The 115,343-nt window shown below is 60.9% G+C and carries 101 protein-coding genes, 1 other RNA gene and 3 pseudogenes (2 of these 105 running past the window's edge); 53 read left to right on the top strand and 52 right to left on the bottom strand.

Translation table 11 applies throughout. From position 1 onward, the window contains the following. The 6 genes from purN to C4J92_RS18810 form a co-directional block, all read left to right on the top strand. Positions 1-502, top strand: partial view of a phosphoribosylglycinamide formyltransferase gene (gene purN, locus C4J92_RS18785; protein WP_124404890.1) — the 3' portion only. 149 nt of this gene lie to the left of the window's left edge; only the last 502 of its 651 coding nucleotides appear in the window; its start codon lies off the left edge, out of view; the stop codon is at positions 500-502. Positions 503-510: 8 nt separating this feature from the next. After that, entirely contained in the window at positions 511-1,224 is a 714-nt protein-coding gene (locus C4J92_RS18790) for a DUF3108 domain-containing protein (RefSeq protein WP_124363833.1), read from the top strand. Between the two features lie 360 nt (positions 1,225-1,584). Then, positions 1,585-1,773: a hypothetical protein gene (locus tag C4J92_RS18795; RefSeq protein WP_124404891.1), complete on the top strand. Its 189-nt coding sequence runs from the start codon at positions 1,585-1,587 to the stop codon at positions 1,771-1,773. A gap of 218 nt (positions 1,774-1,991) precedes the next feature. After that, positions 1,992-3,917 (top strand): IucA/IucC family siderophore biosynthesis protein, encoded by a 1,926-nt coding sequence (locus tag C4J92_RS18800; protein ID WP_124404892.1) that lies wholly within the window; start codon positions 1,992-1,994, stop codon positions 3,915-3,917. Further along, the gene (locus C4J92_RS18805) at positions 3,907-5,133 is read left to right on the top strand and encodes an MFS transporter (RefSeq protein WP_124404893.1); all 1,227 of its coding nucleotides are present in this window, start codon (positions 3,907-3,909) and stop codon (positions 5,131-5,133) included. Before C4J92_RS18800 ends, C4J92_RS18805 begins: the two co-directional genes overlap by 11 nt. Next, positions 5,130-7,244 (top strand): TonB-dependent receptor, encoded by a 2,115-nt coding sequence (locus tag C4J92_RS18810; RefSeq protein ID WP_124404894.1) that lies wholly within the window; start codon positions 5,130-5,132, stop codon positions 7,242-7,244. Before C4J92_RS18805 ends, C4J92_RS18810 begins: the two co-directional genes overlap by 4 nt. A gap of 67 nt (positions 7,245-7,311) precedes the next feature. On the opposite strand, the gene C4J92_RS18815 is transcribed toward C4J92_RS18810, so the two are convergent. The 7 genes from C4J92_RS18815 to C4J92_RS18845 all read right to left on the bottom strand — a co-directional run bounded on the left by C4J92_RS18815 (position 7,312) and on the right by C4J92_RS18845 (position 15,211). After that, positions 7,312-7,857 (bottom strand): DUF2058 domain-containing protein, encoded by a 546-nt coding sequence (locus C4J92_RS18815; RefSeq protein WP_003230516.1) that lies wholly within the window; start codon positions 7,855-7,857, stop codon positions 7,312-7,314. 25 nt (positions 7,858-7,882) lie between these two features. Next, positions 7,883-8,716: a nucleoside triphosphate pyrophosphohydrolase gene (mazG, locus tag C4J92_RS18820; RefSeq protein WP_124365193.1), complete on the bottom strand. Its 834-nt coding sequence runs from the start codon at positions 8,714-8,716 to the stop codon at positions 7,883-7,885. A 142-nt stretch (positions 8,717-8,858) separates the two neighbouring features. After that, positions 8,859-11,102 (bottom strand): GTP diphosphokinase, encoded by a 2,244-nt coding sequence (gene relA / locus C4J92_RS18825; RefSeq protein ID WP_124363838.1) that lies wholly within the window; start codon positions 11,100-11,102, stop codon positions 8,859-8,861. Between the two features lie 120 nt (positions 11,103-11,222). Further along, positions 11,223-12,575, bottom strand: coding sequence for a 23S rRNA (uracil(1939)-C(5))-methyltransferase RlmD (gene rlmD / locus C4J92_RS18830; protein ID WP_124404895.1), 1,353 nt, complete (start codon positions 12,573-12,575; stop codon positions 11,223-11,225). Then, positions 12,575-13,477 carry a cysteine synthase CysM gene (gene cysM, locus C4J92_RS18835; protein WP_124371454.1) on the bottom strand — a complete coding sequence of 301 codons (903 nt, stop codon included), beginning with the start codon at positions 13,475-13,477 and terminating at the stop codon, positions 12,575-12,577. The genes rlmD and cysM overlap by 1 nt, the downstream gene beginning before the upstream one ends. A 235-nt stretch (positions 13,478-13,712) precedes the next feature. After that, a complete protein-coding gene (locus C4J92_RS18840; RefSeq protein ID WP_124404896.1) occupies positions 13,713-14,312 on the bottom strand; it encodes a tRNA-uridine aminocarboxypropyltransferase in 600 nt (199 codons plus the stop codon). A gap of 5 nt (positions 14,313-14,317) precedes the next feature. Then, positions 14,318-15,211, bottom strand: coding sequence for a LysR family transcriptional regulator (locus C4J92_RS18845; protein WP_124404897.1), 894 nt, complete (start codon positions 15,209-15,211; stop codon positions 14,318-14,320). Positions 15,212-15,363: 152 nt separating this feature from the next. Between C4J92_RS18845 and speB the strand changes: the two genes are divergently transcribed. Genes speB through C4J92_RS18865 form a run of 4 tightly spaced genes read left to right on the top strand, consistent with a single transcriptional unit; the run spans position 15,364 to position 19,735 of the window. Beyond that, positions 15,364-16,314: an agmatinase gene (gene speB / locus C4J92_RS18850; RefSeq protein ID WP_065909690.1), complete on the top strand. Its 951-nt coding sequence runs from the start codon at positions 15,364-15,366 to the stop codon at positions 16,312-16,314. Further along, the gene (locus tag C4J92_RS18855) at positions 16,314-16,736 is read left to right on the top strand and encodes a nuclear transport factor 2 family protein (protein ID WP_124404898.1); all 423 of its coding nucleotides are present in this window, start codon (positions 16,314-16,316) and stop codon (positions 16,734-16,736) included. The genes speB and C4J92_RS18855 overlap by 1 nt, the downstream gene beginning before the upstream one ends. A gap of 21 nt (positions 16,737-16,757) precedes the next feature. Then, the gene (locus C4J92_RS18860) at positions 16,758-18,329 is read left to right on the top strand and encodes a cytosine permease (RefSeq protein ID WP_124404899.1); all 1,572 of its coding nucleotides are present in this window, start codon (positions 16,758-16,760) and stop codon (positions 18,327-18,329) included. A 23-nt stretch (positions 18,330-18,352) separates the two neighbouring features. After that, entirely contained in the window at positions 18,353-19,735 is a 1,383-nt protein-coding gene (locus C4J92_RS18865) for a sodium:solute symporter (RefSeq protein WP_124404900.1), read from the top strand. A 67-nt stretch (positions 19,736-19,802) separates the two neighbouring features. On the opposite strand, the gene C4J92_RS18870 is transcribed toward C4J92_RS18865, so the two are convergent. The 3 genes from C4J92_RS18870 to C4J92_RS18875 all read right to left on the bottom strand — a co-directional run bounded on the left by C4J92_RS18870 (position 19,803) and on the right by C4J92_RS18875 (position 23,438). After that, a complete protein-coding gene (locus tag C4J92_RS18870; protein ID WP_124404901.1) occupies positions 19,803-21,881 on the bottom strand; it encodes an FAD-dependent oxidoreductase in 2,079 nt (692 codons plus the stop codon). A gap of 397 nt (positions 21,882-22,278) precedes the next feature. After that, a complete protein-coding gene (locus C4J92_RS27260; RefSeq protein WP_017737772.1) occupies positions 22,279-22,401 on the bottom strand; it encodes a PA1414 family protein in 123 nt (40 codons plus the stop codon). A gap of 143 nt (positions 22,402-22,544) precedes the next feature. Next, the gene (locus C4J92_RS18875) at positions 22,545-23,438 is read right to left on the bottom strand and encodes a LysR family transcriptional regulator (RefSeq protein WP_124404902.1); all 894 of its coding nucleotides are present in this window, start codon (positions 23,436-23,438) and stop codon (positions 22,545-22,547) included. A gap of 103 nt (positions 23,439-23,541) precedes the next feature. Here C4J92_RS18875 and C4J92_RS18880 point away from each other — a divergent pair, with 103 nt between their 5' ends. Next, positions 23,542-24,741, top strand: a complete 1,200-nt coding sequence (locus C4J92_RS18880) for an MFS transporter (RefSeq protein WP_124404903.1) — start codon at positions 23,542-23,544, stop codon at positions 24,739-24,741. On the opposite strand, the gene C4J92_RS18885 is transcribed toward C4J92_RS18880, so the two are convergent. From C4J92_RS18885 to C4J92_RS18895, 3 genes are all read right to left on the bottom strand, one after another. Continuing rightward, entirely contained in the window at positions 24,653-26,095 is a 1,443-nt protein-coding gene (locus tag C4J92_RS18885) for an NCS1 family nucleobase:cation symporter-1 (protein WP_124367897.1), read from the bottom strand. The two genes, C4J92_RS18880 and C4J92_RS18885, sit on opposite strands and share 89 nt — an antisense overlap. Before the next feature lie 197 nt (positions 26,096-26,292). Then, positions 26,293-26,691, bottom strand: coding sequence for a DUF2177 family protein (locus C4J92_RS18890; RefSeq protein WP_124363849.1), 399 nt, complete (start codon positions 26,689-26,691; stop codon positions 26,293-26,295). Positions 26,692-26,744: 53 nt separating this feature from the next. Beyond that, on the bottom strand, positions 26,745-27,581 hold the full coding sequence (locus tag C4J92_RS18895; protein ID WP_065884480.1) for a S1 RNA-binding domain-containing protein: 837 nt from the start codon (positions 27,579-27,581) through the stop codon (positions 26,745-26,747). A 323-nt stretch (positions 27,582-27,904) separates the two neighbouring features. Here C4J92_RS18895 and C4J92_RS18900 point away from each other — a divergent pair, with 323 nt between their 5' ends. The 3 genes from C4J92_RS18900 to C4J92_RS18910 all read left to right on the top strand — a co-directional run bounded on the left by C4J92_RS18900 (position 27,905) and on the right by C4J92_RS18910 (position 29,949). Beyond that, complete coding sequence (locus tag C4J92_RS18900) at positions 27,905-28,084, top strand: hypothetical protein (RefSeq protein ID WP_003193095.1); 180 nt, start codon at positions 27,905-27,907, stop codon at positions 28,082-28,084. A 206-nt stretch (positions 28,085-28,290) separates the two neighbouring features. Beyond that, entirely contained in the window at positions 28,291-29,013 is a 723-nt protein-coding gene (locus C4J92_RS18905; RefSeq protein ID WP_124404904.1) for a TorF family putative porin, read from the top strand. Positions 29,014-29,079: 66 nt separating this feature from the next. Then, the gene (locus C4J92_RS18910; RefSeq protein ID WP_124404905.1) at positions 29,080-29,949 is read left to right on the top strand and encodes a DUF6279 family lipoprotein; all 870 of its coding nucleotides are present in this window, start codon (positions 29,080-29,082) and stop codon (positions 29,947-29,949) included. A gap of 41 nt (positions 29,950-29,990) precedes the next feature. Here the strand turns inward: C4J92_RS18910 and C4J92_RS18915 are convergent, their stop codons facing one another. Continuing rightward, positions 29,991-30,392, bottom strand: a complete 402-nt coding sequence (locus C4J92_RS18915) for a transcriptional regulator (protein ID WP_124404906.1) — start codon at positions 30,390-30,392, stop codon at positions 29,991-29,993. Between the two features lie 156 nt (positions 30,393-30,548). On the opposite strand from C4J92_RS18915, the gene C4J92_RS18920 reads away from it, so the two are divergent. Further along, positions 30,549-30,821 carry a hypothetical protein gene (locus tag C4J92_RS18920; RefSeq protein WP_124404907.1) on the top strand — a complete coding sequence of 91 codons (273 nt, stop codon included), beginning with the start codon at positions 30,549-30,551 and terminating at the stop codon, positions 30,819-30,821. 114 nt (positions 30,822-30,935) lie between these two features. On the opposite strand, the gene C4J92_RS18925 is transcribed toward C4J92_RS18920, so the two are convergent. Next, complete coding sequence (locus C4J92_RS18925) at positions 30,936-32,282, bottom strand: DEAD/DEAH box helicase (protein WP_124363855.1); 1,347 nt, start codon at positions 32,280-32,282, stop codon at positions 30,936-30,938. Positions 32,283-32,422: 140 nt separating this feature from the next. Further along, complete coding sequence (locus C4J92_RS18930) at positions 32,423-33,184, bottom strand: methyltransferase domain-containing protein (protein WP_124404908.1); 762 nt, start codon at positions 33,182-33,184, stop codon at positions 32,423-32,425. 107 nt (positions 33,185-33,291) lie between these two features. On the opposite strand from C4J92_RS18930, the gene C4J92_RS18935 reads away from it, so the two are divergent. Then, complete coding sequence (locus tag C4J92_RS18935; RefSeq protein ID WP_124404909.1) at positions 33,292-34,104, top strand: DUF1206 domain-containing protein; 813 nt, start codon at positions 33,292-33,294, stop codon at positions 34,102-34,104. A gap of 128 nt (positions 34,105-34,232) precedes the next feature. Continuing rightward, positions 34,233-35,294, top strand: a complete 1,062-nt coding sequence (locus C4J92_RS18940) for an SDR family oxidoreductase (protein WP_124404910.1) — start codon at positions 34,233-34,235, stop codon at positions 35,292-35,294. Between the two features lie 4 nt (positions 35,295-35,298). Here the strand turns inward: C4J92_RS18940 and C4J92_RS18945 are convergent, their stop codons facing one another. Further along, a complete protein-coding gene (locus tag C4J92_RS18945; protein ID WP_124404911.1) occupies positions 35,299-35,664 on the bottom strand; it encodes a histone-like nucleoid-structuring protein, MvaT/MvaU family in 366 nt (121 codons plus the stop codon). 341 nt (positions 35,665-36,005) lie between these two features. Between C4J92_RS18945 and C4J92_RS18950 the strand changes: the two genes are divergently transcribed. Next, complete coding sequence (locus C4J92_RS18950) at positions 36,006-36,323, top strand: hypothetical protein (protein ID WP_124404912.1); 318 nt, start codon at positions 36,006-36,008, stop codon at positions 36,321-36,323. Here C4J92_RS18950 and C4J92_RS18955 read toward each other — a convergent pair. From C4J92_RS18955 to C4J92_RS18965, 3 genes are all read right to left on the bottom strand, one after another. Beyond that, positions 36,316-37,179 (bottom strand): carboxylate/amino acid/amine transporter, encoded by an 864-nt coding sequence (locus C4J92_RS18955; RefSeq protein ID WP_124404913.1) that lies wholly within the window; start codon positions 37,177-37,179, stop codon positions 36,316-36,318. The two genes, C4J92_RS18950 and C4J92_RS18955, sit on opposite strands and share 8 nt — an antisense overlap. A 201-nt stretch (positions 37,180-37,380) precedes the next feature. Continuing rightward, on the bottom strand, positions 37,381-37,980 hold the full coding sequence (locus C4J92_RS18960; RefSeq protein WP_124404914.1) for an FMN-dependent NADH-azoreductase: 600 nt from the start codon (positions 37,978-37,980) through the stop codon (positions 37,381-37,383). Between the two features lie 150 nt (positions 37,981-38,130). Continuing rightward, positions 38,131-38,445, bottom strand: a complete 315-nt coding sequence (locus tag C4J92_RS18965; RefSeq protein ID WP_124404915.1) for a 3-phosphoglycerate kinase — start codon at positions 38,443-38,445, stop codon at positions 38,131-38,133. A 48-nt stretch (positions 38,446-38,493) separates the two neighbouring features. Between C4J92_RS18965 and C4J92_RS18970 the strand changes: the two genes are divergently transcribed. From C4J92_RS18970 to C4J92_RS18985, 4 genes and pseudogenes are all read left to right on the top strand, one after another. Further along, positions 38,494-39,417: a LysR family transcriptional regulator gene (locus C4J92_RS18970; protein WP_124404916.1), complete on the top strand. Its 924-nt coding sequence runs from the start codon at positions 38,494-38,496 to the stop codon at positions 39,415-39,417. 64 nt (positions 39,418-39,481) lie between these two features. Further along, positions 39,482-39,705: pseudogene (locus C4J92_RS18975) on the top strand (alpha/beta fold hydrolase); the annotation flags it as partial. A 3-nt stretch (positions 39,706-39,708) separates the two neighbouring features. Further along, positions 39,709-40,271 (top strand): annotated as a pseudogene (locus tag C4J92_RS18980) (peptidylprolyl isomerase). A 94-nt stretch (positions 40,272-40,365) separates the two neighbouring features. Continuing rightward, entirely contained in the window at positions 40,366-42,198 is a 1,833-nt protein-coding gene (locus C4J92_RS18985; RefSeq protein ID WP_124404917.1) for an ABC transporter ATP-binding protein, read from the top strand. A 72-nt stretch (positions 42,199-42,270) separates the two neighbouring features. On the opposite strand, the pseudogene C4J92_RS18990 reads toward C4J92_RS18985, so the two are convergent. Further along, positions 42,271-42,405 (bottom strand): annotated as a pseudogene (locus C4J92_RS18990) (3-oxoacyl-ACP synthase); the annotation flags it as partial. A gap of 86 nt (positions 42,406-42,491) precedes the next feature. Beyond that, the gene (locus C4J92_RS19000) at positions 42,492-43,616 is read right to left on the bottom strand and encodes a GNAT family N-acetyltransferase (RefSeq protein WP_124404919.1); all 1,125 of its coding nucleotides are present in this window, start codon (positions 43,614-43,616) and stop codon (positions 42,492-42,494) included. A 283-nt stretch (positions 43,617-43,899) separates the two neighbouring features. Between C4J92_RS19000 and C4J92_RS19005 the strand changes: the two genes are divergently transcribed. Further along, positions 43,900-45,222, top strand: a complete 1,323-nt coding sequence (locus tag C4J92_RS19005) for a putative porin (protein ID WP_124363868.1) — start codon at positions 43,900-43,902, stop codon at positions 45,220-45,222. 31 nt (positions 45,223-45,253) lie between these two features. On the opposite strand, the gene C4J92_RS19010 is transcribed toward C4J92_RS19005, so the two are convergent. The 5 genes from C4J92_RS19010 to C4J92_RS19030 all read right to left on the bottom strand — a co-directional run bounded on the left by C4J92_RS19010 (position 45,254) and on the right by C4J92_RS19030 (position 52,013). Next, positions 45,254-45,487, bottom strand: a complete 234-nt coding sequence (locus tag C4J92_RS19010; RefSeq protein WP_124363869.1) for an anti-sigma factor — start codon at positions 45,485-45,487, stop codon at positions 45,254-45,256. Then, complete coding sequence (locus C4J92_RS19015) at positions 45,481-46,095, bottom strand: RNA polymerase sigma factor (RefSeq protein ID WP_124404920.1); 615 nt, start codon at positions 46,093-46,095, stop codon at positions 45,481-45,483. The genes C4J92_RS19010 and C4J92_RS19015 overlap by 7 nt, the downstream gene beginning before the upstream one ends. A 26-nt stretch (positions 46,096-46,121) precedes the next feature. Then, the gene (locus C4J92_RS19020) at positions 46,122-47,243 is read right to left on the bottom strand and encodes a beta-ketoacyl-ACP synthase III (protein ID WP_124404921.1); all 1,122 of its coding nucleotides are present in this window, start codon (positions 47,241-47,243) and stop codon (positions 46,122-46,124) included. 318 nt (positions 47,244-47,561) lie between these two features. Continuing rightward, positions 47,562-51,473, bottom strand: a complete 3,912-nt coding sequence (gene hrpA / locus C4J92_RS19025; protein ID WP_124404922.1) for an ATP-dependent RNA helicase HrpA — start codon at positions 51,471-51,473, stop codon at positions 47,562-47,564. 339 nt (positions 51,474-51,812) lie between these two features. Next, complete coding sequence (locus tag C4J92_RS19030) at positions 51,813-52,013, bottom strand: hypothetical protein (RefSeq protein WP_124404923.1); 201 nt, start codon at positions 52,011-52,013, stop codon at positions 51,813-51,815. Between C4J92_RS19030 and C4J92_RS19035 the strand changes: the two genes are divergently transcribed. After that, on the top strand, positions 51,981-53,042 hold the full coding sequence (locus C4J92_RS19035; RefSeq protein WP_124404924.1) for a hypothetical protein: 1,062 nt from the start codon (positions 51,981-51,983) through the stop codon (positions 53,040-53,042). The two genes, C4J92_RS19030 and C4J92_RS19035, sit on opposite strands and share 33 nt — an antisense overlap. A 133-nt stretch (positions 53,043-53,175) precedes the next feature. Here C4J92_RS19035 and aceK read toward each other — a convergent pair whose 3' ends face one another. Continuing rightward, entirely contained in the window at positions 53,176-54,906 is a 1,731-nt protein-coding gene (gene aceK / locus C4J92_RS19040) for a bifunctional isocitrate dehydrogenase kinase/phosphatase (protein WP_124404925.1), read from the bottom strand. 153 nt (positions 54,907-55,059) lie between these two features. Here aceK and C4J92_RS19045 point away from each other — a divergent pair, with 153 nt between their 5' ends. Both C4J92_RS19045 and C4J92_RS19050 read left to right on the top strand, forming a co-directional pair. Next, positions 55,060-55,974, top strand: a complete 915-nt coding sequence (locus C4J92_RS19045; RefSeq protein WP_124404926.1) for a DMT family transporter — start codon at positions 55,060-55,062, stop codon at positions 55,972-55,974. 110 nt (positions 55,975-56,084) lie between these two features. After that, entirely contained in the window at positions 56,085-57,650 is a 1,566-nt protein-coding gene (locus C4J92_RS19050; protein ID WP_124367920.1) for a PAS domain-containing methyl-accepting chemotaxis protein, read from the top strand. A 102-nt stretch (positions 57,651-57,752) separates the two neighbouring features. Here the strand turns inward: C4J92_RS19050 and C4J92_RS19055 are convergent, their stop codons facing one another. After that, on the bottom strand, positions 57,753-58,445 hold the full coding sequence (locus C4J92_RS19055) for an alpha/beta fold hydrolase (RefSeq protein ID WP_124404927.1): 693 nt from the start codon (positions 58,443-58,445) through the stop codon (positions 57,753-57,755). 79 nt (positions 58,446-58,524) lie between these two features. On the opposite strand from C4J92_RS19055, the gene ccoN (C4J92_RS19060) reads away from it, so the two are divergent. The 15 genes from ccoN (C4J92_RS19060) (at position 58,525) to hemN (ending at position 72,743) form a co-directional block, all read left to right on the top strand. After that, positions 58,525-59,949, top strand: coding sequence for a cytochrome-c oxidase, cbb3-type subunit I (ccoN, locus tag C4J92_RS19060; protein ID WP_124363880.1), 1,425 nt, complete (start codon positions 58,525-58,527; stop codon positions 59,947-59,949). A 10-nt stretch (positions 59,950-59,959) separates the two neighbouring features. After that, positions 59,960-60,568: a cytochrome-c oxidase, cbb3-type subunit II gene (ccoO, locus tag C4J92_RS19065; protein ID WP_124367922.1), complete on the top strand. Its 609-nt coding sequence runs from the start codon at positions 59,960-59,962 to the stop codon at positions 60,566-60,568. Between the two features lie 3 nt (positions 60,569-60,571). Continuing rightward, the gene (locus tag C4J92_RS19070; protein WP_124363882.1) at positions 60,572-60,772 is read left to right on the top strand and encodes a cbb3-type cytochrome c oxidase subunit 3; all 201 of its coding nucleotides are present in this window, start codon (positions 60,572-60,574) and stop codon (positions 60,770-60,772) included. Beyond that, positions 60,769-61,716 carry a cytochrome-c oxidase, cbb3-type subunit III gene (gene ccoP / locus C4J92_RS19075; RefSeq protein ID WP_124404928.1) on the top strand — a complete coding sequence of 316 codons (948 nt, stop codon included), beginning with the start codon at positions 60,769-60,771 and terminating at the stop codon, positions 61,714-61,716. The genes C4J92_RS19070 and ccoP (C4J92_RS19075) overlap by 4 nt, the downstream gene beginning before the upstream one ends. A 356-nt stretch (positions 61,717-62,072) precedes the next feature. Continuing rightward, positions 62,073-63,515, top strand: a complete 1,443-nt coding sequence (gene ccoN / locus C4J92_RS19080; protein WP_124363884.1) for a cytochrome-c oxidase, cbb3-type subunit I — start codon at positions 62,073-62,075, stop codon at positions 63,513-63,515. Further along, on the top strand, positions 63,515-64,123 hold the full coding sequence (ccoO, locus tag C4J92_RS19085) for a cytochrome-c oxidase, cbb3-type subunit II (RefSeq protein ID WP_124371486.1): 609 nt from the start codon (positions 63,515-63,517) through the stop codon (positions 64,121-64,123). Before ccoN (C4J92_RS19080) ends, ccoO (C4J92_RS19085) begins: the two co-directional genes overlap by 1 nt. Positions 64,124-64,128: 5 nt before the next feature. Then, entirely contained in the window at positions 64,129-64,314 is a 186-nt protein-coding gene (locus C4J92_RS19090) for a CcoQ/FixQ family Cbb3-type cytochrome c oxidase assembly chaperone (protein WP_003193169.1), read from the top strand. Next, positions 64,311-65,288, top strand: a complete 978-nt coding sequence (gene ccoP / locus C4J92_RS19095; protein ID WP_124404929.1) for a cytochrome-c oxidase, cbb3-type subunit III — start codon at positions 64,311-64,313, stop codon at positions 65,286-65,288. Before C4J92_RS19090 ends, ccoP (C4J92_RS19095) begins: the two co-directional genes overlap by 4 nt. 116 nt (positions 65,289-65,404) lie before the next feature. Further along, positions 65,405-65,560, top strand: a complete 156-nt coding sequence (locus C4J92_RS27010) for a hypothetical protein (RefSeq protein WP_164487545.1) — start codon at positions 65,405-65,407, stop codon at positions 65,558-65,560. Between the two features lie 270 nt (positions 65,561-65,830). Further along, on the top strand, positions 65,831-67,234 hold the full coding sequence (ccoG, locus tag C4J92_RS19100) for a cytochrome c oxidase accessory protein CcoG (protein ID WP_124404930.1): 1,404 nt from the start codon (positions 65,831-65,833) through the stop codon (positions 67,232-67,234). Positions 67,235-67,249: 15 nt separating this feature from the next. Next, positions 67,250-67,789 carry a FixH family protein gene (locus C4J92_RS19105; protein WP_124371490.1) on the top strand — a complete coding sequence of 180 codons (540 nt, stop codon included), beginning with the start codon at positions 67,250-67,252 and terminating at the stop codon, positions 67,787-67,789. 113 nt (positions 67,790-67,902) lie between these two features. Next, positions 67,903-70,347 carry a heavy metal translocating P-type ATPase gene (locus C4J92_RS19115; protein WP_124404931.1) on the top strand — a complete coding sequence of 815 codons (2,445 nt, stop codon included), beginning with the start codon at positions 67,903-67,905 and terminating at the stop codon, positions 70,345-70,347. A 22-nt stretch (positions 70,348-70,369) separates the two neighbouring features. Continuing rightward, positions 70,370-70,582 carry a cbb3-type cytochrome oxidase assembly protein CcoS gene (ccoS, locus tag C4J92_RS19120; RefSeq protein WP_124367928.1) on the top strand — a complete coding sequence of 71 codons (213 nt, stop codon included), beginning with the start codon at positions 70,370-70,372 and terminating at the stop codon, positions 70,580-70,582. Continuing rightward, entirely contained in the window at positions 70,575-71,258 is a 684-nt protein-coding gene (locus tag C4J92_RS19125; RefSeq protein ID WP_124404932.1) for a sulfite exporter TauE/SafE family protein, read from the top strand. Before ccoS ends, C4J92_RS19125 begins: the two co-directional genes overlap by 8 nt. A 102-nt stretch (positions 71,259-71,360) precedes the next feature. Then, complete coding sequence (hemN, locus tag C4J92_RS19130) at positions 71,361-72,743, top strand: oxygen-independent coproporphyrinogen III oxidase (RefSeq protein ID WP_124371493.1); 1,383 nt, start codon at positions 71,361-71,363, stop codon at positions 72,741-72,743. On the opposite strand, the gene C4J92_RS19135 is transcribed toward hemN, so the two are convergent. Beyond that, on the bottom strand, positions 72,744-73,214 hold the full coding sequence (locus C4J92_RS19135) for a hypothetical protein (protein WP_124371494.1): 471 nt from the start codon (positions 73,212-73,214) through the stop codon (positions 72,744-72,746). Positions 73,215-73,365: 151 nt separating this feature from the next. On the opposite strand from C4J92_RS19135, the gene fnr reads away from it, so the two are divergent. Together fnr and C4J92_RS19145 are read left to right on the top strand one after the other, a co-directional pair. Next, positions 73,366-74,100, top strand: coding sequence for a fumarate/nitrate reduction transcriptional regulator Fnr (gene fnr / locus C4J92_RS19140; protein ID WP_124363895.1), 735 nt, complete (start codon positions 73,366-73,368; stop codon positions 74,098-74,100). 78 nt (positions 74,101-74,178) lie between these two features. Beyond that, positions 74,179-74,727, top strand: a complete 549-nt coding sequence (locus C4J92_RS19145; protein WP_124363896.1) for an adenine phosphoribosyltransferase — start codon at positions 74,179-74,181, stop codon at positions 74,725-74,727. Positions 74,728-74,791: 64 nt separating this feature from the next. On the opposite strand, the gene recR is transcribed toward C4J92_RS19145, so the two are convergent. From recR to C4J92_RS19210, 13 genes are all read right to left on the bottom strand, one after another. After that, a complete protein-coding gene (gene recR, locus C4J92_RS19150) occupies positions 74,792-75,394 on the bottom strand; it encodes a recombination mediator RecR (protein ID WP_042945124.1) in 603 nt (200 codons plus the stop codon). Between the two features lie 66 nt (positions 75,395-75,460). Continuing rightward, positions 75,461-76,495, bottom strand: coding sequence for an NADP-dependent oxidoreductase (locus C4J92_RS19155; RefSeq protein WP_124404933.1), 1,035 nt, complete (start codon positions 76,493-76,495; stop codon positions 75,461-75,463). A 133-nt stretch (positions 76,496-76,628) separates the two neighbouring features. After that, the gene (locus C4J92_RS19160; RefSeq protein ID WP_124363899.1) at positions 76,629-76,967 is read right to left on the bottom strand and encodes a YbaB/EbfC family nucleoid-associated protein; all 339 of its coding nucleotides are present in this window, start codon (positions 76,965-76,967) and stop codon (positions 76,629-76,631) included. A 43-nt stretch (positions 76,968-77,010) separates the two neighbouring features. Continuing rightward, positions 77,011-79,080, bottom strand: coding sequence for a DNA polymerase III subunit gamma/tau (dnaX, locus tag C4J92_RS19165; protein WP_124404934.1), 2,070 nt, complete (start codon positions 79,078-79,080; stop codon positions 77,011-77,013). A 96-nt stretch (positions 79,081-79,176) separates the two neighbouring features. Next, on the bottom strand, positions 79,177-79,767 hold the full coding sequence (locus C4J92_RS19170) for a hypothetical protein (protein WP_124404935.1): 591 nt from the start codon (positions 79,765-79,767) through the stop codon (positions 79,177-79,179). Between the two features lies 1 nt (position 79,768). Next, positions 79,769-80,815, bottom strand: coding sequence for an N-acetylmuramidase family protein (locus C4J92_RS19175; RefSeq protein ID WP_124404936.1), 1,047 nt, complete (start codon positions 80,813-80,815; stop codon positions 79,769-79,771). Between the two features lie 157 nt (positions 80,816-80,972). Further along, entirely contained in the window at positions 80,973-82,934 is a 1,962-nt protein-coding gene (locus C4J92_RS19180) for a hypothetical protein (RefSeq protein ID WP_124404937.1), read from the bottom strand. A 148-nt stretch (positions 82,935-83,082) separates the two neighbouring features. Continuing rightward, positions 83,083-83,179: signal recognition particle sRNA small type (gene ffs, locus C4J92_RS19185), an RNA gene on the bottom strand. Positions 83,180-83,403: 224 nt separating this feature from the next. Then, on the bottom strand, positions 83,404-84,570 hold the full coding sequence (locus C4J92_RS19190; RefSeq protein ID WP_124404938.1) for a putative zinc-binding metallopeptidase: 1,167 nt from the start codon (positions 84,568-84,570) through the stop codon (positions 83,404-83,406). Between the two features lie 164 nt (positions 84,571-84,734). Continuing rightward, positions 84,735-87,092 (bottom strand): NAD-dependent DNA ligase LigA, encoded by a 2,358-nt coding sequence (ligA, locus tag C4J92_RS19195; protein WP_124404939.1) that lies wholly within the window; start codon positions 87,090-87,092, stop codon positions 84,735-84,737. A gap of 87 nt (positions 87,093-87,179) precedes the next feature. Beyond that, positions 87,180-88,043 carry a cell division protein ZipA gene (gene zipA, locus C4J92_RS19200; protein WP_124367939.1) on the bottom strand — a complete coding sequence of 288 codons (864 nt, stop codon included), beginning with the start codon at positions 88,041-88,043 and terminating at the stop codon, positions 87,180-87,182. A gap of 258 nt (positions 88,044-88,301) precedes the next feature. Continuing rightward, positions 88,302-91,790, bottom strand: coding sequence for a chromosome segregation protein SMC (gene smc / locus C4J92_RS19205; RefSeq protein WP_124404940.1), 3,489 nt, complete (start codon positions 91,788-91,790; stop codon positions 88,302-88,304). A gap of 2 nt (positions 91,791-91,792) precedes the next feature. After that, entirely contained in the window at positions 91,793-92,452 is a 660-nt protein-coding gene (locus C4J92_RS19210; protein WP_124404941.1) for a GntR family transcriptional regulator, read from the bottom strand. Between the two features lie 280 nt (positions 92,453-92,732). On the opposite strand from C4J92_RS19210, the gene xdhA reads away from it, so the two are divergent. The 4 genes from xdhA to guaD all read left to right on the top strand — a co-directional run bounded on the left by xdhA (position 92,733) and on the right by guaD (position 98,838). After that, positions 92,733-94,181 carry a xanthine dehydrogenase small subunit gene (xdhA, locus tag C4J92_RS19215; RefSeq protein WP_124404942.1) on the top strand — a complete coding sequence of 483 codons (1,449 nt, stop codon included), beginning with the start codon at positions 92,733-92,735 and terminating at the stop codon, positions 94,179-94,181. Beyond that, positions 94,174-96,564 (top strand): xanthine dehydrogenase molybdopterin binding subunit, encoded by a 2,391-nt coding sequence (xdhB, locus tag C4J92_RS19220; protein WP_124404943.1) that lies wholly within the window; start codon positions 94,174-94,176, stop codon positions 96,562-96,564. The genes xdhA and xdhB overlap by 8 nt, the downstream gene beginning before the upstream one ends. 119 nt (positions 96,565-96,683) lie before the next feature. Further along, the gene (gene xdhC / locus C4J92_RS19225; RefSeq protein ID WP_124404944.1) at positions 96,684-97,526 is read left to right on the top strand and encodes a xanthine dehydrogenase accessory protein XdhC; all 843 of its coding nucleotides are present in this window, start codon (positions 96,684-96,686) and stop codon (positions 97,524-97,526) included. Between the two features lie 7 nt (positions 97,527-97,533). Next, complete coding sequence (gene guaD / locus C4J92_RS19230) at positions 97,534-98,838, top strand: guanine deaminase (RefSeq protein ID WP_124404945.1); 1,305 nt, start codon at positions 97,534-97,536, stop codon at positions 98,836-98,838. A 117-nt stretch (positions 98,839-98,955) separates the two neighbouring features. Here guaD and C4J92_RS19235 read toward each other — a convergent pair whose 3' ends face one another. Continuing rightward, positions 98,956-99,849, bottom strand: a complete 894-nt coding sequence (locus C4J92_RS19235) for an AraC family transcriptional regulator (RefSeq protein ID WP_124404946.1) — start codon at positions 99,847-99,849, stop codon at positions 98,956-98,958. A gap of 138 nt (positions 99,850-99,987) precedes the next feature. Here C4J92_RS19235 and C4J92_RS19240 point away from each other — a divergent pair, with 138 nt between their 5' ends. Both C4J92_RS19240 and C4J92_RS19245 read left to right on the top strand, forming a co-directional pair. Further along, positions 99,988-100,731, top strand: a complete 744-nt coding sequence (locus tag C4J92_RS19240) for an SDR family NAD(P)-dependent oxidoreductase (protein ID WP_124404947.1) — start codon at positions 99,988-99,990, stop codon at positions 100,729-100,731. Between the two features lie 30 nt (positions 100,732-100,761). Continuing rightward, positions 100,762-101,739, top strand: a complete 978-nt coding sequence (locus tag C4J92_RS19245; protein ID WP_124405832.1) for a trans-acting enoyl reductase family protein — start codon at positions 100,762-100,764, stop codon at positions 101,737-101,739. A gap of 15 nt (positions 101,740-101,754) precedes the next feature. Here the strand turns inward: C4J92_RS19245 and C4J92_RS19250 are convergent, their stop codons facing one another. Next, complete coding sequence (locus C4J92_RS19250; RefSeq protein WP_124404948.1) at positions 101,755-102,648, bottom strand: AraC family transcriptional regulator; 894 nt, start codon at positions 102,646-102,648, stop codon at positions 101,755-101,757. A gap of 187 nt (positions 102,649-102,835) precedes the next feature. Between C4J92_RS19250 and C4J92_RS19255 the strand changes: the two genes are divergently transcribed. Further along, positions 102,836-103,585, top strand: a complete 750-nt coding sequence (locus C4J92_RS19255) for a glucose 1-dehydrogenase (protein ID WP_124404949.1) — start codon at positions 102,836-102,838, stop codon at positions 103,583-103,585. Positions 103,586-103,787: 202 nt separating this feature from the next. On the opposite strand, the gene C4J92_RS19260 is transcribed toward C4J92_RS19255, so the two are convergent. Beyond that, positions 103,788-104,552 carry a GntR family transcriptional regulator gene (locus C4J92_RS19260; RefSeq protein WP_124404950.1) on the bottom strand — a complete coding sequence of 255 codons (765 nt, stop codon included), beginning with the start codon at positions 104,550-104,552 and terminating at the stop codon, positions 103,788-103,790. Between the two features lie 214 nt (positions 104,553-104,766). Between C4J92_RS19260 and C4J92_RS19265 the strand changes: the two genes are divergently transcribed. Then, a complete protein-coding gene (locus tag C4J92_RS19265) occupies positions 104,767-105,957 on the top strand; it encodes a benzoate/H(+) symporter BenE family transporter (protein WP_124363918.1) in 1,191 nt (396 codons plus the stop codon). Between the two features lie 37 nt (positions 105,958-105,994). Here C4J92_RS19265 and C4J92_RS19270 read toward each other — a convergent pair whose 3' ends face one another. Next, the gene (locus C4J92_RS19270; protein WP_124367947.1) at positions 105,995-106,339 is read right to left on the bottom strand and encodes a YggL family protein; all 345 of its coding nucleotides are present in this window, start codon (positions 106,337-106,339) and stop codon (positions 105,995-105,997) included. A gap of 237 nt (positions 106,340-106,576) precedes the next feature. Between C4J92_RS19270 and dacB the strand changes: the two genes are divergently transcribed. Then, positions 106,577-108,037 (top strand): D-alanyl-D-alanine carboxypeptidase/D-alanyl-D-alanine-endopeptidase, encoded by a 1,461-nt coding sequence (gene dacB / locus C4J92_RS19275; protein WP_124404951.1) that lies wholly within the window; start codon positions 106,577-106,579, stop codon positions 108,035-108,037. Between the two features lie 2 nt (positions 108,038-108,039). Here dacB and C4J92_RS19280 read toward each other — a convergent pair whose 3' ends face one another. Both C4J92_RS19280 and rlmKL read right to left on the bottom strand, forming a co-directional pair. Continuing rightward, positions 108,040-110,427, bottom strand: coding sequence for a GGDEF domain-containing protein (locus C4J92_RS19280; RefSeq protein WP_124404952.1), 2,388 nt, complete (start codon positions 110,425-110,427; stop codon positions 108,040-108,042). A 140-nt stretch (positions 110,428-110,567) separates the two neighbouring features. After that, positions 110,568-112,832, bottom strand: a complete 2,265-nt coding sequence (gene rlmKL / locus C4J92_RS19285; RefSeq protein WP_124404953.1) for a bifunctional 23S rRNA (guanine(2069)-N(7))-methyltransferase RlmK/23S rRNA (guanine(2445)-N(2))-methyltransferase RlmL — start codon at positions 112,830-112,832, stop codon at positions 110,568-110,570. 532 nt (positions 112,833-113,364) lie between these two features. On the opposite strand from rlmKL, the gene rmf reads away from it, so the two are divergent. Further along, positions 113,365-113,580 (top strand): ribosome modulation factor, encoded by a 216-nt coding sequence (rmf, locus tag C4J92_RS19290; RefSeq protein WP_002553055.1) that lies wholly within the window; start codon positions 113,365-113,367, stop codon positions 113,578-113,580. 135 nt (positions 113,581-113,715) lie between these two features. Here the strand turns inward: rmf and C4J92_RS19295 are convergent, their stop codons facing one another. The 3 genes from C4J92_RS19295 to C4J92_RS19305 form a co-directional block, all read right to left on the bottom strand. Further along, positions 113,716-114,735: a quinone-dependent dihydroorotate dehydrogenase gene (locus tag C4J92_RS19295; RefSeq protein ID WP_124363922.1), complete on the bottom strand. Its 1,020-nt coding sequence runs from the start codon at positions 114,733-114,735 to the stop codon at positions 113,716-113,718. Positions 114,736-114,820: 85 nt separating this feature from the next. Continuing rightward, entirely contained in the window at positions 114,821-115,282 is a 462-nt protein-coding gene (locus tag C4J92_RS19300) for a transglycosylase SLT domain-containing protein (RefSeq protein ID WP_124404954.1), read from the bottom strand. Continuing rightward, positions 115,275-115,343: the final stretch of a winged helix-turn-helix domain-containing protein gene (locus tag C4J92_RS19305; protein WP_124404955.1), read on the bottom strand. 318 nt of this gene lie beyond the right edge of the window; only the last 69 of its 387 coding nucleotides appear in the window; its start codon lies beyond the right edge, outside the window; the stop codon is at positions 115,275-115,277. The genes C4J92_RS19300 and C4J92_RS19305 overlap by 8 nt, the downstream gene beginning before the upstream one ends.

The following is a 115,343-nucleotide window of genomic DNA, read 5'->3' on the forward strand; positions in this document are numbered from 1 at the left end:
CAGGGACGCGGGTATCGAGACCCGCTCGCTGGATCACAAGGCGTTCGACGGCCGCGAGGCCTTCGACCGCGCCTTGATCGAACTGATCGACACCTTCAACCCCAAGCTCGTCATACTTGCCGGCTTCATGCGCATCCTCAGCGCTGATTTCGTGCGGCATTACGAAGGGCGCCTGCTCAATATCCACCCTTCCCTGCTGCCCAAGTACAAAGGCCTGCATACCCATCAGCGCGCCCTCGATGCCGGCGACCGCGAGCATGGCTGCAGCGTGCACTTTGTCACCGAGGAACTCGATGGCGGGCCTCTGGTCGTACAGGCAGTGGTTCCGGTAGAGTCGGATGACTCGGCGCAGACGCTTGCGCAACGGGTTCATACCCAGGAACACAGGATTTACCCGTTGGCTGTTCGCTGGTTTGCCGAGGGTCGGTTGATTCTTGGTGAACAGGGTGCATTATTGGATGGTCAGTTACTCGCGGCCAGCGGCCACTTGATTCGAACCTAGGAGATTTTATGCGTCGCGCCCTGCTCTTCGCTTTTGCGCTGTTCGCTCTGCCTGCCGTGCAAGCGGCGGACCTTCACCCCTTCTCCGTCAGCTACACCGCCGACTGGAAACAACTGCCCATGAGTGGTTCGGCTGAACGCAGCCTGACCAAGAACGGCGACGGCACCTGGACCTTGAACTTCAAGGCCTCGATGATGATCGCCAGCCTGACCGAAACCAGCGTGATCCTGTTCGACAAGGACACCCTGCAACCCAAGAGCTACAGCTTCGAGCGCGGCGGTTTGGGCAAGGCGAAGAAGATCAACCTGGATTTCGACCAGGCGACCAAGAAGATCACCGGCTTTGAAAACAAGGACCCGGTTAACGTCACCCTCGAAAGCGGCATGCTCGACAAGTCCACCTATCAACTCGCCCTTCAGCGCGATGTGGCTGCCGGCAAGAAAAGCATGAGCTACCGAGTGGCCGAAGGTACGGATGTGGATACCTATGACTTCCGCGTCATGGGCCCGGAAAAAGTCCAGACCAAGGTAGGCTCCATCGACGCGATCAAGGTTGAACGCGTGCGTGATCCATCCCAGAGCAAGCGCATCACACAGATGTGGTTTGCCAAGGACCAGGGCGGCATTCTGGTTGCCTTGCGCCAGGTTGAAACGGATGGCAAGGAATACAACATCATGCTGCAGGATGGCACCGTTGACGGTAAGGCTGTCAAAGGGAGCTGATTGCCCTGATGAGTTAAAAAGAGCCTCGCTGAATGCGGGGCTTTTTTTTGCCTGGATTTTTTGCGTTGAAGTATCTACCGCCATCGGGGGCAAGCCCCCTCCCACACTTGGAATGCATTTCAAAATGTGGGAGGGGGCTTGCTCCCGATGGCGTCAGTAGCCTGCCCCCGAACATGAAACTTTTGTCATCTAACTCATGCCCCCAACCCCAAACACCACGGTTTACGCGGCCTGCGGGAATGTTGCGTTTCCTGCAATAAATTGTTGCGCGCAAAACCAGTTTACTTAGCAAGCTAACAAACCATATAACAAATACCTGCGACGACTTGCCGCAGATCAACCAGAGATTGGAGCAAGCAGATGACTGTAAAAGTAACTGAACGCGACGATGAACATATGTCCCATGAAGCGGTAGGCCACGGGATTCACATCTGGGACGTACATCAACAAGATTTGCTGGTCGGCATGTTCCACAACGAGAGCGATGCCCACAATTATAAAAACGAACTTGAAACGCTTGAAATGAGACGCCAGACAGAAGGCTCCTGAAACCCTGACATCGCGTAAACGGCCCGGCCCACGCAGCCAGGTCGCCTACACACAGGAACCCCGCCTTTTTGAGCGGGGTTTTTCGTTTTCTAAAGTGGCCTTTTCCTATACGTCCCTACGACGGTATAAAAAAGTAACAACAAATAGACAATTGGTAATGATTCTCGATAGTATCGCTCCGCTTTTCACTCGGCCTCACGAAAACGGAGTTTGACCTCATGCATGGACACCTCACCACACCGGAACAATCGCTGCTTGGCCGCTGGGGTGAAGCACTGGCCACGCGTCAATTCCAGGCCAGGCACATCACCCTTCAGACACTGGTCGCCACCTTGGCACCCGCCTGCGAACGTAGTTTTCAACGCCTGATCCAGGCCCTGTTTCGTGAAGGCCTGCTCGATCCGAACACCCTCAGACATGACGAAGACGACCACCGCTGGCTGGTGCTGCCCGACCAGAGCCACCTGCGCTTTGAGCACCTGCGCCCTGGCCGCATGGCCAGCTGGGATTTGCGAGGCAAGGTCAGCGTCCTGCGGGCTGGGCAGCCCGAACAGACCATCCAGTTCCCGTCGCAGTTGCTGACCTTACTGAACACCCGCCTCGAATCGCCTGCCGCCCCAGAGGTCCTGGACCGCCTCAACACAGAGATCGACGACAGCTTCATCAACGATACCCTGTGCCTGGCCTTTCACGAGCAATGGACGCTCGAGCTGCACGCCTCGATGGACCCCGTGCATCAGCACAACCTGCTCAGCTACCTCAAGCACGCCCCAGAGGCTGGCAACCCAACGTCAGTGCTCGAGCAATGGGGCACGCTCGGCCATCCCTGGCACCCCAACTACAAGACCAAGCTGGGTTTGGCGACAGACCAGGTGATCGAATTTTCGCCTGAGTTCGAGGCGCGTTTCCCGGTATTGCTGTGTGCGCTGCACCGCCAGTACGCCCATGTTGAAAGCCTGGCCGGCACGGCGGATTACTGGCAGTGGTGGCAGGGCCACTTCCCGCAAGCGGCTCGCCAATTGACGGCGCACCTGACTGCACAGGGCCTTGAGGCCAACGATTATCTGCCGCTGCCTGCCCACCCTTGGCAAGCTCGCCAGGAGCTACCGCAGCTGTTCGCCAATGAAATCGGCGACCAGCTGTTGGTGCTCACCGATATCGTTGCATTCACGGCCCACCCGACCATGTCGTTCCGCACCGTTTTGCCTGAAGGCCGCAGCGACGCGCCTATGGTTAAGCTTCCGGTTTCGCTGCGCCTGACCAGCGTGCAGCGCACGGTGTCGCCACGCTCGGCGCGCATGGGGCCGCGGATCAGCCATCTGCTGCAGACCATCCTGGCGCGCGAACCTGGGCTGCAGGACATCCTAAGCATCGTGCCCGAGCGCCTGGGCGTGCATTTCAAGCCACAGCCGGTGAATGACGAACACTCCCGCCACTTGGCGGTGCTTTATCGCGACAACCCGCAGAGCCTGCTCCAAACCGGCGAAATGGCCGTCCCGGTGGGCAGCCTGTTTGCCACCGACCAGCATGGGCAGCCGTTGCTGAGGCAGTGGGTCCGCCTGAGCCAAGGCGCTGACGATGCACAGGCCCTCTGTGCGTTTTTCAAGGATTACGCATCCATTGCCGTGCCGGCCCTGCTGGGCATGTACCTGCGCTATGGCGTGGCCTTCGAGGCCCATCAGCAGAATTCCTTTATGGTCATGGATGCGGACGGGCAAGTCAGCCGCCTGCTGTTGCGCGATTTCGGCGATATCCGGATCGACCGAAAAACCTTGCACGCCCAAGGTCTGGATATCGAACTGCATGACCCGAAAATGACCTTGTACGACGATGCAGGTTTCGTGCGCGACAAGTTGCTGCACACAGTGTTCATGTGCCACTTGGGCGAGCTGGTATTGCTCGGCGCGCGCCACTTCGAGGTTCCCCAGGCGCTGTTGTGGGATGAACTGTCAGCGCAGGTCAGCCAGTGCTTCGATGATGTGCGCAGCGAGGTCGACCCTCAGCGCTGGTTGACCGAACGTGCCGCGCTGCTGGAACAGGACTGGCCGGCCAAGTCGTTCATGCGCATGCGACTGATGGAAAGCCATGCCGATATCGTCGGGCGCCTGCCCAACCCGCTTAGTAGCGCCGCCAATGTCGGCTAACAGCACGGCGCTGCGCTTGCTGGTGGTGATTCAGCTGGTGTCGATGGGCGCCATGGAAATGAGCGGCCCTTTCTGGCCATTGCAAATCCAGAAATTGCTTGGCGCCGCCAACGCCCAGTACACCGGCCTGCTGTCTGCGCTGGTGTATGCCGGGCCGATGATGGCGGCGATGGTGCTCACGCCCATGTGGGGGCGCCTGGGTGATCGTACCGGGCACAAGCCGATGATCATCCGCGCGCTGCTGGCGCTGGCGGTATGCCAGGCGCTGGCCGCCATCACCTACGATCCCTGGCTGCTGGTGGCGATCCGGGTAGCGCAGGGTGCGCTGGCCGGCTTTATTGCGGCCGCGCAGGCCTATGCGCTGGCCTACTGCGGCGATGGCGGTCGCGGGCATATCCTGGCGCGGCTGCAATCGGCCACCGCCGTGGGCTCCCTGGCCGGGCCGGTGTTGGGCGGCTGGCTGATGGACATATCCGGTTTCGCATTGCTGTGCTACAGCGCCACCGCAGTCTGCCTGTTGTGCGCAATAATCAGCGCCTTCTTACCCAACGACTCACCACGATCGAGACCCGCGCGCACCTCGACGCCCGCCGCACTCCCCAAAGGCTGGCTCGGCGCGATGCTGGGGATCATCGTCTTGATCCAAGCAGCCAAGATGATGCCGCAACCGTTCTATGCCTTATATGTTGCCGATGTTTTGCATGCGCCCGCGTGGCTGATCGGCGCCAGCTATGCCGCCAGCGCATTGACCCTGGCGCTGTCCGCGCCGTTGTGGGGCCGCCTGTTTGATCGACATCAACCTGCACACACGCTGCGCATCATTGAGTGGGTCACCTGGGCCTGCGCCTTCACACTGGCCTTCACGGCATTGGCGAATGAATGGTTTGGCTTCCTCGCCAGCCGGCTGCTGTGGGGCGTGTGGCAAGGCGCTTTGCTGCCGGTGGCCTACACGCTGATCGCCAACACCGTTGCACCCAGCCAGCAGGGGTTCGCCCTGGGCCTGGGCAACAGCGCCGCCAAGGCCGGCGCGTTGTGCGGCGCGCTGCTGGGTGGCATCGGTATGGCCATGGTGGGCCTGGCGCACAGCTTCTGGCTGGTCGCGCTGACGTATGCCCTGGCTGCGCTGGGCATCCGCGCCATTCGTTCGCTCACCCGAACACCTGAAACGTCCGTTTTTTCTGTCACTACTTCTAATAACTCAAAGGCAAGGTCATGAACACATCACAATGGGCGGTTCTGCTGCCCCTGCTCGGGTCGATCAGTGCGCCCGTCTGGGCCGATCAAACTGAAGAAACGCCGGCGACCAGCCTGCAGCTACAGCCGACAGTGGTCTCGGCCACGCGCAGTGAAACCAGCATTGCGGCGATCCCGGGCTCGGTGCAGGTCATCAATGAAGAACAGATCCGCCAGCAGATCTCGGCAGGACGCCGGGTTGCCGATATTCTCGGGCAACTGGTCCCCGGCATCGCGCCCTCCAGCGGCGGCATGAGCAACTTCGGCCAGACGCTTCGCGGGCGCAATACGCTGATCCTGATCGACGGGGTGTCCCAGAATGCCACGCGTGACAACTTCCGCCAGCTCAACAGCGTGGCACCGGAAAGCATCGAGCGCATCGAAGTGATTTCCGGCGCCAGCAGCGTCTACGGCGCCGGCGCATCGGGCGGCATCATCAACATCATCACCAAGCGCAACAAAGGTGAAGACCTGGCCTTCAGCAGCAAGATCGGCATGACCGCCGGTGACAACCTCAGCCACAAAGGCTTTTCCTACCAGGCATTCCAGAGCGCAACAGGCCGCCAGGGCCCGCTGGACTGGTATGTGTCGGGCAACGCCGTGCAACGCAACGACCAGTTCGACGGTAACGGCAAGCGCATTCCCCAGGACACGTCCCAGGGCAGCAACATGGACACCGACACCTACGACCTGCAAGGTCGCTTCGGCTACGAGCTGGATGACGACAAAAAGATCAGCCTGTCGCTGCAGGACTACAAAGACGAACAGGACACCCGCTATACCAAAAACCCACGCATCACCAGCGAGGCCGTCGCGGTGAAAGGCCTGGACCTGGACGACCAGCCGTCCACCCACAACCAGGCGGTCAACCTCAATTACGCCGACAAGGACTTCTACGGCCAGGGCTTGCAGGTCGAAAGTTACTGGCGCCGCGCCGATGCACTGTTCTTCCCGGACTTGTCCCGGGGCCGAGCCGGGGTGTCGGACAACAATAGCGTGCAAGATGTGTACGGCCTGCGCGCCGCCATTGACACGCAAATGCCAGACATCGGCCCGGCGACCGGCAACCTGGTCTGGGGGGCCGACTATGATCATGAAACCTCGCGCCAACGCGGCGACCAGTACCGGGTCAACGGCCTGACCTACACCAAGACCGGCACCACCTTCGAGCTGGGCCCGGACATCCAGACCACCACCAAGGCGATCTTCGGCCAGCTGTCCTATGACATCGGTGACTGGACGTTGCGCGGTGGCGTGCGCCGCGAATGGATCGAGAGCAAGGTCGACGACAGCATCGCCTATGGCGAAATCGTTCAGACCGGCAACCGCGCGACGCTGCCGGGCGGCACCCTCAAGTATGACGACACCCTCTACAACCTCGGCGCGGTGTACCACCTGAGTGAAAACCAGGATGTGTTCGCCAACTTCAGCCAGGGCTTTTCCCTGCCGGATATCCAGCGCTTCCTGCGTGACGTCAACAGCACGTACAACATTCAAGACCTCAACGCCCAGGCGCTGAAGGTCAACAGCTATGAACTGGGCTGGCGTGGCAACTGGGACAAGTGGCTGGCCAATGTCACGGCGTATGAAAACACCTCGGATGTGACGCAGTTCTATGATGCCAATGATCGCGTGCTACGCCTGATCAACCAGAAAGAACGCGTGCGCGGTATCGAAACCAGCCTGACGTATAACGTCACCGACCAGTGGTCGGTCGGCGGCACGTACGCCTATTCCAAAGGCGAGACCCAGCAGAACGGCAAGTGGATCGACCTGCCCGCCACCCGTATCTCCCCGGCCAAGACCACCGCGTTCGTCGGCTACGACCGTGGCGACTACAGCCTGCGCCTGCAGGGCATGCGCCTGGCCAACTATGACGCCGCGTTCAAGGACAACAACGGGCGCGATATCCAGGGCTACACGCTGGTAGACCTGCTGGGCTCGGTAAGGCTGCCGGTGGGTCGCCTCGAAGGTGCGGTGTACAACCTCACCAACCGCAACTACCAGAACATGTTCGCCCAGGCCAACGCCCGCGCGCCGTACCCGAATGCCGAAGGTCGTACCTTCAGCCTGAGCTACGCAGTGGATTGGTAACAGGCTGGCGCGGCACGGTAAAAACACAAACCCCGCCTTTTTGGCGGGGTTTGTTGTTTTCAGCGGCTTACCACATCAGGTCATCCGGGATCTGGTAGGCGGCGTACGGATCATCCTCATCCGGCACCTGGCTTTCGGTCAGGATATTGAGCTGCACGATACGCTCCGGCGCGCGCTCCTGGATTTTCAGCGCGGCTTCGCGCGGGATCACCTCGTAGCTGCCGCCGTGATGCACGATGGCCAGGGAGCCGTTGCTCAGCTTGTTACGCATCAGCGTGTTGACCGACAGGCGCTTGACCTTCTTGTCATCCACGAAGTTGTAGTAGTCCTCGGTGGTCAGCTTGGGCAGGCGCGAGGTTTCGATCAATTGCTTGACCTGGGCCGTGCGGGCCTTGGCCTCGGCTTTTTCCTGCTGCTGACGGTTCAGCTCCTGGTCGCGCTTGACCTTCTCGGCGTGCGCCTCGGCCGCCAGGCGCGCCTGGGTGTCATCGACCTCGGCCTGCCCCTTGTGGACCAGCCGCTGCTGTTTCTGCTTCTCTTTGCCGACCTGTTTGGCCTGCTTTTGGTTGACCAGACCTGCTTTGAGCAACTGGTCGCGAAGGGAAAGGCTCATGGTGCGTACTCACTTAGGCAACTGCTCAACCGCAGCTGGAAACATTCTTTTCCTGGCGTTTGGCTTCGCCCCACAGGGCGTCCAACGTTTCGAGGGTGCAATCTTCTATGGGTTGATGCGTCTCGCGCAATGCCTGTTCGATAAATCGGAAACGCCGCTCGAACTTGGCATTGGCGCCACGCAACGCGGTTTCCGGGTCGACCTTGAGGTGACGGGCCAGGTTGACCGCCGCAAACAGCAGGTCACCGACTTCATCGGCAATGGCTGCCGAGTCGTTATCGGCCATGGCTTCGAGCACTTCATCCAGCTCTTCGCGCACGTTATCCACCACCGGTAACGCCGACGGCCAATCGAAACCCACCTGGCTGGCGCGCTTCTGCAGCTTGGCGGCACGGGACAGCGATGGCAAGGCAGTGGGCACGTCATCGAGCAGGGACAATTGCTCGGGTGCGTCGGACTTTTCCGCGCGCTCCTCGGCCTTGATCTGCTCCCAACGCTGCTTGACCTGCTCTTCGCTCAGTTGAGGAATATCCAACGGTGCATACAGGTCGCCGGTCGGGAACACATGGGGATGACGGCGGATCAGCTTGCGGGTGATGCTGTCGATCACCCCGGCAAATTCGAAGCGCCCTTCTTCCCGCGCCAACTGGCTGTAATAAACAACCTGGAACAACAGGTCGCCCAACTCGCCTTGCAGATGATCGAAGTCGCCACGCTCGATGGCGTCGGCCACTTCATAGGCCTCTTCCAGGGTATGCGGCACGATGGTGGCGTAGGTTTGCTTGATGTCCCATGGGCAGCCGTATTGCGGGTCGCGCAGGCGGCTCATGAGGTGCAGCAGGTCTTCAAGTGAATACATCAGTCTCTTTCCGATCAGTTCAGAACGCCGCCGGTCAACTGTGGGAGGGGGCTTGCCCCCGATAGCGGTGGGTCAGTCAATACAGGGGCTGACTGATCCTCCCTCATCGGGGGCAAGCCCCCTCCCACATTTTAAACCGCGTTCATGGAGTGCGATTACGCCGCGTCTCGATGATGTTCGGCAACTGCGATATCCGCCCCAGCAACCGCCCCAGCGCGTCCAGCCCCGGAATCTCGATGGTCAGGGACATCAACGCGGTGTTGTCCTCTTTATTCGAGCGGGTGTTGACCGCCAGCACGTTGATCCGCTCATTGAGCAGCACCTGCGAGACGTCGCGCAGCAGACCGGAGCGGTCGTAGGCACGGATGATGATGTCCACCGGGTACGTGAGCACCGGCACCGGGCCCCAGCTGACCTGGATGATCCGCTCCGGCTCGCGCCCGCCCAGCTGCAGCACCGAGGCGCAGTCCTGGCGGTGAATGCTCACCCCGCGTCCCTGGGTGATGTAGCCGACGATGGCGTCGCCCGGCAACGGCTGGCAGCAGCCGGCCATTTGCGTCATCAGGTTGCCCACGCCCTGGATCTGGATATCGCCACGTTTGCCAGGCTTGTAGCCGGTGGCCTTGCGCGGGATCAGTTCCAGCTGTTCGTTGCCGCGCTCCGGCTCCACCAGTTGCTGGGCCAGGTTGACCAGTTGCGCCAGGCGCAGGTCGCCGGCACCGAGGGCGGCGAACATGTCTTCGGCGATCTTCATGTTGGCCTTTTCGGCCAGCTTGTCGAAGTCCACCTGGGGCAGGCCCAGGCGCGCCAGTTCGCGTTCGAGCAGGGTCTTGCCGGCGGCGACGTTCTGGTCGCGGGCCTGCAGTTTGAACCAGTGCACGATCTTCGCCCGCGCCCGCGAGGTGGTGATGTAACCCAGGTTCGGGTTCAGCCAGTCGCGGCTCGGCGTGCCGTGCTTGCTGGTGATGATCTCGACCTGCTCACCGGTTTGCAGGCTGTAGTTGAGTGGCACGATGCGCCCGTTGATCTTGGCGCCCCGGCAGTTGTGGCCGATTTCGGTGTGCACGCGGTAAGCGAAGTCCAGTGGCGTGGCGCCCTTGGGCAAATCGATAGCGTGGCCGTCGGGGGTGAAGATGTAGACCCGGTCCGGTTCGATATCCACGCGCAACTGTTCGGCCAGGCCGCCGATGTCGCCGAGTTCTTCGTGCCATTCCAGCACCTGGCGCAACCAGGAGATTTTCTCTTCGTACTGGTTGGAACCGGCCTTGACGTCGGTGCCCTTGTAACGCCAGTGCGCGCATACGCCCAACTCCGCCTCTTCGTGCATGGCGTGGGTGCGGATCTGCACTTCCAACACCTTGCCTTCAGGGCCGATCACCGCCGTGTGCAGCGAGCGGTAGCCGTTTTCCTTGGGGTTGGCGATGTAGTCGTCGAACTCTTTGGGAATATGCCGCCACAGGGTATGCACGATACCCAGCGCGGTGTAGCAATCGCGCATTTCCGGCACCAGCACACGCACGGCGCGTACGTCGTAGATCTGGCTGAACGCCAGGCCCTTGCGCTGCATTTTGCGCCAGATCGAATAGATGTGCTTGGCGCGGCCGCTGATGTCGGCATCGACGCCGGTGGCCTGCAACTCGGCGCGCAACTGGCCCATCACGTCGCTGATAAAGCGCTCGCGGTCGAGCCGCCGCTCGTGCAGCAGCGTGGCGATCTGTTTGTATTGATCGGGTTCGAGGTAGCGGAAGGACAGGTCCTCCAACTCCCATTTGATATGACCGATACCCAGGCGGTGCGCCAGCGGCGCGTAGATGTCGAAGACCTCGCGGGCGACGCGGTTGCGCTTCTCGTCATCGGCGGTTTTCACCGCACGGATCGCGCAGGTACGTTCGGCCAGCTTGATCAGCGCGACGCGCACGTCGTCGACCATCGCTACCAGCATCTTGCGCAGGTTTTCCACCTGGCCCTGGGTGCCCAGCACCATCGATTGGCGCGGGCTGAGGCTGGCACTGATGGCCGCCATGCGCAGCACGCCGTCGATCAGCTTGGCCACCACGGCGCCGAAACGCTGGCCGACGGTCGGCAACGGGATATGCCCTTCACGCACACCGCGATAGAGCACGGCGGCGATCAGCGAATCCTGGTCCAGCTTGAGATCGGCAAGGATCTCGGCGATTTCCAACCCGGTACGAAAGCTCGACGTGCCTTCCGCCCACAGGTTCTTGGCCGCATTGTCCTGTTGTTCAGACTCACGAGCGAACTCGCAGGCTGCTTTCAAGGCTTCACGGTCCAGTGCCGGGTCGACACTGACGGCATGATCCAGCCATGCCTCGAGATTGATACTGCCGTCGGTGTTGATCGGCTGGTGTGCTCTCACCTGTACCATCTTGCTTACCTTCCCTACGACGCACCTTGGATGCGCCAAAAATCATCGCCGACCTTGCTGCAGGCTCCCTGGCCGTTCACGGCCCTGGAGACTGCAGGCCAGTCGGATTAAACGGGCATCCTAGCCCGCTTCAAATAACGCCATGGCCTCGACATGCGCTGTCTGCGGAAACATGTCGAGGATCCCGGCACGCTTTAGCCGGTAACCTTGCTTGACCAACTCAACCGTGTCCCGCGCCAGCGTGGCGGGGTTGCAGGACACATACACCAGGCGCCTGGCTCCCAGGGCGGCCAGTTTGCGCACAACCTCCTGGGCACCATCGCGGGGTGGGTCCAAGAGTACCGCAGAAAAGCCCTGTTTGGCCCATTCCGCGTCGGTCAGGGGCTGGGACAAATCGGCCTGAAAAAACTGCACATTATGCAAATTATTGCTGATGGCATTCTCTGCAGCGCGCTCCACCATAGCCTGAACGCCTTCCACCGCAACGACTTCGCGTACCTGCCGGGCCAGTGGCAGGGCAAAATTGCCCAGCCCGCAAAACAGGTCCAGCACCCGCTCATCGGGTTGCGGCGCCAACCATTGCAGGGCCTGGGCGACCATCGCCTCGTTGACCCCGGCGTTGACCTGCACAAAATCTCCCGGCCGGTAAGCCAGCTCCAAATCCCACGCCTCAAGGCGGAAACCGAGCGCCCTGCCCGGCTCGACCGGTTGCGGCGGCCCCTCGCCCTGCAGCCACAACTGGGCGTCATGGAAGCTGCAAAATTCCTGCAGTACCTGCATGTCCGCGTCAGACAGCGGTGCCATATGTCGAAGCAACACGGCGATGGACGAGCCGCTGAACAGCTCCACATGCCCCAAAGCCTGAGGTTTGCTCAAGCGGCGCAGCATGTTCGGCAGACGCTGCATGATCGGTTGCAAGGCCTGTACCAGTACCGGGCAATCATCAATGGCGACGATGTCCTGGCTGGCCACCGCGCGGAAACCCACCTCGAGTTGTTTCGCCTTGGCATCCCAGCGCACGGCCACGCGGGCACGACGGCGGTAGCCGAATTCCGGCCCGCTCAAGGGCGCGGCCCATTCTTGCGGTTCGACACCGGCCACGCGCGACAATTGCTCGGCGAGCATGCGCTGTTTCAGGGCAAGCTGTTCGTCGTGAGGCAAATGCTGCACGCTGCAGCCGCCACAGCGGCCAAAGTGCGCGCAAGGTGCCGGGCGGCGCAGTTCGCCGGCCTTGAACACGCGCTCGGTACGCGCTTCGACCACCTTGCCGTGGGCGCCGAGCACCCGCGCTTCCACCTCCTCGCCGGCCAGCGCACCGTTGACGAACCAGGTGCGGCCTTCGAAGAACACGATGCCGCGACCGTCGTTGGCCAGGCGTTCGATGGTCAGGCGCTGCTTCTTGCCCACTGGAATCTGCGGGGCCCGGCTGCCGCCCGTCGGTTGGAAGCGCAGGCCTCTCTCGTGCTTGGCCATCAGTTGGGTTCGTCGAAGATGCCGGTCGACAGGTAACGGTCGCCTCGGTCACAGATGATCGCGACGATCACCGCGTTTTCAACTTCCCTGGACAGGCGCAACATACCGGCCACGGCGCCGCCGGACGACACGCCGCAGAAGATCCCCTCTTCACGCGCCAGGCGCCGGGTGGTGTCTTCGGCTTCGCGCTGGGCCATGTCGATGATGCGGTCCACGCGCGCGGCGTTGTAGATCTTCGGCAAGTACTCTTCGGGCCAGCGCCGGATACCGGGGATGGCCGCACCTTCCATCGGCTGCAGGCCGACGATCTGAATCGCCGGGTTCTGCTCCTTGAGGTAGCGCGAATTGCCCATGATGGTGCCGGTGGTGCCCATGGAGCTGACGAAATGGGTGATGGTGCCCTGGGTCTGGCGCCAGATTTCCGGGCCGGTGCTGGTGTAGTGCGCTTCGGGGTTATCCCCGTTGGCGAACTGGTCCAGCACAACGCCACGGCCTTCGGCGGCCATGCGTTCGGCGAGATCGCGGGCGCCTTCCATGCCTTCTTCCTGGGTGACCAGCACCAGTTCGGCGCCATAGGCGGTCATCGCCGCCTTGCGCTCGGCGCTGCCGTTGTCGGGCATGATCAGCACCATCTTGTAACCCTTGATCGCGGCGGCCATGGCCAAGGCGATCCCGGTATTACCCGAGGTGGCTTCGATCAGCGTGTCGCCCGGCTTGATCTGCCCGCGCAGTTCGGCGCGGGTGATCATCGACAACGCCGGGCGGTCCTTGACGGAACCGGCGGGGTTGTTGCCTTCAAGCTTGAGCAACAAAGTATTGCTGGTTTCACCCGCCATGCGTTGCAAGCGGACCAGGGGGGTATTGCCGACGCAATCGGCGATTGTAGGGTACTGCAAGGTCATGGCGTATTCGCAATCCAGACTGCGGGGCGCACATCATACCGGGAAAGGTCGGCGGGCCATATCACGCAAAGTGCGGTGCTTATGGCTTATAGGAATAAGGCAGAGGTGTGGTGCCTATGAGGGCGCCATCGGGGGCAAGCCCCTCCCACAGTTGATCGCGTTCCAACATGAGCATGCGGTCGAATGTGGGAGGGGGCTTGCCCCCGATGGCCGCACCTCGATAACCGACCGGGCCCTAGTCCCCACCGCCATGATTTCTCTGAAAAACCTCTTCCCCCATCGCCGCAATCTGCCCCTCGATCAATGCTTCAAAGGGTTTCAACAGCGGCTCAAACGATGTCGGCGCTTCCAGTACCTGCAACGCTTGCACGATCGCTTCGACCGTCGACAAGGCTCCAGGCCCCGGCGCCTTGCGCAAGCGATACCGGGAGACGCCGCCGTTGGCCAGCGTCACCCGAGGCAACGCTGCCAGCAAAGGGTTGAGGTGCAGCAGCTTGCGCGCCTTGCGCCAGGTGCCATCGGGCACCACCAGCAGCAACGGCTGATCACCAGGCGTATAGGCTTGCAAAGGCTGCGCATCATCGGCCGGGAACAGCAGACGCGCCTGATAACCGGGCGGGCTCAATAACGTCGCCAGATCCTCGAACACCTCCCCCACCACCAACTGCGCATTGTTCAGCCCCAACGCCGCCAATCGCGCTGTATTGAGCGCATGGTTGACCTCGCTCGGATGCTGCAACAGCAGCACGCGGGTGCGACTGTCGAGGCTGGGGATCAGCGAGCACAAACAGTGGCTGAGAGGTCTCAGGCAACGGGAACACTGGGGTCTGGACATGGTTTTCAGGCCTGGTTGAGCTGGGCTTTGAGTAAATCGCGGAAGGTCTGGATCAGCGGCTCGCGGCTGCGCCCCCGACGCATGATCATCGAAAACGGCGCCTGGTAGCCAAAGGTCGCCGGCAGCAGCACGCGCAGGTCGCCCTTGTCGGCCCAGGCTTGCGCGTAGTGCTCGGGTAAATAGCCGATGTAGGCGCCCGACAGTACCAGGATCAGCTGCGCCTCCATGCTTTCCACCGTCGCGGCACTGTGCTTGAAGCCATGGCGCGCCAGTTCGGCCTGGCTCCAGTAGCCGCGCCCGACCATGCGTTGCTGGGTGATGACCTGCTCGGGGATGCGCCGCTCGTTGAACAACGGATGCCGGGTGCTGCAATACAGCCAGTGCTGCTCGCGGTACAACGGCATATAGATCAGCCCGCTCATGCGGTTGGAGAACGCGCCGATGGCCAGGTCCAGGCGATTGTCCTGCACCCCCAGTTGCAGTTCATAAGGGCTCATCACCGACAGATGCAAATGTACTGCTGGATGTTCGAGGCTGTAGGCGCCAATCACCTCGGCGAACGGCAGGGCTTTATCGCTGACGGTGGAGTCGAGCACACCGAGCTTGAGGGTGCCGCGCAACTCGCCCTTCAACGCGGCGGCATATTGCTCGAAGCCTTCCAGCTCGGCCAATAAACGCAAGGTTTCCTGATGAAACAGCTCGCCCTTGCTGGTCAGGCTGAAGCCGCCCCGCCCGCGGTGGCACAGCACCAGGCCCAGCGCCGCTTCCAGCTGGCTCATGTAGGTGCTGATGGCTGACGTCGACAGGTTGAGTTCGTGCTGGGCATTGGCGAACCCCTGGTGGCGCACGATGCTGACGAAGATGCGCAGGAGTTTCAGGTCGGGCAAAGCGCTGGCCATGGGTTCTCCGGATTCAGCTCAAGCAGCGCAGTCTACCCCAGGCTTTAGTTTAGAAAAATCTGAACTAAGTATTTGCCCGTGGCGATTCTTTCGTTTCCATGTATTTCGCAGAATCGGCCCCCAGATAACCACAACAACGATGAGGCAATCCCGTGGACAAGATTTTCCACCAACCACTGGGCGGCAACGAAATGCCGCGCTTCGCCGGCATCGCCACCATGATGCGCCTGCCCCACCTGCAAACGGCCAAGGGCCTGGACGCCGCGTTTGTCGGCGTGCCCCTGGACATCGGCACCTCGCTGCGCGCCGGTACCCGCTTCGGCCCGCGTGAAATCCGCGCCGAATCGGTGATGATCCGCCCGTACAACATGGCCACCGGTGCGGCGCCGTTCGATTCGCTCTCGGTTGCTGATATCGGCGATGTGGCGATCAACACCTTCAACCTGCTCGACGCCGTGCGCATCATCGAAGAGGCCTACGATGAAATCCTCGAACACGACGTCATTCCCCTGACCCTGGGCGGCGACCACACCATCACCCTGCCGATCCTGCGGGCCATCCACAAGAAACACGGCAAGGTCGGGCTGGTGCACATCGATGCCCACGCCGACGTCAACGACCATATGTTCGGCGAAAAAATCGCCCACGGCACTACCTTCCGCCGCGCCGTGGAAGAGGGTTTGCTCGATTGCGACCGGGTGGTGCAGATCGGCCTGCGCGCCCAGGGCTACACCGCCGAAGACTTCAACTGGAGCCGCAAACAGGGCTTTCGCGTAGTCCAGGCGGAAGAATGCTGGCATCACTCCCTCGCGCCGTTGATGGCCGAAGTGCGCGAAAAAGTCGGCGGCGGCCCGGTGTACCTGAGCTTTGACATCGACGGCATCGACCCGGCCTGGGCGCCTGGCACCGGCACCCCGGAAATAGGCGGGCTGACCACCATTCAGGCGATCGAGATCATCCGTGGCTGCCAGGGCCTGGACTTGATTGGTTGTGATTTGGTGGAAGTTTCGCCGCCCTACGACACCACCGGCAATACCTCACTGCTCGGCGCCAACCTGCTGTACGAGATGCTCTGCGTGCTGCCTGGCGTGGCACATCGCTGATGAGCGTGCAAGCGGTGCTCAAGGCAGCGGCCGCGCTGGTCTCGGCCTTCGCTCGCAACGACCGCGCTGCTTACTTCGGCGCGTTCACGGCCGATGCGAGTTTTGTGTTCCATACCCTCCCCCAGCCACTGCTCAGCCGCGATGCCTACCAGGCGTTGTGGGACAGCTGGCGCCGGGACGAGGGGTTCGAGGTGCTGTCGTGCGCCTCGAGCAACGCCTTTGTCAGCCTGCACGGTGACGTGGCGATTTTCATGCATGACGTGGCCACCGAGCTGCGCATGAACGGGGAGCATTACTTCAGCCAGGAACGCGAGACCATTGTCTTCACACGGCAAGGGTTGCGCACAGAACAACAACAAGGCCTGTGGCTGGCCTGTCACGAACATTTGTCCACTATGCCGGAAGGGCTGCCGTCCCCTTAGCCAATGTGATCGGAGCTGATCATGAATAATAAAAACAACCAAAACAGTATTCGCACCATAGAAACCAACGGGGTCGAACAGATCCCCGACCACGAACGCACCGCCGCCCCTAAGGATCTGTTCCGGCTGATCTTCGGCGGTGCCAATACCTTTGCCACCGCCGTGCTGGGCGCGTTCCCGGTGCTGTTCGGCCTGTCGTTCCAGGCCGGGGTCTGGGCGATTGTGCTGGGCGTGCTGATGGGCGCAGTGATCCTGGCGCCCATGGGCCTGTTCGGGCCGATCAACGGTACCAACAACGCCGTGTCTTCCGGCGCGCATTTCGGCGTGCATGGGCGGATTGTCGGCTCGTTTCTGTCGCTGCTTACGGCGATTGCCTTCTTCTCACTGTCGGTGTGGAGTTCAGGCGATGCGCTGGTGGGGGGTGCGAAACGTCTGATCGGCCTGCCGGAATCCGACCTGACCCTGGGCCTGGCCTATGGCGTCTTCGCCCTTCTGGTGCTGACGGTGTGCATCTACGGGTTTCGCTTCATGTTGTGGGTCAACCGGATTGCGGTATGGGCCGCGAGCCTGTTGTTCCTGCTGGGGATCTTCGCCTTTGCGCCGGCCTTCGACAGCCACTTCGCCGGCAGCGTCGCCCTCGGTCAGAGCGGTTTCTGGGCGGCGTTTATCGGCGCCGCGCTGGTGGCGATGAGCAATCCGATTTCCTTCGGCGCGTTCCTCGGCGACTGGTCGCGCTACATCCCGCGCCACACCCCGAAGCGCCGAATCATGCTGGCGGTGGTCCTGGCCCAGGTTGCCACTTTGATTCCGTTCCTGTTCGGCCTGGCTACCGCGACCATCGTGGCCGTCAAGGCACCGGACTACATCGCCAGCAACAACTATGTGGGCGGCTTGCTCGCGGTGGCACCGAGCTGGTTCTTCCTGCCGGTGTGCCTGATTGCGGTGATCGGCGGCATGTCCACCGGCACCACCTCGCTGTATGGCACCGGGCTGGACATGTCCAGCGTGTTTCCACGCCTGCTGTCACGGGTCAAGGCCACGCTGCTGATCGGGGTAATGTCGATTGCCTTCATCTTTATCGGACGTTTCGCCGCCAACCTGGTGCAGAGCGTGTCGACCTTCGCCGTGCTGATCATCACCTGCACCACCCCATGGATGGTGATGATGATCATCGGCCTGATCGTACGCCGAGGCTTTTATTGCCCGGATGACCTGCAGGTGTTCACCCGTGGCGAAACCGGCGGCCGCTACTGGTTCAGCCATGGCTGGAACTGGCGCGGGCTGGGGGCCTGGATCCCGAGCGCGCTGGTGGGCCTGTGCTTCGTCAACCTGCCGGGGCAGTTCGTCGGGCCGCTGGGCAACCTGGCCGAGGGCATCGACATCAGCTTGCCGGTAACGCTGGGCCTGGCCTCGGTGGTGTATCTGAGCCTGCTGCGGCTGTTTCCCGAACCGGCTGCCGTCTATGGGCCGACGTTTGTGGCGAGGGAGCTTGCTCCCGCTGGACTGCGAAGCGGTCCTAAAAAAGCCGGCTCCAGCTTCGCTGTCGAACGGGAGCAAGCTCCCTCGCCACAGCAAGCGCCTTCTGCACAATAAAAAATAATCGGAGACTCGCCGTCATGGCTTTGGATTTATTCGTCGTACTCATCTACGCCGCCGGCATGCTCGTGCTCGGCTACTACGGCATGCGCCGCGCCAAGACCCACGAAGACTACCTGGTCGCCGGGCGCAACCTCGGCCCGTCTCTCTATATGGGCACCATGGCCGCCACGGTGCTGGGTGGTGCCTCTACCGTTGGCACCGTGCGCCTGGGATATGTGCACGGCATTTCCGGTTTTTGGCTGTGCGCCGCGCTGGGCACGGGGATCATTGCGCTGAACCTGTTCCTGGCCAAGCCGCTGTTGAAACTGAAAATCTTCACCGTCACCCAGGTCCTGGAAAAACGCTACAACCCCATGGCGCGCCAGGCCAGCGCGGTGATCATGCTGACCTACGCGCTGATGGTCGTGGTGACCTCGATCCTGGCGATCGGCACCGTCCTGCAGGTGCTGTTCGACCTGCCGTTCTGGATCTCGGTGCTGCTGGGCGGTGGCGTGGTCGTGGTGTATTCGACGATTGGCGGCATGTGGTCGCTGACTCTGACCGATATCGTGCAGTTCGTGATCAAGACCGTCGGACTGATGTTTATCCTGCTGCCGATCTGCCTGTACCGCGTCGGCGGCTGGGACGAACTGGTGGCCAAGCTGCCGGCGTCGAGTTTCAGCTTCACTACGATCGGCTGGGACACGATCATCACCTACTTCATGATCTACTTTTTCGGCATCCTCATCGGCCAGGACATCTGGCAGCGCGTATTCACTGCCCGTGACGAAAAAGTCGCCCAGTACGCAGGCACATTCGCCGGCTTCTACTGCATTCTTTACGGCCTGGCGTGCGCATTGATCGGCATGGCCGCGCATGTGCTGATCCCGGACCTGGATAACGTCAACAACGCGTTCGCCGCCATCGTCAAAGCCTCGCTGCCGGACGGCATTCGTGGCTTGGTGATTGCCGCTGCCCTGGCGGCAATGATGTCAACCGCCAGCGCCGGGCTGCTCGCCGCCTCCACCGTACTAACCGAGGACTTACTGCCACGCTTGCGCGGTGGCAAACAGTCGAGCCTGGGCGTTAACCGCCTGTTCACCCTGCTGACCGGGATAGCGGTGCTGGGTATCGCACTGGTGGTGAACGATGTGATCAGCGCCTTGACCCTGGCCTACAACCTGTTGGTAGGCGGCATGCTGATCCCGCTGATCGGCGCGATTTTCTGGAAGCGTGCAACCACCTGCGGGGCGATCACCTCGATGACGCTGGGTTTCGTGACCGCGTTGGTATTCATGTTCAAGGATGGGCTGGACGCAAACACCCCGATTTACTACAGCCTCGCGGTGGCGTTGGTGAGTTTTGTGCTGGTGAGTGTGTTGTCGCGTAAACCGGGGGCGGTGGTGGCGGGGACGGCTTGAAGTAAACAGCTTTAGAGCGGTTCCCTCAGCGGGTGCGACAGCGGATGTCGCACCGGTTTTTTATCATTCACCGTTCATGCGCTCTGGCCTGAATCGTTTCCTGAACCAAAGAGGCCCACACCAATCCCTGTGTGGTGCCCCCTGCATAGGTTCCCCCGGCGGCGATTTGATGGTGGGCGGACCAATACACTATCGACAGTCCATCTGAGGTGCCCGGCCTGGCACATTCGATTATTTGCAGGTCGCCCTTTTCGACCGCATTGCGGTAGGACCGTGGAAAGTGCCGGGATACAGCGGCAAGGCACGCCTCGAGTACGTGTTCCTTGTGCTCCAATGTCGACCCAGGCGCAACCTGCCCGCCGGAGATCAGAATGTGATCCCCGTCCAGGCGGCAATTCATGACACCGATGGGTAGATCGTACTGCAGCTTGAGTCCGCACATTTCGGCCCCTTCATTATCTTTGGCGCACAGTTTGAAAAACCAGCCAATGACCGCGATGACATTGGGTTCCTCTACGCCCATGGCAGTGACGACAAAGTGATCTTTACTCAGCTCGGCAATTTGTACCGGGTTCAGATACTGGGGCCGAAATTGAACCCCCGAACGCTGCAACAGCCGCTCTAACTCCCGCGTCAGATCATTAAACGCTACCTCATAACCCGATACTTCCACGGCCCGACCGACGCCAGGGACGCCATAACTTGCCTGGAATTGCCGTTGGCTGATCTCTGCGACTTCACTTCCCGGTTTGCCGCTCGGCCAAGGCCTTGCTTGGATATCGCGTTGCTCGCGGATCGCGCCCTCTACGTCAGTGGCATCGTCCCTATAGGCTCTTACAATCCGCGCGCGTGCACAGGGTGCCAGCGACGGGTTATCGGCCAAAAGCTTTTCAAACAGTTCAATGCCTGCCCGATTGCACTCAACGGCCAGATGCTGGTTTCCTGACAGCAGGAACGGGTTATGCGGCGGTTTTGCCGTTGTCTCCGTCGCTGACAGATGACGCATGTTTACCCGCTTGTGACTGGCGCCGTCGCTCTGCCGGTTGCCGCCGTATACGTCAACCTGATAATTCGCCAGGCGAAACATCACGGCTTGGAACAGGCCGTTAATCCCTCTACCGATGATCGATACGCGTGGCGCCTGGGGGTCTATCTGTTGAGAGGGGATCGTCAATGACTGCGCAAGTTTGCGCCTGACGACGCCGTGCAAGGCCGTCAAGCTCAGTTGAATGGAGACCGCATAGTCCAGATCGCACTGGCAGGCTTCGGTAGTGGCCGCCTGCGCAGTCAGCGTCGCCGGGTTGCGCCATGTAGAGACACTGCAACCGAGCTTTTGCGTGCGCACTCGAAACGCGTCCAGTGTTACCGGCCCATAGTCCAATACAAGCTGGATGCCCTCGGCTTGCGCCAGGGTCTGCAAAGCGTCATCGCTGAAGACGTCCGGTTTGGCGACGCAAACCAGGCGGGCCTGCGGGTGCATACATTGAATAAGAGCGCGGTCAATGCGATGAGTAGAGTCATTCGTCAAAGACAAGCAGAGGGCGACTGCACTGGCCCCTCTCATCGCCTCCAACCAATCCACCACAAATGACACTCGACTGCTTTGTACTACGTTCCTGTCAGGCGCCAGACGGTATCGGCTCAATACCTTGATTCGAACTTGCGGATCTCGTTCAAGCAGTAACTTGACGAGTTCCTGACCGACATTGCCATATCCCAGTACGCGGATGTCACGGGGTAGCGAACCGTCGGCGAGTGTCAGCCAGCGCACCAGATAAGCCGCGACATGCGGCGCGTTGACCCCAGGCGTGTTGACCACTTGAATGCCGCTGGATGCGCACAGATCCAGTCGCACCTTATCCAGACTCGTACCTCTGCGTATCAGATGGAGGTTTCCGAATGGGTGGGCTGTACGCCACAGGTCTATGACGTCTGCATCCATGGCCTGGTCCCCAACAACGATCGTTGATGGACGCAAAAGCCCGATCTGTGTGAGCAACGCCTGTTTGTTTATTGTCGGGGGGAGAAACACGATGTTGCTGGGAGCGTTAGCCTTCCAGGCTCTGGACACCGGCGCGATATGCAAAATGCTCTCGAGTGTGGCGATCAGGGATGCGGCGACTGGCGGAACGGAAGAGCGCGTCATGGCGTTGTCTCCAATAACTCTGACCTAGTCACGCCTCGCAAAGAGGCTTTCTAAAGTTTGGAGTTACGGAAGCAGGCGCTTTTCTATTCCGATCGCTTTATGGGCCGTTCCATAAACGTTGCAACAGCCCATGAACCATGAGCATGGCTCCGTAACGGAATTCAACCTACGCTCATCCTAAAAAATGAGTAAGCCAGCCAATTCTGACGAACGAGTGGTCCAATTCCGACAGTTGAAAGTGAAGGAGCCAGGTGGCGTAACCGCTTTTCATACCTGACACAAACAAATGTGGGAGCGGACTCGCTCGCGAATGCGGTAAACCAGTCAACTATCTATCGACTGACTCACCGCATCGCGAGCAAGCCCGCTCCCACACGAATCCTGGGTTGGCTTGGGATCAGCGCCGACGAGGGCGGCGTTGCTCATCATCGGTACGAATCGGTACCGGCTGCAGCGGAGGCTCGATCAAGCCCAGCGCAACGCCAAGGTCATGGAGCCAGGTTTGAATTTTCTCTTTCATGATTTGCCCCCTTTGAGGGTAATGCGAGTAGGCGCCTGTTCTGTCGCCGTTTCCTACATTGATAGTAGCGCTAAGTCTTACGTATTGCTTGTGCGAAAGCACAACGAACTATTACTGAATGGATCTGAATCCTGTCGGATCGTTCAAGCAATTTCACGCCTGTCTTGCAAGCACTCTGCCCGGTCCGACTGCTGCAGCTCGATCCATGCATTGAGGTTAGCGCCGAGCATACCCTTTCGCCACATCAACCAGGTGGTAGCAGTGGCAAAAGGCCCAGTCAGCGGATGAACGGACACGCTGTCCTTGCCTGGCAGGCTGTCGAGCATGGGTTCGGACATCAACGCCACGCCGGAACCGGCGATGACACACGCGAGCATGCCTTGGTAAGACTCAATCTCGATGGCCCGGCCCATGGCCACGCGGTCGTGGGAAAACCAGCTTTCCAGGCGGGCGCGATAGGCGCAGCTGCGGCGGAACGTGAACACCGAGCGGCCGGCGACGTCTTGGGGGCCGCGTACTGGCGGGTGGTCGGCTTCGCAAATGATCACCAGGCGCTCTTCGCAAAGCGGCACGCCGTCCAGCGTGGCCAGGGCCAGCGGGCCATCCACCAGCGCCGCATCCAACCGTCCGGTGATCAAGCCTTCCAGCAGCTCGCCGCTCGGCGCAGATTGCACCTGCAGGTTCACCCTCGGGTAGGCCTTGTGATAACGCGCCAACAGTTTCGGCAAGTGAATCGCTGCCGTGCTGTACATGCTGCCGAGTACAAAATCACCGGCCGGTTGCCCGCCCTGCACGGCGCCGTGGGCTTCGTCGTGCAGCGCCAGTAGGCGGATGCTGTAGTCCAACAGCACTTTACCCGCAGGAGACAGCTGCAAACGCTGGCGTTCACGCACAAACAGTTCGATGCCGAGCTGTTCTTCCATCTGCTTGAGCCGGGTCGACAGGTTAGACGGCACGCGGTGCAGGCGCTCGGCGGCGCGGGTAATGGAGCCCTCCTCCGCCACCGCCTGGAAGATGCGCAGTTGACTGAACTCCATACCTTTCTCCAAAACTGAACAAGTTCATCACTATTATTCATTTTTACAGAAAGTCAATCCGCTTTAGCCTGACGGTCTTCGCTTTATCGCAGGACACCTGAACATGTCACCGCTGATTCGCTTAACCGCCAGCTTTGTCGCCCTGATGATGGCCATGGGCATCGGCCGCTTTGCCCTCACCCCGCAGATGCCGCATCTGCTCAGCGAAGGCCAGATCGACCTGACCGGCGCGGGGCTGATCGCGGCCGCCAATTACCTGGGTTACTTCGTGGGTGCCGTGGACTCGATATTCGCTCGCAGTCATCATCATATTAAGGGGCGCTTGTACGGTGGCCTGTGGCTCTGCGTGCTGCTGACCCTGGCGTCATACTGGGCCCACGGGTTCTGGCCGCACCTGTTGCTGCGTTTCGGCACCGGCGTCGCCAGCGCCTGGGCCCTGGTGATGATCACCAGCCTGAGCCAGCCACTGGCGATTGCCGCTGGCAGGCCGCGCCTGGGAGCGCTTGTATTTGCGGGGCCGGGGGTGGGAATTTTGCTGACGGGTTTGCTGGCGTTGGGCTCCAACCTGCTGGGGCAAAGCTCCGCGACGCTGTGGTTGGTGTATGGGGCAGTGGCACTGGTGATGCTACTGGCCATCCTGCCCTTCTTGCCGAAGCCGAGCGCGTCGGTTGCACCCGCCCCCAGCACCGGCAATAACAGCAGCATTGCGCACTTAGGCTGGATCTACTTCCTGTACGGCCTGGGCTACATCATTCCGGCCACCTTCCTGTCGCAGATGGCCAGCGCGCAGTTCAAAGGCGCCTGGCAGGCCGACTTGTTCTGGCCTTGTTTCGGCCTGGCCGCCGCAACGGGCGTGGTGATTGCCAGCCTGCGCCGCAAGGACCCGAACACCACCCGACGCTGGCTGATGACCACGCTGTGGCTGCAAGCCGCTGGCGTGTTCACTTGCCTGCTGGGCAATGGCTGGGGGCTGGCGCTGGGGGTGTTACTGTGCGGTGCGCCGTTTCTGGCCTGCATGCAGTTGGTCATGGCACGCTTGCGCGAGGTAGCGCCCAATGGCTATCAACGCAACACGGGACTGTTGACCGCCAGCTTTGCGATCGGCCAATTGAGCGGCCCGCTGCTGGGTTCCGTGAGCAGCCACTGGAGCGGCAGCCTGCAACCGGCGTTGGTGATTGCCGGTTGCGGCCTGTTGGTGGCGGGCAGCGTATTGATCAGCCGGCGACCACAGGGGTCGGTACGCGGACCTGCTCGCGCCGCGTCAGCACCAGAAAAAACAGCCCGCCCAGCAAGCATCCGGTAAACCAGGCGAAATTGGCCATGCCCTGCAACGCCGGCGTGAAGGTGATCGCCACGCCCATCAACGTCGCCGGCACCAAAGCCTTGACCGCCGTCCAGTTCACACCGCCATCGAAGTAATAGCGCCCGCTCGGGCTGTCATCGAACAGCGCATCGACGTCGATGCGCTGCTTTTTGACCAGGTAGAAATCCACCAGCAGGATGCCAAACAGCGGTCCGATAAATGCGGCGAGGATATCCAGGGTGTAATGGATCATCAGCGGGTTATTGAACAGGTTCCATGGCGTGATAAAGATCGACGCCACCGCCGCGATCATCCCCCCTGCGCGCCAACTGATTTTGCTTGGCGCAATGTTGGCGAAGTCGAAAGCGGGCGAGACAAAGTTGGCGACGATATTAATACCGATGGTGGCAGTGACAAACGCAAAGGCACCCAACAGGACGGCCATGCTGTTGTCGATACGCGACACGGTGGCAATCGGGTCATGCAGCATTTCGCCAAACACCGGCAGGGTGCCCGAGACGATCACCACGGTGACCAGGGAGAACGCCAGGAAATTCACCGGCAGCCCCCAGAAATTGCCACGGCGCACGTCCTGCATGCTGCGGCAGTAGCGGCTGAAATCACCAAAATTCAAGGTCGGCCCGGAGAAGTACGACACCACCAGCGCCGTCGCCACGATCACCTGGCCGAACGCCTGCCAGCCCGACAGTGATTTTTCCGCCAGGGTAAAGCTGATATTCGCCCAGCCGGCCTTCCAGACAATCCAGCCGGCCAGGACAAACATCACCGCGTACACCACCGGGCCGGCCCAGTCGATAAAGCGGCGGATGGACTCCATGCCGGCCCAGAACACGGCGGCCTGCAATACCCACAGGCTGAGAAAGCCGAACCAGCCCAAGTAGGACAAACCCGCAAAATGCGGCTCGGCATATACGGCCATCGACGGGAAGAAGCGCAGCACCACGATGATCAAGGCACTCGACGCCAGGTACGTCTGAATCCCGTACCACGCTACCGCGATCAGGCCTCGGATCACCGCAGGAATATTCGCGCCAAACACACCAAATGCCAGCCGGCAGATCACGGGGTAAGGCACCGCCGCTTGCTGACTGGGCTTGGCTACCAGGTTGGCGATCAGTTGCACAATGCAGATACCCGCAAGCAAGGCGATCAACACCTGCCAACTCGCCAGCCCCAGGGCGAACAGGCTGGCGGCGAAGACGTAGCCGCCGACGCTGTGCACATCGCTCATCCAGAAGGCGAAGATGTTGTACCAGGTCCACTTTTGCGGCAGTGGGCCCAGGTCCTGGTTGTACAGCCGTGGGCTGTAGCCTTTGGGCAATTGTTCAGTCATCGCTGGACTCCTCGAAATATCGCCCTGCGCTGACGTAGCGGTATGCATACGGTCGGCCACATGGGTTGTATACGAGGCATTCAGCAGGATGCGTGCCAATGGCACACAATCCCCGTGGAACGGCGCTCCAAAGGGATTATCGAGGTTTGGCTATAAGGTAGATGCGCAGCAACGGTGCACGACAATCCTGTACACAATCACTGGCGCACCCGTTGTGCACACAGGTAGCCGACGGTGCAACAGATCGCTGTCAGAACCGTGCCCCACGCCATGTCCATCACTGCCAGGCCCGCAGACCAGCCTTGCAGCGTGGCCCAATTGCTCAGGTCGTAAGTGCCATAGGCGACCAACCCGAGCAAGGCGCCCAGACGCGCGGCGCGTTGCCAGCTGGCGCTGGGCAAGACCACGAACACCACGCAACCGAGGACGTAGAGCAGATAAAACACAACCGCCGGCAACAGACGCGGCTGGTCGAGCATCAGCGAGCCGAGCAGGCTTTTATAGGTGGGCCCCATGAGGACGCCGAGCCAAAGGCCGTCGAGCACCAGGAAGGCGAACAGGGTGCCAAGATAGGCAAACAGCGTTTTCTTCGACATTTGACCGGTCCACTGCAGGAGCGAGTTTGCTCCTACAGCAGAGCAAACCGCACTCAGCTTAGTTCAATGCGGTCCGCATGAATCACAATCTGCCCCTGCTTGTAGAGCGCACCAATGGCCTTTTTAAAGTTGCCTTTGCTTACGCCAAACAAGTTGCTGATCACGGCAGGATCGCTTTTATCACTGACCGGCAAGGTGCCGTTGTTGTCACGCAACTTGGCAAGAATCTTCGAGTTGAGGCTGGACGCCGCTTCCTGGCCAACCGGCTGCAGGCTCAGGCTGATGTTGCCGTCGGCGCGGATCTCCTTGATAAAGCCTTTCTCTTCCTTGCCTGGGCGCAGGAACTTGAACACCTCGTTCTTGTGGATCAGACCCCAGTGCTTGTTGTTGATGATCGCCTTGAAGCCCATGTCTGTGGCTTCGGCCACCAGCAGGTCGACTTCCTGGCCCACCTGGTAATTGGCTGGCGTTTTGTCGAGGTAGCGGTCAAGGCGCGCGGTGGCGGTGATGCGCCTGGTGTGCTTGTCGAGGTAGACATGCACTACGCAATACTCACCGGCGCTCAACTGACGTTTTTCTTCTGAGTAGGGCAGCAACAGGTCTTTTGGCAGCCCCCAATCGAGGAAAACGCCGATACTGTTGACTTCCACCACTTTCAGACTGGCAAACTCGCCCACTTGAACTTTGGGTTTTTCAGTGGTGGCGATAAGTTTGTCATCGCTGTCCAGATAAATGAAAACGTTAAGCCAGTCTTCATCTTCACTGGGAATATCTTTGGGGATATACCGATTAGGCAAGAGGATTTCACCGTCCTGCGCACCATCCAGGTACAAACCAAAGTTAGTGTGTTTAACCACTTGCAAGCTGTTGTAGCGCCCGACTAAAGCCATTTCCAGATACCCTCATTGCGTGGGCGGCATTCTACCCGGTTTGTGTCAGGCACGCCCGCGCGCCTGAAAAATCCGCAGGCTGACGTGGCGCTACAGTGGCACCGCCCCGCTCGTCTGATCATTCCTACAAATTTTACCGGTCGCCAACGCCCGTCATCACAAGCTTTCGAATTAAAACAGTAAGTTAGCCGATTAAATCATTGATCAAGTTCTGCGCTTTTCCAGACGCGAGGTTAAGTCCTCGGGGATATTTGCCAAGCAATTGTCAAGTATTTCCTGTACGATGCCTGGCCAAGTTAATTTTCTACAGGTTAGTGGCCGCCATGCGTGTAAAAGCATCCAACAGCAAAGCAAAGCCAGCTCCCGCCGTTGAAACCAGCGAATCGATCAACAGCCAGATTGCTGCGTTTCTCAAGTCCGGTGGCGAAATCCAGCAAATTGCCAAGGGCGTAAGCGGCCAGACTTTCGGCCCGTCCAAGCAGATCAGCCTGGGCAAGAAGTAACACCTGCGCAACGCACCTGGTCCCTAAGCGTCTTGCCTTCAAGGCGCTAGGACTAGAGCCCCGAAACACCCTCTGCTTCACCCTTTATTGCGCAAAAACGACGAACGGGCCTCATCTGCGCGCATTCGCCGGTATCCTTGCACACGTCTAGCACGGGCATCCGCCTGATTTTTCGTTACTGCTCCTCGCTTTTCATGGAGTGAAGCATGTTCAAACCCTGCACGTTTCTGATCGTTGCGTTAATCGCCAGTCCGCTCGCCCAAGCGCAGATCTTCCAGCGCGAATTGGGCGACTTCGACCTCAAATTGGGCACCACGCCCAGCCGCAGTATGGCCCAGGGTCTGGTCAAGCCCACCGCGCCCGGCAGCGACTCGTTCCACGGCGGCCTGGACTTGAGCCACGACAGCGGCGTGTATTTCGGGCAGTTCTCGCCGAATATGAACCTGTCCTCCAAGAGCACGCTCGAAATCGATTCCTACATGGGTTTCAAACACCCTTTCGACCAGACCCTGGGCTACGAAGTCGGCCTGATCCACTACAGCTATCCCAAGCTCAGCCCCCTGGACAGCCAAGAGTTCTACGGTGGCCTGAACCTGTTGGGCAACCGCTTCGGCGCCTCCTTCAGCAACGACCCCGACCGCCAGGACAGCACGCTGTTTGCCGACCTCGGCGGTACCCAGCCTTTCGGCATCGGCGTCAGCATGAAGTACACCACCCATCAGCTGGGCACCCCGGTTTCGGTGGAAAATGGCTCCATCCGCACGTTCAGCGACTGGTCGGTACAGTTCTCCCGAGAATGGAAAGGCGTTGACCTGGACTTGATCTACAGCGACTCCAGCCTCAGTGGTGGAGACTGTTCGGCCTACTCCGGACACAATTCGCAATGTGATGGGCTGTTGACCTTGAAGGCCGTGCGATCGTTTTATTGATGGGCTGAACTGTCGCCCCCGCTGCAGGTTCACATGCATTAACCCCATCCGTGCAAGGACCCGCCCATGTTGCGTCGGCTCAAATTTCTGGCGTTATTGCTGACCCTGAGCCTGGCGCTCGCCGGCTGCAACCGCGTAGGCCTGGCCTACCGTAATCTCGATGTGATCATCCCCTGGACCCTCAACGACTACCTGGACATGAACGCCGGGCAAAAGAGCTGGTTCAACGACAGCCTCAAGCAGCACCTGGCATGGCACTGCACCACGCAGTTGCCGGGTTACCTGGATTGGCTGGACCGCTTGCAAACGATGGTCGACAGCAATCAGGTCACGGACGCTGCCTTACAAACCCGTACCGTCGAAGCCAAGCAGGCCATCGCCGAGATTGCGCGTGAAATCACCCCGACTGCGGTGCAATTGCTGCAAGGTCTGGATGACCAACAGGTCAAGGAGATGAACGACGCCCTGGCCAAAGACCTGCGCAAACGCCAGGACGAATACCTCAAGCCGCCACTGCCCCAGCAGATCAAGGAACGCGCCGAACGCATGAGCAAGCGCCTGGACGCCTGGATCGGCCCGCTCAGTACACGCCAGCAAAGCCGGGTGATGGCGTGGTCCGTCGAGTTGGGTGATCAGAACACCGCGTGGATCGGCAACCGCGCGCGCTGGCAGTCTCAATTCATCGACGCCGTGCAGCAACGCCAAAGCGCCGACTTCCCGCGCAGGATGCAACAACTGCTGGTCGACCGCGAAAGCCTGTGGACCCCGGAGTACCGCAGCGCCTACGCACAAACCGAAGCCGCGGCGCGCAGCCTGATCGTTGACCTGATGGCTGAAAGCACCGCGCAGCAACGGTTAAAGCTGACCCAGAAAATCGACGCCGTGCGCAGCGACTTCAAGGCGCTGAAGTGCCTGAAGGCCACTCCTTCCCAATAAACGTGGAAGCGGGCACACCCGCTACCACTCGCGCGTGAACGCTAAATCGCACCACCGGCAATAGCCGCCTCGGACGCGACACGATCAAAAGTTTGTTCGTCCAGCGCGTCGTCCTGCTGGTCCAGCACATGACGCGGGTGATTCTCCCCCGGGATTGAGCTATCGATCAGCGAGAGCAGGCTCGCACCTCGCGGGGTCAGAATGAAATTCTCACCATTGCCGCCCTCTTCCTCGGGGCGCGACTCGATAAACCCGCGCTTGAACAACAGCGCCTCGTAATCGGCGGCAGTCTTTTTCAACGCATCCAGATTGCCGATGGGCTCACCCGCCGTGGCCTTCTCGGCGGCTTCCTGCTCAGCGTATTTGCGGGGAGCAAAGCTGCCCTCGCCGTTTTGCACTTCATGCAACAGCCGCTCGATCAGATCCCAGTTGTAAGTCGTCATCCTGATTCCTCCTGCAGGCGTAGAAAAATTAGCCCGTCAGAACTAGTGACCCGCCCGCGCGCTGGCCGTTCAGCTGGATGGACGGGGCGTCATTTCTCTGAACTTTCCAGGCGTTTGCCCCCTCAACCGAACATCATCGCCAAGGAGGTCCGAACCATGAAAACCCTGATGAACCTGGCCATTGCCGCCACGCTGCTGGGCGCCCTGCCCGCCTGGGCCTGCACGCCCGAAGAGGCCACGGCCAAGCGTGAGGCGCTGGCCAAGGAAGTGAGCCGGCTCACTGAGCAGAACCCTGCCAAAGCCAAGGAGATGAATGAAGAGCTGCAGAAGATGGACCTGGATACCGAAAGCGCGCAACTTCCTGACAAATGCCAGTTGATCGATGCCCGGCTCAAAGAGTTGAAGGAAGCTGCTGCCAAGACTGAATGAATGAAGAGCGGCGCGGAGCGCCACTGGCTGCGCTCCCACGCGGAGCATGGGAGCGATCAAACTGAGCACATAAAAAAACCGGACAATGTCCGGTTTTTTCGTATAGCACAGGCCTTACTCGGCAGCGGGTGCTTCCGGCTTGCGGCGCTTGAGCGGGGCCATGCCGTCCTTGCTGACGAGCGACAGGTTGTCGGTCTTCGGCCGGTTGGCGATCTTGCGCTTAGTCGGCGACTTGGCGCCGGCTTTCTTCTTGTCGCCCTTGGCGTCAGTCTTTTTCTTCTTCACGCCGACGGCCTTGCCCGACGCCTTGACCTTCTTCGGCCCGGTGTAGGTGCCCTTGACTTCCTTGATGGTGCGGCGCTCGAACGATTGCTTCAGATAGCGCTCGATGCTCGACATCAGGTTCCAGTCGCCGTGGCAGATCAGCGAGATGGCCAGGCCATCGTTGCCGGCACGCCCGGTACGGCCGATACGGTGCACGTATTCGTCGCCGCTGCGCGGCATGTCGAAGTTGATCACCAGGTCCAGGCCATCCACGTCAAGGCCGCGCGCGGCGACGTCGGTGGCAACCAGGATCTTCACGCCACCGGCCTTGAGGCGGTCGATGGCCAGCTTGCGATCCTTCTGGTCCTTTTCGCCGTGCAGCACGAACGCTTTGTATTCCTGCGCCACCAGGCGGCCGTAGATGCGGTCGGCAGCGGCGCGGGTGTTGGTGAACACGATCGCCTTCTGGTAGGTCTCGTTGGCCAGCAGCCAGTTGAGGATCTGTTCCTTGTGCACGTTATGGTCAGCGGTGACGATCTGCTGACGCGTGGTCGCGTTCAGATCGCTGACGTTGTTGACCTGCAGGTGCTCGGGATCGTTCAGGACCTTGGCGACCATCTCGCGCAGGGTCGAGCCGCCGGTGGTGGCGGAGAACAACATGGTCTGCTGGCGGTTGACGCATTCGGCCACCAGGCGTTGCACATCGTCGGCAAAACCCATGTCGAGCATGCGGTCGGCTTCGTCAAGCACCAGCACTTCGACTTCCTTGAGGTCGAGGTTGCCGGCATTGAGTTGCTCGATCATGCGCCCCGGGGTGCCGATCAGGATATCCGGCACCTTGCGCAGCATGGCGGCCTGGACCTTGAAGTCTTCACCGCCGGTGATCAGGCCGGACTTGATGAAGGTGAACTGCGAAAAACGCTCCACTTCCTTCAAGGTCTGCTGGGCCAGCTCGCGGGTCGGCAGCAGGATCAGGGTCTTGATGCTGACGCGAACTTTGGCCGGGCCGATCAGGCGGTTGAGAATCGGCAGGACGAACGCAGCGGTCTTGCCGCTACCGGTTTGCGCCGTCACCCGCAGGTCACGCCCTTGGAGCGCGAGCGGGATGGCCGCTGCTTGCACAGGCGTAGGCTCGACAAATTTAAGCTCGGCCACGGCTTTGAGCAGGCGTTCGTGCAGGGCGAATTGGGAAAACACGGGTGCTACCTCGAAGAAATACAAAATATCAGCTGCATAGGGTACCGGTTTCGGGCGTCCAAACCGAGTTTCTTTACGCGAACAGGGCCAATCAGCTGTTTTTTATCAGCATTTTTCTCCCTGTACCGAGGTGCCTGGGATCAAGACTGCCCCGGCTTATAGGCCCACGCCCCGAACATTACGTCCCCGACGTATATCCCGCCTGACTGCTTTCGCTCATCAATCAGACGTTGTTCCAGCGTTTCAATGTTGACCTCGTCTGGTGTAGCAACCCCCAGCGCGACGATGCGTGGCAAGCAGGCACGTACGATGTAGCCCAGGCCGTAAGGTGTATCAGGGGTTTGTACGACGCATTCGGCACGCACATCCGCGACACGCAATCCGGCAGCGGTGAAGATACCGTGCAGGTTAAAGCCGATATGCAGGTCGGCGCCTTCGCGCGCGATCATCTGCTGTATCCAGCCTTGAGCCGTTCTGTGCAGGGGGAAGGCGTCAATGCTGGCTGGGGCCATCGTCGTATCATGCTCCTGGAACACCATTACCCCGCCAGGATGAAGATGCTTGGCCAGTGCGCTGACGGTGGCCACGGTATCTGCCTGGTACATGAGCACTCGTCTGCCCACGATGGCGTCGAACATGCCGATAGATTCAGGCAGGTCGAGTAACCCGCTTTGAACGAAAGTGGGCGCAGGGTACTTAGCGGACGCCTCGCGTTTGCGTGCTGTAGCAAGCGCATTATCATCGTGATCAACCCCGACGACTTCGCCCGTCTTGCCGACCAGTGTGCTTAGCAGGAAGGAAACGTCCCCCGTTCCGCAGCCGACATCCAGAACACGCATCCCCTCACGTATCCCAGCATCAATAAGAAGTTGTTTGGTGAAGTCACGCTTGGCAAGGTTCATGTCTTGGCTCCGAAATTCAGCCCGGAGTCTGACGGACGCTTGCTGTTAATAGAACCCCACCCAGCGAGAGGGGTCTGCTTTTGTATCAAAGCTCGGGAATACATCGAATGTCTGCACAACAAGGCCTGGTAATACTCGCTCGGGGAGGCTACGCCGCTCGGGGCGTGCTGTATTTGATCATCGGCATCTTCGCACTGCTGGCAGCACAAGATTCGACAAAGCCGAAAGACAGCCACAAGAGCCTGGAAGCACTGCTAAGCCAACCCTTCGGCTATTTTTTAGTTGGGCTTGTGGTGGCAGGTCTACTCGCATTTGCGGCTTGGCGCGTTCTGCAAGCTACGCGTGATGTCGACCATCATGGCAAAGAACTTAAAGGCTTGGTGATTCGCGCGGGTCTGTTAGCGGGAGGTATGGTTAACGGCGCTCTCGCGCTCTTTGCATTGGGCCTGCTTATTAGCGGCATTAAAAGCTCGGGTAACTCCAGCGGGCAGACCAAAGACTGGCTGGCGCATCTCTTGTCATGGGATCACTCGAATGTGTTGGTGTACCTGATCGCACTTGTTCCACTGGGTGTAGGTATTGCTCATATCATCAAGGGCTGGAAAGCCTCGTTCGAGAAATATTTTGAGGCCGACGAAGACGTCATGCAGTACGTCCGCCCGGTGTCGCGGTTCGGTCTGATTGCCCGTGGAGTAGTTTTTATAGAGATCGCATTGCTGCTGGCAGTCAGCGGTTCCACTTATCAAGCAATGAATCCACCAGGTATGAAAGAAGCCCTGGACGCGCTGCAGAATCTTCCAGCTGGATGGCTGATGTTGATAGTGATGGCCTTGGGGCTGATTGCGTTCTCGGCGTACAGCTTCTCTGAAGCCTTCTGGCGCAAGATCAATATGGATGTGCCGGGGGTGCCGAGGCCGTAGTTCCGTGCCGGCTCAGCGAATGGTGAGTCCAGTTCTTGTGCCGCGCAGCTCAATGCGGATCCGGTTCAGGTTCAGGTTGAACCTCTGTTGCTCAGGCGCACTCCCAAACCTAAATCCAGGAGAAACGTATGAGCCAGACAGCTTTAGTCGTGGGCGCCAGCGGAATCGTCGGCAGCGCCATCACTCAGTTACTAATCGACAACAACTGGCAGGTCGCCGCGCTGTCGAGGCACCCGTCGCAAGCACAAGGTGTTATCCCTGTCGCGGCAGACCTTCAGGATCCAGCTTCGCTGCAACATGCGCTGGCGGATTTGAAACCCACTCATGTGTTCATTACTACATGGTCACGGCAAGCCACGGAGGCTGAGAACATTCGCATTAATGCGGCCATGGTACGCAATGTGCTCACCGCCATTCGCCCAGCCAAGAGCGTTGAGCACGTGGCCCTGGTTACTGGCCTGAAACATTACCTCGGCCCGTTCGAAGCGTATGGTAAGGGCAGCCTTCCGCAAACACCGTTTCGCGAAGAACAGGGTCGTCTGGATATCGAAAATTTCTACTACGCCCAGGAAGACGAACTATTCGAAGCCGCTGAAAAGGACGGGTTCACGTGGAGCGTTCATCGCCCGCATACCGTCACCGGGGTTGCGGTAGGTAACGCGATGAATATGGCAACCACCCTCGCCGTTTATGCTTCGATTTGCAAACAAACCCATCGCCCTTTTGTGTTTCCCGGATCAAAAGTGCAGTGGGACAGCCTCACCGACATGACGGACGCACGGCAGTTGGCCAAACAACAACTGTGGGCGGCCACCACGCCGGCTGCGGCCAATCAGGCATTTAACGTCACCAATGGCGATGTATTCCGTTGGAAATGGATGTGGGGCCGAATTGCCGACTATTTCGCCTTGCCTGCGGCCGATTATCCCGCTTCCCTCTCACCCCTTGAAAAGCAGATGGCTAACGACCAGGCCATATGGGCGCAAATGGTCGCGGAACACGGCCTGAAAGAACCCGATATAGGTCGCCTGGTGTCCCCATGGCACACGGATGCAGACCTTGGTCGCCCCATTGAAGTTGTCACGGATATGTCGAAAAGCCGTGCCATGGGCTTTACCGCCTACCAGGCGAGCGATCAAGCATTTTTCGACGTGTTCGACAAACTACGCGATATGCACTTGATACCTTAGGTCGTCACTTGGCCAGCCAGGACTCAACAGTCGCGGAGCCATGTTCTGCTTTCCAAGCCTTCAGCGTTTTGTGATTGCCGCCCTTGGTTTCGACGACTTCATCGGTATGAGGGTTTTTATAAACTTTCAACTGGCGTGGCTTGCGGCTGCCGGCTTTGAATTCGACGGCTGGAGCGCGACGCCCTGCTTGTGGATCAAGCAAGTTGATAACGTCCTTCAGGCTGTAGCTGTATTTTGCGAGTAAATCGCGCAGCTTCGTTTCGAATTCAATTTCTTTCTTGAGGCCGGCATCACCCTTCAAAGCTTCGAGGGCCTGAAGCTGTTCGGCGAGGTGTTTTTCGAGCTGGCGGAATTCTGCGAGTTTAGACATTGGAAACCTCTTCTAGATGTGTTGTTACGTTACACCAAAAAAGACCCGAGCATGAACTGATAGAACTGTAAGCGTACGCCCTATTAATAAATTGAATCCCAGGTAACGGGCCAGGGTCATTTATTATGAGAGTAGAAGACGGTAAAGCAACGGGGGACATTTATGAGCCTTGCAATGACAATCTTCAGCATCATCGCCGCATGGATGTCGGTAGCCATTTCTATGTTGTGGGGAGTGTTGCGGATCGCACGTAGGTATCACTCCCATCGTCAAGGTAACCCTGGCTGGGAGTACCAAGCCAAACTGGGCCCGACAGCATAACCAGCCCCTTGGAGCCATTGATGTATCCAAAAACGCCCGATGGCCGCTATTTCGTAGTCAACGGCAAACTTTGGCGGTGCAGTAATCCTTTACTACCCTCAGACGTTCGGCAGCGTCTGGTTAACCAGCTTATGGATGCACGTCGTGAAGTAAAAACCGCCAAAGCGTCAGGTGATGAGGGCCAGCTGAAAAGCGCGAGGGCGAAGGTTCAAAAGGCCAAGGTTGATCTGGGCGAGCGCGGGCCGGTCTGGTGGGATGACGGTTCACCCGACTTCAATCAATGTCAGGTGAAAAACACGCCCTATTCGGCCTGGCACAAGTCTCTCGCTGCTATGTAAGCGACGCCCGCTTGATCCCCAAACGACTGACCCACACCGCCCCCAGAATCACCAGGCCGCCGAGTGCCAGTCGTCCCAGCGGCTCATGCTGGTTCCAGATCAGCAGGTTCAGCAGCAGCCCCACCGGCACATGCAGGTTGTTCACCACGGCAAGGGTGCCGCCATTGACCAGGCAGGCCCCCTTGTTCCACCAGTACATGCCCAGCGCAGTGCTGACCAGCCCCAAAAACACCAGCACGCCCCATTGCAGCGGGGCCTGGGGCAGGAAGTCCGCCTTGCCGAACAGCAGGAACGCAGGTAACACCACCACCAAGGCGCCCAGGTAGAAATAGCCGAAACGCCGGTAGTGCGGCTGATCACTTGGATAGCGCGCCACCAAGTGCTTGTACATGACTTGCCCGGCGGCGTAGGTGAAGTTGGCCAGTTGCAGCAGCAAAAAGCCCATCAGGAAGTGCGGCGTGATCTGGTCGAAGCGGATTACTGCCGCGCCCGCCACCGCCACCATCGCGGCGACCAGTGCCCAGGGATTGAAGCGCCGGTTGAGCGCGTCTTCGATCAGGGTCACGTGCAACGGTGTGAGGACAGTGAACAGCAACACCTCCGGCACCGTGAGTACGCGAAAGCTCAGGTAGAGGCACACGTAGGTCACGCCGAACTGCAGCGCACCGATGATCAGCATGCTGCGCATGAATGCCGGCTCCACCGAGCGCCAGCGGGTCAGCGGAATGAAGATCAGCCCGGCCAGGACCACGCGCACCAGTACCGCGAAGTAGCTGTCGACGTGACCGGCGAGGTATTCGCCGATCAAACTGAAGGAAAATGCCTGAATCAGGGTAACAACCAGTAGATAGCCCATGTGCGCCTCGTTTCGAATGGCGCGACATTAAAGCTTTTCGATGTTTGAAGAAACTCGAGGCAAAAAAAACCCGACCTCGCTAAAGCGGCAGTCGGGCAGGAGCACTCAGGAGCACAAGTGCAAAGGGAGGTTCGGTACGCGTACTTGAAGGGATTGCGTGGCGCTAGATAAACATCGGGGGATTATCTGGCGATTAAAGGATCAAGCCACTTGGGCAAGCAGTGCCTTTGCATGGTTGAGGCCCTTTTCCTGGAAGTCACCGCTCAGGTTCACGCCTTCGGCATGGATGAAGGTGACGTCGTGAATCCCGATAAAGGCCATGACCTGGCGCAGGTACGGTTCCTGATGGTCCGATGCAGCGCCGGTGTGAATGCCGCCACGGGCAGTGAGCACGATGGCGCGCTTGCCGGTCAGCAAGCCCTGCGGCCCGGTGGACGTGTACTTGAAGGTCACCCCGGCGCGCAGCACATGGTCCAGCCAGGCCTTGAGGGTGCTGGGGATGGCGAAGTTGTACATCGGCGCCGCCATTACCAGGACGTCTGCAGCGAGCAATTCGTCGGTCAATGCGTTGGAGCGGTCCAGGGAGGCCTGTTCGATCGGGCTGCGCTGTTCGACGGGCTTCATCCAGCCGCCCAGCAGGTTGGCATCGAGGTGGGGCACCGGGTTGAGCGCCACGTCGCGCACGGTGATCCGATCGCCAGGATGAGTCGCCTGCCACTGGCTGATGAACTGCTGGGTCAGTTGGCGGGAAATCGAATCCTGCTGGCGAGCGCTGCTTTCGATGATCAGAACGTTGGACATGGCTATGTAGGCTCCATCGGTAAATGCTGTAAGTCGATGGAGAAAAGATTAACCAGGGCCCGTTCGATTAAAAAGCACAAAAAACTGCTATAACCCATCTAGAAATTTGTTTATAAGCGGAGTATTCCCTTGGGCATGCTCCGCTTTGCTTTATTTCGGCGCGCAGGTCAGGGCGATGCGCATCTTGATGATCGCGCGGTTGAACTTGACCGTGGTGTTAGTGCTTTTGCCTGCAGGTACGGTGACGTTACGACGCCGCGGCGCCTCAGGGCCGTTGGTAAAGACTACCGAACACACCGCCGCTGTCGTGCCGTAGTTGTTGAGCTGAATCGAACTGATATCGCCGTCCACATCGGACGCGGTGTAATCGATGCTTACACCCTCGATCTTTTTCGTCACGTCGATGGGATAGGCAAACGCGCTCATCGGCAGCAGCGCCAGCAACACACAACAGAATTTTCTCATTCGGCAGTCTCCAATAAGGACCGCCAGCTTAGGACAGAGGACCTCATCTTGAAAGCGCCCCGCGTTACCCTCGATCAATGGCGCACGCTGCAAGCCGTGGTCGACCATGGCGGCTTCGCCCAGGCGGCCGAAGCGCTGCACCGTTCACAGTCCTCGGTGAGCTACACCGTAGCGCGCATGCAGGACCAGCTCGGCGTGCCGCTGCTGCGTATCGACGGGCGCAAGGCTGTGCTCACCGATGCCGGTGAAGTGCTGCTGCGCCGCTCGCGGCAACTGGTGAAAAACGCCAGTCAACTGGAAGACCTCGCCCATCACATGGAACAAGGCTGGGAAGCCGAGGTGCGGCTGGTCGTGGATGCGGCCTACCCCAATGCGCGCCTGGTGCGCGCCCTGACCGCATTCATGCCGCAGAGCCGAGGGTGCCGGGTGCGCTTGCGTGAGGAGGTGCTCTCCGGCGTCGAAGAGCTGCTGAAAGAAGGCGTGGCCGACCTGGCGATTTGCGGGTTCAGCATCGCCGGTTACCTGGGCACGGAAATGAGCGATGTGGAATTCGTCGCCGTGGCCCACCCCGAACATGCGTTGCACCGCATGAACCGTGAGTTGAGCTTCCAGGACCTGGAAAGCCAGATGCAGGTGGTCATCCGTGACTCCGGCCGCCAGCAACCGCGGGATGTGGGGTGGCTCGGCGCCGAACAGCGCTGGACCGTCGGCAGCCTGGCCACCGCAGCCGCGTTTGTGGGCAGCGGCCTGGGTTTTGCCTGGTTGCCCCGGCACATGATCGAGCGCGAACTCGCTGAAGGCGTGCTCAAGCAACTGCCCTTGGAACAGGGCGGCAGCCGCCATCCGACGTTCTATTTGTATTCGAACAAGGACAAACCCTTGGGCCCGGCGACGCAGATCCTCGTGGAATTGTTGCGCACCTTTGATACCGCTCCGCTGGACGCGCCCTTCGCGGCCCCCCGGCAAGCCTGAAACGGAGTTCACCCATGACCTGCTTTCAATTCCGCAAGCTCGACTCAATAGTGCGCTGTGGCGGCAGGAACAACGCTCCAGAATCACCTGTCCAACCTGGTCATCAGCGCCGACCACGATTACACCCCCGTGGCGCAGAAAGAAATCTATGTAAAACTGCTGCCCAACGCGCGACTGGTGGTGATTGAACATTCCCGCCATGCCACGCCCCTGGACCAACCCGAAGTCTTTAACGCTACCCTGCTCGACTTTCTAAACTCCGTCGATGCCACTACCCAGGATCACTGACCCATGCTGAAAAAAATCGCCTTCTTTGCCGGTTCCGTTCTGTTCGCTGCCAACCTGATGGCAGCCGAGCCCGTCAAGGCCCCCACGTCTTGATCTCCACCACCAATGGCGACATTGAAATCGAACTGGACCCGGTCAAGGCGCCGATCAGTACCAAGAATTTTCTTGCCTATGTCGACAAAGGCTTCTACACCAACACGATTTTTCACCGTGTGATCCCAGGCTTCATGGTCCAGGGCGGCGGATTCACCCAGCAGATGTCGCAGAAGCCAACCGAAGCACCGATCAAGAACGAAGCCAGCAACGGCCTGCATAACGTTCGCGGTACGCTGTCCATGGCTCGTACCAATGACCCGAACTCGGCCACCAGCCAATTCTTCATCAACGTGGCCGACAATGCCTTCCTCGACCCGGGTCGCGATGCCGGTTACGCCGTATTCGCCAAAGTGGTCAAGGGCATGGACGTGGTCGATGTCATCGTCAATTCCCAGACCACCACCAAGCAAGGCATGCAGAACGTGCCAATCGATCCCGTCCTGATCAAGTCGGCCAAGCGCATCGACTGAGGTCTGCGGGTAGACCTGCAAGTAGCTCCGCACGTTGCCCACAAGGCGGCGTGCGCATTTGAAAGGAGAGCCCGCACGGCGGGCGTCAAGCCTAATGCTCTATCGTCGTTTTGAACAACTGATCGACATCTTCCGCGATGCCCCCAGCGCGGCCCCTCCCGAAAAAGTCCTGCCTTTCTATCTCTATTACCTGCGCCAGGTGTGGCCCTGCTTCGCCGCATTGCTGGTGGTGGGACTGGTCGGTGCGCTCATCGAAGTCGCGCTGTTCAGCTACCTGAGTCGCATCATCGACCTGGCCCAGGGCACGCCGCCGGCGGATTTCTTCCAGGTCCACAGCGCGGAGCTGATCTGGATGGCCGTGGTCGCGCTGCTGTTGCGCCCGATCTTCAACGGCCTGCACGATTTGCTGGTGCACCAGACCATCAACCCCGGCATGACCAGCCTGATTCGCTGGCAGAACCACAGCTACGTGCTCAAGCAGAGCCTGAACTTCTTCCAGAACGATTTCGCCGGGCGCATCGCCCAGCGCATCATGCAAACCGGCAACTCTCTGCGCGATTCGGCCGTGGCGACGGCGGAGGCCATCTGGCATGTGTCGATCTATGCGATCAGTTCCCTGGTGTTATTTGCCGAGGCAGACTGGCGGCTGATGGTGCCGCTGATCACCTGGATCATCTGCTACAGCCTGGCACTGCGCTACTTCGTACCACGGGTCAAAGAGCGCTCGGTGATTTCCTCCGAGGCGCGTTCCAAGCTGATGGGCCGCATCGTCGATGGCTACACCAACATCACCACGTTGAAGCTGTTCGCCCATACGCAGAATGAGCAAGAATACGCCAAGGAAGCGATCATCGAGCAAACCGAAAAAGCCCAGCTGGCCGCGCGCGTGCTGACCGGCATGGACACGGTGATCACCCTCTTGAACGGCCTGTTGATCGTCACCACCACCGGCCTGGCTTTGTGGTTGTGGACCCAGTCGCTGATTTCCGTGGGCGCGATTGCCCTGGCCACCGGCCTGGTGATTCGTATCGTCAACATGTCCGGCTGGATCATGTGGGTGGTCAATGGCATTTTCGAAAATATCGGCATGGTGCAGGACGGCCTGAAAACCATCGCCCAGCCGCTGGCCGTGACAGACCGCGACAACGCCCCGCGCCTGAGCGTGCCCCATGGCCAGGTGCGTTTCGAGCAGGTGGATTTTCACTATGGCAAGCAGAGCGGAATCATTGGCGACCTCAACCTTGAAATCAGGGCGGGGGAAAAGATCGGCCTGATCGGCCCGTCCGGCGCGGGCAAGTCGACCCTGGTCAACCTGCTGCTGCGCCTCTACGACCTGCAAGGCGGGCGCATCCTGATCGACGGCCAGAACATCGCCGAAGTCGCCCAGGAAAGCCTGCGCGCACAGATCGGCATGATTACCCAGGACACTTCGCTGCTGCACCGCTCGATCCGCGACAACCTGCTGTATGGCAAGCCGGATGCAACCGACGAAGAACTCTGGGCCGCCGTGCACAAAGCGCGGGCCGACGAGTTTATCCCGCTGCTGTCGGACGCCGAAGGTCGCACCGGCCTGGATGCCCACGTGGGCGAACGCGGGGTGAAACTCTCGGGCGGGCAACGCCAACGGATCGCGATTGCCCGTGTGCTGCTCAAGGACGCGCCGATCCTGATCATGGACGAAGCCACCTCAGCGCTGGACTCGGAAGTGGAAGCGGCGATCCAGGAGAGCCTGGAAACCCTGATGCAGGGCAAGACCGTGATTGCGATTGCGCACCGCCTGTCGACCATTGCGCGAATGGACCGCCTGGTGGTGCTGGAGAACGGCCAGATCGCCGAAAGCGGCAGCCACGCCCAATTGCTGGCACACGGCGGGCTGTATGCGCGGCTGTGGCAGCATCAGACGGGTGGGTTTGTCGGGATCGATTGAAGGCATCGAAACCAGGGCAAGGAGCTGTCAGCCCTGCCGGTAAGGCAGGGCAACCTCTTCAGCGTGCTGATCAGCCTGCTTCACCGGAACACGCAGCTCGGCACGCCGAAAAAACTCAGCATCCAGTTCAGGAATTTCGCTGGTATCGATGGCTTCATCATTCATCTTGGCCAGGCGCTCCCAACCAGTTTTCGATGTTTGCGTCATAATAGTTGGCCTCCTTCTTGGTTGCTTTTCGGGCGGAGATGATCCGGATTAGATCACCACACCGTCCGCTCCGCCAGACAAGTGGCTCAGCCCTGCCGATAAGGCAGGGCCTCCCTCGCCTCTTCGGCATACGCCAGAACCCCCACTCGCTCGCGCTCGAGGAAATCCTCCACGGCGTTTTTCAACCCCGGATGGCGCAGGTAATGCCACGAACGGGTGATCACCGGTTCAAAGCCGCGAATCAATTTGTGCTCACCCTGGGCGCCCGCGTCGAAGCGTTGCAGGCCGTGGGCGATGGCGTAGTCCATGCCCTGGTAGAAACAGGTTTCGAAATGCAACCGGTCGAATTCCGCCAGGCAGCCCCAGTAGCGGCCGTAGAAACTGTCGCCGCCGATCAGGCTGAACGCCATGGCCACCGGGCGTGTGCCTTGTTTGGCCAATACCACGCGGATCGCCTCGGGCATGCGCTCGGCCAGCAGGCTGAAAAACGCCCGGGTCAGGTAGGGCGACTGGCGACGTACCGCGTAGGTGTTGGCGTAGCAGGCGTAGACGAAATCCCACTGGGCTTCGCTCAGCTCATGCCCCTGCAGCCACTCGAACTCAATGCCCTGCCCCGCCACCTGCTCGCGTTCTTTGCGCATTTGTTTGCGCTTGCGTGAACTCAGGGCGTCGAGAAAGTCCTGGAAGTCGCGATAGCCACGGTTTTGCCAGTGGAATTGGCAGCCCAGGCGCTGCAGCCAGCCGGGTTGCCGGGCCAGTGCGTCGTCGGCCAACGTGTCGGTGAAGTTGATATGGGCGCCGGAGAGCCCTTCGATTTCCAGGTAACCGGGCAGGCTGTTCAACAGCTCGAAGCCGTCTTCGGCATTGGCGGCCAACAGTCGCGGGCCGCTGACCGGACTGAACGGCACCGCCGTCAGCAGCTTGGGGTAGTAGTCGATGCCGGCGCGCGCGCAGGCGTCAGCCCAACCGTGATCGAACACGTACTCGCCGTAGGAATGCCACTTGCGATAGCCGGGCAATGCGGCCACCAGCCGATCACCTTCCCAATGCAGCAAATGCTCCGGCTGCCAGCCCGACTGGGGCCCCAGGCTGGCACTATCTTCCAGCGCACTCAGGAAGGCATGCCGCACGAACGGCTGGGCCTGCGGCACCAGGGCATCCCAGGCCTGCGGGGTGATTTCGGACAGGCTGTGCAGGCGTTGCAACGGCATCGGCATCCTCTCTGTTTCTGACGTGAAAGCCTGGCGAGTATCGCCTATCACAGCTCTATGCACATCACCAAAAATGGCCGGACATAGCTCTAAACCGATAGTTCCATCGGCAAACAATTTGTCATGCAGATGAAATCACTTAGCCACTACTCCGTCATAAACCGCCGCGATACTGACGCCTGTTTTCAGAGCACCCGGGTTGCCGGGTGGCATTTTTTTCCGTCCGTCATCGGTCGGTTGTGTCCTGGAGGGGTTGTATCCCTCCTCACTTTCGGAGATTGATATGCGTCTTGCTTCCACTAAAACTGCGGCGGCCCTGTGTGGCGGCCTGATGCTGGCCCTCAGCGTTCCGGCCAGCGCTGCAGTCGACGCTAAGTTGCTCGACATGCTCAAGGCCAACGGCCAGATCACCGCTTCGCAGTACACCGAATTGCAAAACGAGTTGGCCAAAGACCAGAAAGAACAGCAGATCGCCCGACAAGCTCAACAAGAAACCAACGAACAGATCGCCGCCACCGCGAAAAAAACCAACGAGCTGAGCAGCTTCGACCAGAAGCTGGCCTGGGCCGCCAAGACTCAGTTCAAGGGCGATGTGCGCTTTCGTCAGGAAACCATCAAGATCGATGGCGAGCCCAACAACGGTGGGCGTGACAAGGACCGTCAACGTATCCGGGCGCGTCTGGGTGCCTACACCGAAATCAACCCGCAAGTGGACACCGGTATCCGTATCGCCACGGGCGGCGGTGACGATGCGCGCTCCACCAACCAGGACCAGGATGGTTACTTCGATAAAAAATCGATCTGGCTGGATCTCGGCTACATCGACTACCACCCGGACCAGATCAAGAACCTGCACGTGATCGGCGGCAAGATGCTGCAACCGTGGGTGAGCATGGGCGATGTGATCTGGGACAGCGACATCAACCCCGAAGGCCTGGCGGTCACCTACAAATACCCGTTGGGCGCCAGTGCCGAACTGTTCGGCAGCCTGGGTAACTACAACCTCAAGGACAACGTCGACGGCGACGGCGTGCAATTTCGCCACGACCTGCGCCTGACCTCCGGCCAGTTGGGCACGCGTTTCTCACTCACCGACAACCTGAAAATGACCCTGGGCGGCAGCGTCTACGCTTACCAGAACGACAAGGACAGCCGCTGCACGACCACCACCACGCCTTGCGCACTGGCGGTCAACGGCAACTCGGCCAATAATGAATTCCGCTTGTATGAAGGTTTTGCCCAGGCGGACATCGGCGGCCTGGCAGTGCCGTTGGCCTTCTACGGCCAGTACGTGAAAAACAACGATGCCGTGACCGATCAGGACACCGCCTGGTTGGTGGGTGCCAAGTCCAAGGTGTTCGGTTTCAACCTCGACTATAACTACCGCGATACGCAACGCGACGCAGTCGTGGGCGCCTTCACCGATTCGGACTTCGCCAACGGCACCACCGGTTCGCGCGGTCACAAGATGAAGGTCAGCTACGACATCGACAAGAACTTCGCCCTGGGTGCCACCTACTTCCTGACCAAGGCTGACTACGCCAGCCGTACCCAGCGTGACGCCAACACCAACACGCTGCAACTGGATGCTGAAGCCAAGTTCTGACCTCACCCTGTAGGCGCGAGCTTGCTCGCGCCTACACGTCTTTACGTCGTTCGGCGGCGAGCCGTTCGGCCAGTGCGTCCGCATCTTTCACTGGCTCCTGCGGCATGATCCGCAACGTCGCCTGCATCAGACGCATCTGGCGAATGAAGCGCCGGCAGTTCGGGCAGAACATCAAGTGATGACGCACCAGCAGACGCTCACGAAAGGTCAATTGCCCATCGAGGTAGTCACTGGAACGTGCCACTTGCTCTTTACACGTCAACATTCGCCCGCTTCCTCAAAATGCTCCACGGTTGCGAGGACTTTAAGCCGTGCTCGATGCAACAGCACGCGCACATTGGAGAGTGAGAGCGTCAGAAGATTACAGATTTCTTCCAGCTCCAGGCCCTGGCGCTCGCGCAGCACCAGCACGCTGCCCTGCAACTCGGACAAGCTCAGAATCGTATGCTCCAGGCATTTACGCAATTCCTCCTCGGTCAGCAAGGCTTCGGGCGTGTCCTGGTGCCAGGCATAAGGGGCGACAGCCCAGTGGCCATCGTCGGGCGCGAAGCGGTCATCACCAATAGTGCCGTGGGGAGAAGGCAGGTCGTCGAGTAACACCTCGCGACGATTTTGCTTGTAGCGGCCCTTGGCGGCGTTCGCCGTGATGGTCAGCAGCCAGGTCTTCAGGCTGGAGCGCCCTTCGAACCTGGCAAGGTTGCGGACCACCGACAACCAGGCGTCCTGCACCACCTCATCGGCATGCCGCTGGCCGACGATGGCATAGGCCACCGCCCGCATCGCACTCTGGTAAGTGGTGACCAGTTCCTTGTAGGCCCGCTGTTCGCCCTTGAGCAGGCGTTCAAGCAGGTGCGCGTCGTCCGCTGCGGCCATTCAATACCTCGATGTAAACGTGCACATCAGCGTTTGCGCAGGATCACGCTGCCGATGGAATAGCCCGCACCGAACGAGCTGAGCACCGCCACGGAGCCCTTGGGCAAGTCGTCCTGATAGGTGTGAAACGCAATCACCGAACCCGCCGAGCTGGTATTGGCGTAGGTATCAAGGATCACCGGTGCTTCTTCCACCGAAGCCTCGCGGCCGAGCAGTTTTTTCACGATCAGGTGGTTCATGCTCAGGTTGGCCTGATGCAGCCAGAAGCGCTTTACATCGCTGACGCCCAGTTGGTTTTCCGCCAAGTGGGTAGCGATCAGCTCGGCCACCATCGGGCACACATCGCGGAACACCTTGCGGCCTTCCTGCACGAACAATTTGTCCGGCGCGCCGATGCCCTCTTCCGCCGTGCGGTTGAGAAAGCCAAAGTTATTGCGGATGTTGTTGGAGAACTGGGTCAGCAGCTTGGTGCTCACCACATCGAACTGATGCTCGGAGGTCGCCAGGTCAGCCCGCTCGAGGATCACCGCCGTGGCGGCATCACCAAAGATGAAGTGGCTGTCACGATCACGGAAATTCAGGTGGCCGGTGCAGACTTCCGGATTGACCATCAGGATCGCCCGGGCCTGGCCCAGCTGGATGCTGTTGGCGGCATTCTGGATACCAAACGTGGCCGACGAACACGCCACGTTCATATCGAAACCGAAGCCCTGGATACCCAAGGCCTCCTGCACCTCGATGGCAATGGCCGGGTAGGCGCGCTGCAGATTGGAACAGGCGACGATCACGCCATCGATATCAGCGGCGGTCTTGCCCGCGCGTTGCAGGGCCTGTTCGGCGGCGCCGACGGCCATCTGGCAGAGCACCGACCATTCGTCGTTACTGCGCTCGGGCAGGCGTGGGGCCATGCGCTGAGGGTCGAGGATGCCGTCCTTGTCCATCACGAAACGGCTCTTGATGCCCGAGGCTTTTTCGATGAACGCCGCACTGGACTCAGTCAGCGCCTGCACGTCACCGCGCTCGATGGCAGCGGCGTTTTCGCGGTTGAACTGCTGCACATAGGCATTGAAAGACTGCACCAGCTCTTCGTTGGAGATGCTGTTGGCCGGGGTGTACAGGCCAGTGCCGCTGATGACGACGTTATGCACGGTCGTTCCTCTAAATCTGTCAGGCAGAAGATATTGGTACCGTCGTACCAAACTGTAAGTCGTTCGATTCCGTCCAGCGGGCATCAAACTGGCAACGCTTTATTCCATCGCGTCGCTGCTACGACGGTCCCGGCATTTATGGGCGCGAAGTTTGCCACAAACACTGGGGTTTGGCGCCACTTCCCGGACAAACACCGTTTAAATGTGGGAGGGGGCTTGCTCCCGATGGCGGTGTGTCAGGGAAAAATTCTGTAATTGATACACCGCTATCGGGAGCAAGCACCCTCCCACATTTGGACTTGCTCAGTTTCGGTAGGCTCAAGGCTCGACCTGGCTCCATTGCTTGCTCAAACGCTTATCGGAAATCGGCACCTTGGTCCCCAGTTGCTGGGCAAACAACGACACCCGGTATTCTTCCAGCCACCAGCGATAGAGCTCCAGCTGCGGATCACGCTTGCCTTCCTGGGCGTGTTTATTCAGGCGACTCTGGTACTGCGCCCACAGGCCACTCAACTCGGCGCTCCACACACGGTCCTTCTGCACCTGGCTCGGCAGTTTTTCCAGGCGCAGCTCGATGGCCTTGAGGAAACGCGGCAACTCCTTGAACCATTGGGCCGGGGTCTCGCGCACAAACCCTGGGTACACCAGGTTGCTCAACTGCTGCTTGATATCGTTCAAGGCCACCGCCTGGGCGAGGTCGATCTTGCCTTTGAAGCGTTTTTGCAGGCCGTGCCAGAGTTTCAGCACTTCCAGGGTCAGACGCGCCAGACGCTCGGCCTGTTCGCTCCAACCGCCACGTTTGCGCTCGGCCAGCGCGGCCAGCCCAGCGCCATCGCGCGGCAATGTGGCTTCGCCGTCCAATACGCAGGTATCGAGGCTGGCCAGCAGGATATCTTCCACCAGCGCCTCGACACGCCCCAGTTCGCGGTACATCAGGCCCAACTCGGTCAGGCCCGGCAATTTGCCGCGCAGGAATTTCGCCGGTTCCGCCAGTTGCTGCATCAACAGGCGCTGCAAGGCACGCCGATGCTGGAACTCGGCCTCGGCGGCCGTGGAGAAACGCCCTTCCTTGACCGTGCCGTTTTCTTCCACCAGCGCCGGGTATACCGTCATCGACAGGCCGGCAATGTTTTGCTGGGTTTTCTCGGCCACCGGTGCAAACACCTTGGCGTGCACCGGCTGCTGGCTTTTCGCGGTTTGCGGCACCGCCAGGGCGGCCTGGCTGGCTTCGGCGAAACGCGCGGTCAGCTGTGCCAGGTCACGGCCTTCGCCGAGGAATTTGCCCTCGCCATCGACCACTTCCAGGTTCATCTTCAAATGGTTTTCCACCTGCTGCGCGGCCTCCGCCCAGGCTTCATCGCTGACCCGCGCACCGGTCATGCGCAACAGTTCGCGACCCAATGCCTGGGGCAGCGAACCCTGGCCAAACTCGATGCGCTGCAGCGCCGCCTTGACGAAGTCCGGCACCGGCACGAAGTTTTTGCGCAGCGCCTTGGGCAGGTTACGCACCAGGGCGATGCACTTGGCTTCGATCACCCCCGGCACCAGCCATTCCAGGCGCTCGGCGGGCAACGCCGGCAACAGCGGCGCCGGCACGCGCAGAGTCACGCCGTCGCGCGGGTGGTTGGGTTCGAAGTGGTAACTCAAGGCCAGGGCCAGATCGCCCAGGTGCAAGGTGTCCGGGTAATGCGCTGCAGTGACTTCACTGGCTTCGCGGGCCAGCACGTCTTCCTCGCGCATGATCAGCAGTTGCGGGTCTTTCTGGCTGTTGACCTTGTACCAGCTGTCGAAGGTCGCCGTCTGGTGGATCTCCGCCGGCAAACGCGCATCGTAGAAGGCGTAGAGGGTTTCCTCGTCGGCCAGGATGTCGCGACGGCGCGCCTTGGCTTCCAGTTCGTCGAGCTGCTCCAGCAGTTGCTGGTTGGCCGTGAGGCACTTGGCTCGGGACTGGATCTCGCCGCGCACCAAGCCTTCGCGAATGAACAGCTCGCGGGACACCACCGGGTCGATCGGCCCGTAATGCACCGGCCGGCGTCCGACCACGATCAGCCCGAACAAGGTGATCTGTTCAAACGCTACCACTTGGCCGCGCTTTTTCTCCCAGTGGGGTTCGAAGTGGTTTTTCTTGATCAGGTGCCCGGCCAGCGGTTCGATCCAGTCGGCATCGATCTTGGCCACCATACGCGCATACAGCTTGGTGGTTTCCACCAGTTCGGCGGTCATCAGCCATTGCGGGCGCTTCTTGCCGATGCCCGAGGAAGGATGAATCCAGAAACGCCGCTGCCGGGCACCGAGGTAGTCGCCGTCCTCGGTCTTCTGGCCGATCTGGCTGAGCAAGCCGGACAGCACCGCCTTGTGCAATTTCGGGAAGTCCGCCGGTTCCTTGTTGATCGTCAGCTGCATGTCGCGGCAGATCAGGCTCAACTGGCGATGGGAATCGCGCCACTCGCGCAGGCGCAGGTAGTTTAGGAAGTTTTTGCGACACCAATTGCGCAGCGGGCTGGCGGTCAGTGCCTGGCGCTGTTCTTCAAAGCCGCGCCACAGGTTGACCAACCCGGCGAAGTCCGAATCCGGGTCTTTCCACTGCGCATGGGCCTGGTCGGCGGCCTGCTGGCGTTCCGGCGGGCGCTCGCGCGGGTCCTGGATCGACATGGCGCTGGCCACGATCAGCACTTCCTGCAAGCTGCCGAGCTTGGCGGCTTCGAGCAGCATGCGGCCCATGCGCGGGTCCACGGGCAAGCGCGCCAGTTGGCGGCCGAGCGGCGTGAGCTGGCTGTTACGGTCCACCGCCGACAGCTCTTGCAGCAGGTTGAAACCGTCGCTGATGGCCTTGCCGTCCGGCGGTTCGATAAACGGGAAGTCGGTGATTTCACCCAGGCGCAGGTGCAGCATTTGCAGGATCACGGCGGCGAGGTTGGTGCGCAGGATCTCAGGGTCGGTAAATTCCGGGCGCCCGAGAAAGTCCTCTTCGCTGTACAAGCGAATGCAGATGCCTGGCTCGACCCGGCCGCAACGGCCTTTGCGCTGGTTGGCGCTGGCCTGGGAAATCGCCTCGATCGGCAGGCGTTGCACCTTGGCGCGGTAGCTGTAGCGGCTGATGCGTGCGGTGCCGCTGTCGATCACATAACGAATGCCCGGCACGGTCAGCGAGGTTTCCGCGACGTTGGTTGCCAGCACCACGCGCCGGCCTGGGTGTGATTGGAAAATGCGTTGTTGCTCGGCGGGTGACAGGCGCGCATACAGCGGCAGGATCTCAGTGTGCTTGAGCTGCGCCTTGCGCAGCATCTCGGCGGCGTCGCGAATTTCGCGTTCGCCGGGCAGGAACACCAGCACATCACCGGGGCTGCGGCGTTCGCTGCGCTCGTAGGCGGCAATTTCGTCGAGGGTGGCCAGGATCGCCTGGTCGACGGTCAAGTCATCCTCGACGCGGTTGCCCTCCTCGTCCTGCTCCAGGGTCAGCGGGCGGTACCAGGTGTCCACCGGGAAAGTACGGCCTGACACCTCCACGATGGGCGCATCGTCGAAATGCTTGGAGAAACGCTCCAGGTCGATGGTCGCGGAGGTGATGATGACTTTCAGGTCCGGACGACGTGGCAGCAGGGTCTTGAGGTAGCCCAGCAGGAAGTCGATGTTCAGGCTGCGCTCATGGGCTTCGTCGACGATGATCGTGTCGTAGCGTTCCAGGTAGCGGTCGTTCTGGGTTTCCGCCAGCAGAATACCGTCGGTCATCAGTTTGATCAGGGTGTTGGAGTCGCTCTGGTCCTCGAAGCGCACCTGATAGCCGACCAACGCGCCGAGCGGCGTCGCCAGCTCTTCGGCAACCCGGCTGGCAACGCTGCGCGCGGCAATCCGGCGTGGCTGGGTGTGGCCGATCAGGCCGAACTGGCCGCGGCCGATTTCCAGGCAGATCTTCGGCAACTGGGTAGTTTTACCCGAACCGGTCTCACCGGCGATGATCAGCACCTGGTGCTTGTTCAGCGCGGCCTTAATTTCATCGCGCTTGGCGGCAATCGGCAGGCTGTCGTCGTAACGAATCACCGGCAGGCTGTCCCGCCGCGCCGTGACCTGGGCGCAGGACGCCTGCATACGCGATACCCACTGCGCCAGCTTCTGCTCATCGGGCTTTTTGCGCAGCTCAAGCAACTGGCGCCGCAAGCGGTTGCGGTCGGCAAGCATGGCGTGATCGAGGGTTTTAAGCAGTTGGTCGATGGTGGGCGCTTGGTCGGTCATCAGGTACGCAAAGGTCTTTTAATGAGGCAGGTAAGCCTGCGGTGACATGATCGTAGACGGCAATTGTCGCAGATTTCTGTCCTTGTAAACGAGCCAAGCCCTTTCATCACGGCAACACGGCCGCTTCATACGCGTGAGCCAGCTATTTTTAGCTCGACGGAGGCGTGCCACCTACTCTCTCATTCGACTTTTCACGCAGGGCTATCAGAACGCGCATCTGGCCTGGTGACGATCCGGCGCGATTTACTGCGGCACGCGACCCCACCCGCACACCCACCCCACGCGGCTCGCCAAGGAAAACCCTATGCCCACCGTATCGGAGAAACCATTATGTTCGGATCAAAACCATTGCCCGCCTACCAACCCGGCGCCACGGTGGGCAGGCTGTTCCAGCAAACCCACGCTATTCATGAAGCGGTGGTTGAAAGCCTGATAGGGCAAGGCCACCGGCACATGCTCGATAAATGCCGGCACCTTGAACACGCATTGTTTGGCCCTATCAGTCGAATGCCCGACCGTGCCGCGCAGGAAAAAGGCCATCAGCTTCAAGCCTGGATGCACAGTTCAAGGATTGATGAAGCGCTTGCAGCCTTAGACCAGGAAAGCCACAAACACTTCGCCGTGCAGCCGGATGACAAAACAAGCCTGCACGCCCTCCAGCAACGCTACGAGCAACTGACCGCTCGCGTGGAGCGCCGCGATGCCCTGCTGGGTCGACGCGCAGCGTGGGCCGCCGCCATCGCGCCACCGTCCTGCGAGCTGGACCCGATAACGGTTGCCGTCCTGCCGCCTGCACCCCTGAGCAACCAGCTGAGTCGGCACACGCTGGAACAGGCGGTCAAACATATCAACGCTCTGGAGAAGGAGATTGCCTTGCTGGACAACCACATCAGGCAAGAGCCGCAGCCTCTGTCTCACGCCGAGGAAGAGATCTTTCTCAGGCAACGCAACGCCATGACCGAGTCTCGCAATGCATGGGCAACGGGCCGTTTGAAAGGCAGCAGCCAATTCAAATCCTCCGTTGGCCTGGCCCCGGAGCGTAAACGCCTGGAGCAGAGTCTGGAGCGGCACAAGCAACTGGCACCGGTGGAACTGACACTCCACCGACTGGAACGCACAGTCGAGACCGTGCAGCGCAACGGCCTGGGGGAGAAACTCTCGGCCCAGGCGGTCGATGCCGCACGGGACGTCTTGGTGAATTTGCGCGACGCCTGGCGCAACGGCAACCTTGATGGCAGCTCGATCGAGGGCATGAACCCTGCGCTGCTGCTGACCCCGCCAAACAACCGCCGAATCAAACTGGAATTGGCCGTCATCGAAAAGGCCTTTGTACAACTGAACGCAGTGCCCCGTACGGAACAAGCTGGCATTGCCGAGGAACGTGCGCAGTTCAAGGCAGTGATTGATTCCGCAAACAACATGCACGTCAAACACGCGGCGATCAGTCAACTTAAAGAACGCAATAAACAGCGAGCGCTGGTCGCTGAACTGAACACCGATTTGCGCACTATCTACACCGATCTGACAAACACGCTGGCCCTTCATCGGTTGACCGCTACGCAACCGTAACGCATAGCGATTTAAACAACCGTACACCAGCTTCAACCCAGCCCGGCCAAAAGAGCTCGACCACGCGCTTCAAAAACAGGCGCCCAGTGGCTGATTGCACATCGCAGTCGGCCACTGGGCCACGCTTACCTCTTCAACTCGCCAGCCCCTCTTCATCACGCGGGTCCTTGCGCCGATACGGAAACACGTCAATCACCTTCCCCGCGCGAATGGCCTCCTGCAGCCCTTTCCAATAGTCCGCGTTATACAGCTCACCATGCAGCTCATCGAACAGCTTGCGCTGGCCGGCGTCGGCGAACAGAAAAGGCGGGAATTCCTCAGGAAACACATCCAGCGGGCCAATGGAGTACCACGGTTCGCAGGCCATTTCATCCTCTGGGGTACGCGGCGCGGGGATGTGGCGGAAGTTGGCTTCGGTGAGAAAGCAGATTTCATCGTAGTCATAAAACACCACCCGGCCGTGACGGGTGACGCCGAAGTTCTTGAGCAGCATGTCACCGGGAAAGATATTCGCCGCCGCCAATTGCTTGATCGCCAGCCCGTAGTCTTCCAGGGCTTCACGTACCTGGGCGGGGTTGGCGTTTTCCAGGTAGAGGTTGAGCGGGGTCATGCGCCGTTCGGTCCAGCAGTGCCGGATCAGCACGGTGTCACCTTCCACTTCGACGGTGCCGGCGGCCACTTCCAGCAACTCGGCGAGGCAGTCGGGCTCGAACTTGCTCAAGGGAAAGCGGAAGTCGGCGAACTCCTGGGTATCGGCCATGCGCCCCACGCGGTCGACACTTTTGACCAGGCGGTACTTCTCGATCACCGTGGCGCGGTTGACGTTTTTCGACGGTGAGAAACGGTCCTTGATGATCTTGAACACGGTGTTGAAGCCCGGCAGGGTAAACACGCTCATGACCATGCCACGCACGCCCGGCGCCATGATGAACTGGTCATCGGTGGTGGCCAGGTGATTGATCAGTGCGCGGTAGAACTCCGACTTGCCGTGTTTATAGAAGCCAATGGACGTATACAGCTCGGCGATGTGCTTGCCGGGCAGGATGCGCTTGAGAAAGTCGATGAACTCCGCCGGCACGGGCACGTCGACCATGAAATAGGAGCGCGTAAAGGAAAAGATGATCGACACCTCGGCTTCGTCGGTGATCAACGCATCGATCTGAATACCCCGCCCTTCGCGGTGCAGCAATGGGATCACCAACGGCCATTGTTCGTCGCGGGTGTAGATACGCCCTACCAGGTAGGCGCCTTTATTGCGGTAGAGCACTGAGGAAAACAGCTCGATGTTCAGGTCCGGGTCTTTGCACACCCAGTCCGGCAGGTTTTCGCGCAGTTGGGCTTCCAGGCGTTGCAGGTCGGCAGGCAAGTCGGCGTAGGGTTCACTGAAGCTGTAGTCCGCGAAAATCTGCGCGAGCATCTGCGCCATGTTGCCTGCAGGCGTGTAGATGCGGGTCTGCGCCGCCCGCGCCAGACGCTGGGCGGGGCGCGTGGTGTGGATAAACATGCAGCCGTCGCTGATCAGGTCATGGCTGAACAGGCTGCAAAACACCGAGTTGTACCAAGTTTCGGACAGCTCATCGTCAAAGCGCAGGTCGATCAGGCCGATGTAGGCGCTTTTCACCTGGGGCCACAGCTCGATGTCCTGCAACACGCCCGCCTCGAAAGCCGCCCGCAGACGCGTCGTGACCTCACCCACTTTCTCTTCATACAGGCTGATGCGCGCCGCCGAGGCGGCTTGCCCTTGCTGCCACTGGGCCTTTTCGAAACGCTCGCGGGCGCCATCGGTGATCTGGCGAAAGTGCTCACGGTAGTCGTCGAAACCGTCGAGGATCATCCGAGCGATAGCGAGGGCGGGCTGCGACATGCGGAAAACCTCGAACGGGTATCGGGAAGCCCAGAGCTTAGCCAGTGAACCCCGGCAGGAGAAGGAGGATTTTTCACCGGCCGCCGTACTTAGCGATTGTGTCGACCGGAACGCTGGGCAACACTCCCCGGCCTGATCGTGTAGGAGTTTTCCGTGAAACCTGTCGATACCCTGTACTTGCTGGGACTGGCCGCCATCTGGGGCGCGAGTTTCCTGTTCATGCGCATCATCGCGCCGGAAATCGGCAGCGTGCCGACCGCGTTTTTCCGCGTGTCGATTGCCGCCGCAGGCTTGTTGGTGATCCTGGCGTTGATGCGCGTGAGCTGGGATTTCCAGGGTAAGTTCAAGACGGTGCTGCTGCTGGGCGTAATCAACTCAGGGATCCCGGCGACCATGTACTCGGTGGCGGCGCAGGTATTGCCCGCGGGCTATTCGGCGATCTTCAATGCCACCACGCCGCTGATGGGCGTACTGATTGGCGGGTTGTTCTTCAGCGAACGCCTGACACCGTCGAAAATCGCGGGTGTAGCCCTGGGGCTGTTTGGCGTGGCCGTGCTCACGCGTGCGGGGCCGGTGGCCTTTGATCTGGAATTGTTGATGGGCGCACTGGCGTGCCTGCTGGCGACCACCTGCTATGGCTTTGCCGGTTTTCTGGCGCGGCGCTGGCTGGATCAGCGCGGCGGGTTGGACAGTCGCCTGTCGGCCTTGGGCAGCATGCTGGGCGCTACATTGTTCTTGCTGCCGTTGTTTGCCTACAGCGCCATCAGTCAGCCGCCGGCGAGTTGGGGAGGCTGGCAGGTATGGGCGTCGCTGCTGGGGTTGGGGCTGGTGTGCACGGCGTTCGCCTACATCCTGTACTTCCGCCTGCTGTCCTCCATCGGCCCGGTCAAGTCAATGACCGTGACCTTCATGATCCCGCCGTTCGGCGTGCTGTGGGGCGCGTTGCTGCTGGATGAGCCGCTGTCGATGGCCCACGTATATGGCGGGGTGTTGATCGCCGGCGCGTTGTGGCTGGTGTTGCGGCCACAAAAAGCTCGGGGCGAGGATGCGCTGTCAGCCTCACAGTGAGGGCTCGGCGGTTTGCGCGCGACCATTGCCAGCGGATTGTTGCAAAAAATAAGTTAAATAAATGCGCTACATGGCCGATACCCCCTGAAAGCCTTGCGGATTGAACAATCATGCGTAATAACCAACCCGTTACCCAGCGCGAACGTACCTTCCCCGCTCAGCAACGGTTGATCTCCACCACAGACGCCAAGGGTGTGATCACCTACTGCAACGACGCCTTTGTCGAAATCAGTGGGTTCACCCGCGACGAACTGACCCGTGCCCCGCACAATCTGGTGCGTCACCCGGACGTTCCGGCGGCGGTGTTCGCGCACATGTGGTCGACGCTCAAACAAGGCTTGCCATGGATGGGCATTGTCAAGAATCGCTGCAAGACCGGTGACCACTACTGGGTTAACGCCTATGTGACACCGGTCTTCGACGGCAACCAGGTGATCGGCTACGAATCGGTGCGCATCAAGCCCACCGCCGAGCAGATCCGCCGGGCCGAAGCGCTCTATCAACGCATCAACCAGGGCAAGTCGGCCGTTCCCCAGCGGGACAAGTGGCTGCCGGTGCTGCAGGACTGGCTGCCGTTTATCCTGGTCAGCCAGTTGAGCTTCATGATCGGCGCCACCCTCACCTCCCAGTGGGGTTTCGCCTTGGCGGCAGCGCTGTCGGTGCCGTTGGGCCTGTTGGGCCTGAGCTGGCAACAGCGCGGCCTCAAGCGTTTGCTGCGCCTGGCCGAGCAGACCACCTCCGACCCGTTGATCGCGCAGATGTACACCGACAGCCGCGGCGCCCAGGCGCGGCTGGAAATGTCGATCCTCAGCCAGGAAGCGCGTCTGAAGACCTGCCTCACCCGCCTGCAGGACACTGCCGAACACCTCAACGACCAAGCCGCGCAGTCCAACACCCTGGCGCACAACAGCTCCAGCGGCCTGGAGCGCCAGCGCGTAGAGACGGAACAGGTAGCCACTGCGGTCAACCAGATGGCGGCGACCACCCAGGAAGTCGCCAGCCACGTGCAGCGCACGGCAGATGCCACCCAGGAAGCCAATCGCCTGACCGGTCGCGGCCGCGATATCGCAGGGGAAACCCGTGAGGCGATTCAGCGCCTGTCGGTGGCGGTGGGCGAAACCGGTATCACCGTCACGCAACTGGCCAAGGACAGCGATGAAATCGGCGGCGTGGTGGATGTGATCAAAGGCATTGCCGACCAGACCAACCTGCTGGCCTTGAACGCCGCCATCGAGGCGGCGCGCGCCGGTGAGATGGGCCGTGGGTTTGCGGTGGTGGCGGATGAAGTACGCCAGTTGGCGCAACGCACCGCCGAATCGACCGGGCAGATCCATACCCTGATCGCCAAGCTGCAGCAGACGGCCGCCGCCGCCGTGCAAACCATGGACGCCGGGCATCGCCAGGCTGAAGAGGGCGTGGCACGGGTGATGGAAGCGGATCAGGCGCTGGTCGGTATCAGTGAGGCGGTAGCGAATATCACCGACATGACCACGCAGATCGCCGCCGCGACCGAAGAGCAAAGTGCTGTTGCCGAAGAGATCAGCCGTAACATCAGCACCATTGCGTTGCTGGCGGACCAGACCTCGGAGCAGGCAATGAGCTCGGCGCAGTTGAGTGAAGAGTTGACGCATACGGCCAATACCCAGTACTCGCTGGTGGAGCGGTTTAACCGGTAGACCGCTATCGGGGGCAAGCCCCCTCCCACACTTGACCGTGTTCACAAATAGAGATGTGTGAACCCAATCCAATGTGGGAGGGGGCTTGCCCCCGATAGGTCCCTAACAGGCACCAAGAAACCCAGCCACCTTCACTGCAGCAGCCTCCAAATGCTGCTCATGACTAAACCCCGAAGCCTTCAACGGCTTCAAATCATGATCCCCCGCCACCAGCCACATCACCTCGATACTCGGCGACAGCTCATACCCGTGCACCGCCGCCCGATTACCCAGTGCATCCCGCTCGCCCTGCACAATCAGCGTCGGCGTCTTAAGCGCAGCCAAATGCTCTACCCGAGGTTTTTCCGGCTTGCCCACCGCATAGAACGGATAGCCCAGGCACACCAACCCAGCGGCGCCCAGTTCATCGGCCAATAAACTGGCCATCCGCCCGCCCATGGATTTGCCGCCTATCGCCACCTTGCCAGCGACATGACGCCGCACCAGGGCATACACCTCCCGCCACGCCTCCAGCAGTTTCGGCGCCGGGTTCGGTGGGCGCTTGCCCCCCTCTAACCGGCGCTGGGCCATGTAGGGAAATTCGAAGCGCACGACGTTAACGCCATGCCCGGCAAGGCGCGCAGCCATGTCATTCATGAACGCCGAGTCCATCGGCGCGCCGGCGCCGTGAACCAGGATCAACGTGACGGGCTCGCCTGAAATTCCCTGCGCTGCGACATCCCACAACCAGCCGCGTTCACGCACACACTGCGCCCATTGATCCCCGTCAATACTGGCCTTGTGCTCTTTGCCCATGCTTGCCTCGCTTTTTAGTCTGCCTATAACTCCAGCCCAAGTGCCGCATCGGCTTGGGTTGAACCGTGGATGGGGAACCATGAACACTACTTTAAGTACCGCCTATAACTACAAGGTGGTCCGCCAATTCGCCATTATGACGGTGGTGTGGGGCATCGTCGGCATGGGCCTCGGGGTTTTTCTCGCGGCCCAATTGGTTTGGCCTGCGCTCAACTTCGATTTGCCTTGGACCAGCTTCGGTCGCCTGCGCCCGCTGCACACCAACGCCGTGATCTTTGCGTTCGGTGGCTGCGCGTTGTTCGCCAGCTCGTTCTATTCGGTGCAGCGCACCTGCCAGACGCAGCTGTTCGCACCGAAAATCGCCGCGTTCTGCTTCTGGGGCTGGCAGCTCGTCATCCTGTTGGCCGCGATCAGCCTGCCGCTGGGCTACACCAGCTCCAAGGAATACGCCGAGCTGGAATGGCCGATCGACATCCTGATCACCATCGTCTGGGTGGCCTATGCCATCGTGTTCTTCGGCACGATCATGAAGCGCAACACCAAGCACATCTATGTGGGTAACTGGTTTTTCGGCGCATTCATCATCACGGTGGCGATCCTGCATATCGTCAACAACCTGGAAATCCCGGTCAGCCTGACCAAGTCCTACTCGCTGTACGGCGGTGCGACGGATGCGATGGTGCAGTGGTGGTACGGACATAACGCCGTAGGCTTTTTCCTCACCGCCGGTTTTCTCGGGATGATGTACTACTTCGTGCCCAAGCAGGCCGAACGCCCGGTGTATTCGTATCGTTTGTCCATCGTGCACTTCTGGGCGCTGATCACCCTGTATATCTGGGCCGGCCCCCACCACCTGCACTACACCGCGTTGCCGGATTGGGCACAGTCGTTGGGCATGGTGATGTCGCTGGTGCTGCTGGCACCGAGCTGGGGCGGCATGATCAACGGCATGATGACGCTCTCGGGCGCCTGGCATAAGTTGCGCAGCGACCCGATCCTGCGCTTCCTCGTGGTGTCCCTGGCGTTCTACGGCATGTCCACTTTCGAGGGCCCGATGATGGCGATCAAGACCGTCAACGCCCTCTCCCACTACACCGACTGGACCATCGGCCACGTACACGCCGGCGCACTCGGTTGGGTGGCGATGATTTCCATCGGCGCGCTGTACCACATGATCCCCAAGGTCTTCGGGCGCGAGCAGATGTACAGCCTCGGCCTGATCAACGCGCACTTCTGGCTGGCCACTATCGGCACCGTGCTCTACATCGCTTCGATGTGGGTCAACGGCATCGCCCAGGGCCTGATGTGGCGTGCGATCAATGAGGACGGCACCCTGACCTACTCCTTCGTCGAAACCCTGGTGGCCAGCCACCCGGGCTACATCGTGCGGCTGGTGGGCGGTGCGGTGTTCCTCAGCGGCATGTTCCTGATGGCTTACAACACATGGCGCACCGTGCGCGCGGTGCAGCCCGCCGACGCCGTGCCTGTCGCGCAACTGGCCTGAGGAGGTTGTGATGAAACACGAAGTCATTGAAAAAAACGTCGGCCTGCTGATGCTGCTGATGGTGCTCGCCGTGAGCATCGGCGGCCTGACCCAGATCGTCCCGCTGTTCTTCCAGGACGTGACCAACAAGCCGGTCGAAGGCATGAAACCCTACACCGCGCTGCAGCTGGAGGGCCGCGACATCTACATCCGTGAAGGCTGCGTGCAGTGCCACTCGCAGATGATCCGCCCGTTCCGCGCCGAGACCGAACGCTACGGCCATTACTCGGTGGCCGGCGAAAGCGTGTGGGACCACCCGTTCCTGTGGGGCTCCAAGCGCACCGGGCCGGACCTGGCCCGCGTGGGCGCACGCTACTCGGACGACTGGCACCGCGCGCACCTGTACAACCCGCGCAACGTGGTGCCCGAGTCGAAAATGCCGGCCTACCCATGGCTGGTGACGGCCCCGGTCGACAGCAGCCACACCGAGACCAAACTGAACGTCATGCGCACCCTGGGCGTGCCGTACACCGACGACGACATTCGTGGTGCGGTCGCCAGCCTCAAGGGCAAGACCGAAATGGACGCGCTGGTTTCCTACCTGCAAGTGCTCGGCACTGCCATCAAGAGCAAGAGGTGAGCCATGGGATTTGAATTCGACGCGGGCACTATCCGCGGCCTCGGCACGCTGGTGGTCGCCATCGCTTTCATCGGCTTGTCGCTGTGGGTGTTCAACAACCGCCGCAACGCGGACTTCGAGCAGGCGCGCCTGCTGCCGTTCGCCGATGAACCTTCTCCCTCCGACGCTCAAGAAGCGCCCGCACCAAGGAGCACTCGGCCATGACTACCTTCTGGAGTACATGGATCTGCGTACTGACCCTCGGCAGCCTGATCGGCCTGACCTGGCTGTTGATCGGCACCCGCAAGGGTGAAACCCACGGCAGCGTCGACCAGACCATGGGCCACGCCTTCGACGGCATCGAGGAATACGACAACCCGCTGCCCCAGTGGTGGTTCATGCTGTTCGTCGGCACGCTGGTGTTTGCCGTCGGCTACCTGGTCCTCTACCCGGGCCTGGGTAACTGGAAAGGCGTGTTGCCGGGCTATGAAGACGGCTGGACGTCGACCAAGGAATGGGACAAGGAGATGACCAAGGCCGACGCCAGGTTCGGGCCGATCTACGCCAAATTCGCAGCGATGCCGGTGGAAGAAGTGGCCAAGGACCCGCAAGCCTTGAAGATGGGCGGTCGCCTGTTCGCCTCCAACTGCGCGGTGTGCCACGGCTCGGATGCCAAGGGCGCGTACGGTTTCCCCAACCTGGCAGACAGCCACTGGCGCTGGGGCGGTTCGGCCGCAGCGATCAAGGCCACCATCATGGGCGGTCGCCACGCGGCGATGCCGGCCTGGGGTGAAGTGCTGGGCGAGGATGGGGTGAAGAATGTTGCCGCGTATGTACGCCACGACCTGGCCAAGTTGCCCTTACCGGCCGACAGCACGGCGGACCTGGCGGCGGGCCAGGCCGCATTCAACACCACCTGTGTTGCCTGCCACGGGCCGCAGGGCCACGGTGTGGAAGCCATGGGCGCGCCAAACCTGACCGAGCCTGCAGGGTTTATCTACGGCACCAGCCTGGCGCAGCTGCAACAGACCATCCGGCATGGTCGCCAGGGCCAGATGCCTGCGCAGGAAGTGCTGCAAGGCAATGACAAGGTGCATCTGCTGGCGGCTTATGTTTATAGCCTTTCCCATAACGCTGACGGTGCAACGCCGGAAAACCAACCTCAGTAACCATTAGCTGTGGCGAGGGAGCTTGCTCCCTCGCCACGGTTCGCCACTGCTTGCGCGACTAAGTGTCGCTCCCTTCCCAAGTCCAACTTTCCCCACCTCAGATTCGGGTCTACGCTTGCTTTCAAGCGAAGCGATTTCGGCGTACGCGACAACCACTGTCGAGGCTCCGAAATTTTCTTGTCCACTCGATCAGCTTTCGATTTCTATTTTATCCTTACATCAAACATGGAAAGGGCGCAGAATCTGGCGTGGAACGCATTGATACAGGTCAGTCATTGCGTTGCAATGGCCCCTCGCTTTCTACATACTTGCGGCCGATTTTACCTATAAAAAAACCTAAACCGTGGAACCTTAGAATGAGCACAGCAATCAGTCCGACTGCTTATAACTATAAGGTCGTTCGCCAGTTCGCCATCATGACGGTGGTCTGGGGGATCCTTGGCATGGGGCTCGGGGTGTTCATCGCCTCGCAACTGGTTTGGCCGCAATTGAATTTCGACCTGCCCTGGACGACCTTCGGCCGCCTGCGCCCGCTGCACACCAACCTGGTGATCTTTGCCTTCGGTGGATGTGCGCTGTTTGCCACCTCCTACTACGTCGTGCAACGCACCTGCCAGACGCGACTGATTTCCGATGGCCTTGCCGCCTTTACCTTCTGGGGCTGGCAGGCGGTCATCGTCGGCGCCATCATCAGCCTGCCCCTGGGCTACACCACCACCAAGGAATACGCCGAGCTGGAATGGCCGATCGCCATTTTGCTCGCCATTGTCTGGGTGACCTACGCCGTGGTGTTCTTCGGCACCATCGTCAAGCGCAAGACCAAGCACATCTATGTCGGCAACTGGTTCTACGGGGCGTTCATCCTGGTCACGGCGATGCTGCACATCGTCAACCACGCGTCCCTGCCGGTCAGCCTGTTCAAGTCCTACTCGGCCTATGCCGGCGCGACGGATGCCATGATCCAGTGGTGGTACGGGCATAACGCCGTGGGCTTTTTCCTCACCACCGGTTTCCTCGGGATGATGTACTACTTCGTGCCCAAGCAGGCCGAACGTCCCATCTACTCCTACCGCCTGTCCATCGTGCACTTCTGGGCGCTGATCACCCTGTACATCTGGGCCGGTCCGCACCACCTGCACTACACCGCGCTGCCGGACTGGGCGCAGTCGTTGGGCATGGCGATGTCGATCATCCTGCTGGCGCCGAGCTGGGGCGGCATGATCAACGGCATGATGACGCTCTCGGGCGCCTGGCATAAGCTGCGCACCGACCCGATCCTGCGCTTTCTGGTGGTTTCGCTGGCGTTCTACGGCATGTCGACCTTCGAAGGCCCGATGATGGCGATCAAGACCGTCAACTCGCTGTCCCACTACACCGACTGGACCATCGGCCACGTCCACGCCGGTGCGCTGGGCTGGGTGGCGATGATCTCCATCGGCGCGCTGTATCACATGATCCCCAAGCTGTTCGGGCGTGCGCAGATGCACAGCGTCGGGCTGATCAACACGCACTTCTGGCTGGCCACTATCGGCACCGTGCTCTACATCGCCTCGATGTGGGTCAACGGCATTACCCAGGGCCTGATGTGGCGTGCGATCAACGACGACGGCACCCTCACCTACTCGTTCGTCGAAGCGCTGCAAGCCAGCCACCCGGGCTACATCGTGCGCGCCCTGGGCGGTGCGTTCTTCGCCACCGGCATGCTGTTCATGGCCTACAACGTCTGGCGCACCGTGCGTGCCTCCGACCCTGAGCAAGCTGAAGCCGCCGCCAAGATCGCCGTCGTGGGAGCCCACTGATGAAGCATGAAGTAGTCGAGAAGAATATCGGCCTGCTGGCCTTCTTCATGGTCATCGCCGTGAGCATCGGCGGCCTGACCCAGATTGTCCCGCTGTTCTTCCAGGACGTGACCAACAAGCCGGTCGAAGGCATGAAACCGCGCACCGCCCTCGAACTGGAAGGCCGAGACGTCTATATCGCCAACGGTTGCGTGGGCTGCCACTCGCAGATGATCCGCCCGTTCCGCGCCGAAACCGAACGCTATGGCCACTACTCGGTCGCCGGTGAAAGCGTGTGGGACCACCCGTTCCTGTGGGGTTCCAAGCGCACCGGCCCGGACCTGGCGCGCGTTGGCGGGCGTTACTCCGATGACTGGCACCGTGCGCACTTGTACAACCCGCGCAACGTGGTGCCGGAGTCGAAAATGCCGGCATACCCGTTCCTGGTGGAAAACAAGCTCGACGGCAAGGACACCGCGAAAAAAATGGAAGTCCTGCGCACCCTGGGCGTGCCCTACACCGACGAAGACATCGCCGGTGCGGCTGCCGCCGTCAAAGGCAAGACCGAAATGGACGCATTGGTGGCCTACCTGCAGGGCCTTGGCACCCTCATCAAAAGCAAACGGTGACCGGCATGGATATCGGAATGATTCGTGGCCTGGGCACCGTCGTGGTGATGGTGGCCTTTATCGGCCTGGCGCTGTGGGTGTTCAGCCCACGGCGCAAATCGGAATTCGACGACGCGACCATGCTGCCTTTTGCGGATGACCCGGAAGCCATCAAGCACGTCGAGCAAGCGTCTAGGAGTAACAAAGAATGACTACGTTCTGGAGCCTGTACGTCACAGTCCTCAGTCTGGGTACCATCTTCGCCCTGACCTGGCTGCTGCTGTCGACCCGCAAGGGCCAGCGCGCCGAACAGACGGACGAGACCGTCGGCCACTCGTTCGACGGCATCGAAGAATACGACAACCCGCTGCCCAAATGGTGGTTCATGCTGTTCGTCGGCACCATCATCTTCGCCCTCGGCTACCTGGCGCTGTACCCTGGCCTGGGCAACTGGAAAGGCCTGCTGCCGGGTTACAACTACCTCGACAACGACAAGCAAACCGCGTTCGCCAACGGCCAGACCGGCTGGACCGGCGTGCACGAATGGGAAAAGGAAATGGCCAGGTCGGAGGCCAAATTCGGGCCGATCTTCGCCAAATTCGCCTCGATGCCGATTGAAGAAGTGGCCAAGGACCCGCAGGCCCTGAAGATGGGAGGACGTCTGTTCGCCTCCAACTGCTCGGTGTGCCACGGTTCCGACGCCAAGGGCGCCTACGGTTTTCCCAACCTGACCGACGCCGACTGGCGCTGGGGCGGCGACGCGGCGACCATCAAGCAAACCATCATGCAGGGCCGCCATGCGGTGATGCCAGGCTGGGCCGAAGTGATCGGCGAGCAAGGCGTGGCCGACGTAGCGGCGTTCGTGGTGACCAACCTCGACGGCCGCAAGCTGCCGGAAGGCGCCAAGGCCGACGTCGCCAACGGCGCGAAACTCTTCGCCGCCAACTGCGTGGCCTGCCACGGCCCGGCCGGTAAAGGCACCCCGGCCATGGGCGCACCGGACCTGACTCATCCGGGTGCGTTCATCTACGGTTCGAGCTTCGCCCAACTGCAGCAGACCATTCGCTATGGCCGTCAGGGCCAGATGCCGGCGCAGGAACAACTGCAGGGCAATGACAAGGTGCACTTGTTGGCGGCGTATGTGTACAGCTTGTCCCATGGGGATAAGAAGGCTGAGGAGCCATAACGAAGAGGTAGTGAAAAAGGCCCTTTCAGCGAAAACTGAAAGGGCCATTTTTGTTCATTGCACCTTAAGAGACAGTCATTTAGTTTGGACTTCGGCACTTTCATTGAGACTCAAACATGAACAATCCCCCAGAAAGCTCCCAGCAAAAAGATCCGAAAGAAACGCTCAAGCCCAATCATTCAGACATTGTTGAAATGCTTCAAATGCCTGAAGAGCGCATCGAATTCAGCCCTGATCGCGCAACTATCATCCATAGGCCGCTCCAGGACTGAACTCTTCCAGGCAGTGATTTCAAATAAAGAGTTACTTAACTGAACAGCATCAGGGCCCTCCACCCCACCGCAATCACAAAACCAACCATACTTCACAAGTCAATTGATCCAGATCACGTACACCATCAATTGATTTCCCCCAACGCGACCAAAGGTCGCACCCTTCACGCACCACCGGGGGCGTATCATGAGGCCACTGCAGCACCCTTAATTTGACCCCGGTTGGCATGTACTGGCCGAGGCAAATCTCCACCGCCGTGGGATGCAATGATGAGCAACCAGATACCGGTACACGACGTTACCCCGCCTGCCAAAACCGTCGATCTCTATGCGTCACGAGAGAAAATCTACACCCGCGCCTTCACCGGGCTGTTCCGCAATCTGCGCATGCTCGGCGGTGCCGGCCTGTTCCTGCTGTACTTCGGCACGGTGTGGCTGAACTGGGCCGGTCACCAGGCGGTGTGGTGGAACCTGCCGGAGCGTAAGTTCTTTATTTTTGGCGCAACCTTCTGGCCGCAGGATTTCATCCTGCTGTCGGGCATCCTCATCGTCGCGGCGTTTGGCCTGTTCTTCATCACGGTTTACGCCGGCCGCGTCTGGTGCGGCTATACCTGCCCGCAAAGCGTGTGGACGTGGATCTTCATGTGGTGCGAAAAGGTTACCGAAGGCGATCGCAACCAGCGCATCAAGCTGGACAAGGCGCCCATGGGCGCCAACAAGTTCCTGCGCAAACTCAGCAAGCACACGCTGTGGCTGCTGATCGGTTTTGTCACCGGCCTGACCTTTGTCGGCTACTTCTCGCCGATCCGCGAACTGGTATTGGACTTTTTCACCGGCCAGGCCGACGGCTGGTCGTATTTCTGGGTGGGTTTCTTCACTCTCGCCACCTACGGCAACGCCGGCTGGCTGCGCGAACAGGTGTGCATCTACATGTGCCCCTATGCGCGGTTCCAGAGCGTGATGTTCGACAAGGACACGCTGATCGTTTCCTACGACCCACGCCGTGGCGAAGTGCGTGGCCCGCGCAAGAAGGGGGTCGACTACAAGGCCCAGGGCCTGGGCGATTGCATCGACTGCACGATGTGCGTGCAGGTGTGCCCCACCGGCATCGACATCCGCGACGGCCTGCAGATCGAGTGCATCGGCTGCGCTGCCTGCATCGACGCCTGCGACAACATCATGGACAAGATGGAGTACCCACGCGGCCTGATCAGCTACACCACCGAGCACAATCTGTCCGGACAGAAAACCCATAAGTTGCGCCCGCGCCTGATCGGTTACGCCTTGGTGTTGCTGGCGATGATCAGCCTGCTGGTGGCCGCGTTCTTCATGCGTTCGCTGGTGGGCTTCGACGTGAGCAAGGACCGCGTGCTGTACCGCGAAAACGCCGAAGGGCGCATCGAAAACGTCTACAGCCTGAAGATCATGAACAAGGATCAGCGCGACCACACTTACGTGCTCGACGCCGCCGGCCTGCCCGACCTCAAGCTGCAAGGCCGACGCGAAATCAAGGTGGCCGCCGGCGACATCGTCAGCATGCCGGTAGAATTGTCGAGTGCGCCCGAGCAGTTGCCGTCAAGCACCAACGAGGTAACGTTCATCCTCGAGGACGCCGACGACAACAGTGTCCGCATTGAAGCCAAGAGCCGATTCATCGGCCCACAAGTTCGTTAGACAGGGAACACAAGAATGCCCGTAACCACTGCCGCAAGCCCTTGGTACAAGCACCTCTGGCCCTGGATCATCATCGCGATCCTCGCCTGCTCAGTGACCCTGACCTTGTCCATGGTGACCATCGCGGTGAACCACCCGGACAACCTGGTCAACGACAACTATTACGAGGCCGGCAAAGGCATCAACCGCTCCCTGGACCGCGAACGCCTGGCCCAGACCCTGCAACTGCGCGGCAAGCTGCACCTGGACGCGCTGACCGGTGAAGTCGATCTGCACCTCACCGGCTACAGCAACCCCAACACCCTGGAGCTGAACCTGATCTCCCCGACCCAGCCGGCGAAGGATCGCAAGATCAACCTGACCCGCAGCGCCAGCGAACCGGGCCGCTACATCGGCCAGGTCACCGACAAGGTCGAAGGGCGCCGCTTCGTGGAACTGCTCGGCGTGGAAGGCGACAAGACCTGGCGCCTGTTCGAAGAAGAAGAGGTCAGCCACGACACAGACTTGCTGCTCGGCGATGAGCCGTTGCAGGGTGCCGAAGACCTGAAGAAGTAAAAGATCGCGCTTCGCGCATCGCGGGCAAGCCCACTCCCACATTGGAACGCGTATCCCTGTGGGAGTGGGCTTGCCCGCGATGAGGCCCTTTCAGCCACCAAAGATCCCGAACCATGATCACCCCCTGCTACCACTGCGCCCTGCCCGTCCCCTCCGGCAGCCGGTTCACCACACAAATCCTCGGCGAGCGCCGCGAACTGTGCTGCCCGGGTTGCCAGGCGGTGGCGGAGGCGATTGTGGCGGGCGGGCTGGAAAGCTATTACCGGCACCGCAGCGAAGCCTCGGCCAACCCCGAAGCGCTGCCAGTGCAACTGGTCGATGAACTGGCGCTGTACGATCGCGCCGATGTGCAAAAGCCTTTCGTACGCCACACCGGCGAATTCGCCGAAGCCACCCTGCTCATGGAAGGCATCAGCTGCGCGGCGTGTGGCTGGTTGATCGAGAAACACCTGCGCAGCCTGCCCGCCGTGGCCGAAGCGCGGCTGAACCTGTCCAACCACCGCCTGCACGTGCGCTGGGCCGACGGGCAGTTACCGTTGAGCCAGGTGCTCAGTGAGCTGCGCCATATCGGCTATGCCGCCCATCCCTATCAAGCGGACCGTGCCGCCGAACAACTGGCCGGCGAGAATCGCCTGGCCCTGCGCCAACTCGGCGTTGCCGGTTTACTGTGGTTCCAGGCCATGATGGCGACCATGGCCACCTGGCCTGAATTCAATATCGACCTCAGCCCCGAGTTGCATGTCATCCTGCGCTGGGTCGCGATGTTTCTGACGACCCCCATCGTGTTCTACAGCTGTGCGCCATTTTTCAAAGGGGCGCTGCGCGACCTGCGCACGCGCCACCTGACCATGGACGTGTCGGTGTCCCTGGCCATTGGCGGGGCTTATCTGGCGGGCATCTGGACCGCGATCACCGGCGTGGGCGAGTTGTACTTCGATGCGGTCGGCATGTTCGCGCTGTTCCTGCTGGCCGGCCGCTACCTGGAGCGACGTGCCCGCGAACGCACCGCCGCCGCCACCGCGCAGTTGGTCAACCTGCTGCCCGCCTCGTGCCTGCGCCTGACCGCAGACGGGCAAAGCGAACGCATCCTGCTCGGCGAACTGACCTTGGATGATCGGGTGCTGGTCCACCCTGGCGCGGTGCTGCCAGCGGATGGCGTGATTCTCGAAGGCCAATCCAGCGTCGACGAATCCCTGCTTACCGGCGAATATCTGCCGCAGCCCCGGCAGGTCGGCGATGCCGTCACCGCCGGCACGCTCAACGTCGAAGGCGCGCTGACCGTGCAGGTGCGCGCCTTGGGCCACGACACACGCCTGTCGGCCATCGTGCGCCTGCTGGAGCGTGCCCAGGCCGAAAAACCGCGCCTGGCGCAAATCGCCGACCGCGCCGCACAGTGGTTTCTGCTGGGTTCCCTGCTGGCGGCTGCGGTAATCGGCCTGGTGTGGTGGCAGCTCGATGCCTCCAGGGCGTTCTGGATTGTATTGGCCATGCTGGTCGCGACCTGCCCGTGCGCGTTGTCCCTGGCCACCCCCACCGCCCTCACCGCCGCCACCGGCACGCTGCACACCCTTGGCTTGCTGCTGACCCGTGGCCATGTGCTGGAAGGGCTCAACCAGATCGACACGGTGATTTTCGACAAGACCGGCACGCTCACCGAAGGGCGCCTCGCGTTAAGAGCCATCCGGCCCCTGGGCGAGCTGGACAGCGAACAGTGCCTGGGACTCGCCGCCGCGCTGGAAAACCGCTCCGAACACCCGATTGCCCGCGCCTTTGGCCGTGCCCCGCTGGCTGCCGATGACGTCTTGAGCAGCCCCGGCCTGGGCCTGGAAGGCCGCGTGGGCGAACGCCTGATGCGCATCGGCCAAGCCGCTTTTGTCTGTGAACTCAGTGGCGCCCCCATCCCAACCTCACCGGACGAAGCCGGGCAATGGCTGCTGTTGGGGGATCAACGCGGCGCGCTCGCCTGGTTCGTGCTCGACGACCGCCTGCGCAGCGATGCACCCGCCCTGCTTGCCGCGTGCAAGGCGCGCGGCTGGCGCACGCTGCTACTGTCGGGGGACAGCTCGCCGATGGTCGCCAGTGTCGCCGCCGAGTTGGGCATTGATGAAGCCCACGGCGGCCTGCGCCCCGACGACAAGCTGCAAGTGCTGCAACGCCTGCACCGGGAAGGCCGCAAGGTGCTGATGCTCGGCGACGGTGTCAACGATGTGCCGGTCCTGGCCGCTGCGGATATCAGCGTGGCGATGGGTTCGGCTACCGACCTGGCAAAAACCAGCGCCGACGCGGTGCTGTTGTCCAACCGCCTGGAGGCGTTGGTGCAGGCTTTTACCTTGGCGCGACGCACACGCCGGGTGATCATCGAAAACCTGCTGTGGGCCGGGCTGTATAATGGCCTGATGCTGCCGTTCGCGGCGCTGGGGTGGATCACCCCCATCTGGGCGGCCATCGGCATGTCCCTCAGTTCGTTGACGGTGGTGCTCAATGCCCTGCGCCTGACGCGCCTGCCCAGCGCGCAGGCCGCCAGTGCCCCCTTGATAAACCGCCCGCTGCCGGCTTGAGCCGCGCGGGCATGGAGTGCAGATGCCAGCTCTATACGTGATGATTCCGGCGGCGCTGCTGTTAGTGGGCGTGGCCATCTACATCTTCTTCTGGGCCGTGGACAGCGGCCAGTACGAAGACCTCGACGGCCCGGCCCACAGCGTGCTGTTCGACGATCAGGACCCGAATCACCTGGCCGCCGTCGACGAAGCCAACCGCACCGAGCAGCCGCCCAAAGAGCCGCCCCATGCTTGAACTGGCGCCTTTGCTGGTTTCTGCGCTGATCCTCGGCCTGCTCGGCGGTGGGCATTGCCTGGGCATGTGCGGCGGCTTGATGGGGGCGCTGACCCTGGCCATTCCCCCGGAGCAGCGCAGCCGAAGGTTTCGCCTGCTGCTGGCCTACAACCTGGGGCGCATCCTCAGTTATGCCGCGGCGGGGTTGCTGATCGGCCTCGCCGGCTGGGCCGTGGCCAACAGCCCGGGGGCGATGTTGCTGCGCGTGCTCGCAGGGTTGCTGCTGATCAGCATGGGCCTGTACCTGGCCGGCTGGTGGAGCGGCCTGACCCGCATCGAACGCCTCGGTCGCGGCCTGTGGCGGCATATCCAGCCGGTTGCCAACCGCTTGCTGCCGGTCTCAAGCCTGCCTCGCGCATTACTGCTGGGCGCGCTGTGGGGCTGGTTGCCGTGCGGGTTGGTCTACAGCACCTTGCTGTGGGCCGCCAGCCAGGGCAATGCGCTGGACAGCGCGTTGCTGATGCTGGCGTTCGGCCTGGGCACCTGGCCGGTGTTGCTGGCGACCGGGCTGGCCGCCGAACGTGTCACCGCGCTATTGCGCAAGCGCAGCGTGCGCATGGCCGGTGGTGTGCTGGTGGTGCTGTTCGGCCTCTGGACCTTGCCTGGGCCGCACCAGCACTGGCTGATGGGGCACTGACACGCCTGTGGCATAGCGCCGCTCCCCGTTGATGCAAATCAACATGCCCTTCCCACCCTGCCCCTAGACTCGGCCGACTAGCCAATCCGGGGGACCGCGCGCATGCTCGACGCCATTCGTTGGGACACAGATCTGATTCACCGCTACGACCTGGCGGGGCCGCGCTACACGTCCTACCCCACCGCCGTACAATTCGACAGCCAGGTCGGCTCCTTCGACCTGCTCCATGCGCTGCGCGACAGTCGCAAGGCCATACGGCCGTTATCGCTGTATGTGCACGTGCCGTTCTGCGCCAACATTTGCTACTACTGCGCCTGCAACAAGGTGATCACCAAGGACCGTGGTCGCGCCCAGGCCTACCTGCAACGCCTGATGCAAGAGATCCAGCAGGTGGCCTGCCACCTCGACCCGAAACAGCCGGTGGAGCAACTGCATCTGGGCGGCGGCACGCCGACCTTTCTCAGCCATGACGAGCTGCGCCAGGTGATGACCCACCTGCGCCAGCACTTCAATCTGCTGGAGGACGATTCGGGCGACTACGGTATCGAAATCGACCCTCGCGAAGCCGATTGGGCAACCATGGGCCTGCTCCGTGAACTGGGCTTCAACCGCGTCAGCGTCGGCCTGCAAGACCTCGACCCCGAGGTGCAACGGGCGGTCAATCGCCTGCAGAGCCTGGAAGAAACCCGCGCGGTGATCGACGCGGCGCGTACCCTGCAATTTCGCTCGATCAATATCGACCTGATCTACGGCCTGCCCAAGCAGTCGCCACTCAATTTTGCGCGCACCGTGGAGGAAGTCATCGGCCTGCAACCGGACCGTCTGTCGGTGTTCAACTACGCGCATTTGCCGGAACGCTTCATGCCGCAGCGGCGGATCCATACCGAAGACCTGCCCTCGCCGGCAGAAAAATTACTGATGCTGCAAACCACCATCGAGCAGTTGACCCAGGCGGGTTATCGCTACATCGGCATGGATCATTTTGCGCTGCCGGATGACGAACTGGCCATCGCCCAGGAAGAGGGCACGCTGCAACGCAATTTCCAGGGCTACACCACCCACGGGCACTGCGATTTGATTGGGTTGGGGGTTTCAGCGATCAGCCAGATCGGCGACCTGTATTGCCAGAACAGCAGCGACCTCAACCAGTACCAGAACGCCTTGGCCGGTGCGCAACTGGCCACCAGTCGCGGCCTGATCTGTACCACCGACGACCGTCTGCGGCGGGACGTGATCCAGCAGTTGATCTGCCATTTCAGCCTGGAATTCGCGGGCATCGAGCAGAGGTTCAATATCGATTTTCGCGGCTATTTCGCTGAGCTGTGGCCGCAGTTACAGATAATGGCCGCAGACGGCTTGATCGAGCTGGATGCCCGGGGCATCCGCGTGCTGCCGGCCGGGCGCCTGCTGGTGCGCTCGGTGTGCATGGTGTTCGATGCATACCTCGAGCACCAGAACCGGCAGCGGTTCTCGCGGGTGATCTGATTACATCGACAGCGAGGCGGCTTTCATCGAGTCCTCGGCACTCATGCCTTTCATCGACTTGGCCAGCGACGTCTGAGCGGACATCAGGCCCGCCTGCAGCGAACTGATCTCGCTCTGCAGCGCGCTGGTACGGGCGCGAGCCTCCTCAGGGGACAGGTTATTGGCGGCGGCTACCGCCGCCAGCTCGGCTTGTTTTTCGGCAATCTGTTGCTTCAACTGGCGGATCATTTTCAGTACCTGCTTGACGTTGTCGTCCAGGCCGCTGTCATCGATGTCCGAATTGCTGCTCTTGGCCGCGCCTGCAGCCTGGAAGGCAGCAGCGGAAATAGTCACGGTCACACCTTCAACCACTTTGGTTGGCGTGGTTTTTTCTTCAATCGCCGGTACCTTCTCGTCGGCCTCGCTCGCCGCCTTTGCATCAGGCACAAACGGGACGCGGACAGCAGGGTTATAGGCACTGATAACAGACATGATCCGAGTTCCGTCTAATGGATGTGCCCCTGTATCGACCTCACGCGCAGAATCTTTAGACCGCCGGCGGTTTCTCGTTGGCGCTGGCCTCGTTGCCCTCCAGTGCGTTACCCTTACGTCTTATGTGTGTTTTCCCACAAGGATTTAAGAAATGTCCGAGCCAGTCAAACAGCGCGCTCACGGCCAGGCCCACTGCAAGGATTGCAGCCTGGCCCCCCTCTGCCTGCCACTTTCATTGAATCTGGAAGACATGGATGCGCTGGACGACATCGTTAAACGCGGCCGCCCACTGAAAAAAGGCGAGTTTCTGTTTCGCCAGGGCGACAAGTTCGACTCGGTCTACGCAGTACGTTCCGGGGCGTTGAAGACGTTCAGCCTCAGCGACGGTGGCGAAGAGCAAATCACCGGTTTCCACTTGCCCAGCGAACTGGTCGGGCTGTCGGGGATGGACACTGAGATTCATCCGGTGTCGGCCCAGGCGTTGGAGACTACGTCGGTGTGTGAAATCCCCTTCGAGCGCCTGGATGAACTGGCCTTGCAGCTGCCGCAATTGCGCCGTCAGTTAATGCGCGTGATGAGCCGCGAGATCCGTGACGATCAACAGATGATGCTGCTGTTGTCGAAAAAAACCGCCGACGAGCGCATCGCGACGTTCCTGGTCAACCTGTCGGCGCGTTTCCGCGCCCGTGGGTTTTCCGCCAACCAGTTCCGCCTGAGCATGTCGCGCAATGAAATTGGCAATTATCTGGGCCTCGCGGTGGAAACCGTGTCCCGCGTATTTACCCGCTTCCAGCAGAACGCGCTGATTGCCGCCGAGGGCAAGGAAGTGCACATCCTCGACCCCATCCAGCTGTGCGCGCTGGCCGGCGGTTCCCTGGAAATGTGATCCAGGGTCTGCGGCCAAGCGAACCCGCGAGGCCGCAGGTATACTTCGAGTCCGTTTTCCGCCCAGGACTCTTCGACGATGACTTTCGATTCGTTCGACATCAAATCCCTGATCCGCCCCGTCATCGACTTCCCCAAGCCTGGGGTAATCTTCCGTGACATCACGCCATTGTTCCAATCACCCCGTGCCCTGCGCCTGGTCGCCGACAGCTTTGCCCAACGCTATGTCGAAGCCGATTTCAGCCATATCGGCGCGATGGATGCGCGCGGCTTCCTGATCGGCTCGATCATCGCCTATCAGCTCAACAAGCCACTGATCCTGTTCCGCAAGCAAGGCAAGCTGCCGGCCGACGTCCTGGCTGAGGGTTACCAGACCGAATATGGCGAAGCCTTCCTTGAAGTGCACGCCGACAGCCTGTGCGAGGGTGACTCGGTGCTGATGTTCGATGACTTGATCGCCACGGGCGGCACCCTGATTGCTGCGGCGAATCTGGTGCGGCGCATGGGCGCAAAAATCTTTGAAGCGGCGGCGATCATCGATTTGCCGGAGCTGGGTGGGTCGCAGCGCTTGGAAGACATGGGCATCCCGACGTTTTGCCTGACGCAGTTTGCCCTGACCGAGCGATAAGTAGTGCCCTGACTGGCCCCATCGGGAGCAAGCCCCCTCCCACATTGGGTATTTGCAGTGGTCGTTAGAGTGCGATCGGCTTACGGCCGGCGAAGGAGTGCGCCAAGGTGCCGCCGTCGACCAGTTCAAGTTCGCCACCCAGGGGCACACCATGGGCGATACGCGAGGTGATCAACCCTTTGTTGCTCAGCAATTGGGCGATGTAATGCGCCGTGGCTTCGCCCTCCACCGTCGGATTGGTTGCCAGGATGACTTCGCTGAAGGTGCCCTGCTCTTCAATCCGCGCCACCAGTTGCGGGATGCCGATGGCTTCCGGCCCCAGGCCATCGAGCGGCGACAAATGGCCTTTGAGCACGAAATAACGCCCGCGGTAACCGGTTTGCTCCACCGCGTACACATCCATCGGCCCTTCCACTACGCACAGCAGCGTGTCGTCGCGACGGGGGTCGGCGCATTGCGGGCAGAGTTCTTCTTCGGTCAGGGTGCGGCATTGGCGACAGTGGCCTACGCCTTCCATGGCCTGGCTCAGGGCCTGGGCCAAACGGGTGCCGCCGCTGCGATCGCGCTCCAGCAGTTGCAGCGCCATGCGCTGGGCGGTTTTCTGGCCGACGCCCGGCAAAGTACGCAGGGCGTCGATCAGTTGGCGAATCAGGGGGCTGAAGCTCATGGGCGAAGGGTCCGACAAAACAACGAGACGCGGTTTATACCCGCGCCTCGGATTAGCGTCAAATGCTCAATCCTGTGCGACGCGCACCACCAACTTGCCGAAGTTGCGTCCCTCGAGCAAACCGATAAAGGCTTCAGGTGCCTGCTCCAGGCCGTCGACCACGTCTTCGCGGAACTTGATCTTGCCATCGCGCACCCAAGGCGCCATGGCGCTCAGGAACTCGGGTTGGCGATCACCGTAGTCGTCAAACACGATAAAGCCCTGGATGCGCACACGCTTGGTCAGCAAGGTGCGTTGCAGCGCCGGCAGGCGATCCGGCCCGCTTGGCGCTTCATGGGCGTTATACCCGGCGATCAGCCCGCAGAGCGGAATCCGTGCCTTGGGGTTGAGCAGCGGCAGCACGGCATCGAACACCTTGCCACCGACGTTTTCATAGTAGATGTCCACGCCGTTGGAACAAGCCTGCGCCAGCTCGTTGGCGAAATCTGCGCCCTTGTGGTCGATACAGGCATCAAAGCCCAGCTCATCCACCACGTAGCGGCACTTGTCCACACCGCCAGCAACCCCCACTACGCGCAAACCCTTGAGCTTGGCGACCTGGCCCACCACCGAGCCCACCGCACCGGAGGCAGCCGCCACGACCAGGGTTTCACCGGCCTTGGGCTGGCCGATGTCCATCAGGCCCATGTAGGCAGTCATGCCTGGCATGCCCAGCACACCCAGGGCCATCGACGGGCTCGCCAAGCCATTGGGCACCGGCATCAGGTTGCGACCATCGCTGATGCTGTGGCTTTGCCAGCCGGTGGAGCCCACGACCAGGTCGCCCACTTCGAATTTCGGATGGCGTGATTGCTCGATGCGGCTGACAGCGCCACCGGTCATCACCTCGTCGATTTCCACCGGCGCGGCGTAGGACGGCGCGTCGCTCATGCGGCCGCGCATGTAGGGGTCCAGGGACAGGTAGAGCGTCTTGAGTAGCACCTGGCCGTCCTCCAGCTCTGGCAGGGTTACCCGTTCGAGGCGGAAATTTTCCGGGGTTGGCGCGCCTTGAGGGCGTGAAACCAGGACGATGCGTTGGTTGAGCGTCGGTTCTTGAGGCATCAGGGGCTCCTTAGCGAATGCATGCGTATAGGGTGCAGACCCTGATTGTTGCGCCAGGGTTCAGATCCAATAGGCACATACAAAAATGCCAGGCACGAGGCCTGGCATTCGGGTGCAGCGCAAAGCCGGTCAATCAGAACGGCAGCTTCATACCCGGTGGCAGTTGCATGCCAGCGGTCACGCCGCCCATTTTTTCCTGGCTGTTGGCTTCGATCTTGCGCACGGCGTCGTTGACGGCAGCGGCGAACAAGTCTTCCAGCACTTCGCGGTCGTCATCGCTGACGCCCTCGAGCAGGCTGGGGTCGATGCTGACGCGCTTGATGTCGTGACGACCGGTCATCACCACGCTGACCATATCGCCACCGGCTTTACCGGTGACTTCGGCGTTGGCCAGTTCTTCCTGCATCTTGGCCATCTTTTCCTGCATCTGCTGCGCCTGCTTCATCAGGCCGGCCATGCCACCTTTCATCATGGGAATCACCTCAAAAGTACGTGGATCAAATTAGTCGCCCGGTTCATGACGCCTGGGGCGCCGGGGCTTCGACAGGTTCAATAGTATCGTGACGGACGACCGCACCGAACTGTTGCATCATTTGTTGGATAAGCGGATCAGCCTGGATCGACGCCTCGGCGTCGCGCTGGCGGTTCAGGCGCCGACGCGTCGCAGCCTGGGCCGGGGTTTCCTGCTCGGGCTTGATCAACTCGATAGCGATGGTCAGCGTGCGCCCATGGTACTGGTTGAGCGCGTCGTTGAGCCGGCGCTGCTGAGTGGCATTGAACAAGGCACTGTGGGCCGGGTCCAGGTGCAGCAGCCAGTGGTCGCCGTCGATGGTAATCAACGTGCAGTTGGCGGCGATACTGGCAGTCATGCCGGAGATCGGCAATTTTGGAAACAATTCCAGCCATTGCAGGGCCAGGCCAGTGGCCGGGGCGGCGGCAGGCTCCGCCTCCGGCTCGGGGGCCGGCTCGGCGGTATGTTCGCTGGCAAGTTCGTCCAGGTAGCTGTAGGCCGAATCCATGTCCGGCTCGATGTAGTCTTCGTCCAGCGGCGGTTCATCGTCGAGGTCGATACCGGGAGTGGCCGCCTCGACCTGGGCGACAGTCGGTTCGGGCACAGGCGCGGATACCCACTCCGGCGCATCCGGCACCACGCTGTCCGGGGTCGGCGTGGGCATGGGGGTCAACTCCGGCTGCTCGCCGGTGGTGTCCAGCACCGGCTCCACGGCGGGCTGTAGCTCCGGCTCGACGGGCGCTTCAACCGGGTCATTCCAGGGCAGATCCACCACCGGGGCGACTTGCGGCTCAGGCTCCGGCTCCGGCTCCGGCTCGATAACCGGTTCTGGCGCGGCCACCGGGGCGGCCACCACAGGCTCGGGAACCGCTGCGGGCGCAGCCACTACTGGCGCAACCACCGCCGCGCCAGCCACTGGTTTGGCGGAATCAACTGTGGCCTGGCTGATCCCCACTGGCTTTAGCGGCTGTCTCGGCGCATCCGCCGAGTCGGCGGGCCGGAAGGCCAGCATCCGCAGCAGCACCATCTCAAAGCCACCGCGCGGGTCCGGCGCCAGGGGCAGATCACGGCGGCCGATCAGGCCCATCTGGTAATAGAACTGCACATCTTCGGCCGGCAGCGCCTGGGCCAGCGCCAACACGCGGTCGCGGTCGCCATGGCCGTTGTCGACCCCCTCAGGCAATGCCTGGGCGATGGCGACGCGGTGCAGCACATTGAGGATTTCCGAGAGCACGCCGTTCCAGTCCGGGCCTTGCTCGGACAAGTGGCGCACGGCTTCGAGCAACGCCTTGGCGTCGCCCTCGATCAGCGCGTGCAGCACGTCGAACACCTGGCCGTGGTCGAGCGTGCCGAGCATGGCGCGCACATCGGCGGCCAGGACCTTGCCTTCTCCGAAGGCGATGGCCTGGTCGGTGAGGCTCATGGCATCACGCATCGAGCCATCGGCAGCGCGGCCAAGCAGCCACAGCGCGTCGTCTTCGAACGGTACATTCTCGACGCCCAGCACATGGGTCAAATGCTCGACCACCCGCTCAGGGGTCATGTTCTTCAGGGAGAACTGCAGGCACCGCGACAAAATCGTCGCAGGAAGTTTCTGCGGGTCGGTGGTGGCCAGGATGAATTTGACGTAGGGCGGCGGCTCTTCCAGGGTTTTCAACAGCGCGTTGAAGGAATGGCTGGACAGCATGTGCACTTCGTCGATCAGGTAGACCTTGAAGCGGCCACGGCTCGGCGCGTACTGCACGTTGTCGAGCAGCTCGCGGGTGTCTTCGACCTTGGTGCGGCTCGCGGCGTCGATCTCGATCAGGTCGACGAAACGCCCTTCGTCGATCTCGCGGCACACCGAACAGGTGCCGCAAGGGGTCGATGTGATACCGGTTTCACAATTCAGGCATTTGGCGATGATGCGCGCAATCGTGGTCTTGCCCACCCCGCGCGTACCGGTGAACAGGTAGGCGTGGTGGAGCCGCTGGCTGTCCAAGGCATTGATCAGAGCCTTGAGCACATGGGTCTGGCCGACCATTTCGCGGAACGAGCGCGGGCGCCATTTACGTGCAAGAACCTGATAACTCATCGAAAACCGTCGCAACTGGGAAGCGGAAGCCGGTAATGCTAGCGGAGCAGGGGGGAAATTGCATCCGGCACGCTCATAAAGTCGCCTCCCACAGGTTTAAATCTTCGGCGCCACCAAGCGTGCGTACTGCTCCTGGCTGATCCAGCCCGTGAACGAACGGTCATCGGCATTGATGAACTCGACCTGCGCCCAGCCGTCCTTGAAGGCCAGCACCCCCACCACATCATTCTTGACGATGTAGGGTCGCTTGGCGGCTTTGGCACCGGGGGCTTTCAACAGGTAAGCCTTGTCGGCCGACACCGTCACCAGGCCGATCCATTTTTTCCTGGCGGTCTGGCTCAGCTCCAGGCCCGTCGCAATCTCTGGCATCAACACATTGATGCAACCAGGGTGCTGACGGCCTTGCTCAACGGTCAGGGTCACGCCGTCGGACGCCGCCGCCACGCTGCCGGGATACGCCACATCGAGCCAGGTGGTCAGCGCCGCGGGCGTGCCCTGCAGAAAAAACCTGCAGCCCCGCGTCACGCCCTCGCCCAGGCTTTCCGAGTAGAACCCTTCGACCTGCTGCTGCGGCGTCACTGCCAGCATCAGCCCTTCGTACTTGCCCGAATGCAACGCGGCCGAGCCTGCCAGGGCCGGCACCACGGCGCACAGCGACAACACACCTACCGCCAGAAAACGAATCATCTTATTTCTTCCCTTCCAGTACGTCGTAGGCCTGCTTCATCAGCACGTCGTAATTGCCATAGTCCTCACCGTTATAGTTGCGGGCCATGGCGGTAAAGTCCTTGTTTTTCATCGCACTCATCAACGCGGTATTTTTGCCGCAAAGGGCCAGGTAGGCCTTGAGCTGATTGCCGGCATTCACTTTCATTGACGCCACGAACTCAAATACCGTCTTGAACCCGCACGACGCAAAATTGAACCCCATGATCTGGAACATGCCCCACGAGGCCGACAGCAACGCTGCTTCCTGGTCCAGCGCAAACGCAGTGGCCATGGTTTCCCAGGCCTTGACCTGATCCTTGTTGTTGGCCTGCCACTGCGGGCCGGCTTTTTTCTTGTAGATGTACGACAGCAGCGGGTGCGCCTGATCGTAGATGTGCTTGGTGTATTTGCGAAATTGATGGCCTTCGAAGGCGATGATCGGCAACTTGGCCGGTCCGAAGCCCACCTTCCCACCCGACTCCACGGTGGCGAATGCCTTGATGACATTCACCGAGATCCCATTGCCCAGCTGCTTGGCAGCGTTCTGGAAGTCCGTTTCGCTCAGCGTCGTGCCGCCGTCGCAGGTGGCCTGCATCATCAGCTGCCGGTTACGCCGTTCGGCCTCGATCACCACGCGCACCTGGTTGAGATAGACATTGACCGTGGCCTGCACCGCGTCGGCATTGTTATTGCCGAAGGCGTTGAGAAAGCTCGGAATACGCGTGGTCGGGAAGGCCTGCAGCGGCACCTTCACCGCCTCTTCGATCAAGCTGTTGAACGTGCGCCCGGTGGGGTCGATGACGCCATCGGGGTGGGCATATTTGAGATGACGGAACTGGTACTGGCTGATGCACTGCACCAACTGGCCGTCGCATTTGCCGTTTTCGGGCAGGGGGAAACCCATTTTGGGGATGATCAGGTTGAATAAATACTGGATGCACTGAACATCGGCAGGCAAGTTGCGAGCTTTACCGGGCGCGCCGACCGAGGCACTGATAAGACGAGGCAACCCTTGCAGGCTTTTCATGACAGACATCCTTGTGAGTTAAAGAAGCGATAGCACTTCAATATCAAATCCGTGCCGTCGTCATACGCTGAAACAAGCGGCCGGCGCACGCTAACAAGGTGGTTTGGGGTTGTCCATAGGGGGTTTTGAAAGTTGTGAATCAGCCAGGGTAAATCACTCAGTAGCCATGCACGTCACGGGTCTTCTGGTACTGGTGGTAGTCGATCCACTCGACCACGTCATAGGGCAGATAAAGCTGCGTTGTGGCCCGGGAAATGGCGATATACACCGCGCACAGGCGCTGATCGAACGCATAGGCGTCCTTGAATTTCACATTGGTCAACAGCTCAGGCGTGAGCAACACCCGATCGAATTCCATGCCGCCAGCGTCGTGGGCCAGCATCAATAAACAGCGCTCGCCCGGATGGCCGCTGAGCCTGCTCAAGCGGGTCACGTCGGCAACGTTGAAGCCTTTTTCCAGCTCGGCCTCGACCCACAGGAATGCCTCATCGAACCGGCACGCGTCGCGCACTTGCTGCCAGTCGGCCAGATCGCTGAAAAACGGATGGGGCCCGCGGTCACTGTGCTCGCTGCCATAAAACTCTGGCTTGAACAGCGCGATGACGGTGTCCATGAAGTGCTTGAGGTCCTGCTGCGCTTCGTTGCTGGGAAAGGCACAGGCACAGCGCTCTTCGCTCAGTTGGATGAGCCATTTCATGGTGTCCCAGTGGGACGCGGTCAGCACCACGCAGCCGGGTGGCGGTACAAAGCCCTGGGGATACAGCTCGATACTGACGTCAGCGTCCCGCGCGCCCTCGAAGAGCACCTTGCTTTTCTCCGAATGCTGGCTGATCAGCGGATTGACCAGACGCTCGACATTGCGCCCGGAACGCACGGAGTAGCTCACCTGCGTGTGGCGAACCTCACGGGCGCGTTTGACCATCACCCCGCTGGCCTGTTGATACTCATCGCCCAGGGTAATCAGCACCTGGCGACCGCGTTCGATGATTTGCAGCAAGGGCGCCGGAATGTCCTGGCTCTCGTCAATCAGCACATGGGTATAGCGGTCAGGCACAACACTGCCCGCCAGGCTTGCGCGCTTGATCATCAGCAATGCTTCGAACCCGGTGTGGCTGCTCCAGGCCGCATTCGCCTCCAGGTAGCCCCATAACCGGCTGGAATATTCGACCAACGCCTGGGCATCGACAGAGGACAACGGTTGCTTGAAATGCGGAAGATGCTTGGCCGACAGGCTGTAATCCCAGGAGCGGCAGTAGCTTTCAAGCACCTTGAGGCACACATCCAGCACCGCCTGCCCTTCCAGGCGACGAAAACCGAAGATGTTCAGTTGCTGGGCCAGTGCCTGTTTGCTTGGGACGCGCACTTGCGCATTCACCGGCTGTGGCCTGGGGCCATGCAACAAGGCATGCGCGAACGCCTGGAAGGTATGCCCGGCCTTTCGCTCCCGCGTACCCACCATGCGTGCGCGCAGGGTTTCGAGCTTGGCCGGTGTACGTGCCAGCAGCAGGGTCTTTTCGGGGCGTAAGTGCTCCATCAGCGCCACCAGCAGGTGACTCTTGCCAATGCCGGCGTACCCCTGGACGTGCAGGTCTTCGTTCAGGTTGGCGCGAAAGGTCCTGACCAGCTTGTCCTGCTCGGCACTCAACCAGCGCTCGCGGTGCCTGGGCGTGACCATCTGCTGGCGGAACGGGTTGTTGGCCTTGAGGTGACGAACTTTGTATTCAACGTCCCATTTTCCGTCGGGCAACAGGTAGGTTCGCGCCAGGACTTCATCGGCCAGCAGAAAACGTAACTTCAGGCTCTTGACCACATTCAGGCCGAAGTACAGCTTGCGTGGATCGAACAGCCGTTGCGCTTCCGACAGCAAGCTGACAGTGGCTGAATGCCTGGCATCCACCGCCCAGCCGATGAGCTTGGCCAACACCCGTTCAGCGCCCACCGCGCTCAATTCGTTTTCCGGCATTTGCGCCAGATTCTGGATCACCAGCACTGCTGCCAGCTCTGGCTCGCTCAGGGCTACGAGCGCATTAGCAGCGTCGGCGCCCAACAAACCCGCACAGGTTTCATCCGTGATCGGCAGGAATACAGGGCTGGATAGATCAAAATGTTCCGAATGCATACAGCCTCATAGCCAGGGGAGAAACGCTTGGGAGTATGCCACTCGCGGTGAAATGGCCGTCATGAACTGTGCAACAAGCGTCACAGATGATTGGCTGGGGATATGGATTCAGAGAAAGGTACTACAGGAAGGAGCGTTATGGAGGCAACCCCACCAGCCACACCCCGGCACACAATGTTCCCGCTGTGGCTGCTGCCTTCCGGCTCTGACCAGGTTCACGGGTAATCGTTGCGGGGGGACCGATGGGGTCACCATAACGACGCTCGCCTCTCGGCAAGCGGGGCCATTGTACCGATCTGATCGGAAGTTACAACCGTAAAAAATGAGAAGCTTCAAGTACTTGCCATGGCCGTCAACCACACTGCTATCCAATGTGGGAGGGGGCTTGCTCCCGATGGCGGTGGGTCAGCCACTGATGAGTAGACTGACACTCCGTCATCGGGAGCAAGCCCCCTCCCACAATGGCTGATCATTGTGCCTGCAGGACCTCATCCGCCCGGCCGCCCTCTTCCTGGATCACCAGGTGGATGAAGTGCAGCTTGGCGATTACCGCTGGCGGCAGCACGAAGGGGTAAAAGTCCGGCTGGCCCATGCTGCGCGACAATTCGTTGAGCATGCCGGCCAGTTCGATCCAGGCGTTGACGAAGGAGAGGAACGCCGCACCGCCAGGGTGCTCGGGGTCGTACAGCGTGGTCAGGGGAAACGGTTGGTAATCCAGGTCCATCTCGCGGGCGCTCATGCCGAAGCCCAAGGCGGTGTCGACCGCGTCCATCATGTGCAGGTAATGCGCCCAGGTTTCGGCCCAATCTTCCCAAGGATGCATGGTCGCGTAGGCGCTGACGCAGTTTTGCTGCCAGTCCGGACGTGGCCCGTTCTGGTAGTGCTGGTCGAGCGCATCGGCATAACTGGCGCGTTCGTCGCCGAACAGCCTGCGAAACGGCTCAAGCCAGTGGCTGCCTGCGATCAGGCGATCCCAGTAATAATGGCCGACCTCATGGCGAAAGTGCCCGAGCAACGTGCGGTAGGGCTCGCGCATCTGCACGCGGATCTTTTCCCGATGGGCGTCGTCGGCTTCCTTGATATCGAGGGTGATCAGGCCGTTGGCGTGACCGGTGGTGGGCGCATTGCCTTGCAGGTCGACGCCGACGAAGTCGAACGCCAGGCCGGTGTCTTCGTCGACGCGTTTGGGCACCACCTGCAGGCCCAGGCTGATCAGTTGCGCCACTAATCGACGCTTGGCGGTTTCCACCTTGCGCCAGCGTTCGGGATTTTCCGGCACGGACAAGTCGGGGATGGTGCGGTTCAGGCTACAGGCCACGCATAAGGGAAAGGTGCTGTGCGCCGGGACCAGCCAGTTGCAGGCGGCCGGGGTCTCGAGGTTGGCGCAACGACGAAAGGCGCCGGCGTCGAGGTTGTCGTCCATCAGCCAGGTGTCGACTGCGGGGCCGGGCTGCAGTGAGGACAGGCGACTTTGCCAAGGGTGATAGCCCAGCAGCGCCGAGCAGGCCAGGCACTGGCTGTTGCGAAAGAACAACGACTGGCCGCAGCGGCATTGCCATACCTTGCTGTTACGCGAAGATCCGGCCATGAACGGTGCAGCGATACGCGAGCTGAGCTGGTCGAAGTAGCGGAACATGGCGATCTTTCCCTGGGGGCTGACTGAGACTAGATCATTTCCCTCGCAGGATCGTTCCCACGCTCCGCGTGGGAATGCATACGGTGACGCTCTGCGTCATGCCTTGGAAGAGCAGACGCGGAGCGTCCGGGGTGGCATTCCCACGCGGAGCGTGGGAACGATCGTCATACGGGTATGTTGTGCTTGGCCAGGAACGCGACGAAGGCCTCCTCGTCCAGCACTTTAAGCCCCAGTTCGCTGGCTTTGGCCAACTTGGAACCAGCGCCGGGCCCGGCCACCACGCAATGGGTCTTGGCCGAAACGGAACCGGCCACCTTGGCGCCGAGGCTTTCCAGCTTGTCCTTGGCCACGTCGCGGCTCATCAACTCCAGGGAGCCGGTGAGCACCCAGGTATGCCCGGCTTCCGGCAGGCCTTCGACGACCTTTTTCTCGCTCTGCCAGTGCATGCCGAAGTCTTTGAGCTGCTGCTCGATGGCCAGGGCACGGCGGGCATTGTCCGGATTGTCGAAGAACTCACGTACGGCCTTGGCCTGCTTCTCGGGCAGGGCCTGGCGCATGTCCAGCCAGTCGGCCTTGATCACGCCTTCGAGGCTGCCGAACTTGTCCGCCAGTTTCTGCGCCGCGCCCGGCCCCACAGAGGGCACGTGCAGCTTGTCGAGCAGACCGCCCAGAGTGGTGCTGGCGGCGAATTCGGCGCTCAGGTCGCCCTGCTCCTGCAATTGCAGGGCGCATTCATCGGGCGAGAGCAGCGCGCCGATCACGTCCTGGTTATGGCTGTCTTCAAAGAAGCTATGGATCTCGTACGCCACTTCCAGGCCCACGTCCGGCAAGTACGTGAGTACCTCCGGCAACGCCTTCTGCACGCGCTCGAGGGAGGCCAGGGAGCGCGCCAGCACCTTGGCGGTCTCCTCGCCCACATCGGGAATACCCAGGGCGTAGATAAACCGCGCCAGGGTCGGCGTCTTGCTGTTTTCGATGGCGGCGATCAGCTTCTTGCTGGAAATATCGGCGAAACCCTCCAGGTCGATGATCTGCTCGTACTTGAGCTTGTAGAGGTCGGCGGGCGAGCCGATGAGTTTTTCATCCACCAGTTGCTCGATGGTCTTGTCGCCCAGGCCGTCGATGTCCATGGCGCGGCGCGAGACGAAATGAATGATCGCCTGCTTGAGCTGCGCGCCACAGGCCAGGCGCCCGACGCAGCGGTACACCGCGCCTTCGCTGACGGTTTCCTTGCCCTTGCTGCGCTTGACCAGCTGCGTGCGCTCCACATGGGAGCCGCATACCGGGCAGTGCTCGGGGATCTGCACGGCGCGGGCGTGCTCCGGGCGACGCTCGGCCACCACCGACACCACCTGCGGGATCACATCCCCAGCGCGGCGGATGATCACCGTGTCGCCGATCATCAGGCCCAGGCGCGCCACTTCGTCCATGTTGTGCAGGGTGGCGTTGGACACGGTCACGCCCGCGACCTTGACCGGCTTCAAACGCGCCACGGGCGTGACGGCACCGGTGCGGCCGACCTGGAATTCCACGTCGAGCAACTCGGTCAGCTCTTCCATGGCCGGGAATTTATGCGCAATGGCCCAGCGCGGCTCGCGGGCGCGGAAGCCCAGTTCACGCTGGGAGGCGATGCTGTTGACCTTGAACACCACGCCGTCGATTTCATACGACAGGCTGTTGCGCCGCGCGCCGATGTCGCGGTAGTAGTCCAGGCATTCCTGAATGCCCTTGGCCAGTTTCAGTTCATGACTGATCGGCATGCCCCACTTCTGCAACTGCTTGAGGTTACCGATATGGGTGTCACTGATATCCGCCGTCACTTGGCCGATGCCATAGCAGCAGAATTCCAGCGGGCGGCTGGCGGTGATCTTCGAATCCAGTTGGCGCAGGCTGCCGGCGGCCGCATTGCGCGGGTTGGCGAAGGTTTTGCCGCCAACCTCCAGTTGCGAGGCGTTCAGGCGTTCGAACCCGGCCTTGGACATGAACACTTCACCGCGCACCTCCAGGGTGGCCGGCCAGCCGCTGCCGTGCAGCTTCAACGGGATGTTACGCACGGTGCGCACATTGACGCTGATGTCTTCGCCGGTGGTGCCATCGCCTCGGGTCGCGCCGCGGACCAACTCGCCATCCTGATACAGCAGGCTGACCGCCAGGCCGTCCAGCTTCGGCTCGCAGCTGTATTCGACGCTGGCGAACAGGTCACCGGCCGGCAGGTCCAGGCCCTCGGTCACCCGTCGATCGAATTCGAGCATGGTCGCTTCATCGAAGGCGTTGCCCAGGCTGAGCATCGGGATCTCATGCCTGACTTGGGTGAACGCCGACAGCGCCGCACTGCCGACCCGCTGCGTCGGTGAATCACGCGTCACCAGCTCCGGATGCTCGGCCTCCAGGGCCTTGAGCTCATGGAACAAGCGGTCGTACTCGACGTCCGGAATGCTCGGCTCGTCGAGGACGTGGTAGCGGTAGTTGTGCTGATCCAGTTCAGCGCGCAGTTCGAGGATGCGGGTATGGGCGGCGGTCATGGGTGTTCTCTCATAAAGCAAAAGAGCAGCCGAAGCTGCTCAATATGTTAGTGCGCTTATTCTACTGACAACGCCGAAGCGCAATCCTCAGCGTTTCTGTGTCAGGGCGCGACGCTCGAACTCGACGATGCGCTGACGGTAATGCTCGATGGTCTGGGCGGTGAGCACGCTGCGTTGGTCGTCCTTGAGCTCGCCGTTCAGTTCCTGGGACAGCTTGCGCGCTGCAGCCACCATCACATCGAACGCTTGTTTCGGGTGACGCGGGCCTGGCAGGCCAAGGAAGAAACTGACCGCCGGGGTGCTGAACAGGTCGATATCGTCCAGGTCGAACGTGCCCGGCTTGACCGCGTTGGCCATGGAGAACAGCACTTCGCCGTTACCCGCCATGCTTTCGTGACGGTGGAAAATATCCATCTCGCCAAAGCGCAGGCCGCTTTCAAGGATATTCTGCAACAGCGCCGGGCCTTTGAAGCCACCGGCATCGCGGCAGATCACACTGATCACCAGCACTTCTTCGGCGGCCGGCTGATCGTTGACCGATTGGCGCGGGGCGTTCTTGCCGGCGTTTTCATCCGGGAAGTCATCGTCGCGGCTGCTGAAGCTCGGGCCTTCGTCGACATCGAGGTTCAAGTCGCCCTGATGCGGCTCGGCCACGCCAGCACTGCCGCGCTTGCCCCGCTTGGACGACGGCTCACGAGCCTCACGCACCGGCGCGCTCATCGACGGCAGGTCGTGCTCGTCCAGTTGCGGTTCCTTGTGGGTGTCCAGCACACGGGGAGGACCCAGCAACTCGGCGCTGCCGTCGTCGTCGGGCAAGTTGGACAGGTTTCGGTCCAGGCGAAATTTAAGCTTGCCCTTGCCACCGCGCATGCGGCGCCAGCCATCAAAAAGAATACCGGCAATGACAATGATGCCGATGACGATCAGCCACTCGCGCAGACCGATTTCCATGTAATCCCGTGCCTCTATAAAAAATGCTGAAAAATAAGGGGTTTAGCACCGTGCAAACCGCTTTAAAACGTGGCGCCAACTCTATGTTCTGACTGACGTTTTGCCCACGCATACGAAAAATTGACATTAAACTAGCACGACCAAAGATAACTTTACACCGTCTGTCAAAATGCCTTGAACAAATATGTCCATTTGCCACTTTTGCCAAACCGGTAAATCGCCCTACGGCGTGCCGTAAAAATTCCTTCCTGCCTTACCTCAGGATTCCACCATCTTCATCGCTTCTTCCACATCCACCGCCACCAAACGCGAACAGCCTGGCTCGTGCATCGTCACGCCCATCAACTGATCGGCCATTTCCATGGCGATCTTGTTGTGGGTGATATAGATGAACTGCACGGTCTGGGACATCTCCTTGACCAGCCGAGCGTAGCGTCCAACGTTAGCGTCATCCAGCGGTGCGTCAACTTCGTCGAGCATGCAGAACGGTGCCGGGTTCAGCTTGAAAATGGCAAATACCAGCGCCAGCGCCGTCAGGGCCTTTTCTCCGCCGGACAACAAATGGATGGTGCTGTTCTTCTTGCCCGGAGGCCGCGCCATGATCGTTACCCCTGTATCGAGTAGATCTTCGCCCGTCAGTTCCAAGTAGGCGCTGCCACCACCGAAAACTTTTGGGAATAACGCCTGTAAACCGCCATTAATCTGATCAAAGGTATCCTTGAAGCGGTTGCGGGTCTCCTTGTCGATCTTGCGGATCACGTTTTCCAGGGTGTCGAGGGCTTCGACCAGGTCGGCGTCCTGGGCATCCAGATAACGCTTGCGCTCGGACTGCTGCTGGTACTCATCGATGGCCGCGAGGTTGATCGCACCGAGTCGCTGGATACGCGCGGCAATCCGCTCAAGTTCTTCTTCGGCGTCTTTTTCGTTGGCCTGGGCGGTCAGTGTGTTGAGTACGCCGTGCAGGTCATAACCGTCTTCGAGCAGTTGATCCTGCAAGGTCTTGCGGCGCACGGTCAGGGCTTGCCATTCCATCCGCTGTTGTTCGAGTTGGCCGCGAATCAACTGGGACTGCTGCTCGGCCACGGTGCGGCGCTTTTCGGCGTCGCGCAGTTCGCGGTCGGCGTCTTCCAGGGCGATCTGCGCGGTCTTGAGTTCTTCGTCGACGCTCATGCGCTTGTCGAGCAGTTCTTCAAGCTTGAGGCGCAGCTCTTCAAGGGGCGCTTCGCCCTCCTCCAGGTTGAGGCTCAGTTGCTCGCGCTTTTCGGTGAGGCGTTCCGATTGCATCTCCAGGCGCTCGAGGGCCTGGCGCGTGGAATCATGTTGGGCGCGCAACGAGCCCAGGCGCACCGCCAACTGGTGGGCGTGGTCTTTGTGCTGACGGGCCTCCTGGCGTACGCGGTCAAGGCGTTCACGCAGGCTGTCGCGCTGGGCCAGCAGCAGTTCGCGCTGCTCGGTGTCCAGGGCCATGCTGTCGAGGGCTTCCTGCAGGTGCAGGCGCGCTTCGCCGACCTGTTCATGCTCCAGGGCGCGCTGTTCGCCCATCTCGGCGACTTCTTCGTCAAGGCGGGTGCGGCGCAGGGTCAGCTGTTCGACCTTGGCCTTGCTCGCCGACAGCTGGGCTTTGAGTTCGCCTTGCTGGCGCGCCTCATCCTGCAACAGGCGGCGCAGGTGTTCGCGGCCGGTCTCTTGCTGGCGCTGGGTGGCGCGCAGAGTTTGCAGTTCGGTTTCAAGGCTTTCCAGGGTGGCTTCGCGCTCTTCACGCTCGGCACTCAGGTTGACGATTTCCTGGCCACGGGCCAATACGCCGCTTTCAGCTTCGCTGGCACGGCGCACGCGCAGGAAGTGCCGGCCGACCCAGTAACCGTCACGGCTGATCAGGCTTTCGCCGGCCGCTAACTGGCCGCGTTGGGCCAAAGCCTGCTCAAGGGTTTCCACAGGTTTGACCTGACCCAGCCACGGCGACAGGTCAATCGCCGCCTCGACCTTGTCCAGCAGGCTGCCCGGCACGCGCGTGCCATCGGCGGCTGGGCTGAGCAGGCGCAAGTCACCCTGGGCGAAACCGGCCAGGTCGAAGCCGCCAAAATCATCCACCAGCACCGCTTGCAGGTCGGCGCCCAACACGGTTTCCACCGCCAGCTCCCAACCGGCTTCTACTTTCAAACCTTCGGCCAGGCGCGGGCGTTCGGCCAGGTGCTGGTCGCGCAGCCATTCGGCGGTGCCGGTGCCAGGGTCCAGCGCGGCTTGCTGCAAGGCTTCGAGCGATGCCAGCCGCCCATTGAGCCGCTGCAAATCGCCCTGGGCCTGCTGCTGCGCCTGGGTTGCGGTGTGCAGTTGCTGGCGCAATTGCTCCAGGCGTTCCACTTGCTGCGCTTCGCTGGCTTCGAGCTCTTCCAGGGTCATTTCGCTTTCGGCCAGTTGCTCGCTCAACTGCCGGATCGCCGCGTCTTCCGGGTCGGCGGCGAGCAACACGCGCTCTTCCTGCAGACGGCGCTGACGCTCGGCCAAACGCTCCATGCTGGTTTCCAGTTGCTGGATACGCGACTGCTGCACCTCGGCCTGGCGCCGCGGTTCGGCGGATTTGAGGTTGAACGTGTCCCACTGCTCCTGCCAGCCGTGCATGCTGGTTTCGGCCTCTTCCAACGCCGCCGCTGCTTCTTCGGCGGCGGCGCTGGTGATTTCCTGCTCGGGGGTGAGCATGTCCAACTCTTCGCCCAGGGTCAGCAGCAAGGTACGGTCGTGGCCCAGGTGCGATTCGGTCTCCAGGCGTGCGCGTTCGGCTTCCTTCAGATCGTCCTGCAACTGGCGCAGACGCTGCTGGCCGTGCTGGATGCTCTGTTCGACCCGGGCAATATCGCCGCCCACCGAATAGAAGCGCCCCTGCACCAGATTGAAGCGCTCGGACAGCTCATGGTGCCCGTCCCGCAGGCGTTCGATACTGGCGTCGGCGTTGCGCTGCTCGGCCACCAGCGCTTCGAAGCTGACCTCCTGGGTGCCGATGATCGCCTCGCGCTGGCCGACCTGATCGTTCAACGCCTGCCAGCGCAGGGCCGACAGTTGGGCCTTGAGCTGGCGCTCTTCGCCCTTGTATTCCTGATATTTCTCGGCGGCCTGGGCCTGGCGGTGCAGGCGCTCCAGCTGGCGTTCCAGTTCTTCGCGCAGGTCGGTCAGCCGGGCGAGGTTTTCATGGGTGCGGCGGATGCGGTTTTCGGTCTCGCGGCGGCGCTCCTTGTACTTGGAGATGCCGGCCGCTTCCTCGATGAAATTGCGCAGGTCTTCGGGCTTGGCTTCGATCAGCTTGGAGATCATGCCCTGCTCGATGATCGAGTAGCTGCGCGGGCCCAGGCCTGTGCCGAGGAAGATATCGGTGATGTCGCGTCGACGGCATTTGGTGCCGTTGAGGAAGTAACTGTTCTGGCTGTCGCGCGTGACTTTACGGCGGATGGAGATTTCGGCGTAGGCCGCGTACTCGCCGACCAGGGTACCGTCAGAATTGTCGAACACCAGTTCGATGCTGGCCTGGCTCACCGGCTTGCGGCTGGTGGAGCCGTTGAAGATGACGTCGGTCATCGACTCGCCGCGCAGGTTCTTCGCCGAGCTCTCGCCCATCACCCAACGGACGGCGTCGATGATGTTCGACTTGCCGCAGCCATTGGGCCCGACCACCGCCGCCATATTACTGGGGAAGTTCACCGTGGTCGGGTCGACGAAGGATTTGAACCCCGCCAACTTGATGCACTTGAGCCGCACGCTTAGGCGTCCGCCAACGCTGCGATCACCAGCGTGCTGCTGCGCTGGCAGTAAGCCGACAACACCAGCCGGATCTGCGCCAGATTACGGGCCAGCACGGCAGCGAGCAGCTGTTCGAACAGCGTCAGGTACTCGCTCATTTCCGCCTTGCGCTGCTCCAGGGCCAAATAATAAGCACGGTTCATCGCCGGCTGCAGGTTCTCGACGGTTTCCTGCAGATACGGGTTGTTGGCGAAGGGGTACGCGGCGCGCATCACATTGAAGCTTTCTTCGACGAAGGCGCGGATGTCCTGGCGCTCATAGCTGCCCATCAGGCGCTGCTGGATTTGCAGGAAGGGCGCCATGTCGGCCTGGCTCTGCCAGCCTTCGGCGACCGCATTGCCGAGCAGGATGTACATCTCGCCCATCAACGTACACAGGCTCTGCACTTTGTGTGCGCTGAGTTCGGTGACGTGGGCGCCACGGCGCGGCAGGATCGCGATCAAGTGCCGGCGCTCGAGGATCAGCAGGGCTTCGCGCACGGAACCACGGCTGACATTCAGCGCCAGCGTGACTTTCTGTTCCTGGATCCGCTCCCCAGGCTTGAGATCGCCGCGAATGATACGTTCGGCGAGGTGGTGAGCGATTTGCTCGGCGAGACTGTCCGGCGCCTTGAACGTCATGTTTTCCCTTCAAAATCTGCTATCGGTACAAGCGCGGCAGTGTAGCGCATTGGCCCGCTGATGGCGCTACGCCCACGGTGGCGAATTTGGCATGAAACACGCAAGCCTGGAAAGCCACAAGCCCCTGAAAACACCGGTTCCAGAAGACTGAACCATAATTGAATAGGTTGTGACCGCAGTTTCTTGACCCTTAGGTCAGAAAATCATTGACCGAAAAGTCAGACATGACTAGATTCGGCGCAAAGCGGTTAACAACAATAATGAATCTGCGAGGCCTTCCGTGATCCAGTTTTTACTTAACCAGGAACTCCGTAGCGAGCACGCCCTGGACCCCAACCTGACCGTGCTCAACTATTTGCGTGAGCATGTGGGCAAATCCGGCACCAAGGAAGGCTGCGCCAGCGGCGACTGTGGTGCATGCACCGTGGTGGTCGGCGAGTTGCACCGCAACGATCAAGGCGTCGAGCAGATTCGTTATCGCAGCCTCAATTCGTGCCTGACCTTTGTCTCGTCGCTGCACGGCAAGCAACTGATCAGCGTCGAAGACCTCAAGCACCAGGGCCAACTGCACAGCGTGCAACAGGCGATGGTCGAGTGCCACGGTTCACAGTGCGGCTTCTGCACCCCGGGTTTCGTGATGTCGTTGTTTGCCCTGCAAAAGAACAGCGATGCCCCCGACAGCCAGAAAGCCCATGAAGCCCTGGCCGGCAATCTGTGCCGTTGCACCGGCTATCGCCCGATTCTGGCGGCGGCAGAGCAAGCGTGCTGCAACAAGCCTCAGGACCAGTTCGACAGCCGCGCCGCCCAGACCATCGCGCAGCTCAAGGCCATTGCGCCGACGCAAACCGGTGAACTCAACAGTGGTGACAAACGCTGCCTGGTGCCGTTGACCGTCGCCGACCTGGCCGACCTCTACGACGCTTATCCGCAAGCCCGCCTGCTGGCCGGCGGCACCGACCTGGCTCTGGAAGTCACCCAGTTCCATCGCACCCTGCCGGTGATGATCTACGTCGGCAATATCGAAGAAATGAAGCGCATCGAATCCTTCGACGACCGCCTGGAAATCGGCGCCGCCACCGCCCTCTCCGACTGCTACGCCGCGCTGCACCACGCATACCCGGACTTCGGCGAATTGTTGCATCGCTTCGCCTCGCTGCAGATCCGCAACCAGGGCACCCTCGGCGGAAACATCGGCAACGCCTCGCCGATTGGTGATTCGCCGCCGCTGCTGATCGCCCTCGGCGCACAGATTGTGCTGTGCAAGGGCAATACCCGGCGCACCCTGGCGCTGGAAGACTACTTCATCGACTACCGCGTGACCGCCCGCCAGGACAGCGAATTCATCGAGAAAATCATCGTGCCCAAGGGCCACTCACTGTTTCGCGCGTACAAGGTTTCCAAGCGCCTGGACGATGATATTTCCGCCGTGTGCGCCGCCTTCAACCTCAAGCTCGACAACGGTGTTATCAGCGAGGCCCGCGTCGCCTTCGGCGGCATGGCCGCCATCCCCAAGCGTGCCAAGCACTGCGAGACGCAGCTGACGGGCGCCACCTGGAACGCCGCCACCGTGGAGAAAGCCTGCGCCGCCCTGGCCGAGGATTTCACCCCGCTCTCGGACTTCCGCGCCAGCAAGGAATACCGACTGCTCAGCGCGCAGAACCTGTTGCGCAAATACTTCATCGAACTGCAAACGCCGCACATCGAGACTCGGGTGACCGCTTATGTCTAACCATCACGCCGTGGAAAAAACCCAGGCCGAACTGGCCGAACTGTTCGCCCGCGACCTGACCTCCGGGGTCGGCCGCAGCGTCAAGCATGACAGCGCCGCCAAGCATGTCAGCGGTGAGGCGCAGTACATCGACGACCGCCTCGAATTCCCCAACCAGTTGCACCTGTATGCGCGCATGTCCGACCGCGCCCACGCGAAAATCCTCAGCATCGACACCGCGCCCTGCTACGCCTTCGACGGCGTGCGTATCGTGATCACCCACGAAGACGTACCGGGCCTGAAAGACATCGGCCCGCTGATGCCCGGCGATCCGCTGCTGGCCATCGACACCGTGCAGTTCGTCGGCCAGGTGGTACTGGCCGTGGCCGCCCGTGATCTTGAGACCGCCCGCAAAGCGGCCATGGCGGCGGTGATCGAATACCAAGACCTGGAGCCGGTACTGGACGTGGTCGAGGCGTTTCGCAACAAACACTTCGTGCTCGACAGCCACACCCACCAACGCGGTGATTCGGCCGGCGCTTTGGCAACGGCTCAACACCGCATCCAGGGCACGTTGCACATCGGCGGCCAGGAACATTTCTACCTGGAGACCCAGATTTCCTCGGTGATGCCCACCGAAGACGGCGGCATGATCGTCTACTGCTCCACGCAGAACCCCACCGAAGTGCAGAAGCTTGTCGCCGAAGTGCTAGACGTGTCGATGAATAAAATCGTGGTCGACATGCGCCGCATGGGCGGTGGCTTCGGCGGCAAGGAAACCCAGGCCGCCAGCCCCGCCTGCCTGTGCGCGGTGGTGGCGCGCCTCACCGGCCAGCCGACCAAGATGCGCCTGCCGCGGGTCGAAGACATGCTGATGACCGGCAAGCGCCACCCGTTCTACATCGAATACGACGTGGGCTTCGACGACGCCGGTCGTTTGCACGGCATCAACCTGGACCTGGCCGGCAACTGCGGCTGTTCGCCAGACTTGTCCAACTCGATTGTCGACCGCGCGATGTTCCATGCCGATAACGCTTATTACCTGGGCGACGCGACGGTGAACGGCCATCGCTGCAAGACCAACACCGCGTCCAACACCGCCTATCGCGGCTTCGGCGGCCCCCAAGGCATGGTCGCCATAGAGGAAGTGATGGACGCCATCGCCCGCCATCTGGCGCTGGACCCGCTGGCGGTGCGCAAGGCCAATTACTATGGCAAGACCGAACGCAACGTCACCCACTACTACCAGACCGTCGAGCACAACATGCTCGAAGAGATGACCGCCGAGCTTGAGGCCAGCAGCCAATATGCCGAGCGCCGCGAAGCGGTCCGCCTGTACAACGCCCACAGCCCGATCCTGAAAAAAGGTCTGGCGCTGACGCCGGTCAAATTCGGCATTTCGTTTACCGCGAGTTTTCTCAACCAGGCCGGTGCGCTGATCCACATCTACACCGACGGCAGCATTCACCTGAACCATGGCGGTACCGAGATGGGCCAGGGCCTGAATACCAAGGTTGCCCAGGTGGTGGCCGAAGTGTTCCAGGTGGATATCGACCGCGTGCAGATCACCGCCACCAACACCGACAAGGTGCCCAACACCTCGCCGACGGCGGCCTCCAGCGGCGCCGACCTGAACGGCAAGGCCGCGCAGAATGCCGCCGAAACCATCAAGCAGCGCCTGGTGGAATTTGCCGCGCGCAAGTACGACGTCAGCGAGGCGGACGTGGAATTTCGCAACGGTCATGTGCGCGTGCGTGAACAGATCCTGAGCTTCGAGGCGCTGATCCAGCAGGCGTATTTCGCCCAGGTCTCGTTGTCGAGCACCGGCTTCTACAAGACCCCGAAAATCTTCTACGACCGCAGCCAGTCGCGCGGACGGCCGTTCTACTACTTCGCCTTTGGCGCGGCGTGCTGTGAAGTGATCGTCGACACCCTGACCGGCGAATACAAGATGCTGCGCACCGACATCCTGCACGACGTGGGCGCCTCGCTGAACCCGGCCATCGACATCGGCCAGGTGGAAGGCGGCTTTATCCAGGGCATGGGCTGGCTGACCATGGAGGAGCTGGTGTGGAACAACAAGGGCAAGCTCATGACCAACGGCCCGGCCAGCTACAAGATCCCGGCCGTGGCGGACATGCCGCTGGACCTGCGGGTCAAGCTGGTGGAAAACCGCAAGAACCCGGAGGACACGGTGTTCCATTCCAAGGCCGTGGGTGAACCGCCGTTCATGCTCGGGATTGCCTCGTGGTGCGCGATCAAGGATGCGGTGGCGAGCCTGGGTGACTATCGGCATCAACCCAGGATCGACGCGCCGGCCACGCCGGAGCGGGTGTTGTGGGGGTGTGAGCAGATGCGGCAGTTGCAAACAAACGCCACTCAAGCTGCAACCGAGCTGGCTTGATCGTTCCCACGCTCTGCGTGGGAATGCCGGCCTGGACGCTCTGCGTCCGCTCTTGTGACGCAGAGCGTCACGGTATGCATGCCCACGCGGAGCGTGGGAACGATCTAACTGAGGTGACCATGAACAACTGGATCAGCGCCCTCGCCGACCTGCAGAACCAAGGCGAACCCTGCGTGCTCGTCACCATCATCGAGGAGCTTGGCTCCACGCCGCGCAACGCCGGCTCGAAGATGGTGATCAGCGCCGCCCACACCTTCGACACCATCGGCGGCGGGCACCTGGAATACAAGGCGACGCACATCGCCCGCGACATGCTTACCCGTGGCCAGCAGAACACCCATCTGGAGCGCTTCAGCCTCGGCGCGAGCCTGGGCCAGTGCTGTGGCGGCGTGACGGTGCTGCTGTTCGAACCCATGGGCCAAGTGCAGGCGCAGATCGCGGTGTTCGGCGCCGGCCATGTGGGGCGTGCGCTGGTGCCGTTGCTGGCGAGCCTGCCGTGCCGGGTGCGCTGGATCGATTCGCGCGAGCAGGAGTTTCCGTCACACATCCCCCAGGGCGTGCGTAAAATCGTCAGCGAAGAGCCGGTCGACGAAATCGCCGACTTGCCGGCGGGCAGTTACTGCATCGTCATGACCCACAACCACGCACTGGACCTGGAACTGACCGCCGCCCTGCTCAAGCGCAATGACTTCGCCTACTTCGGCCTGATCGGCTCCAAAACCAAACGGGTCAAGTTCGAACATCGCCTGCGCGATCGCGGCTTCGACACCGCGCACCTGCAACGCCTGCGCTGCCCGATGGGCCTCAGCGAAGTGAAAGGCAAATTGCCGGTGGAGATCGCCATCTCCATCGCCGGCGAAATTATCGCCACCTATAACGCCCATTTCGGCCAGCACACCGTCAGCGCCGAACCCATTGCCAAACTGCTGCCGGTATCTCGCCGCAGCCAAGCCAAGAATTGAGATCAGCATGCCTTTGACCCGCAAAGCCTACCGTGCCGCCATCCTGCACAGCATCGCCGACCCCGCCGAGGTCGGCATCGACGCGTCCTATGAATATTTCGAAGACGGCCTGCTGGTGATCGACAACGGCCGGATCAGCGCGCTTGGCCACGCCAGCGACCTGCTGCCGACCCTGCCCGCCGATATCGACGTCACGCACTACCAGGATGCGCTGATCACCCCCGGCCTGATCGACACCCATATCCACCTGCCGCAGACCGGTATGGTCGGCGCCTATGGCGAGCAGTTGCTGGACTGGCTCAACACCTACACCTTCCCGTGTGAAAGCCAGTTCGCCGACAAGGCGCACGCTGACGAAGTGGCGGATATTTTCATCAAGGAACTGCTGCGCAACGGCACCACCACCGCGCTGGTGTTCGGCAGCGTGCACCCGCAGTCGGTGAACGCCTTCTTTGAAGCTGCCGAAAAACTCGACCTGCGCATGATCGCCGGCAAAGTGATGATGGACCGCAACGCGCCGGATTATCTGACCGACACGCCGGAATCCGGCTACCAGGAAAGCAAGGCGCTGATCGAGCGCTGGCACGGCAAGGGCCGCCTGCATTATGCGGTTACGCCACGCTTTGCGCCGACCAGCACGCCGGAGCAACTGGCGTTGGCCGGGCAACTGTTGGGGGAGTATCCGGACCTGTATATGCAGACCCACATCAGTGAGAACAAGCAGGAAGTCGAATGGGTGAAGGCATTGTTTCCAGAGCGCAATGGCTATCTGGACGTGTACGACCACTACAAACTGCTCGGCGAACGCTCGGTGTTTGCCCATGGCGTGCACCTGTGCGACGACGAATGCGCGCGGCTGGCAGAAACCGGCTCGGCCGTGGCGTTCTGCCCGACCTCGAACCTGTTCCTCGGCAGTGGCCTGTTCAACCTGCCGATGGCCGAAAAGCACAAATTGAATGTGGGCCTGGGCACCGACGTGGGCGGCGGCACCAGCTTCTCGCTCCTGCAAACCTTGAATGAAGCCTACAAGGTCATGCAGTTGCAGGGCGCGCGGTTGAGCCCATTCAAGTCGCTGTACCTGGCCACCCTTGGCGGTGCGCGCGCGCTGCGGTTGGAAGACAAGATCGGCACCTTGCAACCGGGCACGGATGCGGACTTCCTGGTACTGGACTACAACGCCACGCCGTTGCTGAGCTATCGCTTGAAGCAGGCGAAGAACATTGCCGAGACGTTGTTTGTGCTGATGACGCTGGGGGATGATCGGACGGTGTTGCAGACCTACGCGGCCGGGCAACTGGTGCACCAGCGCTGATTCCAGCCGCAACACAAAACCAATGTGGGAGGGACTTGCGAGGCTAGAGAGCGCCTACGCGACAGGGTGTCATCGCAGGTTGAGCAATAGTTGCTTTCCGTTGATTGCGCTAACCGACTAGCGTCTGACGTCTCTCGTGTCCCCAAAGATCCTTCCTGCGTCTCGTGCAGGAGGTAATCCGAACAGCCGTGCATAATCTCGACTGAATTGCGTTGCGCTTTCGTAGCCAACCTCGAAGGCCGCAGCCATGACACTTTTGGCGCCTGCCACCATCAGCGTTCGCGCGTGAAGCAGGCGCACGCGTTTCTGGTACTGCAACGGGCTCAGATTGGTCACCGCCTTGAAGTGGCGATGAAATGCCGAGACGCTCATCGACGCCCGTTCCGCCAAACGTTCCACCCTGAGGGTCTCGGCAAAGTCACGACGGATCCACTGTATCGCTAGGTTTACTCGCGCCATGGCGGTATCGGGCGCTGCGATTTCCCTGAGCATCCAGCCGTGAGGCCCCTGAAGGACGCGGAAGATGATCTCGCGTTCATAGGCCGGGGCCAGGGCTGCGATGGCATCAGGGTCGCCCATCAGGCGCAGCATTCGCACCCATGCGTCCATCAAGTCAGGTGTGACAGAGGCAACTGAAAAGCCAGGGCGGTTGTCGATGCGCGTAGCAGGTTTGGGCAAGTCAGCGAACAATGTCGACAGGACTGCCGGATCCAGCGTCAGGCTGACAGCCAGATAGGGCTCACCCGTGGCCGCCGGGTGCACCGACCCCACCGCTGGCAAATCGATGGACATGACGAAGTAGGTCGCTGGGTCGTATCGCAGCGTCCGATCTCCAACGGTCATGCTCTTGCTGCCTTGTAGAATCACATTGATCATCGGGTCATAAACCGCAGCAAGCAGGTGCTCAGGAATCTTGCCTTGCACCATGGCCACGCGCGGAATGCCTGTTTCAGTTCGGCGGTTTTCAGCGCCGGTTGCTAGTGATCTGAGTTCGTTCAATGGGTTATTCATCGCTGGCATGCTGAAGGAAGAACAACTCACCCTGCAAGTGAAAAGCAGAAACAGGCAGGTTTGGAGTAGGAACGAATACGAACCGAGGAGCGGTGATCACTACTGTGGAGGCACATTCAAGACATAGAGGAAACGGACATGAGCGTCATCGTGATCACAGGTGGTAGCCGAGGAATTGGTGCCAGTGCCGCCGAGCATATTGCTAAAAAAGGCATGGGCGTCATCTTGACCTATAACGCCAACCCCGAGGCGGCGGCTTCGGTTGTGGAGCGCATCGAGCGAGCAGGTGGGAAAGCCGTAGCGCTCAAGCTTGACGTCTCGGATGTGGGAAGTTTCGAGGCATTTCGTGAAACGGTGGTGATAGCCCTGCGCAAGACGTGGAATGCCACGGGATTAAGTGGTCTGGTCAACAACGCCGGCTATGGCCTGTTCAACCCATTGGCCACCGTCAGCGAGGCGCAATTCGATGGCCTGTTCAATGTGCATCTCAAAGGCCCGTTTTTCCTCACTCAGGCCTTGCTGCCGCTGTTGGCCGAAGGTGCCAGCATCGTCAATTTGACCAGTGCAACTACTCGTGTAGCCACCGCAGGCATTGCACCGTACGCGGCGTTCAAGGGCGGGCTTGAAGTGCTCACACGCTATATGGCCAAAGAGTTTGGCGAGCAACGCATAAGGGTAAATGCCGTGTCACCGGGAGCCATCCGTACCGAGCTGGGTGGGGGCTTGAACGATGAATTCGAAGCGATTCTCGCGGCGCAAACGGCACTCGGCAGGGTTGGCGAGCCGGAAGATGTCGCGCGGGTCATTGCCATGCTGCTGTCCGAGGAGGGCGGCTGGATCAATGCCCAGACCATCGAAGTCGCCGGCGGCTATAACATCTGAATTCGCGAGGGCTAGATCATGCTGGACCCATTGAGCACACTTCTGATCTACGGCGCCACGGGCTATACGGGCCGGATGGCGGCGGAGCGGGCAGCAGCGCTCGGCCTGAATTTTGAAATCGCCGGACGCAGTCCGCAGCGGTTGGCCACTCTGGCTGCGCAACTGAACGTACCCTATCGGGTATTCGATACCGGTGCGGTTATCAAAAGCGATCTTTCCGGCATCTCGGTATTACTTAACTTTGCCGGGCCATTCGCGCAAACGGCAGAGCCGTTGATGCGCGCGTGCATCAACGCCGGGGTCGATTATCTAGACATTACCGCCGAGATTAATGTCTACCGGCTGGCTGAAAGTCTAGGCGTTGAAGCCGCTGCGAATAAGGTCATGCTGTTGCCGGGCGTTGGATGGGACGTCGTTCCTTCTGATTCGCTGGCAGTGCAGGTTGCCAAGCGCGTGGAAAAGCCGCTTACGCTGAGCATCGCGCTTCAGGTTCCAGGCTCGATCTCACGAGGGTCGGCCATGAGCGTCAGCGAGATCATTGGTGCAGGCCTACTGGCCAGGGTCGACGGCGAACTGGTCGCCACCCCTGATGCCAGGCCGCGGTACTTTGACTTCGGTCAGGGACAGGTTCTCTGCGTACCGCTGTCTTTCGGCGATTTGGTCACCGGTTGGCATTCGACTGGCATCCCTAATATTGCAATGTTCGTAAATATCGCGGGCGATGCATTTCCAGAGGGCGATCTGTCGCTATTGCCCGACGGCCCCACGGCAGAGGAGCGGGATGCGCATCGGGCGCGCGCAGTGGTTGAAGTCACGGGGGCCGATGGAACGACCGCAAGGTCTGTGATCGAAACCGTGAACGGCTATACCTATACGCCGTTGGCAGCGGTGGAAGCTGCGCGCCGGGTATTGAACGGTGAGCGGTTACCGGGTTTTACGACACCGGCCGAGGTGTTTGGCGATGCATTTGCACAAAGCATTGCCGGGACAGTGGTCACTGACTTCTAACGGTGGAGCTCCCGCTCAAGAGACCGCCATGCGCGCTCTGGCGGGGGCTGGTGATCTGAATCGCGCAGCGTCCCGCGCCGGTGGCAGGCCAAACAGCCGCGCGTACTCTCGATTGAATTGCGAGGCGCTTTCATAGCCCACTGTATAGGCAATGGACGTCGCGTCCAGCGTATCGAACAGCAGCAACCAGCGAGCCCTGAGCAGGCGCAGGCGCTTCTGGTATTGAATCGGCGTCATGGCTGTCACGGATTTGAAGTGCCGATAAAAGGCGGCGACGCTCATACCCGACATGAGCGCCAGTGGCTCGATGCGAAACGGCTCGGTGTAATGCTCGCGAATCCACTGGGTGACACGACGGATCTGCGTCATCCGTCCATCAGGCCGGGCAACATCGCGAAGAATGCCGCCTAGCGGCCCTTGCAACACGCGGAACAGGATCTCGCGCTCGATCATCGGCGCCAGCACCGCGGCTTCATGCAGACGATCCATAAGCCGCATCATGCGTAGCCAGGCATCAATCATTTCAGCGGGCGCAAGTACGCCTTCGAAACAGGTTTTCTGTGGTGCCCTTGGCGCCTTGCCCTCGTCCATCAGCAACGTCGCGATCACCTCAGGATCCAAAGTCAGGCTCACCGCGAGATAGGGCTGCGCTACTGCATTCGCGTGAATCTGGCCAGTCGCTGGTACGTCGACAGGTACTAAAAAATAACTACCGGCTGTGTACCGAGAAACATCTTCCCCAATCGAAAGCGTTTTAGTGCCTTGGAGCACTAAATGAAGCATTGGCTGATACACCTGGTCTGCACACGCCTCGGCGCGGACCATGGCCACGCGGGGTAGACCGGTTTCGGTCCATTTGTCTTGTGCACGCATCACGATGCGGCACAGTTCTGCGATTGGCTTTTCCATGCAGCCTACCGTGAACCCTCTTCGAAGGCATGGCAAGCCAGTTGAGAAGAATAGGCAAGGACGTGCGAATAACCGGCAAACGCAACGGCCTTTAGTGCCTGGATACTGATGACACACCGTTCGTTGCGTGCAGTCCATCACCCTGCGGCGACGAAGCTTCATCCATTCCACCCAAAAAGGTCATGTCATGAAACTCGAAGGAAAAATAGCGGTTGTCACAGGGGCTTCCAAAGGCATAGGGGCAGGTATTGCCAGAGCGCTGGGTGCACAGGGCGCTACGGTTGTCGTCAACTACGCTTCCAGCAAGGACGATGCCGATGCGGTAGTTGGACAGATCATCGAGCAAGGCGGCTCAGCCTTCGCCGTACAAGCAGACATGAGCCAAGCATGCGATGTCGTCCGTCTGTTCGAAACCGTGCGAACCAAGTTCGGTACGTTGGATGTCCTGGTCAATAACGCCGGTGTCGCAGTGTTCCAGATGATCGATGATTTGACCGAAGATGCCTTTCACAAGCAATTCAACCTGAACGTGCTGGGCTACCTGCTTGCCGTGCGTGAAGCCGTCAAACTCATGGGCTCCAAGGGCAGCATCATCAATATCAGCTCGATCCTCAGCACCGATCCCTACCTGGCTTCAAGCGTGTACTCTGCAACCAAGGGGGCGGTTGATACCCTTACCTTTGCATTGGCCAGGGAGCTGGGACCACGAAGCATCAGAGTCAACTCGATCCTCCCGGGGCATACCAATACTCCCGCCACCGATGGTCATTTTGCCGGTGCACTAGGTGAAAAAATTCTTGCAGGGACGCCGCTGGGTCGCTTCGGAGAGCCGGAAGATATCGCGCCGCTCGCGGTGTTCCTGGCGTCCGAGGACTCGCACTGGGTGACCGGCGAATCTATCCGCGCTTCTGGCGGTGTTCGTGGTGTCGGCTACTGACTGCGGTGGGTAGAGGCTTGAATATAGCGAGCACGTTTCGTTCTGAGACGGGAAACGATGGCTCCAATCAACGCCCACAGTTGAACATAAAGCTCATAGCGGTCTGTCGTGACGGCTCTCTTGGTGAGCAGTGTGAGTAACCTTAGCTAAAGCGTCTTTTGAGGCAAGCCCTAGGGCTTGCGCCCTTCCACCTTGATTGGGTTTACAACTTTACCGACGAACGCCCCGGCTTCCTGGTCTGCAGCAAATGCGAGAACACCGCATGCAGATCATCCGACGCGCTTTCCTCATCGAGGTTGAGCTTGCTGTCGATGTGGTCCATGTGATGCATCATCAAGTCCACCGCCAGTACCGCATCCCGGGCTTCGATCGCGTCGATCAATTGGGTGTGTTCATCGTAGGAACAATGCGAGCGGTTGCCGCTTTCGTACTGGGCGATGATCAAGGAAGTCTGGGACACCAGGCTGCGCTGGAAGCTGATCAGCGGCGCATTCTTCGCCGCTTCAGCCAGCTTCAAGTGAAATTCGCCGGAGAGGCGGATGCCGGCGCCACGGTCGCCACGGGAGAAACTGTCGCGTTCGTCGTTGACCATCTGGCGCAACTGGGCCAGTTGCTCAGCGGTAGCGTGCTGCACCGCCAGCTCGGTGATCGCCCGCTCCACCAGGCGCCGCGCCATGAACACTTGGCGGGCCTCGTCGACGCTCGGGCTGGCGACGACCGCGCCACGATTGGGCCGCAGCAGCACCACGCCTTCATGGGCCAGGCGCGACAACGCGCGGCGAATGATGGTGCGGCTCACGCCGAAGATTTCGCCCAGTGCCTCTTCACTCAATTTGGTGCCGGGTGCCAGGCGTTGTTCGAGGATCGCCTCGAAGATATGCGCATAGACGATATCGTCCTGGGTTCCGCTGCGACCGGCCTTGCCGGCTCGCGGTTGTTTCTTGAGAGGTTGCAACTGTTCGTTCATGGGCACTCGGGTTTGGAGAACGGCGGCGAATTAACGGTAATACGGCAACAGCGGGTCGCTGGCAAGTATCACCTGAAAACAGGGCACATTGTACACAACCCACTGCGCCAACACACTGTACGGCTGTTTGCGGCGTCGGCTGTATTGCAATGAGTCGTTGCGTTTGAGTTTAGGCTTGAATCCGCAACTTCTCTTGCACAAGGAACATCTTTCCATGACCGACGCCACCCAAGCGCCCTTGCGCCCGCTGGCCGACACTTCGCCTTCGGCCATCGTCGCCGGCTTCATCGCCATGATGACCGGCTACACCAGCTCGCTGGTGCTGATGTTCCAGGCCGGCCAGGCCGCCGGTTTGACCACAGCGCAGATTTCGTCGTGGATCTGGGCGCTTTCCATCGGCATGGCGGTGTGCAGCATCGGCCTGTCCCTGCGCTATCGCACGCCGATCACCATTGCCTGGTCCACACCTGGCGCGGCACTGTTGATCACCAGCCTGGGCGGGGTCACCTACGGCGAGGCCATCGGCGCCTACATCACTTGCGCGGTGCTGGTGACCCTCTGCGGGCTGACCGGCAGCTTTGAAAAACTGGTCAAGCGCATCCCCGCCTCACTGGCGGCGGCGTTGCTGGCGGGGATTCTGTTCAAGATCGGCAGCGAAATTTTCGTCGCCGCGCAGCATCGCACCGGCCTGGTGCTGGGGATGTTTTTCACTTACCTGGTCATCAAGCGCCTGTCGCCGCGTTATGCCGTGCTGGCTGCACTAGTGATCGGCACCCTGCTGTCGGGCTTGATGGGGCTGCTGGACTTCAGCGGCTTTCACCTGGAAGTCGCGGCACCGGTGTGGACCACGCCGCACTTCTCACTGGCGGCGACCATCAGTATCGGCATCCCGCTGTTCGTGGTGGCGATGACCTCGCAAAACATGCCGGGTATCGCCGTGCTGCGCGCCGACGGCTACAGCGTGCCGGCCTCGCCATTGATCACCACCACCGGCCTCGCCTCACTGGTGTTGGCGCCCTTTGGCTCCCACGGCATCAACCTGGCGGCGATCAGCGCGGCGATCTGCACCGGGCCGCACGCCCATGAAGACCGCAACAAGCGCTACACCGCCGCCGTATGGTGCGGGGTGTTCTACGGGATTGCCGGAGTGTTCGGCGCCACCTTGGCGGCATTGTTCGCAGCGTTGCCCAAGGAACTGGTGCTGTCGATCGCGGCCCTGGCGTTGTTTGGCTCGATCATCAATGGCCTGAGCATCGCCATGAATGAGCCGAAGGAACGGGAAGCGGCGCTGATTACCTTCATGGTCACCGCGTCAGGCTTGACGTTGTTTTCCATCGGTTCGGCGTTCTGGGGGATTGTGGCGGGGGTGTTGACGCTGCTGATCCTGAACGGACGCAAGGCATAAAAAAACGGCGACCCTCAGGTCGCCGTTTTTTTCAGTATCACTTAGCCGCGTTGATCGGCTTTTCCGGATACCACACGTCCAGCAACGGGCTGACGTCAGCCTTGGTCAGCTCGGAACGGGTTTTCAGCCAGGCTTCGACAGCAGCACGCTGCTCTTCGGAGACCGAGCCGCGCTTCTGCAGGCAAACCAGACCGTAGTCGTCGCCGCCGACATAGCCCAGACCGTTGGCTTCCATGGCTTCTTTGATGAATGCTTCGAGGAAAGCGTCGATAGCTTCTTCACTCAGGCCTTCTTTGAAGTCCAGGTTCAGTTCGAAACCCAGCTCTTGAAATTCATCAACGCACAGTTTTTTGCGCAGACGCTGGGAACGGTTAGTCGCCATTGGAACAATCCTCATAAGTAATAACGGGCGGCACTTTAGCAGTTTAAGGCGGCAATTGCCCGACTCTCTGGGACGGGCGGCGCTTAAGCGATAAAAAAACCCCAATTCCCCGCTATCGTTCAGCTACACGTAAGCTCAGCTTGGGGCATAATGCCGACACTTTCATGACCAATGAGGGATTTTCTTACACACCCCTCGCCTTTTTCCACCCTTCTCAGCAGTAGGGTTTTATTTCTTATGATCAAATCTTTACGTTCTGTTTTCCTCGCCGGTGTTCTCCTGCCACTGGCCGTTTGCGCCACCGCCGCCCCCATCAATACCACCCTGCCCCCCAGCGTTGCCCAGGCCCTCCAGAAGGCAAAATTGCAAAACACCGCATTGTCCCTGGTGATGCTGCCCTTGAACGGCCCCGGTACGCCGACCGTGTTCAATGCCGACGTGTCGGTGAACCCGGCCTCCACCATGAAACTGGTGACGACCTACGCGGCCCTGGAAATGCTCGGCCCCAACCATCAGTGGAAGACCGAGTTCTACACCGACGGCGTACTCAGCGGCGGCGTGTTGCGCGGCAACCTGTACCTCAAGGGCGGCGGCGATCCCAAGCTGAATATGGAAAAACTCTGGCTGTTGATGCGCGACCTGCGCGCCAACGGCGTACAGCAGGTCACCGGCGACCTGGTGCTGGACCGCAACTTCTTCCACCAGCCGCAATTGCCGGAGTTCAATGACGACGGCAACGACGAGAACAAGCCGTTCCTAGTCAAGCCCGATGCGCTGCTGGTCAACCTTAAAGCCCTGCGCTTCGTGACACGCAACGATGCCGGGCGGGTGATCGTGTCGGTCGAGCCGCCGATTGCGAGCATTCGCATCGACAACCAGGTGAAAGTCTCCAACGCCAAACAGTGCACCGGCGACGTGCGCTACAGCCCGATGACCGCCGCCGATGGCAGTATGACCGTGACCGTCAGTGGTCAGTTGGCGGACGGCTGCAGTTCGCAGACCTATCTGTCGCTGCTCGACCATGCCACCTACACCGCCGGCGCCGTGCGTGCGATCTGGAAGGAATTGGGCGGCACCATCCAGGGCCGCGATATCCAGGCGCCAGTGCCCAAGGATGCCAAGGTCCTGGCCCGGGCATTCTCGCCGGACCTGGCGGAAATCATCCGCGACATCAATAAATACAGTAACAACACCATGGCCCAGCAACTGTTCCTGAGCCTGGGCGCACAGTTTCGCAACGATGCCGATGGCGACGATGCCAAGGCCGCGCAACGCGTAGTACGTCAATGGCTGGCGAAAAAAGGCATTACCGCGCCACACCTGGTGATGGAGAACGGTTCCGGCCTGTCCCGCGCCGAACGGATCAGCGCCCGCGAAATGGCGGCCATGCTGCAAGCGGCCTGGAAAAGCCCCTACGCCGCCGAGTACATCAGCTCGCTGCCGATCGCCGGCACCGACGGCACCATGCGTAAACGCCTGAAGACCACCGCCATGCGCGGCGAAGCCCATGTGAAGACCGGAACCTTGAACACCGTGCGCGCCATCGCCGGGTTCAGCCGTGACAACAACGGCAACACCTGGGCGGTGGTGGCGATTCTCAACGACTCCAAGCCGTGGGGCGCGTCGTCGGTGCTGGACCAAGTGCTGCTGGACCTGTATCGCCAGCCGAAGGCGGTTGCAGCCGCGCCAGTGCTCTAGACTTATTCAACGCCGCTGCCACACAGCTCCACCCGGTCCCTGCCCGTCTGCTTGGCGGTATACACCGCCGAGTCCGCGCGCAGCAGCAACCCGTCAATGCCTTCATCGACACGCCAGCTGGCCACCCCAAAGCTGGCGGTGACGATGCCCGCCGGCGCCATCGGCGTGCTGCGCAACGACTGCCACAACTGCGTCGCCAAGTGGTAAGCCTGGGCGCCATCGGTGTGCGGGCATAGCACCACGAATTCTTCCCCACCCAACCGACAGAACACGTCGGTGCGGCGCAAGCGTTGGCTGATTCGCCTGCACAGCTCCTGCAACACACCGTCCCCGGCGCCGTGCCCGTACTGGTCGTTGACCCGCTTGAAGTGGTCGACATCCAGCATGATCACCGACAGCGCCCCAGACGTACGGGTGTGGCGCAGCAGTTCGGCTTTCATGCGGTCCTGGAAATAGCGGCGGTTGTGGATGCCCGTCAGGGAGTCAGTGATGGACAGCGTGCGCAATTCTTCTTCCACGCGCTTGAGATCGGAAATATCCGACACATAACCGTGCCACAACGTACCGCCGCCGGGTAATTCCTCCGGCGTGGCCTCGCCACGAATCCAGCGCAGGCCGCGCTGGGGCAACTGCACGCGATACTCTTCGCGCCAATGGCTCAGTTGCAGCGCCGACAAGCGTATCGACGCGCGTACCCGCTCAAGGTCCAGGGGGTGAATGCGTTCCAGGACCTTGCCCGCATCCTGCTGCAACACGCCAAGCTCGATCTCATAGATATCGCGCATGCCTTCGCTGGCGTAAATGAAGCGCCAGCTGTTGTGGGGCTCCAAGGTGAACTGGAAGATGCCGCCAGGCACATGGGCACTGAGCTTTTTCAGCAAGCGATCGCGCGCGGCCAACGCTTCATAGGCGCGCTTCTGCTCAGTGACATCCAGGTAAATCGCCAAATGCCCGACCCACAGGCCATGGTCATCCAGCAACACCGTGACCAGCATGTTTACGGTCAACGGGCTGCCGTCCTCACGCACCAGCGTCCACTCGCGGGCATCCTGTTGACCGTCGGGACTTTCCACCAGCATCGCCTGGCTCGGCGCAATACGCTTGCCCAGCGCCACACTCAAACGCGTGGCGCGGGTCTCGAGCTCAGTGGCCAGGTGCAGGCTTTCCAACGCCAGGCGGCCCACCACTTGCTCGCCCTTGAACCCCAGCATCCGCTCGGCCCCGGCATTGAACATGTTGATGACACCGCGCAAGTCCGTGGCAATGATTGCGACGTGCGTCGCCGCATTCAGCACGCTGCGCAATTGACCGTGCGTGCCCCGCAGCTCCTGTTCACGCAGGCGCAACTGAGCGGTACGCTGCTCCACCAGGGTCAGCGCCCGCTGGCGTTGGCTGACCAGCACATAGAGCAAGGCACTGAGCAGCACACTCAGCAACACGCCCATGATCAGTATGGTGTTGGTCGAAGAATGGTTGGCCTTGTCGAATAACTCACTGGCGCGCAGGCTCAGCGCGTAGACATGGTCACCCAGGGTAAGACGTCGGACGGCGACAAGGCCGCTGCCGCCCGGCACATTGCTGGATGCATACAGCACACGCTGCTCAGTGTCGGAGGTGTCGACGAACTGCATAACCAGGTTATCCCGGTTTGCCTTGGGCAACCCATCGGCCACCAGTTGGCGAATGCTGATCACTGCCATGACATAGCCAACCGGCTGGGCATCGACCGTCTTGCTGACCGGCGCCAGCAGCAGTACCCCTGCGGCATAGGCCGGTTCCACGCCCACCAATTGCATGGGCTGGGACACCGCCGCCTTGCCGCTTTTTTGCGCGCGCTCCAGCACGGCGCGCCGCAAGGGTTGGGCCAGCAGATCGAAACCCAACGGCGAGCCCAACAGACTTTGGGTCTGGCTGTATAACACCGGTACGTATTCATCGCGCTCGGCAGCGGGCGCCAACTCACCTGCCGAATTCAGTTCACGGATGTTGAAAGGTACGCCGCGCTGGCGCGAGATGTCCTGTTCAAACCGGCTGCGCTGATCCCGAGGCACACGCGGCGCCCAGGCATAGGCACGCGCATGCAACAACAAAGGCTGGGCGAAGCCGTCAAATTCGCTGCGCGATACCTCGCTGGAATTGACGAAGAAGCGGCGCAGGCTATCCAGGCGCAGCTCCTGGTCTTCGAAGCGCTCCTGAATCCGGCTGTAGCGCTCGTTGACCAGCAACTGGAAGCGCTGGCGCACCTGCTGCTGGTTAAAGTCGGCAGCGGCCCACGCGATGACCAGGGTCAGCGCGCCACCGATTGCCAGCACCACCAATGCCACCAGCCAAGCCGATGCCTGTTCACTGATAAAACCAAGGATCTTCGGGCGTACGGCTTGCATTGGCATAGGCGATACTCACAACGCCAGCGTGCGGGGTTTTTCACTTTGGCTGGACGTTAAGTTATAGCCATCGGTCGAGGGTTTGACCAGCGTAAATACGGCGGACGCCTGCTGTGGCGAGGGAGCTTGCCCCCTCGCCACACGTATCAGCGTGCGGTGATTTTCCAGGCGCGGTGGATCTTGGCGTTACGCGCGAAATCCGGGTCGATGGTCTTGTCGCTGATCTCCTCGACCGCATAGCGTTGGCTGAGGTTGGCTTCCAGCTGGAACTTGCGGAAGTTGTTCGAGAAGTACAGCACGCCGCCCGGCGCCAGGCGCGCCATGGCCAGGTCGAGCAATTGCACGTGGTCACGCTGCACGTCGAAAATACCTTCCATGCGCTTGGAGTTGGAGAAGGTCGGCGGGTCGATGAAAATCATATCGAACTCATCGCGACTGGCTTCCAGCCACGCCATTACATCACCTTGTTCCAGGCGGTTCTTGTCGGAAAAGCCGTTGAGGGAGAAGTTGCGGCGCGCCCAGTCCAGGTAGGTCTTGGACAAATCGACACTGGTGGTGCTGCGCGCGCCACCCTTGGCCGCGTGCACGCTGGCGGTGGCGGTGTAGCAATACAGATTGAGGAAACGCTTGCCCGCCGATTCCTTCTGAATGCGCAGGCGCATCGGGCGGTGGTCGAGGAACAGGCCGGTGTCCAGGTAGTCGGTGAGGTTGACCAGCAGCTTCACGCCACCTTCGCTGACCTCGGTGAACTTGCCCTGGGCGCTTTGGCGCTCGTATTGCTTGGTGCCGCTTTGACGCTCGCGACGCTTGACCACTACGCGACTTTTGTCGACGTTCAGTGCCTGGGGAATTGCCGCGAGCGCGTCAAACATGCGCGCCGAGGCTTTTTCCGGGTCGATGGACTTCGGCGCGGCGTATTCCTGCACATGCACCCAATCGTGATACAGGTCGATAGCCATGGAGTACTCCGGCATATCGGCGTCGTACACGCGGTAGCAATCCGCGCCTTCACGCTTGGCCCACTTGCCCAGCAGCTTGAGGTTCTTCTGAAGGCGGTTGGCGAACATTTGCCCGCCCTCGCTCAAGCGCGCCTGTTCGACCACCGGGGCCGGGGCTGGCTTGATCGGGTTGCCGTTCTTGTTGTACTGACGCTCCACCGGTTCGGTCGGGGCCTGGTCGTAAGCCGCTTGCTCACGTTCAGCCTGGCGCTGCTCCGGGGTACGACGCTCGCCGGTGACGAACTGATCCGGGTTGACCTTGATCAGCAACAATTTGCACGGTAACGCGCCGTTCCAGAACGAATACTGTTTGTGGCTGCGGATGCCCATGCGCTTGCCCAGGTCCGGCGCGCCGGTGAACACTGCGGCTTCCCAGCCCATGCAAGCCTGGCGCAGACGCTCGCCAAGGTTCTGGTAGAGGTACAACAGGCTGGCCTCGTCCCCCAAACGCTCGCCGTACGGCGGGTTGCAGATCACCAGGCCTTTCTGGTTCTGGTCCGGGCGCGGCTCGAACGTGCCGACTTCGCCCTGGTACACCTTGATCCAGTGGCTCAGGCCGGCGCGCTCGATGTTGTTGCGGGCCGGCTGGATCAGACGCGGATCGGCTTCATAGCCACGCACCCACAGCGGAGTTTTGTTCATGCCGATAGCGGCACGTTCGGTGGCCTCGGCGTGCAGCTTCTTCCACAACGCCGGGACGTGTCCGAGCCACGTGGTGAAGCCCCACAGTTCGCGATTGAGGTTGGGCGCCATGTCGGCGGCGATCATTGCGCCTTCGACCAGGAAGGTGCCGACGCCGCACATCGGGTCGGTCAATGCGCCGCCTTCGGCAGCGATGCGCGGCCAGCCGGCGCGGATCAGGATCGCGGCCGCCAGGTTTTCCTTCAACGGCGCGGCACCCTGCTGCAGGCGGTAGCCGCGCTGGTGCAGGCTGTGGCCGGACAGGTCCAGGGACAGGATGGCTTCGCCACGGTCCAGGCGCAGGTGGATGCGCAGGTCCGGGTTGATCTTGTCGATGGACGGGCGTTCGCCAGTCGGGGTGCGCAGCTTGTCGACGATTGCATCCTTGACCTTCAGCGCGCCGAAGTGGGTGTTGTCGATGCCCGAGCCGTGACCGCTGAACTCCACCGCCAGCGTACCGTCGCTGACCATGTGGTCGGCCCATTCAATATCCAGCACGCCGTGGTAGAGGTCCTCGGCGTCCTTCATCGGGAAGCGCTTGAGCACCAGCAACACCCGGTTGGCCAGACGCGACCACAGGCACAGGCGGTAGGCGGTTTCCATGTCGGCCATGCCGCGCACGGCCGAGGTGTGCTCGCGGGCGTCCTCAAGGCCAAGCCCGACGGCTTCCTCGATCAGCAGGCCTTCGAGGCCCTTGGGGCAGGTGAGGAAGAGTTCAAAACGGTCCGACATGGGGCATTCCAGGCTTTTCAGCAATCAATGAACGGGCGACGCATCGCCGGTTCGGTTTTCAATCAAGCACTTTTCTTGAAGAGTGCTCGCGTGGCACGAATGTGCCGTTCCACCTCGTCTGATGGGCCTTTGGGCCTTTAATGACGGGGCAGAAGAAGAATTTGAAGCAACAAAAAGAAATATTCCGACCCTTCGTCGAATAATAACCGACTGCAACAGGTGGGCATTCTCACCAAAGGATTAAACACATTCTCTTTGCAGGGCACATCATAGCTGGCTTTGCCTAGGAAAAGGGGCGAAAAGCCATCCCAGCTTATGGCTATAGCATCGTTATCGTTACGTGCTTATGACAAAACGATCATTGAATCCATGTGACCTATTGGTTAGAACTCAACACAGGTTGGCGCCGTAACGACGTCGACACTTCGGCTCGCCACGCCGGCAGCGAGCCCACCAACGGCAGAAAAACTCTGCCCGGCCTCACACGAGGCCGAAGGATATCTAGACAGTCAACAAGTGAGGGAAACACCCTATGAGAAGACTTAAGCGTGATCCGTTGGAAAGAGCATTTTTACGCGGATATCAATATGGCGTTCATGGAAAATCCCGTGAGCTTTGCCCATTTACTCTACCGTCGGTGCGCCAAGCCTGGATCAATGGCTGGCGAGAAGGACGAGGCGACAACTGGGACGGTATGACTGGCACTGCGGGTATCCACAGACTCAACGAACTTCACGCCGTCGGCTAATCAGGGCACTTAATTCCGACACATCAACTTGAATATGTAGCGACTTAACCACGCACGTCCTATCCGGGCGGCGGGCTTCGGCCCAGGGGCTCCTTTATGGAGCCCTTTTTATTGCCTGTGTCCACACAAGCGCCTTCAGCGCAGGGCGGCGATCGCGTCCACCGCTTCGCGAATCAGCGCGGGGCCTTTGTAGATGAAACCGGAGTACAGCTGCACCAGGCTTGCGCCCGCCGCGATCTTTTCAGCCGCGTGTTTGCCTTCGGTGATCCCCCCCACGGCGATGATCGGCAGGCGCCCCGCCAGTTCGGCCGCCAGCACCTTGACGATATGGGTGCTTTTGTCCCGTACCGGCGCGCCGGACAGACCGCCCGCCTCGTCACCGTGAGCGAGGCCTTCGACGCCCACACGGCTGAGGGTGGTGTTGGTCGCAATCACCGCATCCATGCCCGCGTTCATCAGGGCCTGAGCCACCAGCACGGTTTCTTCATCGCTCATATCGGGAGCGATCTTGATCGCCAATGGCACTCGCTTGCCGTGGCGCACTGCCAGGTCTTCCTGGCGCTGGCGCAATGCTTCGAGCAATTGCTTGAGGGAGTCGCCGAACTGCAGGCTGCGCAAGCCCGGGGTGTTGGGCGAGCTGACGTTGACGGTGACGTAGCTGGCGTGGGCGTAGACCTTGTCCAGGCAGATCAGGTAATCGTCCACCGCACGCTCTACCGGCGTGTCGAAATTCTTGCCGATGTTGATACCGAGGATGCCCTTGTACTTTGCCGCCTGAACCCGTGACAACAAATGGTCCACACCCAGATTGTTGAAGCCCATGCGGTTGATGATCGCCTCGGCTTCCGGCAGGCGGAAGATCCGGGGCTTGGGGTTACCCGGTTGCGGCCGAGGCGTCACGGTGCCGATTTCGACGAAACCGAAACCCAACTGCGCAAACCCGTCGATTGCCGCACCGTTCTTGTCCAGGCCGGCCGCCAGCCCGACCGGATTGGGAAATTCAAGGCCCATCACCGACACCGGTACTTTCGCCGCAGCCTTGCATACCAGGCCATTGAGCCCCAGGCGGCCACCGGCCCCGATCAGGTCCAGGGACAGATCGTGGGAGGTTTCCGGGGAGAGTTTGAACAACAGCTGGCGGGCCAGGGTATACATGGGCGGGCTAGACTCGGATGGCGGCGAAAGGTGGCGCGATTATAGCCGGGGACACACGCTGCATGCGAGGCGTGCTGCCCAATCGTCAATTACGATGGGCCATCAATGCCTCATAACGCGCCCAGACTTTTTCGGCGTAGCGCATGCGCAACGCATCACGCTCCGCCCCGGCGCCCGCTCCCACATTGTAGGAACCTACCGCCGTCCAGTTATAGCCGAAACGCTGAACGAACCCGGCAAGAATCGAGGCACCGACCTCCACCGACAAACACGGCTCGCTCAACAGCCGCTCTTCGGTAATGCCCAGCTTGAGCAGGCGAGGCAGGTGACTGCTGTTGATTTGCATCAAGCCGATATCATGCGTGCCATTAGCGTTGGCATAGTTGATCGCTTCTGCGCGGTACCCCGACTCTACCGCCGCGATGGCCTGCAGCAACTCCGGCTCGAAGTCGTAACGACGCGCCACTTCATCCCAGCAGTAGGCCAGGGCCTGGTTGCTGCCCATCAGCACACCCAGCATCAGGCCCCTGCCCCACACTTTAAACATTGCTGATCTGTCCGCACGCCGAACACACGTACATGACGTGCTTGGGCTCAACGTTCCGGAC

Origin of the sequence: Pseudomonas sp. R3-18-08 (genome assembly GCF_003852065.1) — a bacterium.
Taxonomy (GTDB): Bacteria; Pseudomonadota; Gammaproteobacteria; order Pseudomonadales; family Pseudomonadaceae; genus Aquipseudomonas.

Bases quoted from the DNA above. Each gene is read 5' to 3' on its own strand.
- ccoO (WP_124371486.1), top strand. From the start codon at position 63,515: ATGAAGCATGAAGTAGTCGAGAAGAATATCGGCCTGCTGGCCTTCTTC.
- C4J92_RS19270 (WP_124367947.1), bottom strand. From the start codon at position 106,339: ATGGCGACTAACCGTTCCCAGCGTCTGCGCAAAAAACTGTGCGTTGAT.
- C4J92_RS18880 (WP_124404903.1), top strand. From the start codon at position 23,542: ATGTCACCGCTGATTCGCTTAACCGCCAGCTTTGTCGCCCTGATGATG.
- C4J92_RS18870 (WP_124404901.1), bottom strand. From the start codon at position 21,881: ATGACGCGCTCTTCCGTTCCGCCAGTCGCCGCATCCCTGATCGCCACA.
- hemN (WP_124371493.1), top strand. From the start codon at position 71,361: ATGCTCGACGCCATTCGTTGGGACACAGATCTGATTCACCGCTACGAC.
- C4J92_RS19155 (WP_124404933.1), bottom strand. From the start codon at position 76,495: ATGCCTCAAGAACCGACGCTCAACCAACGCATCGTCCTGGTTTCACGC.
- C4J92_RS18840 (WP_124404896.1), bottom strand. From the start codon at position 14,312: ATGTCCAGACCCCAGTGTTCCCGTTGCCTGAGACCTCTCAGCCACTGT.
- zipA (WP_124367939.1), bottom strand. From the start codon at position 88,043: ATGGAAATCGGTCTGCGCGAGTGGCTGATCGTCATCGGCATCATTGTC.
- C4J92_RS18965 (WP_124404915.1), bottom strand. From the start codon at position 38,445: ATGAGAAAATTCTGTTGTGTGTTGCTGGCGCTGCTGCCGATGAGCGCG.
- C4J92_RS18885 (WP_124367897.1), bottom strand. From the start codon at position 26,095: ATGACTGAACAATTGCCCAAAGGCTACAGCCCACGGCTGTACAACCAG.
- C4J92_RS19280 (WP_124404952.1), bottom strand. From the start codon at position 110,427: ATGCCAATGCAAGCCGTACGCCCGAAGATCCTTGGTTTTATCAGTGAA.
- ccoS (WP_124367928.1), top strand. From the start codon at position 70,370: ATGCCAGCTCTATACGTGATGATTCCGGCGGCGCTGCTGTTAGTGGGC.
- C4J92_RS19180 (WP_124404937.1), bottom strand. From the start codon at position 82,934: ATGCATTCGGAACATTTTGATCTATCCAGCCCTGTATTCCTGCCGATC.
- C4J92_RS18860 (WP_124404899.1), top strand. From the start codon at position 16,758: ATGAATAATAAAAACAACCAAAACAGTATTCGCACCATAGAAACCAAC.
- C4J92_RS18960 (WP_124404914.1), bottom strand. From the start codon at position 37,980: ATGTCCAACGTTCTGATCATCGAAAGCAGCGCTCGCCAGCAGGATTCG.
- C4J92_RS18895 (WP_065884480.1), bottom strand. From the start codon at position 27,581: ATGGCTTTAGTCGGGCGCTACAACAGCTTGCAAGTGGTTAAACACACT.
- ligA (WP_124404939.1), bottom strand. From the start codon at position 87,092: ATGACCGCCGCCCATACCCGCATCCTCGAACTGCGCGCTGAACTGGAT.
- guaD (WP_124404945.1), top strand. From the start codon at position 97,534: ATGCCTTTGACCCGCAAAGCCTACCGTGCCGCCATCCTGCACAGCATC.
- mazG (WP_124365193.1), bottom strand. From the start codon at position 8,716: ATGTATTCACTTGAAGACCTGCTGCACCTCATGAGCCGCCTGCGCGAC.
- relA (WP_124363838.1), bottom strand. From the start codon at position 11,102: ATGGTACAGGTGAGAGCACACCAGCCGATCAACACCGACGGCAGTATC.
- C4J92_RS18845 (WP_124404897.1), bottom strand. From the start codon at position 15,211: ATGGCCAGCGCTTTGCCCGACCTGAAACTCCTGCGCATCTTCGTCAGC.
- C4J92_RS18805 (WP_124404893.1), top strand. From the start codon at position 3,907: ATGTCGGCTAACAGCACGGCGCTGCGCTTGCTGGTGGTGATTCAGCTG.
- ccoO (WP_124367922.1), top strand. From the start codon at position 59,960: ATGAAACACGAAGTCATTGAAAAAAACGTCGGCCTGCTGATGCTGCTG.
- C4J92_RS18910 (WP_124404905.1), top strand. From the start codon at position 29,080: ATGTTGCGTCGGCTCAAATTTCTGGCGTTATTGCTGACCCTGAGCCTG.
- C4J92_RS18795 (WP_124404891.1), top strand. From the start codon at position 1,585: ATGACTGTAAAAGTAACTGAACGCGACGATGAACATATGTCCCATGAA.
- C4J92_RS19235 (WP_124404946.1), bottom strand. From the start codon at position 99,849: ATGAATAACCCATTGAACGAACTCAGATCACTAGCAACCGGCGCTGAA.
- rlmD (WP_124404895.1), bottom strand. From the start codon at position 12,575: ATGGCCAAGCACGAGAGAGGCCTGCGCTTCCAACCGACGGGCGGCAGC.
- C4J92_RS27010 (WP_164487545.1), top strand. From the start codon at position 65,405: ATGAACAATCCCCCAGAAAGCTCCCAGCAAAAAGATCCGAAAGAAACG.
- C4J92_RS19125 (WP_124404932.1), top strand. From the start codon at position 70,575: ATGCTTGAACTGGCGCCTTTGCTGGTTTCTGCGCTGATCCTCGGCCTG.
- C4J92_RS19190 (WP_124404938.1), bottom strand. From the start codon at position 84,570: ATGTTCCGCTACTTCGACCAGCTCAGCTCGCGTATCGCTGCACCGTTC.
- C4J92_RS18955 (WP_124404913.1), bottom strand. From the start codon at position 37,179: ATGGGCTATCTACTGGTTGTTACCCTGATTCAGGCATTTTCCTTCAGT.
- C4J92_RS19010 (WP_124363869.1), bottom strand. From the start codon at position 45,487: ATGTTGACGTGTAAAGAGCAAGTGGCACGTTCCAGTGACTACCTCGAT.
- C4J92_RS19265 (WP_124363918.1), top strand. From the start codon at position 104,767: ATGACCGACGCCACCCAAGCGCCCTTGCGCCCGCTGGCCGACACTTCG.
- C4J92_RS18935 (WP_124404909.1), top strand. From the start codon at position 33,292: ATGTCTGCACAACAAGGCCTGGTAATACTCGCTCGGGGAGGCTACGCC.
- C4J92_RS19210 (WP_124404941.1), bottom strand. From the start codon at position 92,452: ATGACGTTCAAGGCGCCGGACAGTCTCGCCGAGCAAATCGCTCACCAC.
- C4J92_RS19240 (WP_124404947.1), top strand. From the start codon at position 99,988: ATGAGCGTCATCGTGATCACAGGTGGTAGCCGAGGAATTGGTGCCAGT.
- C4J92_RS18790 (WP_124363833.1), top strand. From the start codon at position 511: ATGCGTCGCGCCCTGCTCTTCGCTTTTGCGCTGTTCGCTCTGCCTGCC.
- C4J92_RS19170 (WP_124404935.1), bottom strand. From the start codon at position 79,767: ATGATTCGTTTTCTGGCGGTAGGTGTGTTGTCGCTGTGCGCCGTGGTG.
- C4J92_RS18890 (WP_124363849.1), bottom strand. From the start codon at position 26,691: ATGTCGAAGAAAACGCTGTTTGCCTATCTTGGCACCCTGTTCGCCTTC.
- dacB (WP_124404951.1), top strand. From the start codon at position 106,577: ATGATCAAATCTTTACGTTCTGTTTTCCTCGCCGGTGTTCTCCTGCCA.
- ccoG (WP_124404930.1), top strand. From the start codon at position 65,831: ATGAGCAACCAGATACCGGTACACGACGTTACCCCGCCTGCCAAAACC.
- C4J92_RS19090 (WP_003193169.1), top strand. From the start codon at position 64,129: ATGGATATCGGAATGATTCGTGGCCTGGGCACCGTCGTGGTGATGGTG.
- C4J92_RS18945 (WP_124404911.1), bottom strand. From the start codon at position 35,664: ATGTCTAAACTCGCAGAATTCCGCCAGCTCGAAAAACACCTCGCCGAA.
- rmf (WP_002553055.1), top strand. From the start codon at position 113,365: ATGAGAAGACTTAAGCGTGATCCGTTGGAAAGAGCATTTTTACGCGGA.
- C4J92_RS19070 (WP_124363882.1), top strand. From the start codon at position 60,572: ATGGGATTTGAATTCGACGCGGGCACTATCCGCGGCCTCGGCACGCTG.
- C4J92_RS18900 (WP_003193095.1), top strand. From the start codon at position 27,905: ATGCGTGTAAAAGCATCCAACAGCAAAGCAAAGCCAGCTCCCGCCGTT.
- C4J92_RS19145 (WP_124363896.1), top strand. From the start codon at position 74,179: ATGACTTTCGATTCGTTCGACATCAAATCCCTGATCCGCCCCGTCATC.
- C4J92_RS18875 (WP_124404902.1), bottom strand. From the start codon at position 23,438: ATGGAGTTCAGTCAACTGCGCATCTTCCAGGCGGTGGCGGAGGAGGGC.
- C4J92_RS19055 (WP_124404927.1), bottom strand. From the start codon at position 58,445: ATGGGCAAAGAGCACAAGGCCAGTATTGACGGGGATCAATGGGCGCAG.
- C4J92_RS19035 (WP_124404924.1), top strand. From the start codon at position 51,981: ATGCCCGACCGTGCCGCGCAGGAAAAAGGCCATCAGCTTCAAGCCTGG.
- recR (WP_042945124.1), bottom strand. From the start codon at position 75,394: ATGAGCTTCAGCCCCCTGATTCGCCAACTGATCGACGCCCTGCGTACT.
- ccoP (WP_124404928.1), top strand. From the start codon at position 60,769: ATGACTACCTTCTGGAGTACATGGATCTGCGTACTGACCCTCGGCAGC.
- C4J92_RS18815 (WP_003230516.1), bottom strand. From the start codon at position 7,857: ATGAGCCTTTCCCTTCGCGACCAGTTGCTCAAAGCAGGTCTGGTCAAC.
- hrpA (WP_124404922.1), bottom strand. From the start codon at position 51,473: ATGACCGACCAAGCGCCCACCATCGACCAACTGCTTAAAACCCTCGAT.
- C4J92_RS19175 (WP_124404936.1), bottom strand. From the start codon at position 80,815: ATGAAAAGCCTGCAAGGGTTGCCTCGTCTTATCAGTGCCTCGGTCGGC.
- C4J92_RS19015 (WP_124404920.1), bottom strand. From the start codon at position 46,095: ATGGCCGCAGCGGACGACGCGCACCTGCTTGAACGCCTGCTCAAGGGC.
- fnr (WP_124363895.1), top strand. From the start codon at position 73,366: ATGTCCGAGCCAGTCAAACAGCGCGCTCACGGCCAGGCCCACTGCAAG.
- C4J92_RS19160 (WP_124363899.1), bottom strand. From the start codon at position 76,967: ATGATGAAAGGTGGCATGGCCGGCCTGATGAAGCAGGCGCAGCAGATG.
- C4J92_RS18855 (WP_124404898.1), top strand. From the start codon at position 16,314: ATGAGCGTGCAAGCGGTGCTCAAGGCAGCGGCCGCGCTGGTCTCGGCC.
- C4J92_RS18905 (WP_124404904.1), top strand. From the start codon at position 28,291: ATGTTCAAACCCTGCACGTTTCTGATCGTTGCGTTAATCGCCAGTCCG.
- C4J92_RS18810 (WP_124404894.1), top strand. From the start codon at position 5,130: ATGAACACATCACAATGGGCGGTTCTGCTGCCCCTGCTCGGGTCGATC.
- ccoP (WP_124404929.1), top strand. From the start codon at position 64,311: ATGACTACGTTCTGGAGCCTGTACGTCACAGTCCTCAGTCTGGGTACC.
- C4J92_RS19115 (WP_124404931.1), top strand. From the start codon at position 67,903: ATGATCACCCCCTGCTACCACTGCGCCCTGCCCGTCCCCTCCGGCAGC.
- aceK (WP_124404925.1), bottom strand. From the start codon at position 54,906: ATGTCGCAGCCCGCCCTCGCTATCGCTCGGATGATCCTCGACGGTTTC.
- ccoN (WP_124363884.1), top strand. From the start codon at position 62,073: ATGAGCACAGCAATCAGTCCGACTGCTTATAACTATAAGGTCGTTCGC.
- C4J92_RS19030 (WP_124404923.1), bottom strand. From the start codon at position 52,013: ATGGCCTTTTTCCTGCGCGGCACGGTCGGGCATTCGACTGATAGGGCC.
- cysM (WP_124371454.1), bottom strand. From the start codon at position 13,477: ATGACCTTGCAGTACCCTACAATCGCCGATTGCGTCGGCAATACCCCC.
- ccoN (WP_124363880.1), top strand. From the start codon at position 58,525: ATGAACACTACTTTAAGTACCGCCTATAACTACAAGGTGGTCCGCCAA.
- C4J92_RS19105 (WP_124371490.1), top strand. From the start codon at position 67,250: ATGCCCGTAACCACTGCCGCAAGCCCTTGGTACAAGCACCTCTGGCCC.
- C4J92_RS18920 (WP_124404907.1), top strand. From the start codon at position 30,549: ATGAAAACCCTGATGAACCTGGCCATTGCCGCCACGCTGCTGGGCGCC.
- C4J92_RS19000 (WP_124404919.1), bottom strand. From the start codon at position 43,616: ATGCCGTTGCAACGCCTGCACAGCCTGTCCGAAATCACCCCGCAGGCC.
- C4J92_RS19050 (WP_124367920.1), top strand. From the start codon at position 56,085: ATGCGTAATAACCAACCCGTTACCCAGCGCGAACGTACCTTCCCCGCT.
- xdhC (WP_124404944.1), top strand. From the start codon at position 96,684: ATGAACAACTGGATCAGCGCCCTCGCCGACCTGCAGAACCAAGGCGAA.
- C4J92_RS18915 (WP_124404906.1), bottom strand. From the start codon at position 30,392: ATGACGACTTACAACTGGGATCTGATCGAGCGGCTGTTGCATGAAGTG.
- C4J92_RS19260 (WP_124404950.1), bottom strand. From the start codon at position 104,552: ATGAACGAACAGTTGCAACCTCTCAAGAAACAACCGCGAGCCGGCAAG.
- C4J92_RS18940 (WP_124404910.1), top strand. From the start codon at position 34,233: ATGAGCCAGACAGCTTTAGTCGTGGGCGCCAGCGGAATCGTCGGCAGC.
- C4J92_RS27260 (WP_017737772.1), bottom strand. From the start codon at position 22,401: ATGAAAGAGAAAATTCAAACCTGGCTCCATGACCTTGGCGTTGCGCTG.
- C4J92_RS18930 (WP_124404908.1), bottom strand. From the start codon at position 33,184: ATGAACCTTGCCAAGCGTGACTTCACCAAACAACTTCTTATTGATGCT.
- dnaX (WP_124404934.1), bottom strand. From the start codon at position 79,080: ATGAGTTATCAGGTTCTTGCACGTAAATGGCGCCCGCGCTCGTTCCGC.
- C4J92_RS19255 (WP_124404949.1), top strand. From the start codon at position 102,836: ATGAAACTCGAAGGAAAAATAGCGGTTGTCACAGGGGCTTCCAAAGGC.
- rlmKL (WP_124404953.1), bottom strand. From the start codon at position 112,832: ATGTCGGACCGTTTTGAACTCTTCCTCACCTGCCCCAAGGGCCTCGAA.
- C4J92_RS19295 (WP_124363922.1), bottom strand. From the start codon at position 114,735: ATGTATACCCTGGCCCGCCAGCTGTTGTTCAAACTCTCCCCGGAAACC.
- C4J92_RS18865 (WP_124404900.1), top strand. From the start codon at position 18,353: ATGGCTTTGGATTTATTCGTCGTACTCATCTACGCCGCCGGCATGCTC.
- xdhB (WP_124404943.1), top strand. From the start codon at position 94,174: ATGTCTAACCATCACGCCGTGGAAAAAACCCAGGCCGAACTGGCCGAA.
- C4J92_RS18950 (WP_124404912.1), top strand. From the start codon at position 36,006: ATGTATCCAAAAACGCCCGATGGCCGCTATTTCGTAGTCAACGGCAAA.
- C4J92_RS18800 (WP_124404892.1), top strand. From the start codon at position 1,992: ATGCATGGACACCTCACCACACCGGAACAATCGCTGCTTGGCCGCTGG.
- C4J92_RS19135 (WP_124371494.1), bottom strand. From the start codon at position 73,214: ATGTCTGTTATCAGTGCCTATAACCCTGCTGTCCGCGTCCCGTTTGTG.
- C4J92_RS19005 (WP_124363868.1), top strand. From the start codon at position 43,900: ATGCGTCTTGCTTCCACTAAAACTGCGGCGGCCCTGTGTGGCGGCCTG.
- C4J92_RS18985 (WP_124404917.1), top strand. From the start codon at position 40,366: ATGCTCTATCGTCGTTTTGAACAACTGATCGACATCTTCCGCGATGCC.
- C4J92_RS19250 (WP_124404948.1), bottom strand. From the start codon at position 102,648: ATGGAAAAGCCAATCGCAGAACTGTGCCGCATCGTGATGCGTGCACAA.
- C4J92_RS19300 (WP_124404954.1), bottom strand. From the start codon at position 115,282: ATGTTTAAAGTGTGGGGCAGGGGCCTGATGCTGGGTGTGCTGATGGGC.